94 protein-coding genes and 1 tRNA gene (2 of these 95 running past the window's edge) are annotated in these 115343 nt (G+C 69.1%); 43 read left to right on the plus strand and 52 right to left on the minus strand.

All coding sequences use genetic code 11. The annotated features are described in order from the left end of the window. From dacB to A6A08_RS02375, 5 genes are all read right to left on the minus strand, one after another. Window positions 1–124: the beginning of a D-alanyl-D-alanine carboxypeptidase/D-alanyl-D-alanine-endopeptidase gene (gene dacB, locus A6A08_RS02355; RefSeq protein ID WP_073701066.1), read on the minus strand. The gene continues 1412 nt to the left of window position 1, outside the view; the window shows 124 of its 1536 coding nt (coding positions 1–124); it begins with the start codon at window positions 122–124; the stop codon falls past the left edge of the window. A gap of 404 nt (window positions 125–528) precedes the next feature. After that, window positions 529–2736: an ABC transporter ATP-binding protein gene (locus A6A08_RS02360; protein WP_073700809.1), complete on the minus strand. Its 2208-nt coding sequence runs from the start codon at window positions 2734–2736 to the stop codon at window positions 529–531. Continuing rightward, complete coding sequence (locus A6A08_RS02365; protein WP_073700810.1) at window positions 2733–3653, minus strand: ABC transporter permease; 921 nt, start codon at window positions 3651–3653, stop codon at window positions 2733–2735. Before A6A08_RS02365 ends, A6A08_RS02360 begins: the two co-directional genes overlap by 4 nt. After that, complete coding sequence (locus A6A08_RS02370; RefSeq protein ID WP_073700811.1) at window positions 3646–4656, minus strand: ABC transporter permease; 1011 nt, start codon at window positions 4654–4656, stop codon at window positions 3646–3648. The genes A6A08_RS02365 and A6A08_RS02370 overlap by 8 nt, the downstream gene beginning before the upstream one ends. Before the next feature lie 82 nt (window positions 4657–4738). Continuing rightward, a complete protein-coding gene (locus A6A08_RS02375) occupies window positions 4739–6439 on the minus strand; it encodes an ABC transporter family substrate-binding protein (RefSeq protein WP_073700812.1) in 1701 nt (566 codons plus the stop codon). A 663-nt stretch (window positions 6440–7102) separates the two neighbouring features. Here A6A08_RS02375 and A6A08_RS02380 point away from each other — a divergent pair. Further along, entirely contained in the window at window positions 7103–7576 is a 474-nt protein-coding gene (locus tag A6A08_RS02380; protein ID WP_073700813.1) for a hypothetical protein, read from the plus strand. 191 nt (window positions 7577–7767) lie between these two features. After that, window positions 7768–8382 carry a rhomboid family intramembrane serine protease gene (locus A6A08_RS02385; RefSeq protein WP_073700814.1) on the plus strand — a complete coding sequence of 205 codons (615 nt, stop codon included), beginning with the start codon at window positions 7768–7770 and terminating at the stop codon, window positions 8380–8382. 283 nt (window positions 8383–8665) lie between these two features. Here the strand turns inward: A6A08_RS02385 and A6A08_RS02390 are convergent, their stop codons facing one another. The 4 genes from A6A08_RS02390 to dcd form a co-directional block, all read right to left on the minus strand. Next, complete coding sequence (locus A6A08_RS02390) at window positions 8666–9607, minus strand: glycine betaine ABC transporter substrate-binding protein (RefSeq protein ID WP_073700815.1); 942 nt, start codon at window positions 9605–9607, stop codon at window positions 8666–8668. A gap of 63 nt (window positions 9608–9670) precedes the next feature. Continuing rightward, entirely contained in the window at window positions 9671–10894 is a 1224-nt protein-coding gene (locus A6A08_RS02395; protein WP_073700816.1) for a proline/glycine betaine ABC transporter permease, read from the minus strand. Then, the gene (locus A6A08_RS02400; protein WP_073700817.1) at window positions 10891–11889 is read right to left on the minus strand and encodes a glycine betaine/L-proline ABC transporter ATP-binding protein; all 999 of its coding nucleotides are present in this window, start codon (window positions 11887–11889) and stop codon (window positions 10891–10893) included. Before A6A08_RS02400 ends, A6A08_RS02395 begins: the two co-directional genes overlap by 4 nt. A 423-nt stretch (window positions 11890–12312) precedes the next feature. After that, the gene (dcd, locus tag A6A08_RS02405) at window positions 12313–12897 is read right to left on the minus strand and encodes a dCTP deaminase (RefSeq protein ID WP_073700818.1); all 585 of its coding nucleotides are present in this window, start codon (window positions 12895–12897) and stop codon (window positions 12313–12315) included. A gap of 141 nt (window positions 12898–13038) precedes the next feature. Between dcd and A6A08_RS02410 the strand changes: the two genes are divergently transcribed. Further along, window positions 13039–13109, plus strand: a tRNA-Gly gene (locus tag A6A08_RS02410). A gap of 176 nt (window positions 13110–13285) precedes the next feature. On the opposite strand, the gene A6A08_RS02415 is transcribed toward A6A08_RS02410, so the two are convergent. Continuing rightward, the gene (locus tag A6A08_RS02415) at window positions 13286–13711 is read right to left on the minus strand and encodes an integrase core domain-containing protein (RefSeq protein WP_073700819.1); all 426 of its coding nucleotides are present in this window, start codon (window positions 13709–13711) and stop codon (window positions 13286–13288) included. Window positions 13712–13907: 196 nt separating this feature from the next. Continuing rightward, the gene (locus tag A6A08_RS27855; protein ID WP_158069247.1) at window positions 13908–14057 is read right to left on the minus strand and encodes a hypothetical protein; all 150 of its coding nucleotides are present in this window, start codon (window positions 14055–14057) and stop codon (window positions 13908–13910) included. Window positions 14058–14160: 103 nt separating this feature from the next. Between A6A08_RS27855 and A6A08_RS02420 the strand changes: the two genes are divergently transcribed. Next, window positions 14161–14577: a hypothetical protein gene (locus A6A08_RS02420; RefSeq protein WP_073700820.1), complete on the plus strand. Its 417-nt coding sequence runs from the start codon at window positions 14161–14163 to the stop codon at window positions 14575–14577. Window positions 14578–14982: 405 nt separating this feature from the next. Here A6A08_RS02420 and A6A08_RS02425 read toward each other — a convergent pair whose 3' ends face one another. The 6 genes from A6A08_RS02425 to A6A08_RS02450 all read right to left on the minus strand — a co-directional run bounded on the left by A6A08_RS02425 (window position 14983) and on the right by A6A08_RS02450 (window position 21123). Then, complete coding sequence (locus A6A08_RS02425; protein WP_073700821.1) at window positions 14983–16026, minus strand: methyltransferase; 1044 nt, start codon at window positions 16024–16026, stop codon at window positions 14983–14985. Window positions 16027–16099: 73 nt separating this feature from the next. Continuing rightward, window positions 16100–17416, minus strand: a complete 1317-nt coding sequence (locus tag A6A08_RS02430) for a peptide ligase PGM1-related protein (RefSeq protein WP_073700822.1) — start codon at window positions 17414–17416, stop codon at window positions 16100–16102. 36 nt (window positions 17417–17452) lie between these two features. Continuing rightward, the gene (locus tag A6A08_RS02435; protein ID WP_143181636.1) at window positions 17453–18679 is read right to left on the minus strand and encodes an MFS transporter; all 1227 of its coding nucleotides are present in this window, start codon (window positions 18677–18679) and stop codon (window positions 17453–17455) included. A gap of 5 nt (window positions 18680–18684) precedes the next feature. After that, window positions 18685–19344 (minus strand): TfuA-like protein, encoded by a 660-nt coding sequence (locus A6A08_RS02440; RefSeq protein ID WP_073700823.1) that lies wholly within the window; start codon window positions 19342–19344, stop codon window positions 18685–18687. Window positions 19345–19400: 56 nt separating this feature from the next. Then, window positions 19401–20735 (minus strand): YcaO-like family protein, encoded by a 1335-nt coding sequence (locus A6A08_RS02445; RefSeq protein WP_073700824.1) that lies wholly within the window; start codon window positions 20733–20735, stop codon window positions 19401–19403. Window positions 20736–20877: 142 nt separating this feature from the next. Beyond that, entirely contained in the window at window positions 20878–21123 is a 246-nt protein-coding gene (locus tag A6A08_RS02450; RefSeq protein ID WP_073700825.1) for a thiovarsolin family RiPP, read from the minus strand. Between the two features lie 576 nt (window positions 21124–21699). Here A6A08_RS02450 and A6A08_RS02455 point away from each other — a divergent pair. Beyond that, window positions 21700–22848 (plus strand): glycine amidinotransferase, encoded by a 1149-nt coding sequence (locus A6A08_RS02455; protein WP_073700826.1) that lies wholly within the window; start codon window positions 21700–21702, stop codon window positions 22846–22848. Window positions 22849–22878: 30 nt separating this feature from the next. Here the strand turns inward: A6A08_RS02455 and dpgD are convergent, their stop codons facing one another. After that, window positions 22879–23706 carry an enoyl-CoA-hydratase DpgD gene (dpgD, locus tag A6A08_RS02460; protein ID WP_242422062.1) on the minus strand — a complete coding sequence of 276 codons (828 nt, stop codon included), beginning with the start codon at window positions 23704–23706 and terminating at the stop codon, window positions 22879–22881. Between the two features lie 95 nt (window positions 23707–23801). On the opposite strand from dpgD, the gene dpgA reads away from it, so the two are divergent. The 10 genes from dpgA (at window position 23802) to A6A08_RS02510 (ending at window position 34788) form a co-directional block, all read left to right on the plus strand. Continuing rightward, a complete protein-coding gene (gene dpgA, locus A6A08_RS02465) occupies window positions 23802–24827 on the plus strand; it encodes a 3,5-dihydroxyphenylacetyl-CoA synthase DpgA (RefSeq protein WP_242422063.1) in 1026 nt (341 codons plus the stop codon). Window positions 24828–24856: 29 nt separating this feature from the next. Then, window positions 24857–25573: an enoyl-CoA-hydratase DpgB gene (dpgB, locus tag A6A08_RS02470; RefSeq protein WP_073700828.1), complete on the plus strand. Its 717-nt coding sequence runs from the start codon at window positions 24857–24859 to the stop codon at window positions 25571–25573. Continuing rightward, complete coding sequence (dpgC, locus tag A6A08_RS02475) at window positions 25570–26940, plus strand: (3,5-dihydroxyphenyl)acetyl-CoA 1,2-dioxygenase DpgC (protein WP_083608732.1); 1371 nt, start codon at window positions 25570–25572, stop codon at window positions 26938–26940. The genes dpgB and dpgC overlap by 4 nt, the downstream gene beginning before the upstream one ends. Further along, complete coding sequence (locus A6A08_RS02480) at window positions 26934–28244, plus strand: PLP-dependent aminotransferase family protein (protein ID WP_073700830.1); 1311 nt, start codon at window positions 26934–26936, stop codon at window positions 28242–28244. The genes dpgC and A6A08_RS02480 overlap by 7 nt, the downstream gene beginning before the upstream one ends. Next, window positions 28241–29275 carry a methyltransferase gene (locus A6A08_RS02485; RefSeq protein ID WP_073700831.1) on the plus strand — a complete coding sequence of 345 codons (1035 nt, stop codon included), beginning with the start codon at window positions 28241–28243 and terminating at the stop codon, window positions 29273–29275. Before A6A08_RS02480 ends, A6A08_RS02485 begins: the two co-directional genes overlap by 4 nt. Before the next feature lie 113 nt (window positions 29276–29388). Further along, entirely contained in the window at window positions 29389–29577 is a 189-nt protein-coding gene (locus A6A08_RS29290; protein ID WP_073700832.1) for a transposase, read from the plus strand. A 689-nt stretch (window positions 29578–30266) separates the two neighbouring features. Beyond that, on the plus strand, window positions 30267–30842 hold the full coding sequence (locus A6A08_RS02495) for a hypothetical protein (RefSeq protein ID WP_073700833.1): 576 nt from the start codon (window positions 30267–30269) through the stop codon (window positions 30840–30842). A gap of 395 nt (window positions 30843–31237) precedes the next feature. Continuing rightward, on the plus strand, window positions 31238–33694 hold the full coding sequence (locus A6A08_RS02500; protein WP_073700834.1) for a hypothetical protein: 2457 nt from the start codon (window positions 31238–31240) through the stop codon (window positions 33692–33694). 208 nt (window positions 33695–33902) lie between these two features. Continuing rightward, window positions 33903–34478 carry a hypothetical protein gene (locus A6A08_RS02505; protein ID WP_073700835.1) on the plus strand — a complete coding sequence of 192 codons (576 nt, stop codon included), beginning with the start codon at window positions 33903–33905 and terminating at the stop codon, window positions 34476–34478. 22 nt (window positions 34479–34500) lie between these two features. Further along, entirely contained in the window at window positions 34501–34788 is a 288-nt protein-coding gene (locus tag A6A08_RS02510) for a hypothetical protein (RefSeq protein WP_073700836.1), read from the plus strand. 512 nt (window positions 34789–35300) lie between these two features. On the opposite strand, the gene A6A08_RS02520 is transcribed toward A6A08_RS02510, so the two are convergent. From A6A08_RS02520 to A6A08_RS02605, 18 genes are all read right to left on the minus strand, one after another. Next, complete coding sequence (locus A6A08_RS02520) at window positions 35301–35615, minus strand: HU family DNA-binding protein (protein ID WP_073700838.1); 315 nt, start codon at window positions 35613–35615, stop codon at window positions 35301–35303. Window positions 35616–35725: 110 nt separating this feature from the next. Beyond that, window positions 35726–36013: a hypothetical protein gene (locus A6A08_RS02525; RefSeq protein ID WP_143181637.1), complete on the minus strand. Its 288-nt coding sequence runs from the start codon at window positions 36011–36013 to the stop codon at window positions 35726–35728. Between the two features lie 56 nt (window positions 36014–36069). Beyond that, window positions 36070–37854 (minus strand): hypothetical protein, encoded by a 1785-nt coding sequence (locus A6A08_RS02530; protein ID WP_073700840.1) that lies wholly within the window; start codon window positions 37852–37854, stop codon window positions 36070–36072. A gap of 156 nt (window positions 37855–38010) precedes the next feature. Further along, the gene (locus tag A6A08_RS02535) at window positions 38011–42012 is read right to left on the minus strand and encodes a type IV secretory system conjugative DNA transfer family protein (protein ID WP_073700841.1); all 4002 of its coding nucleotides are present in this window, start codon (window positions 42010–42012) and stop codon (window positions 38011–38013) included. 233 nt (window positions 42013–42245) lie between these two features. After that, complete coding sequence (locus tag A6A08_RS27860; protein WP_073700842.1) at window positions 42246–44528, minus strand: hypothetical protein; 2283 nt, start codon at window positions 44526–44528, stop codon at window positions 42246–42248. Window positions 44529–44632: 104 nt separating this feature from the next. Continuing rightward, window positions 44633–46414, minus strand: a complete 1782-nt coding sequence (locus A6A08_RS02545) for an AAA family ATPase (protein ID WP_073700843.1) — start codon at window positions 46412–46414, stop codon at window positions 44633–44635. Between the two features lie 222 nt (window positions 46415–46636). Continuing rightward, on the minus strand, window positions 46637–47680 hold the full coding sequence (locus tag A6A08_RS02550) for an AAA family ATPase (RefSeq protein WP_073700844.1): 1044 nt from the start codon (window positions 47678–47680) through the stop codon (window positions 46637–46639). Window positions 47681–47719: 39 nt separating this feature from the next. After that, window positions 47720–48214 carry a hypothetical protein gene (locus A6A08_RS02555; protein WP_073700845.1) on the minus strand — a complete coding sequence of 165 codons (495 nt, stop codon included), beginning with the start codon at window positions 48212–48214 and terminating at the stop codon, window positions 47720–47722. Window positions 48215–48253: 39 nt separating this feature from the next. After that, window positions 48254–48907, minus strand: coding sequence for a hypothetical protein (locus A6A08_RS02560; RefSeq protein WP_242422064.1), 654 nt, complete (start codon window positions 48905–48907; stop codon window positions 48254–48256). Further along, window positions 48900–49946 carry a hypothetical protein gene (locus A6A08_RS27865; RefSeq protein WP_073700847.1) on the minus strand — a complete coding sequence of 349 codons (1047 nt, stop codon included), beginning with the start codon at window positions 49944–49946 and terminating at the stop codon, window positions 48900–48902. The genes A6A08_RS02560 and A6A08_RS27865 overlap by 8 nt, the downstream gene beginning before the upstream one ends. Before the next feature lie 130 nt (window positions 49947–50076). Next, complete coding sequence (locus tag A6A08_RS02570; RefSeq protein WP_073700848.1) at window positions 50077–50727, minus strand: hypothetical protein; 651 nt, start codon at window positions 50725–50727, stop codon at window positions 50077–50079. Further along, window positions 50727–51737 (minus strand): hypothetical protein, encoded by a 1011-nt coding sequence (locus A6A08_RS02575; protein ID WP_073700849.1) that lies wholly within the window; start codon window positions 51735–51737, stop codon window positions 50727–50729. Before A6A08_RS02575 ends, A6A08_RS02570 begins: the two co-directional genes overlap by 1 nt. Before the next feature lie 100 nt (window positions 51738–51837). After that, window positions 51838–53739 carry a phage tail tip lysozyme gene (locus A6A08_RS02580; protein WP_073700850.1) on the minus strand — a complete coding sequence of 634 codons (1902 nt, stop codon included), beginning with the start codon at window positions 53737–53739 and terminating at the stop codon, window positions 51838–51840. Between the two features lie 70 nt (window positions 53740–53809). Further along, the gene (locus A6A08_RS02585) at window positions 53810–55105 is read right to left on the minus strand and encodes a hypothetical protein (RefSeq protein ID WP_083608789.1); all 1296 of its coding nucleotides are present in this window, start codon (window positions 55103–55105) and stop codon (window positions 53810–53812) included. A gap of 171 nt (window positions 55106–55276) precedes the next feature. Beyond that, the gene (locus A6A08_RS02590) at window positions 55277–55612 is read right to left on the minus strand and encodes a hypothetical protein (RefSeq protein WP_073700852.1); all 336 of its coding nucleotides are present in this window, start codon (window positions 55610–55612) and stop codon (window positions 55277–55279) included. 225 nt (window positions 55613–55837) lie between these two features. Next, window positions 55838–58969, minus strand: a complete 3132-nt coding sequence (locus A6A08_RS02595) for a hypothetical protein (protein ID WP_143181638.1) — start codon at window positions 58967–58969, stop codon at window positions 55838–55840. A gap of 23 nt (window positions 58970–58992) precedes the next feature. Then, window positions 58993–61359 carry a hypothetical protein gene (locus A6A08_RS02600; RefSeq protein WP_073700854.1) on the minus strand — a complete coding sequence of 789 codons (2367 nt, stop codon included), beginning with the start codon at window positions 61357–61359 and terminating at the stop codon, window positions 58993–58995. A gap of 114 nt (window positions 61360–61473) precedes the next feature. Continuing rightward, entirely contained in the window at window positions 61474–62340 is an 867-nt protein-coding gene (locus tag A6A08_RS02605; protein ID WP_073700855.1) for a hypothetical protein, read from the minus strand. A gap of 770 nt (window positions 62341–63110) precedes the next feature. On the opposite strand from A6A08_RS02605, the gene A6A08_RS27305 reads away from it, so the two are divergent. The 3 genes from A6A08_RS27305 to A6A08_RS02625 all read left to right on the plus strand — a co-directional run bounded on the left by A6A08_RS27305 (window position 63111) and on the right by A6A08_RS02625 (window position 65161). Then, a complete protein-coding gene (locus A6A08_RS27305; RefSeq protein ID WP_143181639.1) occupies window positions 63111–63515 on the plus strand; it encodes a hypothetical protein in 405 nt (134 codons plus the stop codon). Window positions 63516–63596: 81 nt separating this feature from the next. Beyond that, window positions 63597–63923, plus strand: a complete 327-nt coding sequence (locus A6A08_RS02620; protein ID WP_143181640.1) for a hypothetical protein — start codon at window positions 63597–63599, stop codon at window positions 63921–63923. Continuing rightward, window positions 63920–65161, plus strand: coding sequence for a zeta toxin family protein (locus A6A08_RS02625; protein WP_073700859.1), 1242 nt, complete (start codon window positions 63920–63922; stop codon window positions 65159–65161). Before A6A08_RS02620 ends, A6A08_RS02625 begins: the two co-directional genes overlap by 4 nt. A 539-nt stretch (window positions 65162–65700) precedes the next feature. Here A6A08_RS02625 and A6A08_RS02630 read toward each other — a convergent pair. Further along, window positions 65701–66321 carry a hypothetical protein gene (locus A6A08_RS02630; protein ID WP_073700860.1) on the minus strand — a complete coding sequence of 207 codons (621 nt, stop codon included), beginning with the start codon at window positions 66319–66321 and terminating at the stop codon, window positions 65701–65703. Window positions 66322–66559: 238 nt separating this feature from the next. Between A6A08_RS02630 and A6A08_RS02635 the strand changes: the two genes are divergently transcribed. Next, complete coding sequence (locus tag A6A08_RS02635; RefSeq protein WP_073700861.1) at window positions 66560–67705, plus strand: DUF418 domain-containing protein; 1146 nt, start codon at window positions 66560–66562, stop codon at window positions 67703–67705. 31 nt (window positions 67706–67736) lie between these two features. Here A6A08_RS02635 and A6A08_RS02640 read toward each other — a convergent pair whose 3' ends face one another. Continuing rightward, the gene (locus A6A08_RS02640; RefSeq protein WP_073700862.1) at window positions 67737–68606 is read right to left on the minus strand and encodes a CPBP family intramembrane glutamic endopeptidase; all 870 of its coding nucleotides are present in this window, start codon (window positions 68604–68606) and stop codon (window positions 67737–67739) included. 265 nt (window positions 68607–68871) lie between these two features. Between A6A08_RS02640 and A6A08_RS02645 the strand changes: the two genes are divergently transcribed. The 13 genes from A6A08_RS02645 (at window position 68872) to A6A08_RS02715 (ending at window position 85221) form a co-directional block, all read left to right on the plus strand. Further along, window positions 68872–69597: a DUF2029 domain-containing protein gene (locus tag A6A08_RS02645; RefSeq protein WP_143181641.1), complete on the plus strand. Its 726-nt coding sequence runs from the start codon at window positions 68872–68874 to the stop codon at window positions 69595–69597. 723 nt (window positions 69598–70320) lie between these two features. Continuing rightward, window positions 70321–70563 (plus strand): hypothetical protein, encoded by a 243-nt coding sequence (locus A6A08_RS27310; RefSeq protein ID WP_143181642.1) that lies wholly within the window; start codon window positions 70321–70323, stop codon window positions 70561–70563. A gap of 425 nt (window positions 70564–70988) precedes the next feature. Then, complete coding sequence (locus tag A6A08_RS02655) at window positions 70989–71483, plus strand: Clp protease N-terminal domain-containing protein (protein WP_143181643.1); 495 nt, start codon at window positions 70989–70991, stop codon at window positions 71481–71483. A 742-nt stretch (window positions 71484–72225) separates the two neighbouring features. Continuing rightward, entirely contained in the window at window positions 72226–72897 is a 672-nt protein-coding gene (locus A6A08_RS02665; RefSeq protein ID WP_073700866.1) for a hypothetical protein, read from the plus strand. 62 nt (window positions 72898–72959) lie between these two features. Further along, the gene (locus tag A6A08_RS28495) at window positions 72960–73418 is read left to right on the plus strand and encodes a hypothetical protein (RefSeq protein ID WP_242422065.1); all 459 of its coding nucleotides are present in this window, start codon (window positions 72960–72962) and stop codon (window positions 73416–73418) included. 1458 nt (window positions 73419–74876) lie between these two features. Next, window positions 74877–75545: a GntR family transcriptional regulator gene (locus tag A6A08_RS02680; protein ID WP_073700868.1), complete on the plus strand. Its 669-nt coding sequence runs from the start codon at window positions 74877–74879 to the stop codon at window positions 75543–75545. A gap of 88 nt (window positions 75546–75633) precedes the next feature. Next, on the plus strand, window positions 75634–76605 hold the full coding sequence (locus A6A08_RS02685; protein WP_073700869.1) for a tripartite tricarboxylate transporter substrate binding protein: 972 nt from the start codon (window positions 75634–75636) through the stop codon (window positions 76603–76605). 5 nt (window positions 76606–76610) lie between these two features. After that, entirely contained in the window at window positions 76611–77114 is a 504-nt protein-coding gene (locus tag A6A08_RS02690; RefSeq protein ID WP_073700870.1) for a tripartite tricarboxylate transporter TctB family protein, read from the plus strand. Beyond that, a complete protein-coding gene (locus A6A08_RS02695) occupies window positions 77111–78622 on the plus strand; it encodes a tripartite tricarboxylate transporter permease (RefSeq protein WP_073700871.1) in 1512 nt (503 codons plus the stop codon). The genes A6A08_RS02690 and A6A08_RS02695 overlap by 4 nt, the downstream gene beginning before the upstream one ends. Before the next feature lie 51 nt (window positions 78623–78673). Beyond that, window positions 78674–79543, plus strand: coding sequence for a dihydrodipicolinate synthase family protein (locus A6A08_RS02700; protein ID WP_073700872.1), 870 nt, complete (start codon window positions 78674–78676; stop codon window positions 79541–79543). A gap of 52 nt (window positions 79544–79595) precedes the next feature. Then, entirely contained in the window at window positions 79596–81311 is a 1716-nt protein-coding gene (locus tag A6A08_RS02705) for a dihydroxyacetone kinase family protein (protein ID WP_073700873.1), read from the plus strand. 387 nt (window positions 81312–81698) lie between these two features. Continuing rightward, window positions 81699–82448: a hypothetical protein gene (locus A6A08_RS02710; protein ID WP_073701069.1), complete on the plus strand. Its 750-nt coding sequence runs from the start codon at window positions 81699–81701 to the stop codon at window positions 82446–82448. Between the two features lie 178 nt (window positions 82449–82626). Beyond that, entirely contained in the window at window positions 82627–85221 is a 2595-nt protein-coding gene (locus tag A6A08_RS02715; RefSeq protein WP_073700874.1) for a glycoside hydrolase family 9 protein, read from the plus strand. A 154-nt stretch (window positions 85222–85375) separates the two neighbouring features. Here A6A08_RS02715 and A6A08_RS02720 read toward each other — a convergent pair whose 3' ends face one another. The 4 genes from A6A08_RS02720 to A6A08_RS02735 form a co-directional block, all read right to left on the minus strand. Next, a complete protein-coding gene (locus A6A08_RS02720; protein WP_073700875.1) occupies window positions 85376–86506 on the minus strand; it encodes a sorbosone dehydrogenase family protein in 1131 nt (376 codons plus the stop codon). A gap of 33 nt (window positions 86507–86539) precedes the next feature. Further along, window positions 86540–87712 carry an aromatic acid exporter family protein gene (locus A6A08_RS02725; RefSeq protein ID WP_073701070.1) on the minus strand — a complete coding sequence of 391 codons (1173 nt, stop codon included), beginning with the start codon at window positions 87710–87712 and terminating at the stop codon, window positions 86540–86542. Between the two features lie 122 nt (window positions 87713–87834). Beyond that, the gene (locus tag A6A08_RS02730) at window positions 87835–89250 is read right to left on the minus strand and encodes a hypothetical protein (protein ID WP_242422066.1); all 1416 of its coding nucleotides are present in this window, start codon (window positions 89248–89250) and stop codon (window positions 87835–87837) included. Beyond that, entirely contained in the window at window positions 89247–89993 is a 747-nt protein-coding gene (locus A6A08_RS02735; RefSeq protein WP_073700877.1) for an alpha/beta fold hydrolase, read from the minus strand. The genes A6A08_RS02730 and A6A08_RS02735 overlap by 4 nt, the downstream gene beginning before the upstream one ends. Window positions 89994–90223: 230 nt before the next feature. Here A6A08_RS02735 and A6A08_RS02740 point away from each other — a divergent pair, with 230 nt between their 5' ends. Continuing rightward, complete coding sequence (locus A6A08_RS02740) at window positions 90224–90748, plus strand: hypothetical protein (protein WP_073701071.1); 525 nt, start codon at window positions 90224–90226, stop codon at window positions 90746–90748. Window positions 90749–90897: 149 nt separating this feature from the next. Here the strand turns inward: A6A08_RS02740 and A6A08_RS02745 are convergent, their stop codons facing one another. Both A6A08_RS02745 and A6A08_RS02750 read right to left on the minus strand, forming a co-directional pair. Further along, window positions 90898–91437, minus strand: coding sequence for a DUF1360 domain-containing protein (locus A6A08_RS02745; protein ID WP_073700878.1), 540 nt, complete (start codon window positions 91435–91437; stop codon window positions 90898–90900). Then, complete coding sequence (locus A6A08_RS02750) at window positions 91430–93295, minus strand: glycoside hydrolase family 15 protein (RefSeq protein ID WP_073701072.1); 1866 nt, start codon at window positions 93293–93295, stop codon at window positions 91430–91432. Before A6A08_RS02750 ends, A6A08_RS02745 begins: the two co-directional genes overlap by 8 nt. A 174-nt stretch (window positions 93296–93469) precedes the next feature. Between A6A08_RS02750 and A6A08_RS02755 the strand changes: the two genes are divergently transcribed. The 5 genes from A6A08_RS02755 to A6A08_RS02775 all read left to right on the plus strand — a co-directional run bounded on the left by A6A08_RS02755 (window position 93470) and on the right by A6A08_RS02775 (window position 97820). Beyond that, the gene (locus A6A08_RS02755) at window positions 93470–94501 is read left to right on the plus strand and encodes an SDR family oxidoreductase (RefSeq protein ID WP_073700879.1); all 1032 of its coding nucleotides are present in this window, start codon (window positions 93470–93472) and stop codon (window positions 94499–94501) included. A 35-nt stretch (window positions 94502–94536) separates the two neighbouring features. Beyond that, a complete protein-coding gene (locus tag A6A08_RS02760; RefSeq protein WP_073700880.1) occupies window positions 94537–94905 on the plus strand; it encodes a DUF3140 domain-containing protein in 369 nt (122 codons plus the stop codon). Window positions 94906–95280: 375 nt separating this feature from the next. Further along, window positions 95281–95799 (plus strand): hypothetical protein, encoded by a 519-nt coding sequence (locus A6A08_RS02765; RefSeq protein WP_073700881.1) that lies wholly within the window; start codon window positions 95281–95283, stop codon window positions 95797–95799. 77 nt (window positions 95800–95876) lie between these two features. Further along, window positions 95877–96740, plus strand: a complete 864-nt coding sequence (locus tag A6A08_RS02770) for a VanZ family protein (RefSeq protein ID WP_073700882.1) — start codon at window positions 95877–95879, stop codon at window positions 96738–96740. 252 nt (window positions 96741–96992) lie between these two features. Next, the gene (locus A6A08_RS02775; protein ID WP_073700883.1) at window positions 96993–97820 is read left to right on the plus strand and encodes a hypothetical protein; all 828 of its coding nucleotides are present in this window, start codon (window positions 96993–96995) and stop codon (window positions 97818–97820) included. Window positions 97821–97987: 167 nt separating this feature from the next. Here the strand turns inward: A6A08_RS02775 and A6A08_RS02780 are convergent, their stop codons facing one another. Continuing rightward, entirely contained in the window at window positions 97988–98593 is a 606-nt protein-coding gene (locus A6A08_RS02780; protein WP_242422067.1) for a DUF2326 domain-containing protein, read from the minus strand. Here A6A08_RS02780 and A6A08_RS02785 point away from each other — a divergent pair. From A6A08_RS02785 to A6A08_RS02800, 4 genes are all read left to right on the plus strand, one after another. Beyond that, window positions 98585–99583: a type I restriction-modification enzyme R subunit C-terminal domain-containing protein gene (locus A6A08_RS02785; protein ID WP_073700884.1), complete on the plus strand. Its 999-nt coding sequence runs from the start codon at window positions 98585–98587 to the stop codon at window positions 99581–99583. The genes A6A08_RS02780 and A6A08_RS02785 overlap by 9 nt on opposite strands. 296 nt (window positions 99584–99879) lie before the next feature. Continuing rightward, on the plus strand, window positions 99880–100308 hold the full coding sequence (locus A6A08_RS02790) for a hypothetical protein (protein WP_206780066.1): 429 nt from the start codon (window positions 99880–99882) through the stop codon (window positions 100306–100308). A gap of 6 nt (window positions 100309–100314) precedes the next feature. Beyond that, window positions 100315–101160, plus strand: a complete 846-nt coding sequence (locus A6A08_RS02795; protein WP_073700886.1) for a tetrahydrofolate dehydrogenase/cyclohydrolase catalytic domain-containing protein — start codon at window positions 100315–100317, stop codon at window positions 101158–101160. 543 nt (window positions 101161–101703) lie between these two features. Continuing rightward, a complete protein-coding gene (locus A6A08_RS02800) occupies window positions 101704–102918 on the plus strand; it encodes an amidase (protein WP_083608795.1) in 1215 nt (404 codons plus the stop codon). A gap of 261 nt (window positions 102919–103179) precedes the next feature. On the opposite strand, the gene A6A08_RS02810 is transcribed toward A6A08_RS02800, so the two are convergent. Genes A6A08_RS02810 through A6A08_RS02830 form a run of 5 tightly spaced genes read right to left on the minus strand, consistent with a single transcriptional unit; the run spans window position 103180 to window position 110679 of the window. Next, window positions 103180–104346, minus strand: coding sequence for a VWA domain-containing protein (locus A6A08_RS02810; RefSeq protein ID WP_073700889.1), 1167 nt, complete (start codon window positions 104344–104346; stop codon window positions 103180–103182). After that, the gene (locus A6A08_RS02815) at window positions 104343–106754 is read right to left on the minus strand and encodes a DUF5682 family protein (protein ID WP_073700890.1); all 2412 of its coding nucleotides are present in this window, start codon (window positions 106752–106754) and stop codon (window positions 104343–104345) included. The genes A6A08_RS02810 and A6A08_RS02815 overlap by 4 nt, the downstream gene beginning before the upstream one ends. Further along, entirely contained in the window at window positions 106754–107869 is a 1116-nt protein-coding gene (locus A6A08_RS02820) for an AAA family ATPase (protein WP_073700891.1), read from the minus strand. The genes A6A08_RS02815 and A6A08_RS02820 overlap by 1 nt, the downstream gene beginning before the upstream one ends. Beyond that, window positions 107870–109411: a DUF5691 domain-containing protein gene (locus A6A08_RS02825; protein WP_274533988.1), complete on the minus strand. Its 1542-nt coding sequence runs from the start codon at window positions 109409–109411 to the stop codon at window positions 107870–107872. After that, the gene (locus A6A08_RS02830) at window positions 109408–110679 is read right to left on the minus strand and encodes an SWIM zinc finger family protein (RefSeq protein ID WP_073700893.1); all 1272 of its coding nucleotides are present in this window, start codon (window positions 110677–110679) and stop codon (window positions 109408–109410) included. Before A6A08_RS02830 ends, A6A08_RS02825 begins: the two co-directional genes overlap by 4 nt. 538 nt (window positions 110680–111217) lie before the next feature. Here A6A08_RS02830 and A6A08_RS02835 point away from each other — a divergent pair. After that, window positions 111218–112588, plus strand: coding sequence for a cytochrome P450 (locus A6A08_RS02835; RefSeq protein ID WP_073700894.1), 1371 nt, complete (start codon window positions 111218–111220; stop codon window positions 112586–112588). A 94-nt stretch (window positions 112589–112682) separates the two neighbouring features. Here the strand turns inward: A6A08_RS02835 and A6A08_RS02840 are convergent, their stop codons facing one another. Continuing rightward, window positions 112683–113654, minus strand: a complete 972-nt coding sequence (locus tag A6A08_RS02840; protein ID WP_073700895.1) for a TIGR03557 family F420-dependent LLM class oxidoreductase — start codon at window positions 113652–113654, stop codon at window positions 112683–112685. A gap of 19 nt (window positions 113655–113673) precedes the next feature. Further along, window positions 113674–115343 carry the 3' portion of a catalase gene (locus A6A08_RS02845; protein ID WP_073700896.1) on the minus strand. Its footprint extends 427 nt past the window's final position, so 1670 of the gene's 2097 nt are visible here — the last part of the coding sequence; the start codon falls outside the window, past its right edge; the stop codon is at window positions 113674–113676.

The raw sequence follows: 115343 nt of genomic DNA on the forward strand, positions 1-115343 counted from the left end.
CGCCCTCCAGGGACGAGTGCCGCAGCAGGGTGTCGATATCCTCGCGCAGGTCGGCCAGGCGCTCCCCGGCCGCGTCCGTGTCCGCGTGGGCCGGGGACGCGCCCGGCGGCGCCACCGGCAGCAGCGGAATCGCGACGAGCGCGGCGGTGACCGCCCAGGCGGGGCCGCGACGGCCCTCGGAACGGCTTCCGGAACGGCTCCCGGAGCGCCGTCCGGACGCGGGGGCCCAGGGATTAACGGAGGTTCTCAACTCTTCGTCTCCTACCGGTGACAAACGGTAAAGGGCACCGAACCCTAACCTGTGCGGCACCCCCGGTTCCAGGACCTCCCGCGCGGGTCGCCGCCGAAGGGCGGCCGGGAGGCGGCGCGGCGGCCCCGGTGACGGGCGGGAACGCGTCCCGTTACGCGAGCACCGTGTCCGCTTCCGGCCAGCGCGCACGGCGGCGATGCGGCGCACACGGCGGCGGGCCGGCGCCGGGGCTCGCGCCCCCGCACCGGCCCGCCGGGTCCACCGCCGCACGGGGCGTGTCAGAACAGCTCGACCGCCCGCGAGTAGTGGCAGGCGTCCTGGTGGCCGGTCCCCCGGTCCAGCAGCTCCGGCGGCTCCTCCACGCACTTGACGCGCTCGTTCTCCGACAGCTCGTCGGCGAACTTCGGGCACCGGGTCCGGAACCGGCAGCCCGACGGCGGGTTCGCCGGGCTGGGCACGTCGCCGGTGACGACGATCCGCTCCCGCGTCCGCTCCTTGACCGGGTCCGGCAGCGGGATGGCCGAGATCAGCGCCTGCGTGTAGGGGTGCGCCGGCGCGCTGAACAGCTGGTCGGTCGTGCCCGTCTCCACGATCTTGCCGAGATACATCACGGCCACCCGGTCGGCGATGTGCTTGACCACCGACAGGTCGTGCGAGACGAACAGGTACGACAGGCCCAGGTCGTCCTGGAGGTCCTCCAGCAGGTTGATCACGCCCGCCTGGATGGACACGTCCAGGGCCGAGACCGGCTCGTCCAGGATGAGCACCTTGGGATTGAGCGCCAGCGCGCGGGCGATGCCGATGCGCTGCCGCTGCCCGCCCGAGAACTCGTGCGGGTAGCGCGAGCCGTGCTCGGAGTTGAGGCCCACCAGCTCCAGCAGCTCCCTGACCCGCTTCTTGGCGCCGCCGTTGCGCTCGCCGTGGATCCGCATCGGTTCGGCGATGATGTCCGAGACCGTCATGCGCGGGTCCAGGGAGGCGAACGGGTCCTGGAACACCAGCTGGAGGTCGCGGCGCAGCGGCCGCATCTGGCGCGGGGACATCGAGTGCAGCGCCTGCCCCTTGTAGCCGATCTCGCCCGACGTCTGCTTGATCAGCTGGAGCATGAGCCGCGCGGTGGTGGACTTCCCGCACCCGGACTCGCCGACCAGGGCGAGCGTCTCGTGCTCGTACAGGTCCAGGGAGATCCCCGAGACCGCCTGGACCTCGCCGATCCTCCTCTTGAGCAGGCCCTTGGAGCGGATGGGGAAGTGCTTCACGAGGTCCCTGACGGTCAGGATGGCCTCCCTGCCGCTCCCGTCGGCGGTGTCCGAGGAGCCGCCGACCTCGGCGAGCGCCTCCTCGGCCTGCCTCTCCTCCTCGTCCACGGCCTCGACGGTGTCGGCGTCCACCGCCGTCCCCTTGAACAGGTCGGTGGGCTGGGCGTTCTCCAGCTCCTCGCTGAAGTGGCAGGCCGCCGTGTGCGCGTCGGTGTCCTCCACCGGGACGCGGACCCGCTCCCCGTTCTCGTCGGTCGCCAACAGGCGCGGCTCCTCCTCGTGGCAGACGGAACGCGCCATCGGGCAGCGCGGCGCGAACGCGCACCCCCGGGGCAGGGCGAGCAGGGAGGGCGGGGTCCCCATGATGGGGGTGAGCCGCTCGCTCCGGTCCTCGTCCAGCCGGGGCAGCGACCCCAGCAGGCCCAGGGCGTAGGGCATCCGCGGCCGGTAGAAGACCTCCTCCACCGGCCCCATCTCCACCATGCGGCCGCCGTACATGACGCCGATCCGGTCGACGTGCCCGGCCACCACACCCAGGTCGTGGGTGATCAGCACCAGCGCGGCGCCCGTCTCCTTCCGCGCCGCCTCCAGGGCCTCCAGGACCTGTGCCTGGACGGTCACGTCCAGGGCCGTGGTCGGCTCGTCGGCGATGATGACGTCCGGCTCGTTGGCCATCGCGACGGCGATCACCACGCGCTGGCGCATACCGCCCGACAGCTCGTGCGGGTACTGCTTGAGCCGCTGCTCCGGGTTGGGGATGCCCACCAGCTCCAGCAGCTCCAGCGCGCGGGCCATCGCGGCCTTCTTGCCCACCTTGCGGTGCGCGAGCACGGCCTCGGCGATCTGGTAGCCGACCGTGTAGACGGGGTTGAGCGAGGTCAGCGGGTCCTGGAAGATCATCGCGATCTTGTTGCCGCGGACCTTGCTGATCTGCGCGTCCTTGAGTCCGACGATCTCCTGGCCCAGGACCTTCGCCGATCCCTCGACGCGGGCGTTCTTGGGCAGCAGTCCCATGATCGCCATGGAGGTCACGGACTTGCCCGATCCGGACTCGCCCACGATCCCCAGCGCCTCGCCCCGGCGCAGGACGTAGGACACCTCGCGCACGGCGGGCAGCGGCCCGTCGTCGGAGGGGAAGGTCACGCTGAGGTCCCGGACCTCCAGCACCACGTCGCCGGTTCCCGGTGGGACGGTCTCCTCGTTGCTCATGTGGTCAGTCGTGGTCATCGCCGCACCATGCTCTGTCGTGGGTCGAGGGCGTCGCGGAGCCCGTCGCCGATGAAGTTGATCGTCAGGCAGATCACCACCAGCAGTACACCCGGCGGGTAGAACAGCCAGGGCCGGGTGGAGGCCGCCGTGCGCGCGTCGCCGATCATCTGCCCGAGTGAGATGTCGGGCGGCTGGATGCCGAACTGGAGGAAGGACATACCCGCCTCCAGCAGGATCGCCACGGCGATCAGCAGGGTCGCCGCGACGATGATCGGTCCGGCCGCGTTGGGCAGCAGGTGGCGGACGATGATCCAGCTGGGCGAGGCCCCCGCGGCCCTCGCCGCCTCCACGAACTCCTGCTCGCGCAGGGACAGGACCACGCCGCGCACGACGCGGGCGATCTGCGCCCACGAGAAGAACCCGATGATGAGCGCGACCGCGTACCAGGTGGTGCCGGCCCGGGCGTTGCCCGCGATCGCGGCGACCATCACCAGCAGCGGCACGATCATGAACACGTCCACGACGCGCATCATGAGGGAGTCGACACGGCCCCCGTAGTAACCCGCGGTGGCGCCCCACAGGGAGCCGACGACGGTGCCCATGATCGACACCGTGAACGCGACCTTGAGCGTCTGCTGGGCTCCGCGCATGAGCTGGCCCAGGACGTCGTGCCCGGCGGTGGTGGTGCCGAGCGGGTGGTCGGCGCCCGGCGGCACGCTCGGCGGGATCTCCAGGTGGACGGTGTGGTCCCAGCGCCAGACGAACGGGCCGAGGAAGGCGGCCGCGATGATGGCGACCAAGACGACCAGGCTGATCATGGCGGCCCGGTGCCTGAGGAACCGGGACAGGATCATCTGGAGCTGGGTGCGCTCGACACCCCCGACGCTCTCGGCGTCGGCGCTCGGCGGCGCCGCGGGCGCCCTCTTCTCACTCATAGCGAATCCTCGGGTCGAGCACGCCGTACAGGAGGTCGGCGATGAGGTTGGCCAGGATGACCATGACACCGCTGAGCAGCAGCCACGCCATCAGCGCGTACGAGTCGTTCTTCTCGACCGCGGTGATGAAGAACTCGCCCAGGCCACGCCACTGGAAGACGCGCTCGGTCAGGACCGCGCCGTCGATGATCCCGGCGATGCCGACGGCGACCACCGTGGTCAGCGGGATGAGGGCCGTGCGCAGCGCGTGGCGCCGGATGACGACGCGGTTGGGCAGGCCCTTGGCCCGGGCCAGGCGGACGTAGTCGCTGTTGAGTACCTCGAGCATGGAGGTCCGCTGGTACCGGCTCCACGAGGCGAAGCTGGTCAGCATCAGCACGATCGTGGGCAGGGTCATGTAGGCGAAGGCGTTGGTGATCCTGCCCCACAGGTCCTCGCCCTGCGCCTGGTAGACGCCGTCGCCGATCGTGGCGAGGACCTGGTCGCCCACCAGGTCGTTGAAGGCGACTCCGGCCTGCTGCATGATGCCCGCGAACCAGAAGACGGGCATCGCCAGGGCCAGGAAGCCGATGAACGTGAGGGTGTAGTCGAGCTTGGAGTACTGGCGCATGGCGCTGACGACACCGGCCAGGATGGCCAGGCCCAGGGCGAAGACCATGGCCGCGCCCACCAGGCGCAGGGTGACCCCCAGCCGCTCGGCGATGTTCGCGCCGATGTCGTAGGAGTTGCTCTGCGTGGAGGGGCCGAACTCGCCCTGGAGCAGTCCGATGTCGCCGTTACCGCCGATGCCGGTGACCCAGAGCCAGTAGCGCTCGGGCATGGAGCGGTCCAGGTAGAGGCGCTCCTCCTGCAGTTGGATGACCGAGGGGTCCGGCGGGGGCTGCTGCATCCTGAGCTCGGTGAGGGGGTCTCCGGAGACGTCGATCAGGACGAAGGTGAGCACGGACGCGAGGATCAGGATGGGTATCGAGCCCAGGACGCGCCGCACCGTGTAAACGAGCATGGGTGTGATCCTTCAGGGGTGGACGAGGACCGGCCCGGACCCGGGAGGATGTCCCGGGCCCGGGCCATGGGCCTGTGCCGAGCTACTCGGCGATGTCCCACTCACCGATGTTGTAGGTGGCGCGGTAGCTGGACTGGAGGTTGTCCTCAACGTTGACGAGCCTGTCACTGGCGAAGAAGTAGTTGGGCTCGGCCACGATCGGCAGGACGTAGGCCTGCTGGACGACGGCCTCCACCGCGGCGTTGGCGTTCTCCGCAGCCTCGTCCAGGGAGGAGGCGGTGCCGGAGGCCTCGGCGTACTCGTCGATCTCCTCGTCGGAGAAGCCGCCGAAGTTGCTGGTGCTCTCGGAGTGCCAGAACTGCTCGGCGTTGGAGGCGAAGTAGGGGCTGCCGCTCCAGCCGAACTGGACGATGTCGTAGTCCTGCTCCCCGAGCATGGTGCCCAGGTCGTCGGTCATCTCGATGGTGGTCTCGACGCCGATCTCGGCGAGCTGGGCCTGGATCAGCTGCACGGAGTTGTTGCGGATGACGGTGTCGGTGCTGCGCAGGCGGAAGGGGCCGACCTGCTCGCCGTCGAGCATGAGGGTGTCGCCCTCCAGCTCGTATCCGGCCTCCTCCAGGATCTCCTTGGCGGCCTCGACGTCGCCGTCGCCCTGGGTGGTGTCGGAGAGGTGGTCCTCGTAGTACTCGCTGTCGCTGCCGAAGATGTGGTTGTTCTTCAGCTCGTAGTCGGGGTAGCCGGCCTCGAAGTTGCGGCTGGCGATCTCGTCGCGGTTGATCGCGGTGAAGACGGCCTTGCGCAGCTCCACGTCGGAGAGCCACTCGTTCTCGACGTTGATGTCGATGTGCTCCCAGATGTTGCCCTCGCCAACGCTGAGGGTGGCGTCGTCCATCTCCCGGATCTGGGTGATGACGTCCTCGCTGTACTGGGCGGGGTTGGCGCCGTGGATCTCGCCGTTCTGGAACGCGGGGACGAAGGTGCTCTCCTCCGTGTTGAACGGCATGATGATGCGGTCGAGCGCGGGCTGCGTCTCACCGAACCACTCGGGGTTGGGCTCCTTGACGACCTGGTTCTCCAGGTCGCCGTCCACGATCTGGTACGGGCCGCCGGACCACTCAGGGCGGGTCTCGTGCAGCCAGGTGTAGTACTCGCCCAGCTGGTCGGGGTCGTCGACGTCCCAGCCCTGCTCCTCGGCCAGGTGCGCCGGGTAGAAGCCGCCCGCCACGCTGTGCGCGTCGAACATGCCCCGCCACTCGGGGTCGGCCAGGCCCTCCTTCAGCTTGAAGGTGGCGGTCTTGCCGTCGACCTCGACCTCGTCGACCATGTCGGCCTGGGTGGTGCCGCGGGAGTCGCAGGTGGTGCAGTAGCCCTCGTCGGGGGACGCGGACATCATCATGGTGACCCGCAGGTCCTCGCCGGTCATCGGCGTGCCGTCGCTCCACACCGCGTCCTCGGCGAGGGTGAAGCTGTACTCGAACGGGCCCTCGTCGGGGTTGTCGTTGACGAGTGTGGGCTCCTCGGCGAGGACGTCCATGTTGTACTCGTACGTGGCGTCGGGCTGGTACTGCCCGGTGTGGGGGATGACGCCGGAGAGCATCTGGATCACGTAGACGCTGCCGCCGGCGCTACTGATGGCTCCCCACGCGGCGGGAAGGCTGTTGATCACCCATGTGACCTCCTTCTCGCCCTCTTCACCGCCGCCACCGCCGGAACAGGCGGTCAGCGCCATCAGCGCGGAGGTACCCGCCGCCGCGAGCGCGAGCGTCTTCCTTCGTTTGTGCATCAGTTACACCCTTGATCACTAATACGAGCCGGACCCTGGGTTTGTGTGGTTCGCACACGCCCCGCAGAACTTAGGCGATTAGTCGATCAGAAGACCATTGAGCGAAATGTCTGTATAGCCCCACTGCCGGATTCGTGACCCATCCGCAACCGGTTCGCGCTCATCGCCCCGTGCCGCCGACACACATCCCCACCCCCATGGAAACACGGGTGTTACCGCAGATCAGAGCCCGGATCCCTGCCATGCCCCGCACTCCCCGATTCGGACGAGCCGGAAATGCATTGAGGATCGCTTCCTTTGGTCAACAGTGTTTATGGTAAAGTAAACGTTGTTTAACTACGCATTCACGCCACGTGACTACACAGAGAAAAGCGGACAAACCACCACAAAGCTCACATATAACGCGTAAGCTCCGAGCCGGGGCCCCCGGCACCTCCACGACCACCCCTCGGCGCACTTCGACGTGCGATTCGTAGGATGACCCGATGATAATCAGATAGATCCGACAAAGAGAACGATCTACACGGAAGCACGCAGATCCGCGCTGAAGTCTGCACATCCAGCTGTCCGAAACCACCGTCCGCGTACCACCGGAGCAGATAAGGTTTCGTACGGCGATCGCCGTCATCCCACACGCAGCATCCAGCGAGAGAGGCCTCTGCCGTGTCCGAAACAGTTCGCCTGGTCTGCCCCGCGGGCCGCAAGCACGTGGAACTGTGGGCTGGTTACGCTCTGGTGGCGCTGGGCGCCGTGGCGGTCGCGGTCGACCCCTCACACTGGGCCAACATCATCCTCGGCGTCCTCCTGGCCCTCATCGGCGCCGGGCTGGCCGTGCACGGCCACATGATCAAGTCGCCCGTGCTGGAGGTCTCCGACGGGGAGTTCCGCTACGAGCGCGGCCGCTACATCGTGCGCGTCCCCTTCCACGACATCGGCTCCTACCACGTCCTGCCGGGCCGCATCCGCTCGCTCGGGCTGTGCGACACCGCCGGACGGCCCAAGCGCTTCCCCTCGCTGCAGAGCCGCCGCACCTCGCGCGCGTACCTGCCGCTGACCGGGCTGACCAGCCCGGCCAAGGTCGAGTCCTTCATGGCGGTGGCGGGCATCCCGCCGCGCAAACGCTCCCTGACCTCCTGAGGAACCGCGCCCCGGGAGCCCTTCCCGTCACCCGGCGGTCCCCAGGCCCATCCGCTCCGCCAGACCCGTGCCCGCGGTGCCGCCGGAACCGGACGAGCGCGATCAGGGCGACTTCGGGCACATCGGACAATTACGCACCACACGCCCCACGGACATACCACCGCAAGCCCGTGTCCTCTACTCTCGATGGGGTGAAGCAGTCCAGAATCACCGCCATCCTGACCGTAGCGGGGATGCTCGCGGCCATGTGGGTCATCGAGATCCTCGACAGCGTCCTGCTCCTGGGAACGCTCGACCAGCGGTTCGGCCTGCGCGCCTGGCACTTCCAGGAGCCCTGGACCGTGTTCACCGCACCGTTCATGCACGGCAACCTCGAACACCTCATCGGCAACTCGCTGCCGTTCCTCGTCCTGGGCGCGCTCGTCGCGTTCAGCGGTCTGGGGCGGCTCCTGCTCACCACGCTGATCATCGTCGTCGTCAGCGGTGTGGGCGTGTGGCTGTTCAGCTCGCCGACCTCCCTCACCGTGGGAGCGAGCGGGCTGGTCTTCGGCTACTTCGGCTACACCGTCCTGCGCGGCATCATCGAGCGCAAGACCGTCGACATCGTCATCATGATCTGCGTGATCCTCTTCTACGGGACGATGATCTGGGGGGTCCTGCCCCAGTACCCCGGCGTCTCCTGGCAGGCGCACCTCTTCGGCTTCATCGGCGGCCTGCTCGCCGCGTACCTGCTCCCCAAGCGCGAGAGGAGCAGGCAGCTCAACCAGGGCTACGGAGGCGCCCAGGGCGGCTACTACGCCCCCTGAGGCCGACTCCGCCGCCCCGGTCCGCACACACGAACGGGCTGCTCCCCGGAGAGGGAGCAGCCCGTCGGTGTTCACACGGGCTCCGGATCCGGCTCGGAGCGGGGCCCCGAGGCGGGCAGAGCCTGGCGTCGGCGGGATTCTGGAGGGGCCGGAGGCGGGTTCGCGAGGAACGAGCCAACCCGCCGGAGGCCCCGAAGGCTCCCGCCTTCAAGACGCCCGGCTCCGGGTGAAGCGGAGCGGAGCCCCAAGGCGGGCAGAGCCTCCGGAAAGACAGCCAGGGCCTCTAGAACTCCAGGCCCTCGGCGTCCTCGCCCAGGGTGCGCTCCAGGAACTCGGGGTTGTCCGCGAGCCAGACGCGGGCGCCCTCCTTGGGGTCGTCCTTGTACTCGCTGTCGTCCGACACGGTCAGGGCCTCCAGGGTGGCCAGCTCCTCGTCGGTCATCTCGAAGCCCTCGAGCCAGCCCGACAGGTCCGGGTAGTCCTCGGTGAAGCCCTCACGGCCGACGGCGTGGATGCTCTCCGCCTCGCCCATGAGGCCCTCGGGGTCCTCCAGGTCCTTCAGGTCGTGCTTGGCGTAGGCCGGGTGCGGACGCCACAGGGTGACCACGATGGGCTCCTCCTCGGCGATCGCCGAGTCCAGCTCGGCGAGCATCGCGGCGGTGGAGGACTCGACCAGCTCGAAGTCGCCGTCCAGCCCGTAGCCCGGCAGCGCCTCCTCCTTGGTCACACGGGTCAGGCCGGCGCCCGGGTCGATGCCGACGACCCGGCCGTCCAGCTCCTCGACGTGGTCGGCCAGGTCGGGGATGCTGTTCACGTCCTCCATGTAGGAGGGCACCGTGATGGTCAGCTTGGCGTTGTCGTACCAGGAGCCGAGGTCCTCGAGCTGGTCCCCGTAGTCCTCCCAGTAGTCGGCGTGGGTGGTCGGCAGCCAGGTGTCGAGGAACAGGTCCACGTCACCGTTGGCGGCGCCCTGGTACATCGGGGCGACGTCGACGTCGGTGATCGTGACGTCGTAGCCCTTCTCCTCCAGGATGGCCTCCCACATGTGCGTGGTGGCGATCCCCTCCTCCCAGGCGATCAGCGCGATGTTGATCGCCTTGGCGTCCTCGCCGCCGTCCTCGGGACCGGTCAGGTCCTCGCTGCTGCCGCCGCCGCAGGCGGTCAGGAGGAGTGCGGCGCTCATTCCGGCCGCGGAGAGGGCCGTCATGCGCTTGCGGCTGTACATCGTGGGATTCCTTCCCTCGGGGAACTTCTGTGTGCGGGGCCTTGGTGTGCGTACGCGCCCGGGTCAGGCGGCCGAGGCGCGCGGACCGTTGCGGGTGACGGCCGCGGTGAGGCGGTCCAGGAAGATCGCCAGGATGACCACGGCGATACCGGCCTCGAAGCCGAGGGCACCGTCGTTGCGGGTGATGCCCTGGTAGACCTCGCTGCCCAGGCCCCCGGCGCCGACCATGCCCGCGATGACGACCATGGACAGGCCCAGCATGATGACCTGGTTGACGCCGGCCATGATGGTCGGCAGGGCCAGCGGCAGCTGAATACCGGTGAGGATCCTGCCGCTGGAGGCGCCGAAGGACTCGCCCGCCTCCACCAGCTCCCGGTCGATCTGGCGGATGCCCAGCTCGGTCAGGCGCACGCCGGGCGGCATCGCGAACACGATGGTGGCGACCACGCCCGGCACGGCGCCGATGGAGAAGAAGAAGATCGCCGGGATCAGGTAGACGAACGCGGGCAGCGTCTGCATCAGGTCCAGGACCGGCTTGGCGAGCTTGCTGACCAGGTCGCTGTAGGCGGCCAGGACACCGATCGGGATCGCGATGGCCACGGCGATGGCGCTGGCCACGAGCACGAGGCCGAGCGTGTCCATGGCGTTGGTCCACTGGTCGACCGACGCCACCAGGGTGAGCGCGACGAGGCCGAACAGGCCCATCCGCCACCCGGCCACCGAGAACGCCAGGAGGCTCAGCAGCAGAATCATCACCAGCGCCCTGGGAGCCGTGACCAGCATGGGGAGGACGAGCCAGCCGAGCAGGACCAGCACCAGCCAGCCGCCGGCGACGACGCCGGTGCGGACGCGGGTGCCCCTGTCGAGCGCTCCCAGCACGGTGACGGCCACCAGGAAGAGCAGCGAGATGCAGAAGTAGGCGTCCACGTACTGCTGGTCGAACAGGTTCATCGCCCACAGGAAGAGCTGCGGCGGCAGGCTGTTGACGATGGTGTTGCCGAACGCGAACTGCGCGTGCAGGACGTAGAGCACCGAGACCACGGCGACGATGGCCACCAGCGGCAGGCGCCGGGACCGCAGCAGCGGGACGGCGATGATCACGGCGGCGATGAAGGCGAGCTGTCCGGCCGCCGGATCGGTGAAGAACCCCGACAGGGCCTCCACCGCCCAGCGGATGAACACGGCGATGGCCTCGAAGACGGGGCCGAAGTTGCTCTTGAGCCAGGAGTTGAGGGCATCGAAGCCCGCACCGATCGGCAGGGTCGGCGGGAAGTCGACGGGTGTCACGGCGTCTCCTTTCCGGCCGCGAGCGCGGCGAGCACCGAGTTGCGCGTCACCGTGCCCAGCACGCTGCCGTCCTCGTCGACCACGCGGAGGCGGTCGGAGGCGGCCGCGCTGGCGTACAGGTCGGCGACCGGGGTGTCGGCGTCGACCCGGGGCGCGGACGGGTCGGCCGCGGGGGCGTCCGGGTCGATCACCGAGGCGGCGGTGAGCACACGGGTGCGGTCGACGTCCTCGATGAACCGTTCGACGTAGTCGTTGGCGGGTTCGCTGAGGATCTCCTGCGCGGTGCCCACCTGGGCGACGCGGCCGTCGCGGAGCACGCAGATCCGGTCGCCGATGCGCATGGCCTCGTTGAGGTCGTGCGTGATGAACACGATGGTCTTGCCCAGGCTCGCCTGGAGCTCCAGGAGCTGGGTCTGCATGTCCCGCCGGATGAGCGGGTCCAGGGCGCTGAAGGCCTCGTCCATGAGGATGATGTCGGTGTCGGCGGCCAGTGCCCTGGCCAGGCCCACACGCTGCTGCATACCTCCGGAGAGCTGCTGGGGGAGCTTGTCCTCCCAGCCGTCGAGCCCCACCAGTCCGAGGGTCTCCTTGGCCCTGCGGGCGCGTTCCGCACGCGGTACGCCGCGCAGCTCCAGTCCGTAGGCGGCGTTCTCCAGGACCGTGCGGTGGGGCAGGAGGGCGAAGTGCTGGAAGACCATGCTGATCTTCTCGCCCCGCAGCTTCAGGAGTTTCTTCCTGTCGAGGGCGGTGATGTCCACGCCGTCGACCTCGACCGTTCCCGCGGTGGGTTCCAGGAGGCCGTTGAGCATCCGGATCAGGGTTGACTTCCCCGATCCGGACAGGCCCATGACGACGAAGATTTCGCCTGGTTCGACCTCGAACGACACGTCGATGACGGCGGCCGTCACGTCGAGGTCGGCGATGGTGTCACGGTGGCTGCCGTCGGAGAGCCGCTCGACGGCGGCTCCCGACTGTCTGCCGAACACCTTGTACAAGTGGTCTGCGCGTACTGCTGGCACGGTCTCCTCATGAGGGCTGTCCCGGCCGCGAGGCGCGCGGGGCACAGTCCGCCCCTTCGCCGACCCGCGGTTGTCACAGGTAGTCGGCCTGCGCAGAGCCCCCTTGCGCGCCCCTCACCGGGGCGGAACCGCTACCTGGTTCACGTCGGGGCGAACCTTACCGAGGTACGTACACACAGTTCAGGCGCTGTATAACCGGCAAATAACATGTTTAACCCGCATAAAAACCGTCCGTCGACCTGTGGCAGCGGATGTCGGCCCCACGAAGCGCCGATATGTGATCTATGCCACAGGGAGGGAGGGAGTGACCTTCGCCACATAAAGAAGACATACGGGTCATGCGACAGAAAGTGCCGATTCATGACCGTACCGTAAACGGCTTTTCCTGTCTTCCCCCGACTACTCCGGGTTGATCCGGGTGCGGATGAAGTTCTGGTGGGACCTGGACGGCGTCGGTCCGCGCTGTCCCTGGTAGCGGGACCCGTAGCCCGCGGAGCCGTAGGGGTGCTCGGCCGGGGAGGAGAGGCGGAACATGCACAGCTGGCCGATCTTCATGCCCGGGTAGAGCTTGATCGGCAGGGTGGCCACGTTGGAGAGTTCGAGCGTGACGTGCCCGGAGAAGCCCGGGTCGATGAACCCGGCGGTGGAGTGGGTGAGCAGTCCCAGGCGCCCCAGGGAGCTCTTGCCCTCCAGCCGGCTGGCGATGTCGTCCGGAAGGGTGACGACCTCGTAGGTGGACGCCAGCACGAACTCGCCCGGGTGCAGGATGAAGGCGTCCTCGCCGTCGGTCTCGACCAGCCGGGTGAGGTCCGGCTGCTCGGCCGAGGGGTCGATGTGCGGGTACTTGTGGTTCTCGAACACCCGGAAGAAGCGGTCCAGCCGTACGTCGATGCTGGAGGGTTGGACGAGTCCGGGGTCGAAGGGGTCGATCCTGACCCGCCCGGCGTCGATTTCTGACCTGAGATCACGATCGGAGAGCAGCACGCTCCGAACCTATCGTCTGGGGACAACGCTACGTAGTCGCGAGTCCCCCGTACGGATGTGGTCAGCGCCGAGTTGCCCACGGGGTCCGGAGTTGGGCTAGGATGACATGCGTTGCCAGCCGGTACTCCCGGCGGGTGCGACGCGGATGTAGTTCAATGGTAGAACTTCAGCTTCCCAAGCTGATAACGCGGGTTCGATTCCCGTCATCCGCTCCGTTCGAAAGACGGCCCCTGGCCTGCGAGGATCGCTCGCACGCCAGGGGCCGTCTTCGCGTTGGGGGTGCGCCAGCGGGTGCACGGGACTCCGGATGACGCGCGCGTCTCCCGTCATACACCCCGGTCCGGAGGTCGGAATGCCTCAGGTCCAATCGGGCACGGACCAGTGATCGTCAGGCCGCTTCACGCAGGTCAGAGCCGTGCTGTACAGCAGGTACGGTCTCTAGTCCGTCTGGCTCGTTGATCCACGCGGCCTCGGAAAGCCCGGGAAACACAGGCCTGTGGGTGAACCGCCAGGGGTTGGCCGCCCGGAGGGCCTCGATGGTCTGCGCGCGCTTGTCCTGAATCGCATGCGTGGCACCGGCATGCACCATGAAAGGGGTATGTAGCCCGATTCCGGAGTGGTAGTGCTCGTGGTTGTAGTACTGGAAGGATCTCCGGCAGAACCTGCGGGCGCCCTGGATAGACCCGAACCGGTCGGGAAATTCCGGGCAGTACTTGAGCGTCTTGGACTGCGCTTCGCTGCAGGGGTTGCCGTTACCGGTCTTCGGCCTGGAGTGAGATTTGGTGATGCCGAGCATGGACAACAGCTCGGCCACCGGCTGCGAGGGCGTCGCGGTACCGTGGTCAGAACGGATCGCCTTGGCCGCGATGGAGTTTTCGATGAGCTACTCGGCGATCTCCCCGGATTCTCGGGTATGGGCCTCCCCGTGCACCACGCACCGGCGGTAGATATCAATCATGACGTACAGGTCGAAGAACGTGCCCGGGCCGGGTCCGCGCAGTTTCGTGATGTCATGGCTCCAGACCTGGTTCGGGACGTGTGGCCACCAGCTTGGTCTTGGGCGGGTGGGTGGCTTGGGCGCACCGCTCCTGGCGCTGGTCGCGTTCGCGCAGCAGGCGGTACATCGTGGAGACCGAGCACAGGTAGATGCCCTCGTCCAACAGGACCGCCCACACCTGTCGGGGTGCTTGTCCCGGAACCTCGGGCCGTTGAGGACCTCAATAACCTGCTCGTGTTCTTCGGGTCCTAGCCGGTTCGCGGGAGGTGTCCTGGCTGGCTCTTGCGGGGTGGGTCGTTGCCATCAATGGCGACCGCGGACTGGCCTATAGGGGCGCCCCGGAGACCGGAGAGCCGACGGGCGGTATCAAGCACGATCACCACGTCTGGCATAGCGACAAGGTGAGGGCTCTGGTCGCCAGCCAAGGCAGTCAAGTGACGTTCTTCTGCGGCGGCTCCAGGAACTTCCCCAAGTTCGTGGGCCTCTTCGACGGCGTCTTCGTCCTCGAGGCCGACCTCGAGACGTTGAGGCGGCGGCTTGACGAGCAACCGGACGACGAGCGGGGCGGGAAGCAGTCGGAACGAGACCTCATCGTGCGCCTGCACCAGACGAAGGGAGGCATGACATTCCGAAGGACGGTACCGTCATCGACGCCACCCAACCGCTCTCGCGCGCGCTGTTGACGAGAGCATCCGCCGAGCCGGGCAGTAGAGACCTCTCGTGTTGCGGGCGCCGAGTCACCACCCGAGCCAGCGACTCCTCGACCCGGGTCGCGCGTCACCGGCGCGGTCCGGGCGCAGCCCGGCACGCGGCACGAGGGTGTCCAGGAATCCCTGTCGGGCCCGTCATGACGATGTGGGGGTGGCCGAACCCGCATGCCGCGAGGCGGCCGCGAACACACCGGTGGCGGGTACGATACGTGCTCAGGCCTGGTCGTCATCGGCCTTGTGGCCGGCCGGGTCTTGCCGGACCACTTGCGGGGGACCAGGACGCGGCGGCCCTACGGAGGTAAGGCCGCGCGCTCGTCTGAACCGGGGTTCTGTAGCGCATACGGCAAGACCCGAACCTGCGGCCACTGGATTGGAAGTCTACGGCTTCATGCCTATCTGAAGTCCGTGCTCGTACGGTAGTCCAGACCAGGAACGGGTCCGGGCGAACCCTGCTTCCTCCAACCAGCGCAGGTAGTCGGCAGCCGGGTAGGCCATCCCCTCGCCGCTCGCCAGGACGTTCAGGTACAGCGACAACCGCGCCGAGATCACGCCTGCGGTCTCGTCGTCCGTCGCGTTGTAGCCGTAGAGCACCACACTGCCGCCCGAGGGCAGGGCATCGAAGGCCTTGGCCAGCAAGGCGCGGATCCGCTCCTCGGAGAAGACCTCGAGGACGTGGCTGAAGAGGATGGCGTCATATCCTCCGGGCAGGTCCGACCCGAAGAGGTCTCCGGGGTGGAAGGCCATCCTGTCCGCGACCCCCTCCGGGAGGTCTTCCCGTGCCTGCCTGAGCACACTCGGCAGATCGAATACTCCGGCCACGGCGTCCGGATAACGCTCCAGGAAACGGATCGCCGTCGTCCCCGCACCGCCGCCCACATCGAGAAGCTTCCGGACGCCAGACAGTGCGGAGCTCTCAATCAGACTGTCCATCGAGCGGAGTGTGAAGGCGGACATGGCAGTGTGGAACACCGCCTCCGTTTCGGGATCCTCCGAGAGCCGCTCGTACAGTGAACCGCTGGTTCCGCCGTACGCAGCCAGGGCGGCCTCATTGGTGCCCTGGCTCAGCCCAGCGGTCATGTGGGCGAACGCCGGGTAGTAGATTCGCTGCCATCCGATGAGAATATGACGCCAGCTGTCCGGAGCGGCGGACGCCAGGTTATCCTGGGCGAACTCCGAGTTCCGGTAACGACCGCCCACCCGTTCCACCAGCTCGGTCGAGCACAGCGCGAACATCAGGATACGCAGTTTGTGGCGGGGTATACCGACGAACCGCTGGACGTCGTCCGCTGTCGCGTCCGGGCTCTTGGCGAGAAAGTCGAACACGCCGAGTTCGAGCCCGCTCACAACAGCATTGAATAGAGCCGGACCATTGGCGATAAGCTGGAACCGTTCGGCGACGCGGTCGTTCCTGTTATCGGACATGGATCGCCTTCCTTTTGCGATGTGTGGTGCGGAACAGAGGTGATTGGTTCGGCCCCTGCTGATCGGATGGGGATCACCACGCCGCGAACAGGTGGGTCACCCGCTCCCGTATCTCCTGCGCCCGCTCGACATCCTCGGCGACGACGCAGTATGTGACGTCGCGGTCCACGGGGTGCACGTCATTGGCGATGACGACCCCTGTCCGACTGCCCGGGTCGTAGTGGAGGTGGTGATCGCGCAACAACGCGACAGCCCCGGTGACCGAGGGAACCCGCAGCCCGACGACCTCCATGAGGGTCCTGTGGCCCGGATAGGCGTCCCCCACGATCCGCCGCCCGACGCTCGCGTAGATGTGGGTGGACCCTGTGACCCTGCCGTTGGCCTCCGTGAAGAGCGTGCGTCCCTCCGGGGTGATGATCGCGTCCATGCTCACGAAGCCGCGGTACCCGATGCCCCGGAGCAAGTCGCTCATGCGCCGCGCATCGGAGACCAGCCGGTCGCGTATCGACGAGTCCAGGGTGCGGATCGGAAGCACCTGGCCGACGGGGGACGGCGCGTAGAGGAGCTCCCCTTCCCCGGTCAGCTCCACGCAGGAGTCGCTGAGCAGGAACTCCGCGAATACCGATGCGGAGTCAGGGTGGTAGCGCTCGACGACCAGTCTGTGGCGCCCACCGGTCGTCAACCGGTTCCACTCCCGGGCGAAATGTTCCTCGACGGAAGGCGCGTCGGGCAGGACCAGGGTCTTCGGCGCGCCCCGGGACATGATCCCCTCCTTTTGAGTGAGGATCTCGTTGCCCTTGCTCGCTTGCCGGAACTCGTGTTTGGTCATGACCGGGTGCCCCGAGGCGAAAAGCCTGAGCGCCTCGTTCCCGGCAGCCTCTGGAGTCGAGCACACGGCCCCGTCCGCGACGGGGACGCCTGCGCCGGCCGCCAGCGCCCTGAACGCGGCCTTGCTGTTGACCAGGGCACCACCGCCCTGCCGGATGAAGTCCCCTCCCGCCACCGAGACCCCGACACCCAGGTCGGCGGCGAGTTCAGCGACCACGGGGTCGGGGTAAAGCATCACGACCTCGTCAACGGAGCGTTCCGCGAGCAGCCGCCCGAGTTCCGAGCGCAGAGAGGTGGCGGCGAGACGGATCGGCGTCAGTGCCTCGTAGGGCGCCCCGGAACCTGGAGGGATCACCGTGCGCAGTGTGCGCGGGTCCACCCCGGTGAGCGAGGTCACGTATTCCACGAATCCGGAAGAGGGCGGAGCCGGTAACAGTAGGACGTCTCCGTCCCGGGCCAGGAAGTGGACGCGCTGGGCCGACCAGCACGCGGTCACCTCACGCTCAACCCCGGACTCTTCCACTTCCTCGGTGAAGTCGTTCCCGATCAGGAGACGAGGCATTCGATCGTCCGTTCTGTGTTGTAGGTGAAGACGGCACTACCTCGAGTCCGACACCGCCTCTACCCGCTCCTCGGCTCTGAGCCACCGTGAGCAGCACATTGCGACGAAGCATGCGACGAGAGCGCACACCGAGGGGATCAAGAGCGCGTGAGTGGGAGACAGGAAGTCGGTGACCATTCCGGCCCCCCAACCGCCCAGCGCCACCCCGATGGCCATGCTCGTGGTCTCGATGCTGAACGCCTCGGTGAGCAAACGGGGCGGCAGAAGGCGCTCCAGAAGAACGGCCCCGGAGATGGCGGCGGGAGCGACGGCCAATCCCGCGACGAAGGTGGCCGCTGCCAGGGTCCACACACCGCCCGCGAGCGCAAGGGCACCGAGCCCCAGAGCCTGGGCCGCGAGCGCACGAATCCACAAGGTGTGCGGCGGCAGTCGCCAGGACCGGTTTCCGTACCACAACCCACCGATGATGCTGCCCACGGCCAGGGCGGTCAGGAGCGGGCCGGCCAGGGCCGTGGTCCCGACCTCCTCTGCCCGAGCGACCAGGGAGAGGTCGATCACCCCAATGATCGCCCCCGCGAACATCATCACCACCGCGATGACAAGCATCCCCGGCACCGCCAGGGCGGAGCCACCACCGCCCCGCACGCGGTTGGCGGGTGGCGCGGTCCCACGTTGCAGCGCCAAGGCAACGGCGCCACCCGTGGTCATCACCAGGCAGGCGGACAGGCCCGCGAGGTAGTGGACGGAAGTCGCCAACGCAGTGACGATGATCGGGCCCGAGATGAACGTGACCTCGTCGAGGATCGCCTCCAGGGAAAACGCCCTCTGGAGCCTTTCCTTCTTCGCTCCAGGGTCATCGCGCTCAAGGACGTACGCCCACCGGGTGCGCACCATCGTTCCCGTCGAAGGACGCGACGCTCCGGTGATCAGGCTCACGGCACAGAGCATGGCCACACTCGCCCCCGAGTCAGCTGCGACCATCAGAGCGGCAAGGCTGAGCCCGTGCAGGATCGAGAGGACCAGGAGAATTCGGTGCTGACCGTACTGGTCCACGAGGCGTCCGGCGATGGGCGCACCGGCCGCGTAACCCACCATGGCCATCGCCGCGACTGTGCCCGCAGCCGTATATGAGCCGGTCAGGGTGGAGATGAGGATGATGATGCCCAGCCCGAGCATGGGAACTGGGAGGCGTCCCACGAAGGCCGCGAGACTGAACGCGGCGGTTCCGTGTACCTGGTACAGGGAACCGTACCGACGGATCATTGATGTCATACTTTTCCGGATCTCGTGTGCTGGTGAACGACCTGAAGAAGCCGGAGGGCGTCCTCCCTCTTGACCTCGGGCGCGTCGGTCGCGAAGTACTTCTCGATGGCCTCGCCCGCGCTGGCCCCGATGTCCCCCTTGGCCACAGTCAGCGCGTTGCCGACGGTCCGGCGGGGGAAGTGCAGGGACTTCGCCGCTTCCAGGAAGAGCTCTGCGGCCCCGGCCTCGATCATGCCCTCCTCGACGCCCCGCCGTACGGCGAAGCGGAGGTCGACCATGGGCCTGGACAGAGCACGTAGGCTGGTGGGGTCGAAGACGATCGCGACCTCGTCGTCGGCCTCGATCTCGCCCGAGGCGTACGCTTCGTAGACGTGTCCCACCCCCCTCATCCCGAAGGCCGCGCACTCCGCGGCCCGCAGCGCACCCATGCTCGACGAGCCGAAGGTGGGGATACCCGCGTCCACCGCCCTCAGGACCTCCTTCGGCGAGATGGACAAGCTGTCGAGGAACCGCCCGTCGACGATGCCGATGGCCGAAGGCGGGACCTCTCGGGCCAGCAGCGCGTCGATGTCCCCCCGCGCGATGGGCGGAAGGTACTCGGCATCAAGGATGCGAGCGGCCGACTCGTGATCGAGGCTGGGCCCAAGGAAGATCACGGGACGCATGGGCTCCCCTTTCTCATCGCGTTGGCTAGGACTCACAGATAAGGTGATGGTGCCGTTCAGGGAGCGATCGGTGCTTCGGCCAGGGACCGGACCGCTTCGCTCCAGACCCGCTGAGCCCGGCTGCCAATACGGCAGTAGTCCGTGGCCCATGATTCGAGGATGGGGCAGATCACCCTGACCACGCTGACGGGGATCTGCGGAGGCGACAGGTCGACTACGACCACCTGCCCCGCCCCCGCCGCGCGCAGCCGTCCGAGGAGGAGATCGAGGTCGGCCCGGACATCACCGCTCGGGTGGTGGGGGACCTGGTCGAACCGGACCGTGTGCGAAGCCGACTTCCAAGCCCACGAACTGGTGTCTACCGAGGCCGAGCGGCGGACGTGCAGCTCGTACTTGGAAACGTCCGCACCGGGCAGGCTGATGTCCTCCCGGAGCGCTTGGACGTCGACGGCCCGCCCCTGAGCGCACTCGCTCAAAGCCCGCGCCACCGCAACCTCGGCGTTGGGGTGCGTGCCGTAGCCGCCGTGACCCTGGGAGGTTCCGTCACCGATGTCCTCGCTCGTGGCAGCGAAGAAGCTCGGGATACCGAGATCGGACGTGATGTCGAGGAGACGCACCTCCACCCCGGCCTTGTCGAACTTCTCCAACATGTACTGCGCGGCAGATGGGAGGGAACCCGGTTCGACGTGGGGATGGCGGCCGCGCAGCTCATCCACGACCGAGAAGGCCGATGCGCCCAGGTGCCCGTCTTGTTCGAGGATCTGCGGCAGGTAGTTGCTCACCAGTTCGGCCAGGGTCATCGAGTCCCGTTCGACCAGCTCGCACAGCGCGTGGCAGACGGCCTCCTCCAGGCTGTTCCCCGAGGCCAAGCCGTTGGTTGTGGTGATTCGGTAGCACGGCTGCTCATGCAGGCGCGCCTGGTACACGGCGCCGTCCTGGGGGACGAGCACGGGCTCTTCGTTGAGGAGGTCCCACCCCCTGACCCAGGAGATCGGACCGTCGTCGCGGTAGTCGCGGGCCAGTTCCAGGTTGATCTCGTCCGGACGGAGTACCGTCTCACCCACGGAGACGAGCTCATCCAGGGAGGCGACGAGGTCGGGCCTTACCGGCAGCCAGGCGGAGTAGCGTTCGATCGCCTCCATCACGGCGCTGACCTTGGCGTCGATCGGCCGGAACCCCTTGCCTCCGTAGACGGAGATGCTGTCGTTGGAACGAGGGACGATCGCGCTGTAGACCGGAACGCCGACGTAGTCCAGGCCGGTGATGTCTGCCAGTCTCGTGATTCCCACCCTGCGCAGGTGGGGGGAAACTCGATCCCAGGTCTCCTCGACGGTGATCTCCCTCTGCGTCCCCGACTCAATGGTCTTGGGGATGCTCGCACGCAGTTTCAATGAGGTCCCATCATCGTTGTGAAGGTTTGTACAGCGCTGCGATGTGCCCCAAGGACACGGTGTGTCCGTGCCCTTGGGTTGTTTACCGCGTCACGGCACGGTGCGAGCCGTCTAGATCAGGGACACCGAACCAGGCTGGGTTTCACCTGACGGTCTGAGCCTTGGGCGCGGCGAAGAACGAGTCTCCCGCACCACGCACGGTCTGAGCCCTGGGCGCGGCGAAGAACGAGTCTCCCGCACCACGCACGGTCTGAGCCCTGGGCGCGGCGAAGAACGAGTCTCCCGCACCGACTCCCGACCTCCCCTCGAGGAAGGACTGGAGCTCCTCCGGGGCCAACTCGGCCAGCCGCGTCAATTCCTCGTGGCTCTGGGCGTTCACCTTGGTCATCGATTCAACCTCCTTGAATTCCCCTGGCAGCAAGATCTGCCCAGGTAATGGTGGGTTCTCTCGGTTTCGGATGACGTACAGACAGCCGGTCAACGGGGATAATCGAGTCAGATGAATTCGGAGCCATCCTCCGAAGATTGAGTATCGAACTGCCGACTTCTCCCGTTGTGGTTTTGCTTTGGCCGGCGCAATTCGACTCCCGCGGGAGCACAAATATGGACGCTACACCGGCACTGCGGAGGTGTCAATGGCCTGACTTCCACATGATTACCGCTCCGACCTGAGCATTCTCCGTAAAAATGCAGGTAATCGCGACCTACGGCGGCTTCAACCAGCCGGCCCTGCCCGAGCGACCAGATGGAACGGTGCGGCGCGTGTTAAAAACTTCCCCCACTGACCGGATCGGGCCATTGGTCATTCTTCATCGCCAGGAAAACGAGGGTTGACGCCTTCTGATAGCACTTGATACATTCACACCGATTCAGCAAAAATCGGACCCATGCGCATCTGCGCCTCAGTTTCAAACCCAGATGTGCCGCATATCCTATATTTTGAACCGATCGAGTTGGGGGACGAGTGAAGCTCAATAGCTTCGATGAATGGTCACCGCTCAAGGAAGTCGTTGTCGGTTCCGCTCTGAACTACACGTCCCACGAGCGGGAACTCTCCTTTGATCTCTTCTTTCATGAGCACATCACCAGGTCGGAGTGGTACTACCCGCGGCTGTCGGTGCACACCAGCGACGAAGGCTCCCGCCGCCGCTCGACCCGGTCACCGATCAAGCAACGCTACGTTGAGGAGCTCAACGAGGACCTCGATGGGCTGGCCAAAACCCTGGAGTCCTTGTCGGTGAGCGTTCGGCGCCCCATCGACCTTGACCCCTCCACCACGGAGGTGCGCACACCCGCATGGTCCGCGGCCGTGGTCCCGCCCCTCAACATCCGGGACAACACACTCATCCTGGGCGACGAGATCATCGAGACCCCGCCCATGGTGCGGTCCCGCTACTTCGAAACGCAGTTCCTCACCGGGATCTTCGCGGACCACTTCGCCAGGGGTGCGCGCTGGACCGTGATGCCCAGGCCGCTCATGACGGACTCCTCCTTCGACCCGTCGTACGCCGAGAGCACCGCAGGCGGTCCGACCGAGCCCATCACCGACCCTGAGCCCTCCCACTACGACGTCGGCTTCGAGATGATGTTCGACGGCGCCCAGTGTCTGCGCCTGGGCAGGGATGTCATCGCCAACATCTCGACCACCAACCACGCGATGGCCGTCGACTGGCTCGAACGCCACTGTGAGGGCCGCTTCCGTTTCCACCGGGTGCACCGGTTGAGCGACAGCCACATCGATAGCATGGTTTTGGCGTTGCGGCCGGGAACGTTGCTGGTGCGGTCCCGAGAGGTGGTCGACTTCCTTCCGGAAGCGCTTCGGAAGTGGGACATGATCGTCGCCCCGCCGCCGAGCGAGAACAACTTCCCGTCCTACGAGGACGACGACCTCGTCCTCACCACGCCCTTCATCGACCTCAACGTGTTCTCCGTGTCCCCGGACACCGTCCTGGTCAACGAGGCGTCCCCGGACCTGATCCGCACCCTGGAACGACACGGTTTCACGTGCGTCCCAGTCCGCCACCGCCACCGGCGCCTCTTCGGCGGCGGATTCCACTGCTTCACACTGGACACGGTCCGCCAGGGCGGCCCGGAGGACTACCTCGAAGGCTGACCGGCAGCCGGGGCGTACCGTGGCCGGCCGTCACTCACCCCACCAGTCGGGGGTGCGCTTCTCAGCGAAGGCACGCGGTCCCTCCTGTGCGTCTCGGCTGTGCATGCGTTTCTCCTCCCACACGTACCGGGTGGCAAACGCCTGCTCCAACGAGGCCGAGGCCGATTCGAGCGCAGCCTCCTTGATCGCCCGAACTGAGAGGGGTGCGCAGCGCAGGATGTCCTCCACCCACCTATTGACGCACTCGTCCAGTTCGTCTGGCGGCACTACGTCGTTGATGAGCCCGAGCCGGTGCGCCCGATCAGCATCCAGGTTCCGCCCGGTCAGCAGATGGCCCATCGCCGTCCGGAAGGGCAACTGCCGTACAAGCCGGAACACGCCCCCCGCTCCCGGCACGAGGCCGTGCCGGGCCTCGGGTAGGCCGAACACCGCGTCTTCAGAAGCGACGACGATGTCACAGGTCAGCGCGAGCTCGAAGCCCCCGCCCAGGGCGTACCCCCGCACCCGGGCCACCAGGGGTTTGAACAATCGGAAGCGTTCCGTCAGGCGTGGCCATCCGGGCTGTCCCCGGCTGCCGAACGTGGTGGGTGAGGCATCACCCGCCGCTGTCAGCCGTGCTCGCTCCTTGAGGTCCTGTCCTACAGAGAAAGCTCGGTCGCCCGCGCCGGTGAGGACCCCGACCCAGACGTCATCGTCCTCCTCGAAGTCGTCCCACACCCGCGCCAATTCCTCGTGCATGCGCAGATCCATCGCGTTGAGAGTGTGGGGCCGATCTAGGGTTATGTACGCGACACGGCCACGCTTTTCATATCTGATGCTCTTTTCCGGACTCGCGCTCTCCATGGATGATTCAGTCATGAAAATGGATGCTACCACAAGGCGATGAACCGATGACAAAAACCTTTGCGTCGACTCCGAAGTCAGATATCTCTACCGCACCAAAAATACTTTCCGTGGGGACGGCAACCCCATCGAACTCCTATACGCAGAAGGAGATCCTGGATCTGTTTCAGGTGGCGGACGAACGCATATCCGCCATCTTCCTTAATGGCGGAATCGAACGCAGAAGCCTCACCCTCCCCCCAATGACCCCGGGCGAGGGTTTCACGGAGGAGACCCAGGGCGACCTGCTGAGGAAACACCTCGAAAGCGGAATCGAGATCGGCGGTGAATCGGTCCGTAGGTGCCTTGAGGGCATCGGTGCGACCGCGTCCGACATCGAATACTTGTGCTGTGTCTCCTCTACGGGGTTCATCACCCCCGGATTCAGCGCGCGCCTGATCGCTGAGCTCGGGATACCCGTGTCGGCCTCCCGGATCGACGTGGTGGGAATGGGGTGCAACGCCGGCCTCAACGCCCTGAACGCCGTGACGGGCTGGTCCCGGGCCAACCCGGGCGCACTCGCGATCATGGTCTGCATCGAGGTGTGTTCGGCCGCCTACGTCTTTGACGGGACCATGCGCACGTCCGTGGTCAACAGCCTCTTCGGTGATGGTGCGGCGGCCATCGCGCTGGGGTCTGGACGGGACGGCGCCGAGGGCCCTGGGGTCCTGGACTTCGCCAGCGAGATCATTCCCTCCGCCGCCGAGGCGATGCGCTATGACTGGGACGATTCCCAGGGGAAGTTCAGTTTCCACCTGGACCCCGATATCCCGTACGTCGTCGGTTCCCACGCACGGGAACCGGTGGGGAGGCTGCTCAACCGGGCCGGACTCCGGCGCTCGGACATTACGCACTGGATCGTGCACTCCGGAGGAAAGAAGGTCATCGACGCCCTGAGGGTGAATCTCGGCCTCACCCGCCACGACCTGCGCCATACCACGGGGGTCCTTCGCGACCAGGGAAACCTTTCCAGTGGAGCCTTTCTCTTCTCCTATCAACGGCTTCTCGCGGAGGAAAATTTCAGGACGGGGGATTACGGAGTGATGATGACGATGGGACCTGGTTCCACGGTTGAAACGGCCCTGCTGCGTTGGTAAGGAAAATCCTTCCGAGGAAGGCGAATAGCATGAGGAACGAGCACGACATCGAATGGGACACCGTCTTCACCGCGGACATCGACGGAAACCGCCCGATCGGCGAACTCGCGGCGTCGGTGAACGATCTGTGCGGCCGAGTGGAGGGCCGCCCGGGTTCCGTGATCCTGCTGAGACTGGCCGAGGGCACACCAGACCGGAGGTCGTGGCCCGGTGCCGTGGACGTCAGGGACGTCAGCCGGTGGGAGAAGGCGATCCGGCGGCTGGAACGCTCGGAGGCCGTCAGCATCGTGGTGGGCCAGGGCACGTGCTGCGGACCCGCACTCGACGTACTCCTGGTGGGCGACTACCGGATCGCGAGCGCGGACATGACACTGCTGCTGCCCGTCAACGACGACCAGTTCTGGCCCGGTATGGCGTTGCACCGACTCGTGCGGGAGATCGGAGTGGCGCGCGCCCGTCAGCTGGTGTTGTGGGGTGACCGCCTCACGGCCGCCGCCGCACTGGAGAACAGCCTGGTCAACGAGGTATCCACCGATGTGGAGGATACGGTGCGTTCCGCCGTGGTTTTCCTCCGCCGGACCTCTGGCACCGATCTCGCCGTACGGCGCCAACTGCTCTTCGAGGCGGCGTCGAACGACTTCGAGGATTCCCTCGGTGTCCACCTGGCGGCGTGTGACAGGGAGTTGCGTCGGCTGCGGGCCCAGCCGCGGTCAGGGGTGGACGCACGTGTGGAGGCGCGTCGATGAGCGGGCACGGGACAGGCCCGGTGGCGCGGTGGCACCTGCGCACACCGAAGCTCAGCGGACGGCTCGGGGAGGACGCGGACCTGCTCCGCCGCCACACGGAGGAGGGGGAAGAGCTCTTGGCGGAACTACCCCCGCGTCCGGAACGGGACGCGGGTGAGACGGCCATCGCCGCAACCATCCACGGGGGCGGCCGCGAGATCCGCGGCGCGTTCCTCGACCTGCACGCCGAGCCGGTGTTCGCCACGATCTGTGACGGAAACCCCCGACCGCGCCTGTCCGACATCGCCTTCGAGGCGGCCGACCGCTTTCCCGGCCTAGCACCCACCCGGAAGCAGATGGTCGAGGAGCGAACGCGCCTCCAGGCCCACAAGGAGGGGCGGGAGATCGACCAGGGAGTCCTCTTCCGAGGGCTGCTCCGTGCTCCCAGCGCTGGGAGCCGTCTGGTCGACGCAATGCTCCGCCCCACCGCCCGGGCAAAGGACCTCCTGTCCGTGTTCGCGGTGAAGGGACGCGTCGAACTCCCCACGGTGGTCCTGGAACGCAGCGGGGCGGCGGCCCACCTCACCGTCACAAACACGCGGTGCCTCAACGCCGAGGACGACCAGCTGATCACCGACATGGAAACCGCGGTGGACCTTGTGTTCCTGGAGGAACGCGTGCACGTCGGTGTCGTCCGGGGAGGCCTGATGACGCACCCCCGCTACCTGGGCAGGAGGGTCTTCAGCGCGGGTATCAACCTCAAGGAGTTGCGCAACGGGGACATCTCCTTCGTGGATTTCCTGTTGGGCCGGGAACTGGGCTATCTGCACAAGATCCTCCGAGGGGTGGTTCCGGACACGGACAGGCCGAGCCTGTCCGCGCGGGCAGTCCACAAGCCCTGGATCGCGGCCGTGGACTCCTTCGCCATCGGCGGCGGTATGCAACTGCTCTTCCTGTTCGACAGGGTGATCGCGGAGAAGGACGCGTTCTTCAGCCTTCCGGCCGCCCGTGAGGGAATCGTTCCGGGGGCGGCGAACCTCAGACTGGGCCGCTTCGTGGGGAGTCGGGAGGCCCGCCGGATCATCCTCGCCGGGCATCGCCTCCGCGCGACCGACCCGGAGGCCCGGCTCCTCTGCGACGAAGTCGTGGAATCCGAGGAGATGGACACCGCCGTGGAGCGGGCGATCCAGGACCTCGACAACCCGGCCGTCGTGGACAACCGCAGAATGATCGCGCTCGCCGAGGAGCCGCTGGACCACTTCCGCGCCTACATGGCCGAGTTCTCCCGGGTGCAGGCCGAGCGCCTCTACGCCGCAGACGTCCTGGAGAAGGTCGCCACCCCGCCGGGCACGCGGCGTCGACAGGAGGCGAAGGAGAGCGGATGCTGAGCATCGACCACCTGCACGGCTCCCTCACCGACCCGGTACTGGACTCCGTCAACTTCCTCAACGAGGTGATGGGACGCTACCCTGACGCGATCTCCTTCGCGCCTGGAGCTCCCAGACCGGCCCCTTTCGACGACTCGGTCGCCGCCGGGCACATCCGACGCTACCTCCGCCACTTGCGCGAGGCGCGCGGGGCGGACCCCGAGGAGGCGGAACGGCTCATCTCCCAGTACGGCCCCGCCCGGGGGCTGATCAACGACCTCGTCAGCCAGGCGCTGCGCACCGACCACGGCATCGATGTCGCTCCGGAGTCCGTCGTCATCACTGTGGGAGCGCAGGAGGGCATGTTCGTGACGCTGCGCGCCCTCTTCAGCCCGGGTGACGTCCTGGCGGTGGCCGAACCTTGCTTCGTCGGGATCCTGGGGGCCGCGCGACTGCTCGACATCGAGGTGGTTCCGGTAAGTGAGACCGATGACGGAATCGACCTGGACCAACTCGCCGGAGCGTGCCGGGACGCCAGAGCGCGGGGGCAGCGCGTACGGGCGCTCTATGTGGCTCCCGACCACTCCAACCCGTCGGGGACCCTCCTCGACCTACGATGCCGACGAGAGCTCCTCGCCTTGGCCCACCGGGAGGACCTGCTGCTGTTGGAGGACAACGCCTACGCGTTCACCGCGGCCCCCGACCAAGAGCTCCCCCCGCTCAAGGCACTGGACGGCGGCGGCCGGGTGGTCCTCATCGGCACCTTCGCCAAAGTGTGCCTGCCGGGCGCGCGTGTGGGATACGTGGTCGCGGGCCAGGACGTGCGACACGGTGACGGACGGTCGGCACCGCTCGCGGAGCTCATCGCTGCGGTCAAGAGCATGGTCACGGTCAACACGTCGCCCGTGTCCCAGGCGGTCATCGGCGGCATGCTGCTGGAGCGTGGAGGGTCGATCAGCGCCCTGGGAGAGGCGAGGGCGGCCGAGTACCGGCAGAATCTGCGGCATCTGCTGCAGGCACTCGACCAACGGCTGTCTCCCGGAAGCACCGGAATTCCCGGTGTGAGCTGGAACCGCCCGCGAGGAGGGTTCTTCGTCCGGGTCCGCGTCCCGGTCAGAGCGGACGCGGAGCTACTGGAGCTGTCCGCGGCGGAGTTCGGTGTGCTGTGGACACCCATGACGCACTTCCACGTCGGTGACGGGGGGACCAACGAACTCCGTCTGTCGTGCAGTTACCTCAGCCACGCGCACATCGACGAGGGAGTCGAACGCCTGGCGGCCCTTCTCGACCACGTCGTTTGCGGAGCACGGGAGAGGAACGCATGAAGCCCCACACCGGCCTTGAGGAGGAACTGCACGCCTTGGCAGACCTGGCCACACCCATGGCGATCAGGGTCGCTGCCACACTGCGCCTCGCCGACCACATCGGGGAGGGGACCGACACCACAGAACAAATCGCCGACGCCACCAGTACGGATTCGGGAACACTCGACCGCCTCCTTCGGCACCTGTGCTCCGTCGGCGTGCTTCGCCGGTTAGAACCGTGTCGATACGCGATCACAGAGAAGGGAGACTGCCTACGGGACGACCACCCCTCGGGGCTACGCGCACGGCTCGACACCGAGGGGGCGGAGGGGCACGCGGACCTGTCCCTCCTGGAACTGGGCCACTCGGTCAGGACGGGGGAACCGGCCTTCGACAAACGCTACGGTGCCCCGTTTTGGGAGCACCTGGCCGAGGACCCGGAGCTGGCGGATGGCTTCCACCAGCGCATGGGCGCGGCGGTGCAGAGGGAGGCCGAGGCGATCGCCACCTCCTACGACTGGAGTTCCCTCGACCGTGTCGTCGATGTCGGAGGGGGAGACGGCACCCTCCTCACAGCGCTCCTTCGAGCCCACCCTCGGTTGAGGGGAACAGTGCTCGACCTCCCCGGAACAGCGGAACGAGCCCGGAACGTGCTGGCAGGCGCTGGGGTGGCCGACCGGAGCGAGTTCGTGGCGGGAAGCTTCTTCGACCCCCTGCCGACGGGGGCCGACGGGTACGTGCTCTCAGCCATAATCCACAACTGGGGTGACACTGAGAGCGTGACCTTGCTCCGACGCTGCGCCGAGGCCGCCGGAGAGTGTGGTCGTGTCTTTGTCATCGAGCGGATCGGCCCAGACGGAACTGCGGCGAGCACCGGTACAGATCTGCGGATGATCGCTTACTTCGGGGGGCGTGAGAGGGACGAGGTGGAGATCAGTGATCTCGCCGACCTGTCTGGGCTCCGCAAGGTCGCACGGCATCCGGCCAGTGCGTGCACGATCCTGGAGTTCGCTCCGAACCGGCCACGTCCCAACCATGTCGGCGACAAGTGAGTACTGGATCTGGGATCTGGCTGTTTTGTGCCGTATATGCTGGGAGTGGTATATCCCTCTTTTTCGGCGTCGGGTTCCTGAACTCTGGGACCACATGATCTCAAGCAGGTATCGTGGGGCGTCGTGGATACTCGACCGGGTTCCGCCACAAGGTGTTGGACTTGGTCGAGGCAGGGTACAGCGTCGCCGCAGTGGCACGCGATCTGGACATTAGCACCGAAACGATCTACGCCTGGTGGCGCCAGGAGCACATCGACTGCAGCTTGGCTCCGTGGTGGCTCTGCTGTTCAGGGATCCCGTAGTCCGCAATAGTCTTCCCTGGTTTCCGATGGCACGGCGGCTCCCGGACAAGCAAGAATGAACCACCACATAGCTGGGAAAAATACCCGCGGTCCCGTTGACCTTTTATCCGATGGATGACGTTCGATGCAACCTGCGGTACACCCGCAAGAGTGCACAAGAACGGCAAAGTCCGTGCACCTGGAGGGTGCACGTGGTGCGGTGCAACGCGCGACAATCGGGGACAACGAGGCGAAGAGCAACGACTTGGCCTGCGCTTTCCCGCGTTCCCACAGGTCAGCGCATTGACACTGGGCAGTTCGATTCCCGTCATCCGCTCCGTTCGAAAGACGGCCCCTGGCCTGCGAGGATCGCTCGCACGCCAGGGGCCGTTTTCGCGTTGGGGGTGCGCCAGCGGGTGCACGGGACCCCGGATGACGCGCGCGGCTCCCGTCGTACACCCCTATAACGGGATGCCGGAGACCGTTTGACGACAGCGTGATCTCGCTCCAGCGCCGTGCCCTCACCCTGAGGTCACGCTCAGTGGTCAAGGGCTCCCATGCACAGAGGTCCCGCACCCGTACCTGTCAGTGACAGCCCCTGAGTGGCAGCGCTAACGTGGCAGATGATCGGCCGCGCTTCCAGGACACGTGTCCGGACCGTCTGACCCTCACGGCCCGCGTGGCCCGGACCGAAGAAGGGACCCATCACCATGCTCCTGCCCGCGCTCGTGGCCCGCTCCTACGGAGACCTGACCTCCGACCAGGTGCGGTGGCTACACGACAAGCTCCAGCTCGACGAGGGAACGCCCCGCACCGAGGGCATCGGAGCAGCGGCGAGCATCGCGCACCGCACCTTCACCGACGGCACGGCGGACAACCTCGTCCTCGAACTCGGACGCACCGGCGAGGACGGTTGGCTCTTCTCCGTGTACTTCGAGAAGGGAGGACGGCCCTCGACCGAGACCGTCGAGAGCTACCGACGACTGTTCCGCGACCTCATCGACCAACTCGGGCTCAGGCTCAGAGAGATCATCCCGGCCGCGACCGCCGACGAGGTCGCCGTCGCACCCCCGCAACCCCCCAACGTGGAGGGGGGTGTCGGTGGTGTGGCCTGGCAGTTCTCGTACACCGAACTGGACCAGCTCTGGGCGCATCTCGGTCTACTCAGGGACGCCCCTCGGGAGGTGAAAGCGGTCAAGCTGCGCGAGTTCATGACCTACCCGTTCTGGTCCGCCGCTCCCGAGCCCCTCCGCAGCCAGGCCGAGGAATTCCTCCGCGAAACCTGACCCTGAGAACAGAAGACACCGCCCAGGCTGACCGGACCTGGTAATGCTTCGGCCGCCCTCACGAGACCGCCGTTCCACGGGATGACACCACCGCACGCCCCCGGTGAAGTGTCCGTGACGTGAAGAGTCTGCCTCGATCCAGCCGTATATGGGGAGCGCGTCGTGCCCGGGCACGACGCGCTCCCATTGTGAAGGCCCCTCTGCCCCCGTCCCACCCAAACCGTTCTCTCGGCACCCGCCGGTCGCGAACTCCCGCACCGCCCCGGTACCGCACTCGCCGCCGAGCCCATGCGTCGTTCCCCTGACCGAACCATCGCGAGGACTTCGGCATCTTCACCATTGGTGCTCCCCGCCCCACCCCCAGCCCCTCAGACATCAAAAGAGAGAGGACGCCCGTGCCTCCGCGGTCGCCTGAACCAAACGAGCAGCCCGAATCCGCTACGGAGCGGCATGTCCCCCCACCCGCCCAGGACTCGCCGGAGCGGGAACACCAGCAGCGGATCGGTGAGGCCCTGCTGAGCGACGACGGCCGTATCCAGAACACGCCCCAAGCCAAGACCATCGCGATCGAGGCCCTCGCCCGGAGGATGCGGTCCTTAACTCCAGAACTCGTTGTCGCGGCATTCGGCCTGAACGTCGGAACGGACATGGTGGAGAGGCTCGGCGATCACCGATACGTCCTCGCGCCGTTCAACGAGCAGTACCCCTCCATGGGGGCCGACGTCCTGCACATCGACGAACTCGACCCGGAGTCCGAGCCCAGACACGCTCCGGACAAGGTCGTGCGCATGGACCGGCCCGAGGCCGACGCCCTGGTACGCCAGATCGCGGTCAGCGAAGTGATGGGCGCCTGGGCCTACGGCTCCAACAACAACGCGCGCGCACTGGCGATCCAGGAGGTCACCCAAGAGGAGTTCGACCGCCCCCAAGTCCTGGGGTGGGACATGGACCCGGAAACGCGCGACGACGTGAACATCGAACTGTTGTACAGCCGCGACGCGTTTCGGGACTTCGTGCGCACCCAGTACGAGATGACCCAGGAGGTCCTCGCCGAACGCGGCATTTCGGAGTTGATCGGTTATCGGGCCTTGACCTGGGCGGAGGGAGCTCCTCGTCCCGAGTGGGCCGACCAGGAGGTCGGCTCCAGCTTCCAGGCGCTCCACCGACCGTTGGAGAGCTGGTCGGCGGACCGCCAGGTCGCCGCCGACTGGCTGGAGACCCGCGGCGGCCCCGGTGTGATCCTGGCCGAACGCATGCCGGCGGAGGACATCCTGTCCGTCCCGTTGACCGGTATGGGTTACCTCGGTCAGAAGGAATGGGTCGCGCTGTCCGGTGAGCGAACGACCCTGATGGACGGCGTCTCCGTCGGACGGAGCCGGGAACATGCCGCGGAGCGTACCGCGGCGAGCAGTGTCAACGTCGGTGGCCCTGCTCTGGGAGGCGGCGGGGACGCCCTGCCAGAGGATCCGACGAACAGCCCGGACGCCCAGGACCAGGGCTCCGGCCCCCAATGGCAGCCACTGGAGATCACGGGTCACCAGCTCAACCCCACCGACCTGTTCGACCACCAGACGATCCGGACCCTCGACGGTGAGCAACACCCGGACTGGTGGCCCCGGGACGACTCCGGCTACGCCATCTCCAAGCGCGACCTGGACTTCCTCGGTATCGATCCGGTCCAGATCAAGTGGTTGGCCAGCAAGGAAGCCCCCATGGGGATGACCCCGGAGCTCTATGACCAGTTCGGCACGGAGTTGCTGGAGGCCCTGCAGCGGGACGGCGTCCCACCGGATCAGGTCGACATTCGTCTCAAGGGAACCGGTTCCGGCTTCTTCTCGGGGATACACAAGGAGCTACCCCGGGAGGAGGACATACCGGACAATCCCGAGGCGGCCAACCGCATGCGGGAATGGTTCGGCGACAGCGGGGAACGCCCCAAGCGCCGTCCGCACGACTCGATGTGGCGGCTCGGCCTGGAATCCGTACCGAGCGACTTCGATCTCGACATCAACAGCACCCACATGATCCGTGCCGCCCGCAAGCACTGGAAGGAGCAGCACCCCGACCGCTACTCGGGCGACTTCATGGGCGGGCACGGGTACTTGGACAAAGGCGCCGTCAAGGGGGCCTTCCCGAACCTGGCCGGCTGGGCGGACAAGTGGGAGAACAAGCTGGGTCGAGAGATCTCCGTGGGGGCCTTCGAGTCCAGCGGGCCCGTCAACGCGACCAAGTTCGGACGCTCCCTCTCCGGGCACTTCCGCAGTACCGACTGGATCATCCACAACTCCGACCAGCCCTGGGCTGAACGGTCCAAGAGCCAGGCCCAGACCTGGTTGTCGGAGTACTGGAACCATGCGCAGGATCTGATCGAACGCGGAGAGCTCACCGCTGAGACCGCCCCGACGATGCTGAAGCTGCACTCCCAAGCCGACCGCATGGCCACGGTGGCCTATGCGGGCCAGGACGAACAGTTCATGGAACACGTCCGAAACCAGACGGTACAGAAAGCCGTGTTCCAGGCGGGCCAGCTCGGCGTGGACAACGCCGCCCTGCCGTCGCACCCAGAGCAGTTCCTCTCCGCGACCGACGAGGAGAAGAAGCGCTACGCGGCCTCGATGAGACCCGGCAAGACCCCGGACGCCGGGAAACCCACGGACACCGCGAAGACGGCACCACGCCCCCAGCGGAGGCTGTCTCCCCCGGGCAGCGGAAAAACCGCGCACGGCACCCAGATGGCACCACGCCTCCAGCGGAGGCTGTCTCCCCCGGGTTCAGGGGGCACCAAGCCGTCCCCCACCAGCGATGGCCGACAGAACCAGGGCCAAGGGGAGAGCTCTGACATGGAACGGTAGCGGTGTGGTCGGAGAAGGGACACGGGGTCCGCCCGAGCCAGGAATCCCGACAGCGACACCACGGTCACCGGGGCCGTCTCCCGAACCCGGCCCGCCGCCGACCGGCCCGAGGCGAGCCCCGCCTCGGGCCGAGGGGCACCTCACACGTGAGGGACCGCCTGACCCCCGCAGCCCCGCGCTGCCCGGACCGAAGAAGGGACCCATCACCATGCTCCTGCCCGCGCTCGTGGCCCACGCCTACGGAGACCTGACCTCCGACCAGGTGCGGTGGCTACACGACAAGCTCCAGCTCGACGAGGGAACGCCCCGCACCGAGGGCATCGGAGCAGCGGCGAGCATCGCGCACCGCACCTTCACCGACGGCACGGCGGACAACCTCGTCCTCGAACTCGGACGCACCGGCGAGGACGGTTGGCTCTTCTCCGTGTACTTCGAGAAGGGAGGACGGCCCTCGACCGAGACCGTCGAACACCACCGGCGACTGTTCCGCGACCTCATCGACCAACTCGGACTCACGCTTCTCGAGATCGAACCTGCCGCGACCGCCGACGAGGTCTTCGTCGCTCCCCCGCAACCCCCCAACGTGGAGGGGGGTGTCGGTGGTGTGGCCTGGCAGTTCTCGTACACCGAACTGGACCAGCTCTGGGCGCATCTCGGTCTACTCAGGGACGCCCCTCGGGAGGTGAAAGCGGTCAAGCTGCGCGAGTTCATGACCTACCCGTTCTGGTCCGCCGCTCCCGAGCCCCTCCGCAGCCAGGCCGAGGAGTTCCTCCGCGAAACCTGACCCTCAACCTACGGAGGAGACCATGACCCGCAATCGAGTGACCAGGACCCCCGGTCGGCGTTCGCTCAACCTGCGCCGCCTCCTCGGTGCCTGTATCGCCGTGGCGATGTTCTGGGGCCTGTTCTGGCTACTATTCCTCTCCGGCCTGACCGATCCGCTGATGGAGGCGGCCAGACCGGGCTACGATCGTCTGGTCGCCATGATCAACGATCCTCTGGGCATCGACTGGGGCGGCCACCTCGTGGCCATCGCCGCAGTCCTCATCCCGCACCTGGGGCTCCTCCTCTTCATCTTCGACGAGAACGCCTGAGAGACCCGCCTGCCGGGCCACTGCGGCAAAGAGGCGCATCGAAGGACCCTTCCTCGGCGCGCCCCTTGTTCTCCCGAGTGCGTCAGAAAGACCCAGCATGACCAGGAACCGCGATCGCGAGATCCACGCCGAGGAGGGCTCCGGCCCTGTCGTGCTGCGTTTTCACGACCGCAGTGCCGTTGCCATGACTTTGGGTCCGGAGCCGGCCCCACGGCTCCGCTTCGCGGCCGTGGGGCCGGGTCGAGCCCGTCGTGGGTGCTACGCCGCTGGGAACGGCGTGCCCGGCGAGTCGCCGAGCGACGACCAGCGGGTCATCGACCTCTAGCACGGTCCTTCCGGCTCCTGGAGCGGTGAAGGATACAGGATCTACCGCCGCGAGATCGACGATGACGACGACACCGCTGACGACAAAAATGACAAGAAGTGACGCACGCAGAAAAGAGCCCCAGAGGAATGCATTTCCTCCGGAGCTCTTGTGTCCCTGGCAGCCTCAACCGGTTGTGATCCCAGTATCACTCAGGCCGTCCAATACGCTGGTTGGTCTGGCGAGTCGCGCTGAACTTCAGCACGGAGTAGTCGTCGACCTTGTCCTCACCGCCCTTGGTGAACCTCACCGGGTGACCTTTGTGCCATTGTCGCTCAAAGCTGCCGAAACCGGTCAGGATAAGGCGATCGCCTCGACTCACCACGTCCATGAGTTCAGCGATGGAGGCGTCGTAGATTTCAGAGACGACCCTCTTCGGAAGCCCGACGCGGCGCGCCACCGCCGCAATGAACGCGCGCTTGGTCACGCGTTCCGAACCCTCAGAGGTCTGGGGCACCGCCATGTCCGGTCCTCCGTCTTGGTCAGGGCACAATGTCGTAGTTTCGCTCGTAGACGAGTCTATCCAGCCCTCGCCGGAGGGTCAAAGCACCGCTCGGCGCGCCGGAAGGGTGCTCAGTCGAACTCGCGTTTATCCGTGAACTCCGTCTGCTCCTCCACCTCCACCACCTTGCGCGTGCGCTTCGGTCGCGTTGCGCGGCCATCGTTGCGCAGATTGTGCTGGGCCGCGTCCATCCGTGATTGTGCTGCTTTCTGCGCGAACCCCAATCCCGACTCGGCCGCTTTTCCCACGACCTGCCCGATACCGCCTCCCCGCGCGCGCCGCTCGGCCGCGTCCTCCTCCATTTCCTCCCAACGCTTGTGGTCCTCGGGTTCGATACCGAAAACTTTGAACCAGTCCACGTCACCCATTATCGCGCCTTTCTCTGTGCTTGATCACTTTCTATCCCGGTGGCCGGTCAACCACCGAGTTCAGGACCGTTGTCCTGTTCCGGAGCCGCCCCCGGGGGAGTGGTTCTGATAGCGGAACGAACAGCTGACGGCATATCGTCGGCTCTCTGGTTGGCGAGCACCCTGACCCGCCTCGCCACGACACCCGGCGTTGGACGGTCCCCGGAGGGATCCGTCGGACGCATGTCGCCTTCCCGCTGCTGTTCCGTGGCCGAACCCGGACCCTTGTCCGCGTCGGCGGTGTCGGCCTCGTCCCGTCCGCGTTCAGGGCCCTGTTCCGGTCCGCCCCGGCCCCGCGGCCCCCGCTGCTCGCGATCGGTCCGTGCGCGGTCGGTCTGCTCGCCGAACCCGCTGTTCTCACGGATCAGATCGTGCATCCGCTGTTCCCACTCGGGCCCCAGGCTCTGTCGCCACTGCGCCACCTTCTGCGGGTGCGTCTGCTCCATGGCCTGCAGTGACTCGACGAACCCGCCCACGTAGACCAGCTTCTGGTCCCCCTCGCTGATCCCGTCGCCGCGCATGGACGCGAACATCGTCCGCGCCCTGTTCAGCCGCGCACGTGCCGAGGGATCCTCGGTCCGCTCGACCGCCCCGGGATGGTTCAGGGTCTTGGAACCGACGACGTACTGCTCCATGACCGTCTTGAACTCGGCCGGGCTCCTCGTGCTGGCGAGTTCGGCGTACATGGTCCGGGCCACCTCGGCGCGGTGCTCGTCGGTACCCATCGGCTCGCGCAGCGAGAACGTCCCGCCGGTGATCAGGTCGCCGTTGTGGGCGTCGACGTAGTCACCCTCCCAGACCTTCCTCGTCTGTTTGGTGTCCTCCTCGACGACCGCCGTCGGTTCGGACCTGACGAACCGGCCGTGCCCCAGTTCGGCGAAGACCGCCGCCTGCTCGGGGTCGCGTTCGATGAGCTGACCGACGATGCCGCGCATCTCGCGCGCGACCTCCTCGCGGTCCAGACCGTCCTCGTCCACACAGTCGTAGAGCGCGCCGAGGGCGCTCTCGTAGTTCTGCCTGACGAGGTCCCGGTCGGCGCCGGGCCTGCGCATCTCGTCGTAGGCGTTCTGGGCGATCCCCACATGCGCCAGTGCGGCGCTGTGCTCGGTGAACAGGTCGCGGCCGCCGCGTTCCAGCCGTTCGAGGCGCTCCAGGCGCCTGCGGTGCATCCACCCGAACGGGCCCCGCATGCCTTCCCGTCCCTCGCCGGTCCGGTCGAAGTGCCGAGCCTCCTTCGCACGTGACTTCTCGCCCTTGGCGGTGATCCTCGCCTCGCGCCGGGCCTGCCCGCCGATGGCGGCGGCCATCTGCCCGGCGTACTCGCCCGTCACGGTGCGGAAGTTGGGCGAGAGCAGCCACATCGCCGTACCCATGCCCACGGTGGTGAGCACGCTCTGCGCGTTGAGCCCGCCCTTGAGCGGTTCCAGGCACTGGATCACCATCTGCTGGACGTACGCCCGGTGCAGGTCGTTCAGCTGTCGGCCCTGGTCGGACCGGGACGCACCCGGCGAGGCGATGCGCGAGGCGCGCAGGTGGCGGATGAACTCCTCCTGCGCGCGCTGTGTCTCAAGCTTGAGCCTGGCCAGTGGGTCACCGTCGCGCCCGGTCGCGTCGCGCCTGGTCTGGCGCTGCTTGCCGTCCAGTTCGCGGTCGTACCGATCGCGCTGGGCCCGCGGGGAGTCGGCCCTGCGCCTCGCGCGGCGCTGACGCCCGGTCTCCTTGCCGACACCGCGCGCCTCGGCGTCCGCGGTGTCCTCGACGGGGTCGGGGGCCGGGTACGTCTCGGCCTTCAACGTCCTCTTCTTACGCGTCGCCACGGCCGCCTCCGTCCTCGCCCGTCCCGGTCACATCACCTGGACGCGTGCCGGTCCGCCCACCGCGGTCTCTTCGTCCATCAGCCATGTCGCCACTCCTGACCTGCCTTCTGTCCCACGCCCCTGGCCTCCCGGTCAGCCCTCGTCACCCATCAGGTCGGCCATCGCCCGGTCGAACTCGCCGCGGGCCAGATCCAGCCAGTCCTCCCGCTCGGCGAGGAACTCGTAGAACGCTCCGTGCACGTGGAACCCGTGCAGGTCGGTCAGGTGCTCCGGACCCTCGGTGAACACCCGCTCGGTCTCGCTCTCGCTGGCCTGCTGGAGCCGCCGCATCGCCTCGGACTCGTCCTGGCGGGAGATGTAGACCTGCGATCCGTCGGCGCTGCGCAGGGCTCCGTCAGGGCCCACCGAGAAGTGGGCGCCGTCCCGCTCCAGCGCGGGCCGCACCGACTTGTACGCCTCGATGATCTGGGCGTCCAGCGGACCGTCCAGCGCGCCCGCGTGCGGTCGCGCGGGATCGGAGGAGAAGTGGACCAGCATGTCGCGGCTGACCAGGTTGTTGGCGTAGCGCGGCCGGCGGAACTCGGTCATCCTCGCCTGCTGGGAGTCGACCGCCTGCTGGGTCGCCGTGTCGAACTCCCAGGGCATGTCCAGGTCGAGGGCGTTCTCGAGGTCCTCCAGGTCGACGTCGTCGGAGCCGCCCAGGTCGTGCTCCTCGGCGTAGGCCTCGCCGCGGGCCGCGTCGACCAGTTCCATGACCTCGTCGGCGTAGGTGTCGGGGTCCAGCCGTGCGACATCGGCCTCGGAGAGGCCGTAGGCCGTCTTGTGCTTCTCCCGGCACTCGGCGGTCAGCTCGGCCTGCTGCATGCGCTTGGCCAGCATCGCCTCGAAGTCGGGCTGGTTCATCCGCACGTCGAAGTCGACCGCGCTGGACAGCGTCGGGATGGTCTGGAGCGTGTAGTCGTGCCCAGGGTGCTTGATCGTGTCCTTGAACATGCGCCAGGACATCGGCAGGATCGTCTCGTTGCGGTTCCACACCGGCGAGTCACCCGCGCGGAAGACGATCGAGTTGCGCTCGGAGATGAAGGCCATGTCGTTGTAGGAGATGACCGGCTCCTCCTTGGTCGACATGGTGTAGGAGACCTTGCTCTCCACACTCATGCCCTTGACCACGTGGCCCTTGTCCTGGGTCACGGTCTTGGAGTCCATGTAGGTGGTGTGGCGCTTGCCGGACATCTTCTCCAGCGTGTCGAGCATCGAGTCGTCGGTGCTCTTGAGGAAGACGATGTTGGAGGTGTTGCCCTGCACGATCTTGTCCACCGACTCACCGTAGACGTCGCGCAGCTGCTGAAGCGTCTGGAGGATGAGCGTGAACTGCTGCTCCTGGCCCAGCCCGATCGACAGCATCGTCTCGAAGCCGGAGATACCGTTCCCCTCCGACTGGAGGTTGCCCAGCTCATCGAGCATGAACCGGGTCTTGTACAGCGGTTTCTGGTTCTCCTTGGTCATGTACGACTTGTCGAAGTTCAGGTCGACCAGTTGCTTGATCAGGATGAGGATGAGCTTGGCGTACTTCATCAGGTGCGGCGGCGTCACCAGGAACACCGCCTTGGGCTGCTCCGAATACCGCACCATCGTCTGCGTGATCGCGTTGGCCTGGCCCATCTCCTTCTGGGGCACGTCCCCCGTGATGTTGGTCAGCCGCATCTGCGGGTAGGTGGTGTGCCCCGGGGCGAACGAACCGTCGCCCTGTTTCCTCAGCTCCAGCAGGATCCCGTTACGGATGATCTTCTCGCCGGTCACCGGGTCGGTGATGTAGAACCGGCCGTTGAGCGAGGTCTGGTAGTCCTTCTTGAACTTGAAGTAGTAGGTGCGGATCAGCATGCCGGTCTGCGGGTTCAACAGCCGCAGTCGGATATAGGCGATGTCGCCTGCGAACTTGCCCTTGAAGTAGTAGCGGGCCCAGCCTTCGCGGGAGACGATGTCCTCGTGCTCGAAGTCCTCGCCGAGCGCCTGCTCGAACTTCTCGTCGGCGTAGGCGTCCCACTTGGCCTGGGCGCCGATCAGGTGGTCGCGCTTGAGGTAGTTCATGGCGAAGCGCACGCCCATGCGGCGCGGGAAACTCAGGCCGCCCAGGTCGGTGTTCTGACTGGGGGTGCCCGAGGTGAGCGTGGAGATCGTCGGGTCGGTGAAGAAGCTCATCGCCGTGATCGCGATGCCGTAGACACTGGCCAGCATCTTCTCGGCCGCGCCCATCGCCCGGAGCGCGTTGTCGGCGTTGCCGACCAGGGTGCGCATCGAGTTGGTCGGCAGCGCGTTGGTGGCGTTGAAGAACAAGGTGAGCATGTCCAGCTCCTTCTTGTCCTCCCACAGGAACGCCTTGTTCTCGGCCTCCACCAGTGCGGCCTCGGCTTCCGCCTCGCGGAACGTGCCGTCCTCCAGGCTCCCGTAGTCGCCCCGTTGGACGCTCTCCTCGACCAGGTCCACCGGATTCTTCACCTTCTTGGACGAGAGCCGCACGAACAGCTGGTAGCAGTTGTACAGCGTGACCTTGCCCCACTTCTCGTCGAGCTTGGTCTCCAGCACCTTGGGATCCATGTCCACCCGGGCGGCGTAGGCACGCAGTTCGCGCTCCTCCTCCAGGTAGAAGTCGATGAGGCCGTAGGCGGCGCGCTTGAAGGCGTTGTTGGCGGCGTTGGGCCACACCGGATCCTCACCGCCGTCGAGCGGAAAGAAGACGTCGGCGATGTTCTCGACGTACATCGCGCACTTGGTCGAGTCACCCTCGCGGGCGGCTTCGGCGGCCATCCCGAGCGGGTTGTAGATGTCGGTCTTCATCGCGTTGATCAGGTTGAACTGCACCACCTGGAAGCCGCGCATCGTCGCTCGCACGTAGTGCTTGACCAGGAGTTCGCCCTTGGGGTCGTTGATGACCATGTTGTTGGGGCTCTTCTCGCGCAGCCACATGTCGATCATCGGTTCGATGTACGTCTGGCCCTTACCGGCGCGAGTGATGGCCAGGACCATGGTGTTGACCGGGGCGGTGTCGACGATGTAGGCACCGGCCGGGCGCTGTACCTCGTACTCGGGGAACTCCCAGTCGGCGTTGATCATGTCCGCGACGGTCTTGTACTCCCCGAGCTTGTCGCGGTCCTTGCCGTCCGGGTTGTAGGGGATCTTGGTGGTGTCGAACCGCTTGCGGATGTTCTTGTCCTTCGGCAGACCGGAGGCCTCGAACAGGTCGTCGCCGAACTTCTCGTCGATGAGCGGCATCTTCGTGGTGATCGCCCGATCGTCGTCGTCCCGCAGGATCTCGCCCTTGAGGAACTCGACGTCGCCGTCGGAGTCGAGGACGTCCTCGTCCGCCCGCTTGGCGACCTCGACCGACTTGAGGCCCTTTCGGACCGCCATGACGTGGCTGATCATGGAGGACGGCTGAACGGAGCTGTGCGCGCCCACGTCGGGGAACCAGTCGAACTTGCGGACGACCTCGTCCGGCAGGGCGATGTGCTGGTCGCCCTGGTACTGGTTGATGTCGCTGGTGTCGTGCAGCAGGTTCTGTGCGTCCCGGTTGCGCATGAGCAGCAGGTAGGCCAGGCCGAACGTGATCAGGCCGGCGCCGAGCGACACGGCGAGCTTGATCCAGGTCACGTGGAGGAACCACCCGAGGAACGCGTCCGGCTCGCCCTCGCGCTCGGCGTCGATCCGCGCCTGCTGCGCGGCGACGTCGTCGAGGACCCACTGGGGCGGGTCCGCCAGGGCCTCGTCCTCGGTCTCGTGGCACGGCTGGTCGGGGACCGCCTGCCCGTCCTCATCGAGGACGCGGTAGCAGTACTGCGTCGACGACATCCGCTCGCGTTCGACGAAGTCAGGGGCGACGGGTCCGCCGAGCGAGGAGGTCACGGCGCTCACGGTGAACTGGCCGACCGACCACAGCGCCCACACCAGCACGGCGACGAGGACTCCCGCCGCGACGGCGATCATGGTGCGTGAGGTGCGGGTCCGTTTGCGTTCGATGCGCGAGCGGTCGAGCTGCTGGGACTCGTAGATGTCGCGGTTGGCGAGCGTCTCCTCGGCTTTGCGCGAGGAGAGTGTGTCCCACGCGCTCGCTTTAGGGCTGGAGCCCCTCCTGGCCATGAGGCGGGCCTTTCTTTTGACGTGTGCGCTAGGATGCACTGTTTTTACTGGTTTACCAGTAGATATGACAGCGCGTTCGGAGTCCGCGGACCAACGTGGGCAGGGCACCGCCCTCATCGTCGAAGGTGGCGCCCCGTACCGGGACGCGCCCGTGGCGCTCGGCTTCTCCAGGCCCTGTTCGGCCGGAGCTCACCCTGCTGCGCGGCGCCCCGGGGCCATCCACCGGACACGCCCTAGACGATCCACACGGGGATGATCATCGCGCTGGCGCTACTGGTCGCCCCGTATCCGAGCGTCCAGCCGACGATGACGCCCACGGCGATGGAGATCAGCACCAGCACCGCCGCCAGGAGCATGAGGAGCTTGGTGAAGCGGCTGTGGACGTGGTTGGTCCGCTTCAGCTCATCGGCGTAGGAGCGCTTGTCGCCTTCGAGCTCGTCGATCCTGCCGCGGTACTGCCGGTGCATGCTGTCGGCCATGTCCTGCATCTGCGCGTGCAGGTCCTTGTACAGCTGGTTGGCCGAGCGCAGCTTCTCCTCCTTGATGTGGGCCTCGTGCCGCCACTCCCCCTCGCGCTCGCGCAGCCGAGCCTCGGCCCGCTCGCGCTCGCGCTCCAGTTCGGCCTCCAGCCGACGCACCCGGTTCTCCCGGTCGGCGTTGAGCTCTTCCACCCGGAGGGCGTGCTCGGCCTGCAGCTCCTCGACCTGGTTGTCCAGCCGCAACTGCTCGGCCAACACCTCGGCGCGGGCGATGTCGTGCTTGAGGTTGTCGCTGATGAAGCGCGTCAGCTTGGCGTTCCACTGCTCCAGCAGCTCCATCTCCGCTTCGCGCTGCTTGGCTTCGCGCTCGGCGAGCAGTTGGAAGGTGCGTGTGGTGCCCAGATGCATCCGTGTGCGCGCGTCCTTGCGCCGCATCTCCAGCACGAGCCGGCGCTGGTGGGCGTAGCGCTCTTCGTTGCGACGCTCGATCTCGGGGGCCACGTCGGCGATCTTGCGTTCCATCTCCGTGCGGAACCGGTCCCAGAACACCTGCCTGGCCTGGGCCGCGGCGACCTCGGCGCGCTCATCGGCGTCCTTTTCGTAGCGCCGGGTGATCTCCGCCCGCCGGACACCGACGTCCTCGGGCACCCTGGCCTTGAGGTCGGCGAACTCCTGCTCCGCCGCGGCCGAGAGCGTCTGGTAGACCGAGCCTTCGCGATGTTCGTCGACTTCACGCATGACCGACTCGGCGTGCAGGCTCATGGTCTCGACGAAGAACTGACGCAGCTCCTTTCTGTGGTCGCTGTGCAGCTTCGCCAGCTCGGTGTTGGCCTGCTCGGCCATGACGGCGATCTGCTCGCCGAGCCAGTCGGAGACCTCGTCACCGAACTCCAGCCGCACCGACGGCGCCCGGGTGTCGAACGTGGCCTCGAACTCGGAGTACGGGATCTCCAGACCCAGGTCGTCGGAGAGGAAGCGCCTTGCGATGGTCTCCCGCACCTGCTCCTCGGTGAACTCCCGGTCCCGGTTCTGTTCGGCATAGCGCGTCCAGGCGGGGTCCTGCGTTCCTTCCTCCTGCGCCGCGAAGCCCTGGCCCTCGTCCTCTTCGTCCTCTTCGTATTCGTCGTCGTCCTCTTCGTCTTCGTCGTCGTACGTGCCGTCCTCGTACGCGCCGTCGTCGTCCACCTCGTCGTAGGCGCCGGACTCGTCGTCGCCGAGGTCGTCGTCGAACAGGTCCGCGGAGGACTCGCCGCCGGCCAGGGGATCGTCCCCCGGCTCCTCGTCGTCGACGCCCGCCTCAGGGGTGGGGGCCGTGGCCACCGCGCCTGGCAGGTGGTCGCTGCCGTCAGGGGCGGGCGGGACCGACGGCGGCATGGCGGCGCTGTCGGCCGACGGGGCGACGTCAGCGCTGCTCGGGGCAGTCGTGCGGGTCGTGGTCGCGCTGATGGCCTGGGTCCAGGCCCACATCTGCGGAAGCCGGTCGGCCAGGCTGCGGCTTCCGTCGGCGATCGCCACCGCCTCTGCGTAGGTGGTCCCCTCGTCGATGACGGCCTCGACCACCAGTTCCTGGCGGTCCTGGCTCGGACTCAGCACCATCCAGTAGTACGTGGCGTCGGTGAGCAGCGAGTACTCACCCATACGCTCCAGTGTCTGGGCGTTGGGGATGATGCCGAGGACTTCCTCGTCGAGGAGCTGGCGGGTGGTGATGGTCTGGATGTGGTCGTGGTTGATGAGCTCGATGAGCGAGCCCTTGGCCTCATCCTTCTGTTGCTTCTTGCTCAGGCCGCCGATGTTCTCCACCGGCAGGGCCAGCGCCGCCCAGGAGTTGCCGCCGGGCAGGACGAAGCGCTCGTTGCGGCTCAGCAGGTCGATCGCGGCGTTGACGGTGCTCTCCTGCAACACGCTCGCCAGCATCTCCTCGGGCTTGCGCCGCTTGGTGCGCTTCTTGCCGTCGCCGCTCGGCGAGGCGGCCGCTTCCGAACCGTCAGACGTGCCGCCGGCCTTCCCCTTCTTCCACATGTTGTCGATGAGTCCCATCGGCACATCCTCTCGCTCTCACCATGACGTCTGGAAACAGCTCGTTTATCAGCCTGGGTAAGGCAACCGTCGATCGGTGGGCCGCCGCCGCCCCGTGGACCACCTCAGCGCGCGGCGGCCACCTCGATATAGGAGTCGCTCTTGAGAAGGCCCTTGTCCTCGCTGCGCATCGTGCCCCGTACGTCCACCCGCAGGACCCTCTCGTGCGTGTGGGCGTTGACGAACGCGGCGATGGCGGTGGTGACCTCGTCGGTCATCTTCGCGATCGCCGCACGTGCGCCGCCCGCGTTGGAGTCGGTGTCAGCGTGGTCGTCGATGAGGTACTGCAGGACCCGTTCGGCGATCTCGACCCTGACCCCGTGCTTGACCATGACCTCGCGACGCATCTGGCGCAGCTTGTTCTTCACGATCTTGCGCTGGGTCTCGCGCGAGAGCGGCTGGAAGGGGACGATCGCGTCGATGCGGCCCAACAGCTCGGGCGGGAACTTGTTGTCCCCCTGCGTGGTGGAGATGGACCTGCGGATCTCCTTCATCTTCTCCACCAGCTCCTTGCCCGAACCGGTGTCGTCCACGTTGTACTGGGCGATCGTCTCGTAGATCTCCGATCCCGCGTTGGTCGTCAGCACGATGTAGGTGTTGAGGAACGACACCTGACGGCCGTTGTCGTTGGTGAGCCTGCCGTCGTCGAGCACCTGGAGCAGCACGCGCGTGATCGCCGGGGCGGCCTTCTCGATCTCGTCGAACAGCAGCACGGCGTGCCCCATGTCCCACACGCGCTTGGTCAGCTCCGAGCGGAACAGGTCCAGGGATTCCTCCCGCGCGTACTCCGACATGTCGAAGCGGATGAGGTGGCGCTGGTCGTCACCGAAGAGCAGCAGGGCGAGCTGCTTGGTCAGCTCGGTCTTTCCGACTCCGGTACTGCCCGTGAAGAGGAATGACGACATGGGCTTGGTCTTGTCGTTCAGATCCGCGACGCAGACCTGCAGCCTTTTGGCGACCACGGTGGTGGCGAACTCCTGGGAGAACACCGCCCCGTCGAGCTGTTTCTTGATCTGCACCGCGTCGACGCGGAACGCCACATTGACGTTGGTCGACTCCATGAGGACGTCCGCGAGCAGGTCGCGGTCCATCGGACGGCCGGTGTACCGGTGCCAGCCCACCATCGAGTCGAGCACCAGGATGGACTTACGCGGCTGCGTCGAGGCCGGGATGTAGCGGTTGGTGTACTCGTAGATCATCTCGAAGAGGTGATCGTCGTAGAACTGGTCGGCCACCCCGTAGCGCCTGGCCATCCCCTTGAGGATCTCCACCGTGGTCTTCTGGTCGGGCGGGCTGACGTTGATGCGCTGGAGGCGTTCCATGAGCGGCTGGTTCGGTGCCACGTACTTGTGGAACTCGTCGAAGGTCGTGGCCGCGATGACGCGGATACCACGCGCGCCGGACGCCGCCAGAACCGGCTTGAGCGCTTCGACGGAGGCGGTGCTGAGCTGTACCACCTGGTGGAACTCGTCGATGAACAGCACCAGCTCGACGTGCTCGTCGGAGCTGAACCTCTCGGCCTCGTCGAACAGCCCCTTGAGCAGTGCCGCCATTTCGTCGGGGGTGCTCAGCCCGGAGATCATCCGAGCCAGGTCGACTTCCATGTAGACCCGTTTGGCGTCTTTCAGCATCGCCGCCTGGACCAGAGCGGTCTTACCCGCACCGGCCGGGGCCAGCAAAAGGGCATTGCACAGCTCGGGTCGGGCCATGGCCGCCATGAGCTGGGAGATCTCATAGTCGCGGCCGACGATCTCACGCTCAGGGGCCTTGAGGGGGTCGCTGTACTGGGCCAACTTCGGATAGCGCTCGTTGCGGCCGTCGGGGGAACCGTCCGGATTGGTGAACAACTGCTGCCGCCTTCGTGGACGAGAAGGTCACGACCTCATCTCGTTCTTGCTCATAAATCAGGATAATCGTAGCACGCTACACACAGCTGATACCAGGCGTAAAGCGCTTTTCAGTCATGGCCGAAAACACAACGAAGAACTGCGTTTCGCCGTTCCTGCTCGAAGGGTGAAAGGCTGGAAAAGGCGAGGGATCTTCGTCATTCATGTGTATCGACACGGCCATCAGCCGCCGGGCTGATAGCCGTCCGCATCGTCCTGCCGCTCCTCGGGGAACCGTCGCTCGAAGCTCGTGCGGACCGGGGCGACGCCGACCTCGGACGTGTCCTCAGGCTCGTCCCAGTCGAGGAAGCCGGACTCGGCGGCCTGGTCCCGCGCGTGCTCGGTGCCGCGCTCCGGAGCGTCGCTCGGTACCGCTTCGGCCCGACTCGACAGCGCCTGCCGCACGCCGGGGCCGATCCGCTCGCGCAGCACCCCGGCGGGGCCGTCGGGGTCGTAGCCCGCGTCGGTCTCCGCGGTGCTCTCGGCGCCCCTGCGCTGGGCTTCCAGTTCGTTCATGAGGCGGTCGAACACGCTTGCCGGGGCCTGCCCATCCTGGTTCGCGGCCGCGTAGCGGTCGGCGGGCCCGGTCGGTCGGCGGTGTTCGGCGTCGTCGAGGTACTCGTCGGCGAACAGGTCCTGGATCGCCCCCGAGTGTGTGGGCACCGTGGGTGCGGGCCCGGTCGAAGCCCACGCCGGGCTTTCGGCGGAGTAGTCCGGGAAGTACTCGGCGAGGGTGTAGCCGCTGTTCTCCTCGGTGAGCACGGCGCTGTTCTGATCGCGGACACCGGCGAAGACCAGCGGGGGCTGCTCGACGTTCTCCGGTGCGACCACGAGGAAGTCCGCCTCGGCGGGCAGTTCCCACTCGATACCGGTCATCGACTCAGGCACCCGGAAGCGGGTGCCGAAGTAGCCCTTGCGGACCAGCTCGGTGAGCTGGGCGGGGTCGAATTCGTAGTAGGCGTCGATATCGGGTTCGGATCCCGCGCGGTACTGGATCTCGGTGATGCCGAAGGGCAGTTCGACGTCGGGCCGGATCTGGATGATCTGGCCCCGCAGGTGCAGGTAGGGCCGGTAGTTCTGGTCGACGCCGTGGTGCAGGATCGTCACCGCCTCCATGTGCACGGCGATGTCGCAGGGCACAGCGCTCAGGGTCCGCACGTCGGCCTTGTCGTCCCGCACCAGGCGGTGGAACCAGGGGTCGGTGATCCGTAGGGGTGCGATCCTCATGGGAGCGTCTCGCTTCCGTGTCGGGGGGCGGCCGGCCGGTCAGCGACCGGCGCTGTCGGTGTCGGTGGCCTGGGCGGCGTCCGCCTGCTCGCCCAGCAGCGCGCGACGGGCCCGTTCAGCCAGACGGAGCTGGGCGCGCCACAGCGCGCGCATCGCGACCAGCACCAGGACGAAGACGAGGCCGATGAGGAAGACCGACGGCGCAAGCCAGTGCGCCAACTGCATCTCCAACGACGAGGTGGGACCGACGCCGGTCCCCGCCGCCACCATGACGAACAGGTTGGGCACCACGGTCACCGCCGCGAACATCGCCAGGACGTACCCGACCAGACCGGAACCGACCACCAGGCCCGCGCGTACGAGGGCCAGCAGCGAGCGCGCCCCCGACTCCCCCAGACGCGCGCGCAGGCGAGCGCCCAGCGGCGTCGCCGCCCTGTCCGCGTCGGCCTGCTTGGCCTCGGCGGCCCGCTGCGCGGCGCTCTTCCTCTCACGTGGCTTGCGCTTGTTCCTGGACCCGGTGGCGGCGGGGCTCATCGGTCCTCCTGTCGTGGACTGGCGTTGCGGACGTGCGTGCTAGGAGTGTTCGGGGACCCCTTCGGTCCAGTGGGCGTCGATCTCGGTGATCGCGCCCTCGGCGTCGGTGGACCACTCCACCGACAGCGCCGCGACCGGGCGCTCCTCCTCGTCATCGGCGTCATAGATCTCGACGAAGGCGAAGTAGGCGTAGTCCACGCCTTCGATGCCGGTCAGCACCGGCTCGAACGGCCCCAGACGCGCCCGCGAGGCGGCTTCCAGACCGGGGACACCGTCGCGGCCCAGCTCCTCGAACAGGGCCGGGGGTTCCTCGTCACCGGTCCCGACCAGTTCCGCCGACACGTCCTCTCCCTCCTCCACCGCCTCGCTCAGTAGGATGCGCATCGCCTCGCCATCGTTCTCCAGACGTTCGACACGGACCGCCGACGAGCGCGCCAGTGCGTCGGACCAGGCGGCGTGCAACTCGTCCTCGGCTTCCCGGGCCTCGGTCTGGCGTTCTTCCACCAGGGCCGCGACCTCGGCGCGGTCGGCGTCGTGGCCGGAGGAGGCCGACCACACGGACAGCCCGCCCACGGCCAGCATCAGGGCGGCCACCCCCAGCGGGGTCCAGAACAGGACGCGCCGGATCATCTGGCGGCGGCGCTCGCGCTCGCGCTCGTAGGCTTCGATCTCGGCCAGGCTCACGTCACTCACCGTCCTCGGGCTCGTCGCCCTGCTCGTCCGCGCCATCGCCCGCAGCGGTGTCACCGTCGTTGGCGGAGTCCTCGTCGGCGCCGTCCTCGGCGGCCTCCCCGCCCTCGGCGGCCTCCTCACCCTCGTCGGCGACGGTACCGAGCACCATGTCGTCGAACTTGCTGACCAACGGGTCGAACCGACCGCTGAGCCAGGCGACGGTCCGCCCCGTCTCGTCCTCGGTCAGGATCCAGACCATGCGGATCGCCAGGTCCTGCTCGAAGGCCTGCGCCTCATGGGCGGTCCAGGTGTAACCGGACAGCGGGGCGTCGTCGTCGAGGGTGGGTATCGCCGAGTGCCACTGGCTCACGGCGTTGAAGCCGTCGGAGTCACGGGCGCTCGCGGTGAAGTGCGGCGTCAGCGCCCGCTCCAGACCGCCGATGGCGCTCTGGCGCAGCCCTTCGGCGCAGGCGGTGAGCTCCTCCTCGGTGTAGTCGCGCGTGGTGGTCGGCGGGTCGTCGAGGTAGGGATGGCACTCGTCGCGCCCGCCCGGTCCCGGTGTCTGCTCGGGCAGGTCGTCGGTGGTGATCGGCCCGGTGTGGTCCAGGTAGGTGTTCTGCGCTTCGGCGAGGTCCTCGCCCACGGTCGTGGCCCGGGCCAGCCAACGCCCGGCCTCGGTCTGGCTGGGCAGGTCCTCAAGGCCCTGCTCGGCGGCGGTGACGCGCTCCTGGGCGTCGAAGCCGTCCTGAGCCTGTTCCTCCAACCCGGCCTGGTGGTGGGCATTGATCGAGCCCGCCATGGCGAAGAGCACCAGCGCACCCAGCGTGACCAGGCCGGTGGCCGACCAGTACCCGATACGGACCAGGAGTACTCGGCGGCGCCCAGCGGTCGAACGCCGCGGCGCGGGGTCCTCCCCCCGCTGCTCCTGCTGTCGTTCCTGTTCCCGCTGCTCCTCCACCTGCTGCACGGAAGAGGCCAGGCCCAGGCGTCGGGCCAGTCGGCCGCCCTGGTCCTGGTCCGGGGCCGGGGGTCCGCCAGGGCTGTCCGATTCATCGGCCACGTTGGTCTTCCCCCTTCCGCGACAGAAGCTGTTTTTCCTCGTATATCAACATAATTCTAGCACTGTACGTCGGCGGCCCGTTCGCGCCGAACCACTGGCCGGACCGCTGTGCCACCAGGTGAGCACCGGGTCAGTAGGGGCCCGAGGTGCGTACCCGGGACGTGGAGGCGTAGCCTTCGAGACCCGAGACACCGCCGTCGCCATCGGTGGTCAGCAGCACCGTCGCCGTACTGTAGGCGCTGGCCTGCCCGTCGTCGGAGGTGGTCCGCAATTCGACCAGGACCAGGTAGGAGTACTCGGTGCCCTGGACCGACAACACCTCGCTGCGGAAGTCGTTCACCCGGGAGTCGAGTCCGAGCAGGTCGATGAGCGCGTACTCGTTGCCCTCCCGGTCGACGTTCATAGGCGCCTCGGGCAGGAACGCGGTCATGAACGCCGAGTCCTCGTCGAGTCCGTAGACGGTCATCATGGCGCTGCGCGCGTCCTCGTACTCGGCGTGGGTCTCCCACGTCAGCGCGGTGTCCAGCACGTCGCCGATGAGTTCCTCGTCGGTGTCCAGCCGTGCGGTGTTCGTGCCCTGGACCAGGCTGGCGACCTCGTTCTCCCTCTCGTCCTGTGCTTCCTCGATCTCGGCCGTTCGCTCCCGGAGCTCCGCGATCTGTCGCCCCTGATCGGCGAGGGCCGCCTCCTGCGCACCGCGTGTGACGGCGAAGGAGCCTACCGACACCAGGAGCAGCGCCGCCGCGGACAGCGGGAAGGCGTTACGGCTGACGAACCCCATCAGTCCTGGTCCTCCTCGTCCGGGTCCGCTCCGCCCACGGGCCGGTCACCGATCGTGGTCTGGCCGAAGTACAGACTGTGGAACGCCTCCATGTCGGCGTCGTAGGTGCCCCGGGCCCAGGCCAACAGGTGGCCGCTGGACTCGTCTCTGTTGAGCCAGGCCACGCTGACGGCCCCCGGGGACTCGACTCGGGGCGTGGCGGAGACCAGCTCCCAGGAGTTCAGCGACGCCTGGGCGTACTCACTGCGGTCCTCGTCGGCATAGCGGATGTACCAGGGGGCGAGCACGTCGATCTCGCCCGCGCCGAAGGGCACGTCCGCGCCGGGGACGTAGGCGTCCTCGTCCTCGACGATCCGGGCCGACTCGTCGAAGTAGTCGACGAGCTCCGCGCGGTGTTCGGCCAAGGGCGCGAACACCTCGCCCCCGTCCCCGTCCCCCGACAGCTCCGCGTCGTTGAGGTCGGCCAGGATCTCCTGGTAGGTGTTCTGGAGTTCGGCGACCTCCTCGCCCTTCTCCCTGGCCTGATCCAGGGCCTCGCCCAGCTGCTCTTCGAGCGCGGCGGCGTCCTCCTCGTCCCACGAGGCGGCCTCCAACTCCCGGATCCCGCCTTCGAGCGAGGCGATCTCCAGCTCATTGGCCCGGCTCTGGGCCTGCGTGGTGTCGGTGCTGGTGGCGGCCAGGGCCCCGGTGCCGATCGCACCGACCATCAGGGCCCCACCCAGGCTCACCCGCACGACCTGGCCCGTGTCACGCCGCGGCGCCCCGCCGCTGCGCCGTTCCCGGCGCTCACGCCTGCGCTGCCGCCTGTCGGCGCGGCGCTCGCGCAGCATCTCCCGCACGTCGTCGCCGGTCATCCGCCTGCGGTTGGCGCGCTGCTTGGCGTGGTAGGCGTCGAAGCGCTCCATCACCTCCTCGCGGCTCATCTCGCGCCAGGACCGCTTCGGAGCCCTCTCCCGCGAAGCGCCGCCATCACCGTCGCCGCCGCTGTCCGGCGTGCCCTCGTCGACCATCGCCGCGCTCCTTTCCTGCTGGTCTCCGGGTCCCCGCGTGGGGACGGGCCCTGGCCCGGTGGCACCGGCTCTCTCCGTTGAGCGGTGCACCCGGGCCCGGCTACATGAACGGGTCGGGTCCCACGCTGACGTGGACGTGGTCGATGTGGTTCTGCGTGTTGTCCCCGCGCCCACTGGCGTCCCGGGTGACCCCCTCTTCGTGCCACTCCCCGACCGGATCGTTGCCGGCCGCCCACTTGCGGCCGTCCCACAGGATGCCGCTCACGTTGAACTCCTCGGCCCGCGGAATGAGGTAGTTGACGAGCGCCGTCCCGTTGTCGTACATCTCGTCGCTGGGAACCTCGCCGAGTCCCGCCATCATGTAGTCGATGGCCTGGCCGTTGTTGTGGTTGCTGCCCGGCTCGTTGCGCTGACCACCGGCCGACAGGAAGAAGCCGCCGAACTCCTCCTGGAGGTGTTCGTGCATGGAGCAGGCGTCCGGGTGCATCGCCCCCAGGGAATCGCAGGGGATCTGCTCACCGGCCTGGGTCACCCCGCCGCCGCCTCCGTTGACGTTGGCGGTGCGGCACTCCTGCACCGCCGCGGTGCGACGGTTCTGGTTGGCGACGTCGACCGTGGCCTCGGCCTGCTCCAGGATGGAGTCGGCCCGGTCCTCGTCGGCTTCCCAGCCGTCCAACTTCGCGAACCACACGCCGGCGTCCTCCACACGCTCGGTCAGCCGCGGCGCGTTCACGTCGGAGTCCAGTGTCAGGCCTTCCCACTCGACCATCCAGGACTCGGTCGCCTCCTCGACCGAGCCGGAGGGGGCCTCGATGAGCTCCTGGACGAACCTCACGCGAACGGGGTCGTCCTCGGAGAGCATGAAACTCAACTGGGTCTCCAGCTCCCACCACTTTCCACCGGTGCTCTCGGCGTAGTCGGTGAGCAACGTGTTACGGCCGTTGGTCCACTGCCCCAGACCGATGCCCACCAGGTCGATGGCGGGCCACTGCGCGGCGTAGTCGGCGTCGATCAACTCGACCTGGAAACCGTTCTCCTCCGCCTCCCGCGTGCGCGGGCCGATCTCATAGGGCTCGTCGTAGATCGTCTCGACGGTCGTCGGGTCGATCCGCGATTCGTGCTCGAAGTTGCCCAACACGCCCGCGATGTTCTCGTCCTGCATGCCCATGCCCGCGAGGATCGAGTACACCTCCTCGGCCATCGCCTCCATGTCCTCGGAGGTGGCCCCCGACTCGGTGTTGTCGTCGATCTCGCGCACGATCTTCTCGGTCTCGGCACGGCAGCTCTCCGGCATGGCGTCGCGCTGGGCGATGGAGTTGCCCTGCTGGACGACCGCCGTACCGGCGACCACGGCGACCACGCTCAGGAAGGCCGCGCCGAAGGAGGCAACGGCGCCGGCGACCGCACTGATGGCCCCGCCCACGGCCCCGGCGATCGCTCCGCCGATGGAGAGGAAGAAGCCCACGACGGTCTTGACGACCTGGAGCACCAGCATCCAGATCAGGCTCCACAGGTTCATGAGCAGGGCCAGCAGCGCGGCCAGCATGCCCTTGAGCCAGTTGAGGAACATCAGGAGGACCATGAGCTGGGCACCGACACCGATGGCCGGGACGGCGGCGACCGCTCCCGCGCCCTTGGCGACGCCCTTCGTGTCGGACTCGGATCCGCCCTTGGCCGCCTCCGAGGTACCGCCCGCGCCGAGCTTCGGGCCGGCGCCTTCGTCGGAGTCCTCCCCCGGGTCGGAGTCCCCCGCGGAGTCCTTCCCGGGGTCGACCCCTCCCGCGGGGTCCTTCGCCGGATCGGCCCCTCCCGCGGGCTCCTTCGCCGGGTCGGCCGCCTGGTCCGGCCCCGCCGCACCGTCGCCCTTGGACTCGGCGCCACCGGCCGTGTCACCCGGGTCGGGTAACCCCTTCCCGGCTGCCTGACCGACCTGGTCCGACGCGCCAGATCCGGGCCCCGGAGGCTGCATGCCTCCCGCCCCGCCACCAGCGAAACCCGCCATCGTGTCCTTACCTCCCGCCTCTCGACGTCCTCGTCCGTGTGATCGGCCCCGCGCTGTGTACCGCTCCGCGTCAGTACGTGATCAGGGCCTCCTCGCCCGCGTTGACCGATCCGGCGGATTCGACGCTGCGCAGCGCCACCTCCAGCTCCAGCAGGTCGCTCAGGGAGTCGATCTGGTAGTCGGTCTTGAGGCGGTAGTAGTCCTGGTAGGCCTGCGTGGTGTTGTTCATGATGTCGCGCAGCGGATCCATCGCCTGGCCCGATTCCCGGTACTCCCTCAGGTCGTTGCCGTCGGTCAGGCGCCACTCCATGTCGTTGGCCGCGAACCGGGAGCTCTCCTCGTCCTCGGCGCGGGCCTTCTCGCCCAGGAACGTGACGTAGGAGGTCTCGTCCTCGGGCATGATCGCGTCCAGGTAGCCCTCCTCGACCGAGCCCGAACGCCAGTCGAAGTCGTAGCCGCGCGGGTGCACCCAGTCGGTCTCCAGCGCCAGCGTGGACTCGGTGGCGGCGTCGGCCCCCTCGCCGGTGACGGCGTCGCCATCGACCTGCACCGGCACCTCGGGCGGTTCGATGAACACGCCGTCGACGTTGACCCGGTTCATCTCGCCGTTGTACTCCTCGATCCGGTTGAGGACGGCGCCCATCTCCATGAGCTGCTCGTCCATCGCCTCGCGGAGCTCTTCCTCCTGTTCGGCGATGACCAGCTCGTAGTACATGGCGGAGGGGTCGATGCGCGCGCCCGCCAGCGAGGCCGCCTCCTCGGTGCCGGAGGCTCCGGGGTTGAGGAACAGCCGCCACTGGTCGAACTCGGCGAAGGAGCCGTCGTCCTGCAGGTCCTCACGGAGCGCGCGTCCCGCGTCCTCCTGGTAGACCAGTTCGCTGTTGGCCCGCAGGGTCAGGCTGATGATCTGCTGCTCGAACGGCGCGTCGGAGTCCAGGACCACCCCGAGGTAGCCGGTGGAGCCGAACACGACGATCGAGCCGGTGATGGTGGTCCGCAGCGGCTGGGTGTCGAGCTGTTCGTTGGAGCCGGTGAGGAAAGCCTGGTAGTTGATGGCGTCGGTGGAGAACGACCCCGCGTCGGAGTCGCGGAACCGCATGAGGACCAGGGCGCGGGTGCCCTCCTCGTTGGTGTAGACCCCGTCGACGCTGCCGGACAGCTCGGTCCTGGAAGTGGTGAACGACGCGGTGTACAGCGCGGTCTCGTCCAGCCGGGCCCGGTTGTTGCCGACGGCCGAGATGATGGTGCTCACCAGCAGGAGCACGAAGGTGGCGGTGATGATGCTGGTGATGACCCCGAACCGCTCGATGGCGTGGTGGGGTCCCAGCTTCATCCTCGCCGCGAAGGCCTTCGTGGTCTCTTTCATCCCCATGTGCTGCAAGCCCTTCTGCTGCTCTGCCTTCGGGTGCGCAGGTGCGCAAGGCCTACCGCGACCGCGGCGGCGCTTTCTCAGCGACGGAGGGCGTCTCCTGGACGTACGAGAGGGTCGGCAGTCCCATGGCCGCCGACCCTCTCGCTTTCCCTGACCGAGGGTCGGCTAGGCAGTGGACCCGGGGAACCCCTGGAGGAGGATCATGCCGCCGCCCAGGTCCTCGATGGTGGTCTGGCCGCCCTCGGCGATGTTGGAGATGAGACTGAACCCGCCGGCCATGAGCGCGCCGCCGACGAAGATCAGGCCGAGGATCTTGATCCAGCTCGTCTGGTCCTGTTGCGACGCCATCAGCTTCTTGATGAGCAGGACCCCGCCCCAGATGACTCCGACGGTGCCCATGAGCGCGAGGAGGCCACCGCCCGCCGTACCGGCGTATTCGCGAGCGTTGTCGAAGAAGGAGATGAGGTCCCACTCCGCAGCGGGGAGGTTGGTGATGTTCATGCTTTTCCTTGTCCTGTTCGGATCCGACGCATTGCGCGCGGCGATGGAGGGCTCGACGGGTCCGCTGGGGGTATGGGGGCTGAGCCGATTCTAGTTGTCGGGCATATCCGGAAGCAACACTTTTCGATGCCCTTTACCCTGATATATGAGGCTAAAGGGAGCACGGATCGCGCCGTTGGCCGCAGGGCGTGAACGGGGGTTCCGCCCTTGCTCCTCCATCGGTTCTCACTTCTTCCTGTTGTTGCCTCGGCTCGGTTTGCGCGAGTTCCCAGTCCGTTCTCCGGTCGGCTTCGGAGCACCGCCGGATTTACCTCCACTGCCGCCGGTGGGCTTCGAACCGCCGCCACCGGATTTGCCCCCGGTGCCGCCGCTCACCAGGCCCGCGGTGTTGGACACCGTGCGTCCGGTCTGCTGCATTTGTTGGCCCTGGTTCATACGACGCACGTTCTTGGGGTTGGGGTTCTGGTTGTCGAGGGACGACTTTCCGGCCCGTTCCTTGTGCTCGTTCGCCTGGGCGTTCTTCGCCGTGGCCGAACCGCCCTTCTCCATGGCCTTGCCCCCCGACTCGGCCGCACCGGCGGCGTCACCAGCGAAGCCGCGGCCGACGGCGACCCCGGCGTGGACGCCCGCCTCGACACCGTCCTTACCGGCGCTGAGCCTGGCCGCGTCGGCCTTCCTGTACTCCTCGCCGGACTGCTGAACGGAAGCGACCCCGGCCTCCAGCGGGTCGGCGTCGTCGCCGACCCGCGGGTTGTCCGGGTCGGCGCTCCCCGGAGGCAACGACAGCCCGTCGGTCTCGACCCGTCGGCCGAGCGCGGTCTCCCGCTCGGCGTCCCTGCTCTCGCCGCCGGGGTCCAGACCCGCACCTGACTGGTCGTCGTCACCGTCACCCGAGGTGAGTTCGCCGGGCCCCTCCAGCGTGCCGTCGGTGTCCACGTCGCCATCGACTCTGGTGTCGCTGCTGTTTCCCGCCGAAGTGCTGATCCCCTCGGGACCGCCGCCGTTGGTACCGCCCGCGTTCGGTCCCTTGCCGCCCTTGGGGCCGCCACCGCCCATCATCCGGTTGCCCATCGCCGCCCCGGCACCGGAGGAGGCCCCGGAGGTGAAGGCCGGCACCTTGCCACCGCCGCCACCACCGGGGGGCGTGACGGAAGAGTCGGTGAGCTTCTCGACCACCTTGGTGGCGGCCTCCTCCACAGCCTTGACCAGCGTCTTGCGCAGGCGCATCGCCATGACCGTGAAGAGGATGACCAGGATGATCGACACCAGGGTGACGATCATGGTGATGAGACCTCCGGAGGCCAGGAAGGCGAGCATCGCCGACGCCTCGTCACCTTCGGCGCTCTGGTTGAGGATCCTCGCGAACGGGGTCTCGATGATGGTCGGGAGGCTCAGCAGGAACTCCTGCACGAACTTGTACAGGGCGATCGTGACCAGGACCTCCATGACCAGCGCGATCGAGTAGACGATCACTTTCGCGATACCCGAGATCGCGCCCAGTGTCGCGAACGGGATCGCCGCGATCAGCTGGAAACTCCTGCGGATGTTCCCGACCAGCATCGCGAGGGCGTACCCGACGCCGATGGTGATGAACGCGCCCAGCAGCACCGCGGCGTTGAACCAGTACACGGCGCTCATCGTCCCGGTGCCCACCATCGACACCGAGTTGTGGATGGACCGGGTCGCCTCGCTGGTGGTCCTGCCGGAGGAGTAGGCCGTGTAGGACGTCGGCCCGAAGTCGGTGTTGAGGTAGTTGTACATCGCCAGCGGTGCGAGGTTGCACCGCCTGGGGCTACCGCTGTCCGTGGCCAGCTCCAGCCCGCAGCTCTCGACCCCGTCACCTGTGCTGAACCTCCTGCCGTGATCAGAGTCGCTGGCAGTCAGGCCCGTACCGCTCACCGAGATCAAGGGGTTGTCGGGAACATCCACCTCCTTTTTGTCGCTACCGACGTTCACGACGGCTTCCGGATCGCCGATGTACTGCTTGAACCACTTGCGCGCGCAAACGTTCTCGCACGCGCGGACCTCGTCCGACAGGGTCGACTTGGACTCGGACTCGAACGACGAGGCGGACAGGTGGTCGCTGTCCATGTACCGCTTCAGGAGGCTCGAGACCTGGGCGTAGTGCGTCTCCCTGAAATCCTCTTCGCCACCGCCCAACGCACCACCCCACGGGGCGTCTCCGTCCAGCGAGCTGGTCGCCTCCGACAGGCCCAGGACCTGATAGTTGATCTGCAGCGCCAGACTGCGCACGCTCGCCTGGGATCGTCCGGAGGGAGCGTTCTGGCTGTCGTCCCATTCGACGTACACCTCGCCCCCGTCCGGCACCCGCAGGCGGTGCTGCATCGCCCAGCCCTCGAAGTCGACGTACGTGGAGAGCACCACGCGCGTGGAGCCCGAGTTCCCCTCGTCAGTGGCCTCGGCCATGGCGTTGAGCATGCCGGTGTACATCGAGCCCAGCAGCGGCAGGCCCAGACCGATGAAGAGCATGCGGATGAACAGCTTCTTCAGGCCCGAAGCCTTGTCGAACTGTTTGAACAGCAGAATGCTCATCAGGAAGACACCGATGAACACCGGGACCATGACCTGCCACGCGAGGTCCTCCAGGAACCCGTACCAGTTGTTGATAAAGGTGAGCAGGCCGCTGAGGGGTATCCGATCCTCCCCTTCATTGGTCAGGCCGCCGGTCATGCCGTCGGCGAACACCTCGTTGCTGATCGCGTCGTAGAACAACCTGAACGGGTTCAGCCAGATCAGCGCATCGATGAGGATCGACCACAGGGCGTCGACCCCGGCCGAGACCGTGTACAGGAGGAAGATGATCCCGCCGAAGACCGCGTTGAAGAACCCCAGCGAAAGCCCTGTGCTGGTGGAGTCCAGCCCCAACCCGTTGAGCGTGGCACCGAACAGCGCGAAGTCCCGCGCACCCTCCACCCCGGAGAGTCCGGAGCTTCCGCTGCCGACCAGAGTCTCGTAGCCGACGCTGTCCGAGGACTGGGCCACGCGCGAGTTGAGCCATCCCGCGATCGGGTTGTAGTCCTCGTCGGCGTAGCCGAGCATCGATCCGGCGCTGGCCGGCTGTTCCAGGAGGCCGGTCCATTTCTCCTCGTTGAGGCTGATGTCGCTGCCGGGCTCCTGCGCCGTGGAGAACAGGGCCGTCATCGACGACGAGAGCCGGTAGAACGACAGGGAGTCGAGCTCCTCGTCGCTGACTTCGTCGGCGTGCGCGGTGCCCGTCAGCAGCAGGGCCAGCGGGAACGCGAGCACCAGTGCCCGCAGGACCAGGCGCACGAGGACACCGGGCCTGTCCGAGGACAGGCCCCGCCGCCCACCCGGGGGCGCGCCTTGCTCCAGCATCCGTTCGCTCCCTCTCACCTCGGTCACCGGCCGCGTCCCCTGCGGTCGCCCCGCATGGCCCGGCCCTGGTCCCGACCCTGCTGGCCTGAGGGGCGGGTCGGCTTCGCCCGCGGCCTCATGCGTTCGGCGCGCAGCCGCGCCTCGGCCCCGTTCTCGGCCACGCGCTGCGCCCGCTCCTCGGCCATGTCACCCTTGGCCGCCACGACGGCCGAGGACTGCTCCCGTTCGGTCCGCCCCCGTCGCCCCGCCCCGATGAGCTGGGCGCGCCGCTCGGCGCGGGCCGGGTTGACGCCCAGTGCCAGGTCCAGGTGGAAGACGACGTTGGTGTGTCCCCGTCGCAGGTAGGCGAGATTCTCGCCGCGCGTGGTCACCAGGCGTTCCAGGTCGGGTGGGATGTCCTGGTGCAGCTGGCGCTGGTACTCGGTGACGGTCGCGTCGCGCATCGGACCCAGGACGGTCCAGTCGGCGGCGTCGAAGCGGTTGAACGCCGAGTCGGCGAGCATCCGGTCGATGTCGTTGTACAGGTAGGCGACCCGCCCGCCGCGCAGGAACAGGTGCCCGAACTGTTCGCTGAGGTAGTCCTTGACGCGGTCGTCGATGTTCTCGGCGCCGTGGATGATCACCGTGTCGCCCAGGCCGAGGTTGTCGACCGCGAAGCCGATGACGTTGACCAGCTGGGCCATCGCCACCCCCTTGCCGCGCTTGAGCAGCCGCGAGAAGTCGTAGAGCACGCGGCGGGCGTCGGCCACTCCGTCGATCTCGTCGTTGGTGTGGGTGTTGAACAGGTCGCCGTTGTTGTCCAACAGGTCCTTGAAGACCAGGCGCAGGATGTTGTAGGCGTGCAGCGCCTCGTCGTCGCGGGCGGTGGAGTTGGCCAGCGCCCGGTACTGGGTGTCGAAGTAGGTGACGATGTCCTGGAGGCGCGGCACCTGGGTGTGCGGGACTCCCACCACCCGCAGCCGGTCCCGGTTGTGCTTGGCGTTGCGCGCCCACATGCCCTTGTCGACGTAGAACTGCGTCAACGTCTCCTTGAGCGAACCGCGGATGATGGAGCGGTCCTGGTCGGTCGTCTCGTAGGCCTGCTCGGCCATGAGCACGACCTTCTCCAGGTGTGCCGGGAAGATGCCGAGCTCGTCCTCCTGGGATCCGAACATCTCGAACATGTTGATATCGCCCGAGTTCATGTCCAGCCGAGCGGTGAGCGCGTCCAGGCGCGGGCCCAGGTCGTCCAGGCGGGCCCCGTCCAGGATGATGTGCACGGTCCGGGCGTTGGACAGCAGCGCCGCCTGGGAGATCTTCGACCCCCACATGTCGGGCACGTGCGCCCGGTCCAGCACCGGGTTGACGCCGTTGTCGGCGACGACCACGTGGTGGTCGTAGGCGTTGACGTCGAAGAGCACCGCGGAGTTGTTGACGTCGCCGACCATGTACCCGACGTACTCGCCCGCCGGGTCGTTGAGCCCGTTGGTGACCAGCGAATGGGATCCGGCGAACTCCACGCTGGTGAAGTGGAAGCCCTTGCCGCGCTTGCGTTCGGTCTTGCCGAAGAGGTTGGTCAGCTCCTGACGCTGCTCGCCGGGGTAGGCGGCGACCGTGAGGGTGCCGAACCGGTCGATGTACAGGCGCCTGATCCGTTCGACGGCGTCGTCCAGGACCTCCAGGCTGGGGGCCTTGACCAGGAGGCGGTTGTGCACGTGCAGGTAGCTGGCACCGTCCTGGATCTCACCGGCGACGATCTCCATGTCGTCACTGACCTTGGCGGCCTTGCGCCGCGAGGTCATGGTGCCGGATTGTGCCTGCTCTCCCTCCTCCAGGCGGTCGAGCTTCTCCGCCGTCTTGATGCGGTCCTCGATCCACTTCTCGCCCATGCGGCGGACCTGTTCGAGCACCACCACGGTGACGTCCTCGGGCAGTCCGGTCGGGATCCGGTTGATGCCCCAGAACGCGGCGAAGTCGTCGCGGGCACCGTCGTCGTGGAAGAAGCCGAGGATGCAGGCGTGGTGGCCGTCGATCCGGAAGTAGTCGCTGTGGAAGACGTAGCGCTCGCGCGGTTTGACCGCGAGCAGGTGCGGGTGGTCCTCGAAGGTACCGCCGAGCTGGCGTTCCTTCTTCCGCGCGGCACGGCGCTCGGCGGCGCTCATCCCCTCGGAGGCGTCGTCGTCCTGCTCGGCCTCGGCGGCGGCCTGTTCGGCCGCCCGCCGCTCCCGCTCCTTCAGGTTGGCGAACGAGACGCCGAAGCCCTCAGAGCTCGCGACGATCTGCCCGTCCTTCCTCGTGTCGGCGGCGGCCTGCTCCGTCCGACCCGTGGCGTGGGTGGTCCCCAGGAGCGCGCCGGGCAGGTCCCTCCGCGAGGTCCCGGTCGCGCTGCCTCGAAAACGTCTACCGGCCATGCGCGCTCTGCACTTTCTCCTCGTAATGTCAGCAGCTGATCGGCTTCTTGGCGTGACCGGCCCCGCGTCCCGGTCACAGAGGTGTCCATCCGTCCGCGCGGCCGTGGAACCGCCCTACCGCCCGGCGGTGTAGACGGCCCGCAGCATGTCGTTGAGATCCTCGGCGTTGAGCATCGTGGCCTGCTTGATCATGAGGCTGGAGCCCTCGGCCTCGGCCCGCACCAGGGCGTGCGCCCGGCGCAGCGACTCCAGGTTGTCGCCCTTGATCACCAGGTACTGGTGGATGGAGGTGAACTGCCCGCCCACGTAGTCCTTGAGGATCGAGTACCGCTCGTCGAGCAACTCGAACAGCTCGGGGTCGCGGACTTCGAGGTCGCGGTTGAGTAGTTCCAGGTTGCCGAGCTGCCGGTAGACCCTCTGGGGCTCCTTGGTCGTGACCCAGATGAACTCGGCGTTGTTGTCGACCTTGCGCCAGAAGGCGTCGACCCGGTTGAGGATCGCCTGCTTGTCCTCGTCGAAGACCAGCACCGAGGCGGATCCGACGACCAGGTAGGCCTGGCCGACGGTGCCGTCCAGCCACTCGATGTAGCCGGTCTCGTCGATGCCCTTGACGCCCAGCACGGAGTAGAAGCCGCTGGGGTTGGATCCGCGCCGGGTGATGACGCGGCGCGCGGACCGGGGCAGGTACTCCAGGAGCGCCGGCAGCGACGCGAAGCGCATCTCCTTGGTCTTGGAGTACTGGCCGAAGAAGGCGGTGGTCGCCAGCCACCAGATGACGACCAGGAAGATGAGCCACCCGTCAGCGCTGGAGACGAACGTCGAGGTGGTGACCCAGAACAGCAACAGGATGGAGGCGGCCCAGAACAGGAGCACCTTCATCGGCAGAGGGCGCATCTGCCATCCGCCGCCCGCCAGCGCGATCTCGTGGTCCAGGAAGGACCGGTCCAGGCTGGTAGGGATCTTGAAGACGCTCTTGGCCATCACTCACCTACTCTGTTTCTGCTCGTCTACGAGCGACACCTTACAGTTACGGTCGGACGGTTCCCGTTGCTCGCCCACCTGTGCGCGGTCGGTTCCGGCGCGCCCGTCACGGGTCGCTTTCAGGCCGACGGGCCGCTTCTCCGGTTCACGTTCCTGGGAAGGCGCAGGTGACATCTGTGGTGACTGGGGGATCGGGGTGGGGGTTCGGGCCAGGGAGTCGGGTTGGGGGTCGGGGATTCCGATGGGGAAGATGCCGAAGGTCTCACGATGGTTCGGCTGAGGGGCCGACGCGGAGAACTCGATGGAGACGCGGGGATGCTCACGGCCGCGCACCCTTGGTGATATCGGAGAGAGCGCCCGAGGACAAGGGCAGGCCGGGATGGCTGCCTACCGAGAGTGGCGTGAGCAGCAGGGCCCGGGTCCGATCCCCTCGATCATGCTCCCGCCCGCGCTCATGGCGTTCTCCAGTGGAGACCTGACCTCCGAACGTCTTCGAAGCCCCTCGGACGCCTGTGATGACGGCCGCGACCCAATCGATCACCATCGTGCCCACGCCCCGGGGGCAAGACCCGGCTCGGATGGTGCGGGCAACCAGGTTCAGGATGCGGCGCGGCAACGGCAGAGCGACACGGTGGAACAGCATCGGGACCCTTGGTCGGGTGGCGATTCTTGGCCGAAAACTCCTCCACCAGGGTTTCTTGCTGTCAGGGGTGGTTTCGTCAGACCGCCACAAGGCCGTGACCTGCTCCTTCATGATGAAATAGTGAAAAATGTTCAGCAGATGGAGCCCGGGCGACACAGATTCAGATGTTATCATCACGCCATCCGGCACCCGAGGAGATGGCTTCCGTGAACAGCGAGAACAAAGCCGAGCAGCGCAGTTCGCCCCCCGAGGACACCTTCCTATTCCGCCGGACATGGACCTGATGGAATACCTGAGCCTGAAAAAGAAGGCCAAATCCTATATTAGGATGGTGATGTATCTATACTCCAACCTGGCCTTCAACGAGGAGAATCCCGAACAGAAAGAAAAATACGACAATGAGAGCAATAGGCACTCGAAACTACTGAAGTCCATGAAATGGATGAACATGGAGATGGCGAAACCGATCGTCGCTGAATACCCAGAACTCATCCGCCAGCTTCGCGAGAAGGAAAAGCGGAGTGATGCATGAGCCACTCCAGTGACCCTCGGGACGCTGCTTTGGACATGGATGTTGTGATCACGCTATTCGACGCCTGAGGAGATGATTTTCGTGAACGACCGGAACAAGGGTGAGCGGAGCGACTCGACTCCCCGAGGGCACCTTCCTATTCCGCCGGGCATGGACCTGATGGAATACCTGGAGTTGAAAGAGGACGCAAAATCCTATATTCAGACGGTGGGGTATCTCTACGTGGACCTGGCCTTCCACGAGGAGAACCCCGAACAGAAAGAAAAGTACGAAAATGAGAGCAAGCGGCACTCGAAACTACTGAAGTCCATGAAATGGATGGAGGTGGAGGTGGCGAAGCCGATCGTCGCTGAATATCCAGAACTCATCCGCCGGCTTCGCGAAAAGGTAAAGCAGAGTGAATCGTGAGCCACTCCAGTGACCCTCGGGAAGCCGCCTGGATTGAGCTGCGCAAGAACCAGCGCATCAGCGACCTCATTCCCGAAGATGTTCCCGCTCGTCCGGACGGTGAGAAACCGCAGTTCATCATCATCACGGGTCAACAGGCCGCGGGTAAGACAACGACTCAAGAAGCGGTGATCAACGCCCTCGGGGAACAGTCGGTCGCGAGCTACGACGGCGACGACAACGCCGAGATCCATCCACGGTACGCGCAGATCATGCGGGCCAACGGCCTGCAGGGCCAGTCCGCCGTTGAGCGGAGGCTGCCCACCGACCTCCACGAGGAGCTGATCGGCCACCTTCGCGGTGACATGGGCGGCCCCAAGTACGACGTGGTCGCCAGCCACCCCTTCGGACAGCCGGAGCACGCCGACTACTGGCTCGACGCATTCCGCGATCGGGGGTATGAGACGACCGCGGTGTTCGTCGCGACCCACGAGTCGAACAGCATGCTCGGTATCGCCCACCGCTACCAGAGGGGCCGTGATAAGCCTTCGAGAGGGTACGGGCGGTGGGTCGACCCTCGTTTGCACGATGCGTCCTACACGAACAACCCCCACATCGCCCACTACCTGGAATCCACGGGCAAGGTCGACCACATCTACGTGACCGACCGCAACGGCGAGGTCCTCTACGAGAACCACCGCACCCCGGACGGGTCCATGCAGAACGACCTCGGCGCCCGCGAGGCGATCACCGAGGAGCGCAACAGAACCCCCACCCCCCAGGAGATCGCGCGCTTCGACTCCACCGTCGCCTACATGCGCAGCACGGATCCCGCGGTGCGTACCGAACCGGTCGATGACATGGTCACGATGACCGTCGACTACGCGGAGCAGGATCACCGGGACCTGCGGAGTAAGGGAACCACGGTAGCGGCGCCCACGGCGTCCGGGCCGCGCAGGAGAATCGGTGAGGCGCTCCAGGAGCAACTCCAGGACACGACCGCGGTGCCGGAACCGGCCAAGACCGGTGCGGTGTCCAGAGCCGCGCGCATCGCCCAAAGCGGACAGCTCCCCTCCGGCACCTCCAGAGCCGCGCGCATCGCTCAGAATGGGCAGCTCCCCTCCGGCACCTCCAGAGCCGCGCGCATCGCTCAACGCGGAACTGTCCCGTCCGGCACACGCTCGCAGAACACTGGCAGCACACCGGAACCGAGCAACAGCTCACCAGACAGCGGAGGTGACCGCGGCATCGAGTTCTGAGCAGCCCCCCGCGGTGGCTACCCATCGGATCGGGTGGGCGGGGACTTGCTCCCGATGTCCTTGCGATGGGTGCGGGTGGTGTGGGCGACCAGTTTCAGGGTGCGGCGTGACAGAGGCGAAGTGGCGCGGCAGAACAGCATTGGTGCCCTTGGTCGGGTGGCGGTTTTTGTCCGAAAATCCTTACACCAGGGGTTTCTTGCTGGCAAGGGTGATTTCGCTAGATCGCTACAAGGCTGTAACCAGTACCAGACCGGGTCAGGCGACCGGGGATACGGCAAGTAACGCCCGACAGGCGGCACCGCACCTCCCGACGGAGGATGACACCCGAGTACCCCCGCGACCTTTCGTCGCGGGGGTACTCTCCTCCTACAGAGCAACTGGCCGTGTTTCTTACAGGGTGCGGTAGAGGCCCTGGCATGCACCGGGCTTCTGCGGATCCGTGTTCCTGGACCGCATACGCCCCCGTTCTCGCGAAAGAGAAAGCTCCGGGAGGTGGCGGGAGGCATCTCCCGAGGCTGGGAAACCGGTACGGCCACTTCCTAATCGTCGACCTGGATCCAGTTGCCGTTGGAGTCGAGCTGCCAGTCGCTACTGACCACGGGCTCGTGGACGAACAGCTCGCCACCCTGCATGACGGCGATGTCGGCCCGAACGAAGTTTGGAACCCTGTCCTCATCCTCGAGGATTATCGACAAGGCCGCCTCCACGGTGTTCTCGTCGTCGGTCGGCGAGACGGCACACCCCAGGGGCACCACCGCGGAGCTGTAGTCCTCGCTGAGCTCGACATCGTCCAGGCTCTCGTTCGTCAGGATGTCAGCCATGCGCTCTTCCTTGCTGGCGTCGTGGTCATCGGCCGTGTCCTCGATGTGTGCGAGGAGGCGGTCGAGTGCGCCATCGGCGTACTCGAACCGGTACTCCACGGCGCACTGCGAAGGGTCGTCGGACTCGACCGCGGTGACGGTGACGGACTCTTGCAGGCGGTTCTCGGCGTAGTCGTCTTCCAGTTCGATGAGCTCGTCGGGGACACGGAACTCGATACTGGAAACCGGCTCCGTCACCGGCTCGGTGAAGTCGTAGACGACTGAGCTACCGCCGGAGCACGCGGTCAGGGCGAGTAGGGCGGCAAGACTCACAGCCGCGGGGGTCTTCGCGGTGGTCACGGTGGGGGTCTCCTTGATTTGACTGGAAAACCAGGGGGTTCGACGCCTCCTAGTGTGCAGCATCGAGATCGCCCCGGCATGGTCGATATGGCACGTCGCATGTCCCATATCGGCCATGAGAACCTCACCACCGCGAGCAGCCCCACGAGGAGCCCCACATCGCGGCCCCGGGCCGCGCATCTGGTAATTTCACCTCATGTGCCCTGGTAAACCAGCAGAAACGCCAGCACCAGGCACAATGATCGGCTCCGCCGGACGCCTGCTCGTGCCGGACCTGGCGCGAGGAGCGATGCTGCTCCTCATCGCCGCGGCCAACACTCATTACTGGTTCCGACAGGACCCGAACGCGTCCGAAATCGCCGAGACACTCGTCTCAGGCCTGCTGCACCTGCTGGTCGACGGACGGGCCTACCCGCTCTTCGCCCTGCTGCTCGGTTTCGGCCTGGCGACGATCGCGCGCGGGTCCATCCGGGAGAGCCTGGCCACCGGCCTCGACCGCGAGCAGGCGGAACGGCGCGCCACGGCGCTGCTGCGCGGGCGGGGCCTGTGGCTGCTGGCCTTCGGCGCCGTGCACGCCCTCGTCTTCGCCCAGGGCATCCTCGGCACCTACGGGCTCGTCACCGTACTGGTCGCGGGCGTCATCGCCGCCCGCCGCCGACGGGTCGCACTGCTGTTGGCCGTCCTTGGCTGTGCGCTGTCGACGTCCTTCCTGGTGGTGGCCGGGCCCGAGGCGGTGCTGGCCCGCAGCCACGGTCTGGCGGCGCAGGCCCTGTTCGACGAGCATCTCGCCGGGGTCGTGGTCAACCTGGCGATCTGGACCGTCACGACGCCGGCGACGGTCCTGACCTCGATGGCGCTGCCCAGTGCACTGCTCGGAGCATGGCTGGCGGGCCAGGGGCTGATCGAGCACCCGCACCGGCACCGAAGAGAACTCGCCGGTGTGGTCCTGGTCGGACTCGTCGTGCCCGCCGCGGCCTTCCCGATGCTGTGGATGAGCGTGGGCGGCACCGGCGTCCTGGCACACGTCCTGATCGCCTGGCACCAGGGCCTGGCCGGACTGCTGACTGGGACCGCCTTCCTGGCGCTCGTCGCCCTGGTCGCCTCACACCGCGCGGCGGGCACGGGGGTCCTCGGCCGGGCGCTGGTGGCCACCGGGAAGCGTTCACTGTCCGTCTACCTGTCGCAGACCGCGCTCCTGGCGCTGGCGGCCGGAGCGCTGCGCGTCCGCGGCGTCGAAGTACTGGCCTCGGTCTGGCAGCTCACCGTCGCGGCCGTCATCTGGTCGATCTCGGTGCTCGTGTGCTCCCTGATGGAGCGACGAGGGGTTCGGGGGCCCGCCGAGCAGGCGCTGCGCCGCCTGGTGGCCGCGGGCGTGCGGCGATGACGGTCTCCCGAGCCGAGGGGTCGGTACACGGTCACCGTGGAGGGGAGGTCCTCCCGTCGCGGTCGTCATCGCCGCGGGTCGGGTGCAGCACCATCAGGACCCCGGCCGCGCCCAGCAGCACGGCGGCGAACACCGCGGGGGTCGCCATCGCCTCCACCAGGGGCACGGGCACCACGACCGAGGCGAGGTTGAACAGCGCGTGCAGCGCGACCACCGGCCAGAGCCTGCCCACGTGCTCGTAGACGAAGGCCAACAGCACCCCCAACGGCAGTGCCACGGCGACCTGCACGAGGTTTCCGTGCAACGCGGCGAACACCACCGAGCTGACCAGCGCCGAAGCCAGCACCGGCAAGCGGCGCCGCAGCAGCGGGTGGACCAGGCCGCGCATGAGGGCCTCCTCGCCTGCCGGGGCCGCCACGAACAGGGAGAACAGCAGCAGCGCCACCGGCGCCGCGTTCTGGGCGCTCTGCGCGGTGTCGAAGGCGGACGAGCCGAGCGCGGCGTAGAGCCACACGGCCAGCGACTGGCCCCCGAGGAAGCACAGCAGCAGGCCGGCGAGGACGAACACCCAGAACCGGGTCTCCTTCGCCTGCTCCGAGACGGGCCGCGACGACCAAGCGCCGAAGGCCCAGCGCCGCCAGACCACGACCGCGCCGAACACCACGGGACCCGAGACCGCCGCGCCGAGCACCGCCGAACCCGAGAGCAACCCCACCGACAACGACACGGCGACGTAGAGGATGAGTCCGAAGGCGCACTGGGCGATGATCGCCGTCCAGGAGCGGGATCGGCCACCGCGGGCACTCGCCGAACCCTCGGGGCTCGGGCTCGCGGCGCTGTGGTTCAGGCGTTCGGCCAGCAGGCGAATCGCGTCACCGACGGGGGGTCTTCGGTTCGCCACGACAGTTGGTCCTCCACTCGCCGGTACTTCCGTCGGCTGGTCGGGTCACGCTCGCGCGGCTGGTCGCCACCGGCACGACCGCGCATGGGGGCGCAACACAGCCTGCCATCCCTCAGCCGTGGTCAGGTTCCCGAGACCGCACTCGTCCGCCCGGGTGCCATGATGGCTCTGTTCGTTCGCTCGCGGGGTGAATGTTCTGGTTTCTTCCTCTCGGTGGGGAGCACACCACGACAGCACGGCGCCCAGCCGTCCTGTCGCAGCACACGTGGAAGAGCACGAGGGGAAGGCGATGGCGGGCATGGGCGGCGAGACGGGCCGGGGCACGGACCAGGGCTCGCAGGGGAAGGACGTAGCGGATCCCGGGGACCGTGCGCCCGAGGACGGCACCGGCGACGCCGCGGAGTCGGCCGAGGACCTGGCGCCCACGCGGCTGCCCGCGCTCGCCGTGGTCCTGGCCTTCCTCGTCCCGCCGGTGGGGGCGGTGCTGGGCCACGTCGCGGTGCGGCGCACCTACTGGCGACGCGGCCTGTCGCGGCTGGCGGTCGCGGCCGGGTGGACGATGACGGCGTTGAGCGCCAGCGGGGTGCTCCTCTACCTGGGCTACCAGAACGAGGTGGCCCGGGCTGAGGCGCTGGCGGCCGCCGAGGAGCAGGCCCAGGAGCAGATGCGCCAGGCGATCGCCGACAGCCCCAGCTACGGGCTCGTCGACGAGGAGTTCTGCCAGACGCTGACCGAGGTCGCCGAGATCTCGCCCCGCACCGAGTTCGTCACCAGCCAGGAGCAGATCAGCGGCGCGATGGTCGAGGGCTACGAGACGCTGGCGGGGACCGACACCCCGAACGCGCAGGTCTACGGCGACTACGCGCGGTACCTGGTCTCGTTCAGCGACCACGACGTGGACGAACACGTCGCCCGGGCGGAGGCGCTCCAGCAGGCGGTCAACGAGGACGTGCTGGCGTGCCTGCCCCTCGTGGACGAGACCCTGGAGTAGGCCCCGCGAACGAGGAAGCACACGAACAACGCGGTTCACACGCGCACGCCCAGCCCCGACGGAACCGTCGCGTCCCGGCACGGACGGCCGAACCGGGCGTCCTGCTCGGCCTGGGGCCGCGTCCCAGGCCTCGTTCGACGGGACGGTAGCCCTCGCCAGCGAGCCGCCGTCGGGCCCGCCCCAGGGCGCGTTCCTGGCCGAGGATCTTCCACGCGGACAGGTCGCCCTCGGCGGGGTCGGCGTCCAGAACCTCGCCGAGTGCCTCCAGGTCCACGGGAACGGAGACGAGAGCCGTCACATTCACCTGCTCCCCGGGGCATGGACCAGTTCGTCGGCGAGGAGGTCATCTCCCTCCCAACCGCGTTCGCCCAGACCCGCGATACACCGCCGAGCCTGGGCGACCAGTCCGGGCGACCCCGCACACAACCCGCCGAGCGCAGCGGCCCCCGCGTGTTGCAGCACCGCGTCGAGCGGACGCCCAGCGAGGACGACAGCCAGATCAGCGGTCTCCGCGCGGGTCCGAAGGTACTCCTCGGACGTCCACCCGTCCGGGCCTGTGAGGCTGTCACCACCAGGCCCAGCCAGATCGAGAAGCTCCACCAGATCAGAGTGGACTCGGCCCGGCACAGCGGAGACGATCCCGTAGGCGGCTACCGCGGAGGAGGATCCTGTCTCCTAGCCTACTGTCAGCGCGACCGGACACACATAGAGCGGGAGACCCCCATGAAGACCACCATGCGTCCAGCCCGCTGGCCGGTCGTCTTCACCGGTCTCATCACGGGAATCGGAGCGCAATGGGTGGTGCTGGGCTGGCTGACCGAAGGCCGGGTCAGCGGCATGGCACTGGTCTTGACCGTCTTTTGGTCGTTGTTGCTGGTCAACACCACCAGAACGTACAAGCGTGAACGCCGCGCCCTCCTCACGCATCAGACCGCTTCTCCCACAGAGGAAGAGCCATCCCCGTAGTCCCCTGCCGCCCCAGCCCCACAAGCACAGACCGGGAGCCCCCACTCCATGCGGCCCCGCCGAAGCTGTGACACCTGCTGGGCTTGATCGCCGTACTTGTAGTGCACGTCATCCTCGTGGTGGCACCACCGGTCATCGGCGGCAAGCCGTACGGGGCGACTCTCGCCTGAACGCTCATCGTGGTGTTCGCGAGCAAGGCGTACCGAGCGCAATGGGCTCATCTCCACGACTGTCAAGAGCGCTCCCCATCCGAGGAAGAGGCCGAGGTCGTAGCCGTTCGCCATCGCTGTGGTGTCCTCGTCCAAGACGTAGGCGGACCGGACACGGACCGGAACCGGAGAGCCTTCCATGCGGGCGTAGGCCACCCCGGGCAGGTGGAAGGAAGGGACGGGGCCGCCCCGCTCGACCGATGCGAGACTGGGAGGATGTTCGAACGGTTCACCGACCAGGCGCGGGATGTAGTGGTGCGGGCGCAGAGCGAAGCAGTCGCGCTCAAGCACAGACGTATCGGCGGCGGACATCTGCTGCTGGGACTGGCCCAGGAAGGCAACGGCCTCGCGGCCGACACGTTGACATCCCTCGGGCTGGATCAGGAGGCCGCCCGGACGGAGGTGGCCCGCCTCGGCGGACGGAGGAGTCGGACCCTCCGGAGCTACCGACGATTCGCCCCTGAGGCCAAGAAGGCCTTGGAGGGCTCCCTTCACGCCGCTCTGGAGCGAGGGCACAACTTCATCGGGACAGAGCACATCCTTCTCGGGCTGCTGCGTGAGGAGGACAACGTGGCCTCCCACGTCCTCCAGAACCTCGGCATCCCTCCTGAACACGTCGTCCAGCACGTACACCGAACTCTGGACGAGTTGGCGAAGTACACCCGGGATCCTGACCAGGCCTCCCTGCTCCGACTGATGCGAGAGCAGTAGCCGTGTCCGGCCCGTTCACCGGTACGGACGGAGTGCCCGCTCCCTGCGCCCCGGTGACGGCCGGTGGGTCGGCGCGCCCCGGACAACTCTCAGGAGGGACCGTGTCCGAGGAATGGGGCCGTATCGACGAACTCGTCTTCAGCGGACGTACGATCCAGGCCGCCCGGGCGATCAGGGAGCGGTTCGGTCCCATGTCCATGCGCGACACCATCGAGGCCCTGGGAGAACGTTTCGAGCATCTGTGTGACAGCCCCCCGCCGGGTTCACGGTGGGCATCGACGGCTACTGGGATGGCTTCCACTCGTGACCGTTCGTGCCACGCGCGCTGACGGCGGGCGTCCTTGAAGGTGGGTCGCCCTCGTCTCCCGCCCCGGTTCCCCGGGGCGGCGTTCCACCGGTTCCGGGCCACCACGGCGCCGCGGGACTTCCCCGGTCCGCGCGTCGAAGAGCTCCCGTTACCCGTGCGGGGCCTCGGCACCGACATGTCCTGGACCCCCTGGCTCGTCGACGAGCGGTTCAGGAACCGGACACGCGTTGTACTCGCCGGGGCCGTGACCTCCCCTTTTCCGTGCCTCCCGGCGCCGCGTGCTCTGACGGCACCGGGCCGGGCTCCCGGGGCGCTCCCCTCACCTACCGACGGGTGCGCGCCGCCGCGTCCTCATCCGACACGCGTACCTGGTCAAACCATGGGTGCGTTTTGGGAGGGGCTTTGGGGGCAGGCGCAACCACAGGAGGTGGCCACATGGAGACCGGAACCATTGTCATCATCGCCATCATCGTGGTAGCGGTGGTCGTCATCGCCGGAGGAATTGCGATCGCTGCGCGGTCCTCCCTCCTTCCGGGTCGGCGCACCACCCGACTGAAGAAGCGTTTCGGCGCGGAGTACGACCACGCCGTGGAGGCCCACGGCGACGCGGCGGCCGCCGAACGCGATCTGTCCGAGCGGCTCCGCCACCGCAAGAACATGAAGCTCCGCAAGCTGAGCGACCAGCAGCGTGCGGCGCACACCGACACGTGGGCCGTGGTGCAGCAGGAGTTCGTGGACGACCCCGTCCGCTCCGTCCGCAGCGCCCGCGGTCTGGTGGAAGCGATCATGATCGATCGCGGCTATCCCGACCGCCCCGCCGACACCGGTGACACCTCGGGCTTCGAGTCGCGCCTCAGGGACCTGTCGGTGGACCATCCCGCCGCGGTCGCCGAGTTCCGCCGCGTGCACGCCTCCGGACGTCCCGTCGAGGCGGACCAGACCGGCACCGAGCACATGCGCGAGGAGCTGGTGGCCTACCGCGGACTGGTGGAGGGCCTGCTCGGCGAGCTGCCCGCCGCCGACGGCACGGACCACCGGACCGCGCCGCGGCCGAGGGCCGCGACGGACCAGCCCCAGCGGGACCGGGGACCGAAGACACAGCGGTGACCGGCTCCGACGGCGCCTCAGCGCGCACGGAGCGTAAAGGACACCGACGAGAGGAGGCCGAGATGGCCGAGCACGCGACACGCTTCGGAGGAAACCGGGGAACGGAACAGGACGTGTACCAGCAGGATGCGGCCGAGGTGCCCGGGCCCCGAACGGATTCCGGTGCCCCGGATGCGATGGCGGTCGACGCGCAGGTGACCGATCCGGCGCCGGGGCGCTCCACCGCCGACACCGGTCACGGGGCATGGCAGCTCGGACCGCGCGGTATGGACCCCGAAGCGGTACGCAAGCGCTGGAGCGAGGCGCAGAACAGGTTCGTCGACGATCCCCACCAGGCCGTGCGCGAGTTGGACGCACTGGCGGCGGAGGTCACCGACGCCGTGGTCGCCGAGATCGAGTCGCGCCGCTCCGCGCTCCGCGCCGCGTGGAACGACGACAGGGGCACGGACACCGAAGCGCTCCGACTGGCCCTGCGCGACTACCGCTCCTTCGTGGAGCACCTGGTCGGCGGCACCGCCTGACCGCGAACGTCCGCCGTGAGGCGGACCGGGCCCTCGCGTCCGGTCGGCCGCGGCCGGGGAACTCCGTTCCCCGCGCCTCGGCGACCGGCGCGGTGGCGGCTGGAGGTCCTGGTCGCATCGGGCCGGGGCCTTCGGCGTGTCCGGGGACGGGCGCGGGCGGGTCGGTCGCCGTGCGCCGCCCGCTCGGGACGGAGCCCCGGCCGCCCATGGCGCACGGATCTCGGTCTCCTTCTTCGATTCCCGCTTTCCACCACGACGCCGTTCACCTGCCTGGTCGGCGATCAGGAATCTCATGGCACACGTCGGCGGCGTGGAAGCGACGATTCGTGTCGTTTTCGGCTGAGACTGTTCCGCGTACCCCTTGACTTTTTTCCGGTCACTTATACGCCCCTTATTTCGGCCACCGATTCATCCGCCGGATAGGCGACGTGGTCCCGAACGAGGCACCGCTGCTCATGGCCGCGGGCCCCGTCCGGGACCGCTCTCGGCGTCGCCCGGGTGGTCGGCTCCCCCCGGACCGCCGCACCGGCCGCCTCGGGCTCTCCGCCGAGGAGCGCCTCCGCCGGGGGCGCCGGGGAGGCCATGAGGTCCGGACATCGGAGTTTCCTTCCACCGAGAGGGCGGTGCGAATACAGGGGGAAGGCCAGGAAACAACGGGAGAAATGACGTGATGACCGGGGACCTGCCTCGTCGAGAAAAGGCCCGAAATGACCGTCATCGCCTGACCGGAAATGACGCTACCACGCTGCATCCCTGCGAACGCAAGCCGTGATCACGCCTTTTTCGATTCCGGCACCGACCCGCCTCCGGAACCGTGACCGCCCCTCTCCTGGAGCACCGCCGACCACCTCCGCGAACACGGCCCCGGCCCGTACGCGCACGTGTCCGCGTCAACGCCTGACCAGCCCGCGTTCGCGGCCTCGTGGCCCGACCCGGTCACCGGGACCAGCGCGCCCCACCGGCTCAGTGCGTGAGGACCCCCCGGCTCCTCCGCGCGCCTGGAGCATCCGCGTGCCTGGAGCGGTGCCCTGCTGAGGTCGCCCCCCGAACAACCCCCTGCCCGGCAGGAGCCCGGAAGCGGCGCCGGTCCAGCCCCGGGCATCCCCTGGATCCCCCTCTTCCCGGGCCTCAGGCTCCCCTTCCCCCAACACCCACGGCCGCCGGCAGCGCTGTGAATCCATGGGAACGCTCCGCGACCCACAGCCGCGTCGACCGCGCCGCCACCCGGACGAACGCCGAGCGCAACGCCCTGGTAACGGTGCGGTACCGGAGAGGGCCCCGCCCGGACCGGCGACGGTAAAAAATTCCTGGATCCGCGACCGCCCAGAAGCCCTGGGACACCGGGGAAACCTCTGGCCTGCGGCGGCGCACCCCCGACCATCCTCCGAACCGGGCGTTGACACGCGTCACACTGTGATCCAATGTGGTTAACCGTTAACAGTTAACCGAAAGGAAACCATGTCGGAGATCCTGCCCATCAAGCAGCAGGCACTGGGCGACAAGGTCGCCGGCGAACTCCGGCGCCTGATCATCACGGGACGCTACGCACCCGGGACGTCGCTGGTGGAGGGCCATCTGGCCGAACAGTTCGGGCTGAGCCGGGGGCCGATCCGCGACGCCCTCAAGCTCCTGGCCTCCGAGGGGCTCATCGACACCAACCGCCGCAGCGCCACGGTCGTGGGGCTGGACGGAGACGACATCGACGAGCTGTTCTCCCTGCGCGGTTCCCTGGAGCGGCTGGCGCTGGAGATCAGCCTCGACCGCGACCGCGCCGGGCTGAGCGCCGGGCTCCAGGAGCCCCTGCGACAGATGCGCAAGGCCCGCGAGGACCGCGATCCCGACGCCTTCACCGCCGCCGACGTGCGCTTCCACTCGGTTTTCTACGAAACCGCCGGGCACCGGCGCCTCGCCGACGTGTGGGCCCAGTACCGGCCGACCATCGAGGTGCTCCTGCTGGCGTCCAACGAGCGCTACGAGGACCTCGGACCCTCCGTCACCGCACACGAGGTCCTGGCCGGGCTGGTCGAGTCCGGCGGCACCGAGGCCGTGTTCGCGGAGCTGCGCGAGCACCTGGACAACGCCCGGCTCCGACTGCGTACGCCCTACACCCGCCCCGGCACCGACTGAGCCGACGGCTCCGCACCACCATCCCTCGGCTCACGTCCCGCAACCCAAGACACACGGAGCCGAACCACCGAGCGATCCGGAGAACACCATGCGTTCCACCACCTTCCGCCTGACGGCCGCCGCACTGGCCGTCACAGCGCTCACCGCGGGCTGCGCGGACAGGGGCGGTGTCAGCGAGGACACGACCGACTACCCCAGCCAGGACATCACGCTCGTCGTGCCCTACGACGCGGGCGGCGCCTCCGACCTGGCGGCGCGCACCCTGGCCGCCGAGATGGAGGAGTCCCTCGGGCAGAGCATCATCGTGGAGAACCGCAGCGGCGGCGCCGGATCCGTCGGACTGCAGGACCTCGCCGGCCGCGCCGCCGACGGGTACAGCATCGGGTACCTGCCGGTCGAGACGGTGATGCTCGGCTACCAGGGCTACGACGTGGACCCGGCCGACTACGACCTCGTGGGGCAGATGGTCTCGGTCCCCGCCACCATCGCCGTCCCCGCGGACAGCCCCCACGAGACCCTCGACGACCTGGTGAAAGCCGCCAAGGAGGACCCCGACTCCGTCACGGTCTCCAACTCGGGCGCGGGCTCGATCTGGGAGGCCGCCACCCGCGAACTCGGCGCGACCGCGGACGCGGAGTTCCGCCCCGTCCCGTTCGACGGCGGCGCGCCCGCCGTCACCGCCGCCGTCGGCGAACAGGTGGACGCGGTCGTGGCGGGCATCTCCGAGACCGCTCCCGCGCACGAGGAGGGTCAGCTCCGCGTGCTCGCCGTCTTCGACTCCGAGCCCTCCGAGGCGCTGCCCGACGTGGAGACGGCCGGCGAGCAGGGAGTCGACGTGGTGATCGGCGGCTGGGGCGGCATCGGCGCTCCGGCGGGTGTGCCCGAGGAGGTGCTGGACAAGCTGGAGGAGGCCTTCTCGGCCGCCGCGGAATCCGAGGAGTTCCGCACCATCATCAGCGACTCCGGCAACATCCCCGTCAACGTCCCCGCCGGGGAGTTCGCGGAGTTCGTCGAGTCCGAGCACGCCCGCTTCGAGCAGTTGCTCGGGGACGAGGGCTGATCGCCGTGTCCGATCCCCGGACCGGGCCGGGCGCGCCGCCCGCCGAGGAGGCGGCGCGCCCCGGGTCCCGCACACGCGAGCTGGTCCCGGCCGCGGCCGGCGCCGTACTCGGCCTCGGCGCGTTCGCACTGGCCCTCCAGATTCCCGAGGGGGCCCGACTCACCCAGTTCAGCCCGCGCTGGTGGCCCGAGGTCCTCTCCCTGGCGCTGGTCGGGCTGGGCCTCGCCCACGGTGCCGTCTCACTGCTGCGCCCGCGGGGCGCGGAGGAGGAGGCCCCGGAACCCTCCACCCGCTCGGGGGCCCTGCGGCTGCTCTCCATGCTGGCGGCCGTCGCGGGCTACGGAGTGCTCTGGTACTTCGTCGACTTCCGGGTGTCCACGGCGATCCTGGTCGCCGCGCTGGCCTTTCTCGGCGGCGGACGCGGCTGGAAGGCGCTCATCGCCTTCCCGGTCGTGGTCACCGCTGTCCTGTACCTGCTGTTCGGCGTCTTGCTGAGGGTGCCACTATGAGTCCGCTCGTCGAGGGCTTCAGCGCGCTGCTGGACCCCACCGTGCTGCTGTGCATCGCCGCCGGCGCCCTGCTGGGCATGCTGGTCGGCGCCTTCCCCGGTGTCACCGCGACCATGACGGTCGCCCTGGCCAGTGGCTTCACCCTCTCGCTGGACCCGCTGCCGGGTCTGGCGGTACTGCTGACGATCTACGTCTCCGCCAACTTCGGCGACCGCGTCCCCGCCATCCTCGTCAACACCCCGGGGACGCCGGCCTCCATCGCCACCACCTTCGACGGCTACGCGATGGCGCGCCAGGGCCGGGCCGGACTGGCGCTGACCTCGTCCGCCTTCGCCTCGGCCTGGGGCACGCTGGTCGGCGTCGTCCTGCTGATGGTCGCCGCCATCCCGCTGTCCCGCCTGGCGCTCAACTTCGGTCCCGCCGAGATGTTCGCGCTGGTGGTGTTCGGCCTGACGATGATGATCGGCGTGTCCGGGGGCAAGGTCCTCAAGGGGCTCGTCGCGGGCGTGCTCGGCCTGCTGCTGGCGACGGTGGGACGCGATCCCATCACCGGGACCCCGCGCTTCACCTTCGGGCTCGCGGAGCTGTCGGACGGCATCCCGTTCATCGCGGCCATCATCGGCCTCTTCGGCATCGCCGAGGTCATGAACCAGATCCTCACCCACCGCCGGGGAGCCGCCTCCAAGCCGATCACCGACTTCGGAAGGTGGTTTCCCCGCCGCTCCGACTGGCGCACCATGCTCAAGCCGATGGCCATCGGCAGCGGAGTGGGCGGCGTCGTCGGCGTGGTCCCCGCCACCGGCGGCGACATCGCGGGGATCCTCGGCTGGGACCAGGCCCGGCGCGCGTCCAGGCGGCCGGAGGAGTTCGGCAGGGGCTCACTGGAGGGCATCACCGCCGCCGACACCTCCTCCAACGCCACGCTCGGCGGCTCCGTCACGACCACGCTCGCGCTGGGGCTGCCCGGCGACTCGGTGATGGCGGTGATGATCGGCTCGATGGTCGTCTGGGGCATCCAGCCCGGACCGTCCCTGTTCGCCAACCAGCCCGACCTGGTGTACAGCATCGCCGGGATCATGCTCGTGGCGACGGTGCTGGCGCTGGTCGTGAGCGTCCTGCGGATGCGGGGCGTGGCCAGGCTCCTGGAACTGCCCCAGCACTTCCTGTGGGCCGTCATCCTCGTGTTCTGCATGGTCGGCACCTACGCCGTCAACAACAGCGTCTTCGACGTGGCCGTGATGCTCGTGTTCGGCCTCCTCGGCCTGTTCCTGCGCCGCTTCGGCATCCCCCCGGGGCCGGTCGTCCTCGGCCTGATCCTGGGCTCGCTCGCCGAGGGCAACCTGCGCCGGGCACTGGAGATCGGCGGTGTCGGCACCATCGCCACCAGCCCGATCGCCGTGGCCCTGCTCGTGGTCAGCGCCGTGGCCCTCGCCGCCCCGCCGCTGCGCTCCGCCTGGCGCCGCCGCCATCCCCGCGAGGACCGCGGGACCCCCACGCCCACCGCGTGACTCCTCCTCCGATTCCCACCGCACGCCCTCTTCCCTAAGGAGAACCCGCCCATGCCCGCCCATGCACAGGTGATCACCGCCCTGCCCACACCGTTCACCGCGAACGAGGAACTCGACACAGGAGCCGTCCGGGACCTGGTCACCGCGGTACGCGACCGGGGCGCGGACGGGGTCTTCGCCGCGGGGACCACCGGCGAGTTCACCGCCCTGGACGACGACGAGCGCCTGCAGGTCGTGCGGATCGCGCTGGAGGTGTTCGGTCCCGACGGCGTCTACGCGCACGTGGGCGCGGCGGCCCCCCGGCAGGCCGAGCGCCTCGCCCGGGCGGCGGTCTCCTCCGGTGCCCGCCGCCTGGCGGCCGTCACCCCCTTCTTCCTGCCCGCGCCCGAGGACGCTCTGCTGCGCTACTACGAGCGGATCGTGGCCGCGGCCGGAGACGCCGAGGTCCACGCCTACCTGTTCCGGGTCCGCTCCACGACCCCCGCTCCCCCGTCGGTGCTGCGGCGCCTGGCGGAGGTGGGCGTACGCGGCGTCAAGATCAGCGGGGAGAGCGACGATTCCGTCCGCTCCTATCTGGAGGCCGCGCCCGGGGGCTTCTCCGTCCTGTCCGGGAACGACGTCGCCTTCGGGGAACTCGTCCGCGCCGGGGGCACGGGCGTGGTGTCCGGCGTCTCCTCGGTCTTCCCCAAGCCGTTCGTCACCCTGCGCGACGCCCTGCGCGCCGGGGACCGGGAGGGCGCCGCGGCGGCGGGACCGCTCGTGGAGCGCGCGGTCGCCGCGGTCAAGGGGGGCAGCATCCCCCACCTCAAGGCGGGACTGGATGTCCAGGGGCTGTCCGCCGGCCCCGCCCGCGTGTGCGAGGGGCGTGTGAGCGCCGAGGACCTCGACGTGCTCAGGGAGACCGCGCGAGCCCTGTCCTGAGGCACCGCCCCGGCGCGGCCGAGCGCCCGTCCGCCCAACGAACGAGAGACGAGTGAGTGACGTGGCACCGAAGAAGATCATCAACCGCCCTGAGGACTTCGTCGACGAGGTGACGGAGTCCCTGCTGTTGGCACATCCGGACCGGCTGAGGGCGGCGACGGCCGACCGGCGAGCGCTCGTGCGCGCCGACGCGCCCGTTCCCGGGCGGGTCGGGATCGTCACCGGGGGCGGGTCGGGCCACATGCCCCTGTTCCTCGGATACGTCGGCCAGGGGCTCGCCACGGGTGTCGCGGTGGGCAACGTCTTCTCCTCTCCGTCCGCGGAGCAGATCGCCGCGGCCACGCGGGCCTGCGACGGCGGTGCCGGGGTGCTGTACCTGTACGGCAACTACGGCGGTGACGTCTACAACTTCGACCTCGCCGCGGACGTCGTCGCCGCCGAGGACATCGCGACCGCGACCGTGCTGGGCACCGACGACGTGCTCTCCGCGCCCCGGGGCAGGGAGGAGACCCGCCGGGGCGTGGCCGGTCTGTTCTTCGCCTACAAGACCGCCGGTGCCGCCGCGGAGCGGGGCGACGCCCTCCCGGACGTGCGCGCCGTCGCCCAGCGCACCGTCGACGCCACCCGGACGATGGGCGTGGGACTGTCGCCGACCATCCTGCCCACCACCGGCACGCCGACGTTCACGCTGGGCGAGGACGAGATGGAGGTGGGGATCGGCATCCACGGCGAGCCCGGCAGCCACCGCGGCGCCCTGGAGACCGCCGACGAGATCACCGACCGCTTCCTGGAGGAGATCCTGGGTGAGCTGGAGCCCTCCGCCGGGGACAGGGTCGCGGTCCTGGTCAACGGCCTGGGCGCCACGCCCCTGGAGGAGCTGTACCTGGTCTACCGCAGGGTGCACCGGGTCCTGGAGGAGCGCGGGGTCACCATCCACCGGCGCTACGTCGGCGAGTTCGCCACCAGCCTGGAGATGGCCGGCGCCTCGGTGTCCGTCCTGCTGCTCGACGGCGAGCTCGCCGAGCTGGTCGACGCCCCGGCCGCGTCGCCGTTCTTCTCGCAGGGGAGCACGGAGACCCCGGCCGCTCGGGGCGGCGCCGTGCCGGAGGAGGCGGCCCCCTCCTCCGGCACGGCGCCCGCCGTCCGGACCACGGGCACGCCCAGCGCCCTGCGGTCGCTGCTCGTCGGGGCGATGGAGCGCATGCCCGCGCACGCGGAGGAGCTGCGGGACCTGGACGCCAGGCTCGGGGACGGGGATCTGGGGGTGACCGTCGCCTCCGGTGCCGAGGCGGTGCGCGCGGCGCTGCTGGGCCTGCCCGAGGACGTGCACCACGCGGACGTACTCCGCACGGCCGGGACCGCGTTCGCCTCGGCCAACCCCTCCACCTTCGCCGCGCTGGTGGGCACGGGTCTGATCGCGGCCGCCGCCGACACCGAGGACCTTCCGGAGCTCTCCGCGGGAGACGCGGCGCGGATCACGGGGGCCGTGTGCCGGCGCGTGCGGGAACGGGGCGGTGCCCGGCCGGGCGACAAGACGTTCGTCGACGTGCTCGTTCCGCTGGAGGGAGCCCTCGCCGGGGCCCGGGACCCGGGACGCGCGGCCGACGACGCGGTCGCCGTCGCCGCACGCGTCGTCGACGAGACCAGCGGCCTGACGTCGGCGAAGGGCCGCGCCGCCTGGGTGGGCGAACGCGGGACCGGTGAGCGGGACCCGGGCTCGGTCGCCCTGCTGCGTTTCCTGGAGGAGCTGCGCCGCCTGCTCGCCTGACGGGCCCGCACGAACGGGCGGTCGGGTACCGGGCCAGGGGAGGCGTGCCCGGCCGCCTCCGGTCCGTCCGGGGGCGCACCGGACGACGTCCGGGGCCGGACCGCGCCTCTTTCGGCCGTCGGGGCGGTCCCGTGGAGGACCCACCGGACCCGACCTGTACGCGCACGTGTGCTGCCCCAACGCCCGTGCGGCCCGCGGCCGCGGCCTCCCGTGGCACCCCCGCGATCGGCGAACCCCCGCGGGCGGGGGAGCCTGAAGGTGTCCGACCCCTTGGTGAGCTGTACCATCGTGGCCGGATTCTCCCCCTGCCCACGTGCTCCCCGCTCCCCGGAGAAAGCCGTGCGGCGGGGCCTGCAACACACGGGACACACACGGGAACGGACGTTCATGGACGCTGAAGAGACCCAGGTCTTGACCAGGACCGGCGAGTTCACCAGCACCACACTGAGCTGGGACACCGCCGTTCACGGCCGTGTCGCCGCGGCGGTCGACCGCCTCACCGGTCCGCTGAACGAGCTCATCGAGCGCGACGCCAACGACGGCGACACCCGCATGCTCGTCGCCGACTTCTTCAGCGTCGGGCTGAACTTCAGCAAGTACCAGGACATGACGACCGAGTACCGGACCAGCGGCGACTCGATCGACTACGCGATCGTGCTGGACGGCAAGCTGTTCGCGCCCGTGGAGGTGCGAAGGGTCGGCCAGGAGCTCGACCAGCGCAACATCCAGGTGTCCCGGCGCCTGGCCGTGGAGGAGGGCGCCGAGTGGGTGATCCTCACCAGCGGCCGCCTCTGGAAGGTCTACCACCTGCGCCCCGACGGCGACGGCGGCAATCGGCCCGTTGAGGTGATCAGCGTCGACCTCACGGACCCGGACGCCTACCACCGCAACATCGACGCCCTGTTCCACATCACCCGCGAGGCCGTCGAGCACGGCCGGCTGGACGCGCTGCGCCGCTGGAAGGAGGCCGTCGAGGCGGCCCCGCTCGCGGAGGTCCTGCGCGGTGACGCCGTGGTCGAGGCGGTCCGCGCCGAGGTGCGTGCCGCCACCGGGCACCAGGGGCACACGGGCGACGCCGACGAGGTGCGCCGTGCCCTGGTCGAGGAGGTCGTCGCCCGGGGCCTGCTCCCGGACTGATCCCCTCCCATCGTTCCCGCCTCCCGAGTCGACCACCCCGTGTGCCGGGGGATCCCCTGGCACACGGGGTGTTCCGTTCGCTCCCATTGACATGTGTGATGGGCGACACAACAATAGTCATACTATTGGGAGCGCTCCCAGTGCTTCCGACCGCTCACCCCCCAGCGGAAGGACCCCCTTGAGCCCGGCACGAAGGAACACGGCGACGGCGCTCGGCGCCATGGCCGCACTCAGCGCGAGTCTTCTCGCGGCCTCCCCCGTTCAGGCCGACGACGAACCCGTCGAGCAGATCACCAACGGCGACTTCGGCGACGGCACCACCGGCTGGTGGGCCACCGAGGGAATCGATCTCGCCGTCAGCGACGACGGGGCCCTGTGCGTCGACGTCCCAGGCGGTACCGGCGACCCGTGGGACCAGATCGTCGGCCAGAACGACATCCCCCTCCTGGCCGGGGAGTCCTACGCCCTCTCGTTCACCGCCTCCGGCGCCGACGGCCTCCCCGTCCGCGCCCTGGTCCAGGAGCCCGTCGACCCCTGGCGCACCGAACTGGACGAGCGGCCCGTACTCACGGAGGCGATGACCGGCCACGAGTACGTCTTCACCGCGGCGGCCGACATGGACGACGCCCAGCTCGCCTTCCAGATCGGCGGAGCCGAGGAGGACTGGACGTTCTGCCTGGACGACGTGTCCCTGGTCGGCGGCGCCGAACCCCCGGTCCACGAACCCGACACCGGTCCGCGCGTGCGGGTCAACCAGGTCGGCTACCTTCCGCACGGCCCCAAGAACGCCACCGTGGTCACCGACGCCGAGGAGGCCCTGCCCTGGGAGCTGGCCGACGCCGGCGGCACGGTCGTGGCCGAGGGCCTCACCTCCCCGTACGGCCTGGACGAGACCTCCGGGCAGAACGTGCACACCGTCGACTTCGGCGGGTTCACCGAGGCGGGCGAGGGCTACACGCTGACCGCCGACGGGGAGACCAGCCATCCCTTCGGCATCACCGCCGACCCCTACGCCGCGCTGGCCACGGACGCCCTGGAGTTCTACTACACCCAGCGCAGCGGCATCGAGATCCTCGACGAGATCGCCCCCGGCTACGGCCGTGAGGCCGGGCACGCCGGGGTCGAGCCCAACCAGGGCGACACCGAGGTCACCTGCCACCCCTCCTCCCCCTGCGACTACACGCTCGACGTGTCCGGCGGATGGTACGACGCGGGCGACCACGGCAAGTACGTGGTCAACGGCGGCATCTCCGTCCACCAGCTGATGAGCGTCTACGAGCGCACGCACACCGCGCCGACCGGGGACCCCGACCGGGTCGCCGACTCCACCCTGGCCGTTCCCGAACGGGACAACGGCGTGCCGGACGTCCTGGACGAGGCCCGCTGGGAGATGGAGTTCCTGCTGTCCATGCAGGTCCCCGAGGGCGAGGAGCTCGCGGGGATGGCGCACCACAAGGTCCACGACGAGCGCTGGACCGGCCTGCCCCTGATGCCCGCCGACGACCCCCAGCCCCGCTACCTGCACCCGCCGTCGACGGCGGCCACGCTGAACCTGGCCGCGACCGCCGCCCAGTGCTCCCGCGTGTTCGCGCCCTATGACGCCGGCTTCGCCGCCGAGTGCCTGGAGGCGGCCGAGACCGCCTGGGCGGCGGCCGAGGCCGAACCGGAGCGCTACGCGGCCGCGGGCGGCGAGGGCGGCGGCCCCTACGACGACGACAACCTGGCCGACGAGTTCTACTGGGCCGCGGCGGAGCTGTACCTGGCCACCGGGGAGGACGCCTACGAGGAGGCCGTGACCTCCTCCGAGCTGCACACCGGCGACGTGTTCACCGCGTCCGGTTTCGACTGGCGCTGGACCGCCCCGCTGGGCCGCCTCCAGCTGGCCACCGTGCCCAACTCCCTGGACGGCCGCGACGAGGTCCGCGCCTCCGTCGTCGAGGGGGCCGAGCAGTACCTGGCCAACGTGGAGGAGCACCCGTACGGGCTGGCCTACGACCCCGAGGGCGGCGTCTTCGCCTGGGGGTCCAACAACCTCGTGCTCAACAACATGGTGGTGGTCGCCAGCGCCTACGACATCAGCGGCGACACGCACTTTCGCGACGCGGTCCTGGAGGGCATGGACTACCTCCTCGGGCGCAACGCCCTCAACCAGTCGTACGTGACCGGGTACGGCGAGAACGACGCGGTCAACCAGCACAGCCGCTGGTACGCCCACCAGCTCGACCCGAGCCTGCCCAACCCGCCCGAGGGCACCCTGTCCGGCGGCCCCAACTCCGACACCGGCACCTGGGACCCCGTGGCCCAGTCCAACCTGGCCGGGTGCGCCCCCCAGTTCTGCTACATCGACCACATCGACTCGTGGGCGACCAACGAGCTGACCATCAACTGGAACTCCACACTGGCCTGGGTGTCCGGGTTCGTCGCCGACCAGGGCGACGCCTTCCTGCCGGCCGGTGCCCCCTGCGAGGTCGACTACGTGGTCCACGCCGAGTGGCCGGACCGCTTCAACACCCAGGTGACCGTCCGCAACACGGGCGACGAGCCCGTGACGGACTGGGAGCTTGGGTGGTCCTTCACCGGCGCGCAGACCGTGGAGCGCTACTGGAGCAGCGAGCTGACGCAGTCCGGGCACGCGGTGACCGCCCGGGACCTGGACTGGAACGGCGGCATCGCCCCCGGCGCGGAGGTGACGTTCGGCTTCGTCGGCGAACTCCCGATCGGCGCCAACCCCGTGCCTGAGAGGTTCACCCTCAACGGCGCCGTCTGCGGCTGATCCCACGGGCGGGCGCGACGGGCGCCCGCCCCGCACGCCCCTCCCCGGGAAAGGGGACGGGGTCCCACAGGAGAGCGTGGGGCCCCGTCCACCACGTCCACGTCCGGCCCTCGGAGCGGGCCTCCGCGGCGGGTGCCCCCGCCGGGCGGTCCGCCTACTCCAGCGGCACCCGCAGGACGCGGTCGTCCTCCGCGACGGGGTTGCCGAGGGCGTCACGGTTGCTGGTGGTCAGCCACAGCCCGTCGTCGCCCGGAGCGGTGGCCACCGTGCGCAGGCGGCCGTACTCCTCCTGGTAGTGCGCCACCGGCTCGCCCAGCCCGTCTTCGGTGAGCGGCACCTCCCACAGGCGCTCACCGCGCAGCGCGGCCACCCACAGGGAACCGCCCGCGATCGCGGCGCCGCTGGGCGAGGCCTCCTCGGGACTCCAGGTCACCAGCGGGTCGACGTACTCGTCCCCGCCGCCGGGGCCCTCCACCTCGGGCCATCCGTAGTTGTTGCCCGCTTCGACCAGGTTGACCTCGTCGAGCTTGTCCGCGCCGAACTCGGTGGCGTACAGGTTCCCCTCCTCGTCCCAGGCCAGGCCCTGCACGTTGCGGTGCCCGTAGCTGTAGACGCGGTTGTCGAAGGGGTTGCCCGGCGCCGGCTCCCCCTCGGGGGTGACCCGCAGGATCTTGCCCGCCAGTGAGTCGGTGTTCTGGGCCTGGCGCGACCGGCCCGCGTCCCCGGTGCCCACGTACAGCAAGCCGTCCGGGCCGAACGCGATCCGGCCGCCGTCGTGGTGGGAGGAGGAGGGGATGCCGTCGAGGACGACCTCGGCCTCCCCGAGGCTCCCGCCCTCCCGGTCGTACTCCATCCGGCTGATCCGGTTGTCCGACTCCGAGGTGTGGTAGGCGTACACGTACGGCTCGTCGGGGAAGTCCGGGTGCAGGGCCAGGCCCAGCAGACCGCCCTCCCCCACCGGGGAGACCTCCTCCACCGTCCCGACGTCCGTGACGGTGCCGTCCCCGGACACGTGGGCGATCCCGGCCGAGTCGCGCTGGGAGACCAGGGCGGAGCCGTCGGGGAGGAAGACGAGCCCCCACGGCACCTCCAGCCCCGTGGCCACCACCTCGGGCTGTCCGGGCTCGATCTCCGCGGGGCTCGCGGAGCCTCTCCCGTATCCTCCGCCCCCGTCCTCCGCCGGTCCGCCGTTCGCCCCTCCCCCACCGCATCCGGTGACCAGTACGAGGGCGCCGAGGACGGCGGACACGAGGACCGCCGTCCTCCTGTTCGCTGCGGGTTCCATGACCGCTCCCTTCCCCGTCGTGTCCGGGTGCTCTCACGTGCCTCCGCGCTGGCTGCGCTCGGTGTTCTCATGCCCCTCTTGCAACTCCTCGAACAGGCGCTCCATGTCGGTGAGCATCGCGCTGTGCACCGACCACAGTTCCCCGGTCCCGTACTCGTCGATGCGCTCGCGCATCCGGGCGATCCGCTGGACCGCCTGTTCCAGGCAGGAGGCCAGATCGGGGGAGAACGTCTCACGCTCGGGCTCATCGGCGTCGTACACGGCCCGGAAGGCGTCGGCGGCCGCGTCCATGACCGGGGCGAACGCGCGCAGGAAGGCCTCGCTCGGCTCGGGGGCTCGGGAGCGGGAGCTGTGCGCGTAGGACAGGGCGCGGGCGAGGGACTGCAGGTGCCGTGAGGAGCGTCTCAGGGCGGTGATCCAGTCGCGGTAGGCCGCCGGCTTCGCGGCCGAGGGGGGCCCGCTCACGAGTGTGCGCGGGTTCAGGCGCATGCGGTACTCCTGTTGGGAGACCGTCTCCTGCGCGTTGCGCGCGGTGTTGTCGAAGCCGTCCGCGGTCCGCTTCCAGTAGCCGACGTCGCCGCGCCCGTCGTCGCCCTCCCGGAACCCGTCCGCCATCTCCTGGGCGAGGCGGCGCAGGCCGTCCGCGAAGTCGAGCACGGCGTTCTTGGCGTCACGGAAGCGGATCGCGGGGGCGAAGACCGCGTTCGTCACGACGGCGGTCCCCGTTCCCACCAGGACCATGAGCAGCAGCGTTCCCAGGCTCTCAAGGCTGCCCGCGGTACCTCCGGCGAGCGCGAACGCCGCGACCACCGCGATCTGCTTGCCCTGTTCCCCGAAGACCGAGAGCTGTCCCACCAGCAATGCGACCAGTACGACCAGCGCGAACAGCCAGATGTGCGCGCCGATGGGGACCCCTCCCGCACCGGCGATCAGCGCGCCGAGGAAGACCGCGGCCACGTAGCGGCCGGACTGCAGCATCGACCCGTACACACTGGGCGTCACGACCAGGAGGGCGGAGAAGGGCGCGAAGCCGATCTGGGAGGACCCTCCCACGAGCGATCCCACGATCCAGGCGACCGTCGAGGCGATGACGCTCTTGAGGATGATGACGACGGTCTCGCGCTCGTACCCGCGATACGCGACGGCCCGGCGCAGCGACCTGAACCACCGACTGCCGGTCACGGCCTCCCTCAGCCGATCGATCATCCGTCCCTCCGCCTTCCTGGTTCCTCTGCCCCCGTCGGTGCGGTGACCGGGATCCCCCGGACCGCTGCCGGGCGCGTCGCCGAGGAAGCGCCGGACGGACCCGGCCGCCCCGGCGGTCGTCACTAGTCCCTCTCCTTCAGCAGCTCGACTCCGTCGGCGCCCGCGAGGGACTCCGCGGCCTCCGGCCACCGCATGGGGGGCGGCATGGGCTGCCGCCCGCGTACCCGCGCCAGTTCGCGGTGGAACCGGGCGAGGACGGCGAAGTCGCGGGGGAAGGCCGCCGGGTCGGTGCCCAGGAACGAGCCCACCTTGGTGGCCCGGTCCAGTACACGCGCCCACTCCTCGGCCCGCGCCAGCCCCACCGAGTCCACGCCGTGGGAGAACAGGGCGAGCCGGATCTCCTCGTAGTCGGGCACACGGTCCAGGTACTCCTCCAGGTTCCTCAGTGACGGCTCCTTGTTGAACACCGTCCAGAAGGGGACCGAACCGGTGCGCAGGGCCCAGTAGGGCTCGACGAGCATGAAGGACTCCACCAGCAGCCGGTCCGGCGGCAGGCCGCGGCTCCGGTACCAGTCGCGGTACAGCTCCGCGACGGCCGGGCTGGGCGACTCCGGTTCCGCGTAGCGCAACCGCCGCAGCGTCCACCCCTCCTCGTCGGCGAGTTCGCGCAGGTCGTCCATGAGCTCGGGGGCGAACCCCCACTCCGCCTCGGGGCTGTCGCCGTCCGGCTCCGGTCCGTCGAACTTCGTGTGCTCCGAGCCGTGGGCGCGCAGGAACTCGCGGACGCGCTCGCTGCCGTACCGCAGCTCGTCCGGGTCGGCGCCGCCGAAGCCCCCGTGCTGGAAGACGTAGCGGTCCGAGACCCGTGTGGTGGGCCAGCGCATGGCGCAGTCCGAGACGACGAGCGTTCCGCCGGGCACCAGCCGTGAGCGCAGGAAGCGGCGGTAGGCGTCGGGCAGGCGCAGCCACTTGACCCGGAAGTAGCACATGCCCGAGATCATCAGCCGGTCCTGGTTGGGGTCGTGCATGTGGTGCAGCCGCCAGTCGGGGTTGGCCCGTACCAGCTCCTCCCCGGCGGACCGCATCTTGCGGAGGTCGGCCGACGCGTCGTCGGGGGGCACGCCGCCGCGCCGAACCGGGATGAGCAGGGTCTGCGGGAGCCACGGTGCCTCCAGCCCGGCGGCCAGGTGGGTGAGCGCCCCGTTGGAGGAGCCCACGAAGGCGACCTCGGCCTGCTTCCGGGGGTAGTGGCCGGCGATCCAGGAGGCGAGCGCGTCGGAGTCGATCTCACCGATCCGCTGCCGCGGGACCGCCTCCGACCAGCCCGCGGCGGCGTAGACGCGTTCCTTCAGACGCCGGGGGGCGCGGTTGGCGGCCTCCGCGGCGAGCGCGACGGCCCCCTCCAGCGCGCCGGACGTCTCCCCCGCGAGCGGGACGTCCCCGCCCGCGTTGTAGGACGACAGCGCGCGCAGCAGGGTGGTGGCCGAGTCGAAGCCCGCCACGGTCCGCTTCGGTGTCATCTGTCTGCGCCATCTCATCGGACGGCCTCCCTGGCGAAGTCGTGGACCAGGCGGGCGACCGGTCCGGGGGCTGTGACGGTGAGCGCGTGGGGCTGTCCGGGAACGGTCACCAGACGTCCCCGGGGCAGCAGGCGGGTGACCTCCTCGGCCCAGTGCCCGGGACAGAGGGGGTCCCTGCTCCCGCGCAGGACCAGGGCGGGCTGCCCGACCTTCGGCAGGACCCGCTCGATCCGGTGTTCGCGGCTGGCCAGCCAGCTGCGGACGACCCGGAGCGCTCCCGCCCTGCGGTAGTCGGCGACGCCGGAGACCGCCACGGCGGGGCCCTCGCGGATGCTGTCGAGCACCAGGTGCGAGGCCAGGACGGGCAGCGCACGCAGCCGCGGGTCCACCGTCGGTCCCGCCAGCACCACCGAGCCCACCTCCTCGGGCGCGCGCACCGCCGCCTCGGCCACCACCTGGGTTCCCAGCGAGAGGCCCAGCAGGCAGGGCCGTGCGATCCCCCGGGCCCGGAGCCACTCCAGGAGGGCCTCGGCGAGGCCGGCGACCGTGGGGTCGCGGTCCGGTGCGGTGCTCTCCCCGAACCCCGGCAGGTCCACGGCCCAGGCCTCCAGCCGCCCGGAGAGGGCCTCGACCAGGGGCAGGGTCTGCTTGGAGGAGACGCCCGCACCGTGCACGCAGACCAGTGGCGGCCCCTGACCCGGCACACACCACGAGGCCATGGTCCCGTGCGCGAGCTCGTCCGTTCCCCGCCGCGGCTCCATGCGTCCCCCGGTCTGCTCCTCGCGTCTTTCCCGTCGGTGTGGTGCTCACGACTACCCAGGGGCCCCTCCTTCAACCCACCCCCGCGCCGGGGCGTGTGGGAAGGCGCGTACCGGTCAGAGGGGGTACACGGCAGGTCTTCGTCGAAGGGAGCCGAGAGATGACCAGGAAGTCGGATTCCCCGCCCAAGCGCCCCTGGTTCAGGGGCGTCGTGCGGGGGGCCACGGGCGCGATGGCCATGACCGGTATGCGCCAGGCCGAGGTCGGTATGGGGTTCGTCCAGCGCACACCGCCCGACGCCATCCTGAAGGAGGGCGTGCCCGCCGTCCTCAGGAGCATTCCCGAGAACCGGAGGAAGGCCGCCATCGAACTGGCGCACTGGGGGTACGGGGCCACGGCGGGCGCCCTGTTCGCCTTCCTGCCGAGGAGGCTGCGGCGCTCACGGCTCACCGGACCGGTCTACGGGGTGATGGCCTGGGGTGCGTTCGAGCTGGCCATCGCCCCGGCTCTCGGACTCGCCCACGCCCGCAGGTCCAGGCCCCAGGAGAGGATGGCGCTCCTTCTCGACCACGTGGTCTTCGGGTTCGTCATCGGGGATCCGCCCGAGACCGAGGTGGCCGGGACGGCGGACTCCGGAAGCGACGGCGGCGAACGGGGCGGCGGAAGGCACGAGCGCAGCAAGCACAGGGAGCGCCGCGGGAACGGGGACCGCCGGCGCGGGGAGCGCCGTGGACACGGCGACCGCCGACGAGCCTGACGGCGAGGGTGCCGGGAGGGCACACCGGCCCGGCACGCCCGGACGGCCCTGCGCCTGCGGCCGGGCCCGGCGCCGGGACCCGCCACGAGTACGGGACCGACAGGGGCCGCCCGTCGCGTCGGCGACGGGCGGCACACGACCTCCGCGCCCTACTCCTGGGCCTTCTGCAGTCGCACGTACGCCAGCTGGAGCCAGTCGGACACGGCCACGGCGCTGAACACGGCCCCGGCTCCCCTGGTGACGCCCGGCGCGAACACCAGGCCGAAGGCGTACGCGGTGGCGACCCACTGCGCGGTGCAGAACGGGCAGGTGATCAGTTCGCCGACGGCCCGGCGCCCGCCCTGGCCGCGCACCTCCTCGGCCAGCTCGGAGGGCGCCGAGACCCCCTTGAACCGGGTGAAGAAGGCCCGGAGGGGGCTGGTGACCGGGTCCTTGGCCACCAGTCGGGACAGCTTGTGCGTGGTCAGTCCCATCAGCAGCAGGTCCCACGGACCCACGTCCGCGGCAGCGGCCGCTGTCGCGCCGCGCCCGCGGTACCTGCGCGCCGCGAGCAGCCCGGCCCCGGCCAGGGCCAGGTAGACCGAGGCCGTGGTGGCGTATCCGAGGAGGGGCTGGTCGCTGCCGTCCTGGTAGGCCTCCGCCTCCTGTTGGAGCGTCTCCTTGATCTCACCGGTGGTGTCGTCAGCCATGGTCTTCGTTCCTCCTTCGTCGCCCTACCCCGCTACCCGACCTGCCGCGCACCCAGTCGTGCAGTGCCTCCCTGTCCGTCGCGCCGTCGAGGTTGACCGCCGCCTCGATCAGCGCCAGATGGGTGAAGGCCTGGGGGAAGTTGCCCAGCATGGTGCCGTCGGCGGCCATCTCCTCCGCGTGCAGGCCGAGGTCCCCGGCGCGTCCGCACAACCCCTCGAACCGCTCCCTCGCCTCGTCGGTCCGCCCGGCGAGCACCAGGGCGGAGACCATGTCGAAGGAGCAGAGGAGGAAGGCGCCCTCCGGGGTGTTGATCCCGTCGTCGGTCCGTTCGGGGTCGTATCTGCGGACGAGGCGGCCGTCCACGCCCAACCGGTCGTCCACGCGCTCCAGGGTTTTGAGCACACGCGGATCGGTTCCGTCGAGGAAGCCCAGGAGGGGGATCCGCAGCAGCGACCCGTCCACGTTCGTGGAGCCGTAGGCCTGCGTGAAGGATCCGGTCGCGGGATCGATGCCGCGGTCGAGGATCTCCTCGCGGACGGCCTCCCGCTCCCGGCACCACTCCCCCAGGGGCGCGTCGACCCCCTTGCCGGACTCGGAGAAGAGCTGGATCCCCCGGTCCAGGCACACCCAGGCGTAGACCTTGGAGTGGACCCAGTGCCGGGTTCCCGACCGCACCTCCCATATGCCCTCGTCCGGTTCCCTCCAGAGCTTGCGCACCGACTCGACCACCGAGGCGAGCTGTTCGAGGTCCTCCCGCCGGAGCCGTCCGGTGGCCGCCTCGTAGGACAGCGCCGCGTCGAGGATGTGCCCGTACACGTCCAGCTGGTGCTGCGCGTAGGCGCCGTTGCCGACGCGGACCGGGCGCGAGCCGTCGTACCCGTCCAGGTGGTCGAGGGTCTCCTCCCGGGGAGGAGGCGCCTCGTCGACCGCCTGCACCGGGGGAATCCAGTCGATCGGGCTTTTGCACATGCTCAGCAGGAAGCGCAGGTAGTGCCCGGCCTCCTCGGAGTGGCCGAGCCGGAGGAAGGCCAGGACCACGAGCGCGGCGTCGCGGTGCCACACGTAGCGGTAGTCCCAGTTCCTGGGGCCGCCCGGCGACTCGGGCAGGGACGTGGTGGGCGCGGCCACCAGGGCCCCGGTCTCCTCGTACAGCAGGCCTCGCAGGGTGAGGGCACTGCGCCGCACCTGCGCGGCACCGACCCCCTGGTAGCCGATCCGCCCGGCCCAGTCCCGCCACGCCTCCAGGGTCCGCCGAAGCAGCCGCGACGCCTCTCCCGGCCCCACGCGGTGCTCACCGTCCAGGTAGTCCAGGGCGAACACGGCCGTGTCGCCCTCGGCGAGTTCCACGCGGTACTCCGGTACGCCGTCCTCGGCGAGTTCGGGGGCGTGCGTTCCCGACAGCAGCATCCCGGAGGACTCCCGCAGGGCTCCGTCGAGGCGCTCCCACCCGGGGGCGGCGCGCCCGAAGTCGGGTCTGGCGTCCAGCCTCGAACGCACGGCCGTGCCGCCGGAGCGGCACTCGACGACCCGTAGGAGGACGCCCTCGCGGTACAGGCCGGACCTGCCCCGCCTTCGGACGGCGAGCAGATCGCGGACGGCCACCTCCACGTCCGGCCCGCGCCAGAGGGTCTCCAGGACGAGGGTGTCGTCCACGTAGGCGCGACCCCTCGGGCTAGCTCCCTCGACCTCCATCGTCCAACCGCCGCCCCGTGCATCCAGGAGCCCCGAGAAGAGCGCGGCGCCGTCGAACCTGGGCACGCACATCCAGTCGATCGTGCCGTCCGGTGTGATGAGCACGGCCGTGTGGCAGTCCGAGAGGAAGCCGTGCTCGCCGATGCGTGCTGCGTCGCGACCCATCCGCCCCCTTCCGATCCGCATGCCGCCGGGGGGTTGTCTCCTGCCTAGCGACTGCCCAGGGGCGTACTCGGCGAAACGGCAGTTCAGAAGCTTGCCGTGGCATGTACATAACGGGCGGTGCTCCCGGGTAGCGGGCAGGGAGTATCCGAGAGGCCGTGTCGGCCTTGTGGGGAGGTGGCCGAGGTGGGCCGAGAAAGGGACGGCCGGGTCGTGGTGGTCAGCGGGGCCAGCGCCGGAGTCGGCCGCGCGACCGCCCGGGAGTTCGCCCGGAAGGGGTACACCCTGGCCCTCCTGGCGCGGGGACGGGCGGGGCTCGACGCGGCGGTGGAGGAGGCCCGCGACGAGGGGACGTCGGCGATGGCGGTGCCGGTGGACGTGACCGACGCCGACGCGCTGCGCGAGGCCCTGGCCCGGGTCGAGTCCGAGCTGGGACCGGTGGACGTCTGGGTCAACTGCGCGTTCGCCACGATCATCGCGCCGTTCATGGAGATCGAGCCGGACGAGTACCACCGGGTCACCGACGTCTGCTACCACGGCTACGTGCACGGCACCCGGGTCGCCCTGGAGCGCATGCTGCCCCGGGACCGGGGCGTGATCGTGCAGGTCGGATCGGCCCTGGCCTACCGGGGCATCCCCCTGCAGGCGGCGTACTGCGGGGCCAAGCACGCGATACGCGGATTCACCGACTCGGTGCGCTCCGAACTGATCCACAGGGGCTCGCACATCAAGGTGACGGAGGTGCACCTGCCCGCGGTCAACACCCCGCAGTTCACGTGGGCGCGCTCGCGCGTGGAGGGCCGTCCGCGCCCGGTGGCCCCGGTGTACCAGCCGGAGGTGGCGGCCGACGCGATCGTCTGGGCCGCCGAGCACCCGCGTCGGCGCCGGTACTGGGTGGGGGCCTCGACGGTGGCCACCGCCCTGGGGCAGCGGCTCGCGCCGCGCCTGGTCAGCTGGCAGCAGGGGCGCAGCGGGTTCAAGGCCCAGATCCGCGACCTCCGTCCGTCCGCGCGCGACAACCTGTTCCATCCCCTGGACGACGAGCGCGACTACGGCGCGCACGGTGAGTTCGACGAGGAGTCGCACGAGGTCAGTCCTCTCCAGGAGATGAACCAGCGGCGCCGCACCGCGGCCCTGATGGGCGCCGCGGGTTTCGCGGCCGGAGCCGTGGGCTTCGCGGTCACCCGGGGCATACGCGGACGGGCCTGACCGCGTGGGATGAAGCCGAAACGAAGGGGGAAGAGATGGCTGAGCACGATCCCGTCGTCGACGACGTGTGGAACGACTTCCACTCGGTGGTGAACATGACCGGCCAGGAGCTGCGCGAGTGGCTGCTCACGAACGCCTCCGGTGAGAACGCCTTCGGCGCCGACCCCGCCCATCCGGTGTGGCGGAAGGGCGAGGCGATCGTGAACCTGCTGAACAAGCGCCGGGTGGACGTGACCGACGGGGACGTCGAGCTGATGCGCGAGGTCTCGGAGTTCGTCCGCGACCAGTTGGCCGATCCCCGCCGCGAGGACGCGGAGTGGCGGCACCGGCTGATGTCGGTGGGGCACGACCCGCTCAGCCCGGACTCGGCGCGTCCCGACGAGGAGGAGGACCTCGAGAGGTAGCGGAGGCCGTGCCGTCGGGGCGGGCGCGGTGCGCCCGCCCCGACGTGTGTGCGAGCCGCCGGGATCCGCCGGAATCCAGGCTGGTTGGCGGGCTGGCTGGAGACGTGGCGGACGTGGACCACGGGATTCCGGCCGCCAGGCCTTGTCGGGGCGCTTTTCTGCCCTCCGGAACCGCTGACCGAGCACGTACCGAAAAGCACGGGCCAAGCACAGAACACCTCCTCCCGCGTCCCATCATCACCACCCGGCCCGGTGGTGGAAGGGCTCCCCACCGCGCCTTGTGACCGCGGGAGAACGTCCTGTACTCTCCTCGCGGTCTCGGCGGCCCCGCGTTCGCCGCCGGCGCCTCCCACCCCCCAGACGAGAGTGACGTTCATGAGACTCGGGAACGTGCCCCTGAAGAGCGCCGCCGCCGTCCTCGCGGCGGCCCTGCTCTGCGCCCCGTCCCCCGCTTCCGCCCTCGCCCGGGACACCGCCGGGACGACCTCGGTGAGTGAGACCGAGATCCTCATCACCAACGACCACGAGGTCCTGGAGGTGGGCCCGGAGGGAGACGTCGAGAGCGTCGACGCCTACCTTGAGCAGACCTACTCCGAGGACGAACTCTCCACCCTGGACACCGGATACGGATACCTGACCAACGGAAGGCTGCGCATCGTCGCCACCGGGTGCAGCAGGGCCACGGTGGACTACACCAAGTACAGCGGCAGCAGCATCACGGTGAACTTCCGGGTGCGGTACGCCAACGGCGGACAGACCGCCCCCTCCGCGTGGAAGACCGTGAGCAGCAGTGCGAGCGCGTCCTTCAACCTCGCCAGCGTCCAGCACGTGCGCGGCGTCATGAGGCTCGTCAACGGTGCGGAGTACCACACCGAACTCGTGCGCTGCAACTGAGTCCGCTACCGAAATCCCTGGCCGAGCCCGGCCCCGGCCGCCCCCTCCGGCCGGGGCTCGTCCCTGTTGGAAGCCCCATGTGGATGGTCCTGCTCCACGTGACTCCGCTGACCGTCGCCGCGGTGCTGGTGTCACTCCTGCTGTCGGCCCTGATCCTCGCCCGGTGGCGTGGGAGGAGCCCGGACACCGCCCGCCGCGCCCTGCGCGGTCTGCTCGCCGCGGCCACGGTGGTCTACCTGGCGATCCTGGCCATGCCGGTCTTCAGTTGGGAGCTGGTGGGGACCGGGCAGTCGCGCCATGTCGACTGGAACCCCCTCAGCGCCTACGAGGAGCTCCGGTGGCAGCAGGAGCAGGAGGAGCACGTCGAACCCGAGGAGTTCAGCGTCCTCCTCGAACACGGGGACGCCCTCGCCCACTACACGGCCCGGGAGCTGACCCCCGAACAGGTGGAGGAGGCCCGCGACGGGCGGGTCGGGCTCGGAGAACAGGCCGGGGGCCGGGAGATCGACTACGTCGTCCACCCCACCACCGGCGGCCGTGAGGTCGTGCTCACCCCCGAAGGCGGGGAGGTCTCCCCCGAAACGGCCGCCAGGGTCCTCGCGGAGGTACGGCCGGTCATCGACGCCCAGGGACAGCCGGTCCGGTTCCAGACGTTGATCGTCGAGGAGAAGCTGGTCAACGCCCTGCTGTTCGTACCCGTGGGCGTCGTCGCCTGCCTGGCCCTGGGCTCGTGGCCCTCGCGCCTGCTCTACGGCCCGGCCCTGAGCCTGACGATCGAGACCGTCCAGTGGGCCATGGCCGCCGGACGCGGCGCCGGTACCGGCGACCTCCTGGTCAACACCGTCGGATCCGTCGCGGGGGTGGCCATGGCCGCCGCGGCGGTGGCCCTCGTCCGCCGCACCCTCCTGGACCGGTCCTCCCGCGCTCGGAGCCCGGCCTGAGGACGGAGGGGCGAAGGCGTGCGGGTCGGGGACGCGGTCGGGCCCGGGAGTCCCGCGCGGGCGGGCCCCGGCGCGCGGAGGCGGCCATCCACGCGGGCACGCCTTCCCTGGGTGAGCCGGTGGCGCACGTGAGGGGACGGCGGGCGGGACGCCGGCCGGGCCTCCGGGCGAACCGGCGGGAGGATGGCCGGGCCGCCCGGTCACTCGACTGCTCCCCCGGCGGTGCCGGTGCCACGAGAAGCGAGAGGTCCCGTGTCCAACATCTTCACGAGCTTCCTGCGCGTCATCCCCCGCCCTGATCGGAGTATCGGCCGCGACGAGGCCGAAGGGATCATCGACCGGATGCTCAACGAGCGCGGGTCGTACAACGTCCCGGTGGCGGTCCGGCGGGCGGACGACGGAAGCCTTCTCGACATCCAGGCCGGCTGCGGGAAGAACCCGGACTTCTACGGCTTCTGGGAGGACCACCGCGACCAGTACGCCTGCGTGTGGGAGCGGTTCTTCGACGAGGGCGGTTTCCAGGACACCATCACGCACTTCGGTCAGGAAGGACAGACCAGGCACGGCGCGTTCTGGTACGGGTTCGACGGGGTGCGCGTGCTCGGAGCCGCCGACCACCTTCCCGACCTCGGCATGCCGTCCGTCTCCTGGGAGCCGGACGGCGACGGTGCCTGGCGTGCCGGCGTCACCGGCCGCTACCAGACCGGGAACGACCGGGCCGACATCGAGAAGGCGGGACCGTGCTCGACGGAGGTCGAGTGGAACCCGCCGGTCATGGACGTGGCCCCCGGCGGCCTCGCCACAACGACGACTCCCAGTTACTGGAACGCGGAGATCGTGAGGATGGAGCCGGACGGGCTGCACGGATTCGTGGAGCGCGGCTACCACGGCACCGCGAGGGAGTCCCGTGTGGAGCGTGTGGAGCTTCTCTGGCGCGGACGCGTGGTGCACCGGACACAGATGGAGTACGACGCTGACTTCGGTGAATACGAATGGGAGCAGCGCAGCGCCGACGACTGGGACAACTGCCTGAGCCCGGACTACCTCGCGAGCATGCGGAGAGTACGGCGACGTCGGTGACATGCCTGAGGGGACGGTGCCGGACGCGCCATCTCGGCTGGAGCCCGCTCAGCGCCCCGGAGGAGCCCCGATGGCAGCGGTAGCGGGAGGAGCCGCGTCAGCCCCGAAGGGTTCGGCTTCATGCCCGGACCCGGGGACGCCCTGGCCCCGGGACGGATCCCGGCTGTTCAGAAACGGAACCCGAAGAGTCCTCCTGTCTCGGAGTCGTCGAGACGGGGCGCGATGACGTGGGGGTCGGCGTCGAAACCCATCCGCTGGGCCTTGGCGAGGTCATCGGAGTTCATCGTCACGACGTACTGCATGCCCTCCTCCCGCGTGACCCGCGCGGCCAGGTCCAAGGCGCGGGCGACCTGTCGCTCGTCCACCCCGTCGTAGAGCTTGCTGTCGTGAACGAGGAAGTCGGGGCCGCGTCCCGTCCGATGGGCGATCACCGCCCAGGTCAGGTCGAAGCAGAACATCTTCATGTTGGAGATGCCCGTGCTGTCGTCGGCTTCGAGCTTGAGTTCGATCTCCAGATGGCTCCTTCTGGCCTGGAAGGCCAGGTAGGGGGAACGGGCGTCGCCGTACAGGTGCTCGGCGAACCGGTTGAACAGCAGGCTGGCCCGCCGCTCCTGTTCTCTCCTGACCTCGATGTCCCTTTGGACCTCGTCCTCCAAGGCGGTCTTGTCCTGGTCGATCTGGCGACGGCTCTGCTCCAGGGTCCGCGCGGCGTCGAGCCTGCGCTGGAGGTACTCCCGATGCGCCTCCAGCTGGAGGTGTCGGGGATGAACCACCGCAACGTCGAGGTCCGCCCCCACCTGGAGACGGTGGAGGCCTACCAGGACCCCGCCGCGTGGGAGCGCATCACCGAGGACAAGCGCGACCAGCTCGCCGAGACCCTGGCTCCCCTGCCCACCGAGTACAAGGAGGACGAGAGCGGCCAGGAGGCCAAGCGCTTCGACCTGTTGGCGCTGCGCCTCCAGCTGGGCGTCCTGGAACCCGAGCCCGGGTTCGACAAGCTCCGGCGCCAGGTCCAGGACATCGCCGAGGCCCTGCTCGACCCCACCACCCTGAACAACCCCGTGGTGGCCAGGCAGCGCGAGCTCCTGGCCGACCTGACCACGGACGCGTGGTGGCAGGACGTCACCCTGCCGATGCTCGAAGCGATGCGGCGGCGCGTGCGCGGCCTGGTGCGGCTCATCCCCAAGGCCCGGCGCGGGATCGTCTACTCCGACTTCGAGGACGAGCTCGGCGAGCTCACCCGGACCGAGCTGAACGGCCTGGACGTGGGCGGGGGGTGGACCCGGTTCGAGGTCAAGGTCCGCACCTACGTGCGCAGCCACGCCGACGACCTGTCCGTGCAGAAGCTGCTGCGCAACAGGCAGCTCACCAGTGCCGACATCGACCACTTCTCCCGGTTGTTCCTCGACAGCGGATTCGGCACCGAGTCCGACATCGAGCGCGCCGAGGAGCAGCATGGCGGGCTGGGGCTGTTCCTGCGCTCCCTCACCGGTCTGCGGCAGGACGCGGTGACCGAGGCCTTCGACGCCTTCCAGGCCGGGCGGACGTTCACCTCGGCCCAGTTGCGCCTGCTGAAGCTGATCATCGACTACGTGGCCAAGAACGGCTTCCTGGACGTGGGCGACCTCTACGAGCCGCCGTTCACCGGTGTCTCCCCGGGCGGCCCCGAAAGCGTGTTCTCCGGCACCGAGGTCGACACCATCGAGGAGGTGCTCAAGGGCATCAAGGAGACCGCGGTCCCCCAGGAACGGGCCGCCGGCTGAGGCCGAGGTGACGGGCGATCCCGACACCATGCCGCGGAGAGCCCGCCGGGTCGGAGCGGGGAGTGTGAGCACGCTTCCCGTTCCGCTCGCACAGGACCTGTGTACCGTGGACCGGTATCGGCTGGAGAGGCCCCTGGCGGCCGCGGACCACAGCAGCGATTCGTTCGGCGTGCCGACAAGAACCAGGCGAAGGATTTCGCCGGGGAACCCGAAGGCCGCGACATCTCCCCCTGTTATCGGAGGAAGCCTTGATCGTCAGCAGGATCATCGATCAGGAAACCCGGGACGGAGTCAGGATGAAGGCCTTCATCCTGGGATTCCCCACGTTCTTGGGTGAAGGACGGGGCCTCGTCCAGATCTTCACGGGCAGCGGTCTGGTACGTGACGTGTACATCCTCACCGAGATCAAGTCGAACCCGATGGAAACGGGCCTGGTCACCCGTGTTCCGGAGTTGGCCGCGATCCTCCAGAAGGATCTCGCTCTTCCCGGCCCGGAGCCCCTGACCGCTGGTGAGTGGTACGCCCACTACGGCCCCTTCTCCTACTACGACGACATCGGCCCCGCCGGCTTCACCACCATCCCCCTCAGATGGGAGGAGGGCCGGTTCACCGACCCGGTCTCAGATCGCAAGGTGGTCCCCGACGACGAGGCCGAGGCACTGCGCAAGCGGCTGTCCTTGCCACCGGTCGAAGAAGTCCTGGAAGCCCTGGGTGAGAGGGCCTGATCCGCAGTGGGACCACAGGAGACCAACCGAATCTCGGGGCGTGCGCTGTTGCGCCAGGTCAAACAGGGGTTGTCCCAGTACCAGGAGCCGGTGCGCCGGACCGGACGGTCGATCTCCGTCATCCGGTTCGAGCCGGTTCGGGGACTCGATGCGCAGACCCGGGTGAAGCTGGAGGCCTCACGTGTGTCCGCGAACCAGAAGTTGAAGAACTTCTCCTCCATGGGCTTCGGGACCAAGGACGTCCACCTACCTCATAACGTCGACCCCGGGCGCTTTCACGAGGAGATCCTGAAAGCGAACGAGGACCCGAACTCCCTCGGGATCATCGTGCAGTTCCCGCCTCCTCGGACCCTTCTTCCGTACGTGCAGGACATCGACCCTCGCAAGGACATCGACGGGCTGCTGGGAGCACGGTCGCAGCAGCGGGCGTGCGCGACGGCCGACGGGATCACCCGGGTCGCCCTCCCGTATGCGCGCGATGGTGCGGAGGTGTCCGTGATCGGATCGAAGGGCTTCGTGGGCGGCGGTGTGGTCCGTTTGTTGAACGACCAGGGAATCGAGCCGGTCTGCCTGGACTACGGGGACGACCTCTCGCGAGCGCGGCAGTCGGACGTGATCATCAGCGTCACGGGTTCCCCGGGCATCATCGGACGCGACATCATCGCCGACCACCACCGGGCGGTCATCGACTCCGGCTTCGTTCCGAGGGGGACGGCACCGTCCAGGGCGACGCGCGGCACGATGCCTACGACGTTCCTCAGCGCATCACCCCCGTACCAGGCGGAATCGGTCCTGTCGAGATGGCCGTGCTCATCGAACGCGGCGTCCAGGCGGAGGTGGACCCCCGGCTGAAGAGCTGGAGCTTCGATGGGAACGAGGTGACCGCCGGGCAGCGGGTCGGACGCGGTTCGGAAGAGCAGTCCAGGGAACGCGTCAAAGTGGGTTCCAGGCTCGGCAGAGACCCCGAGGAGCCGTCCGAGAGCCGGAACACGCAGGGCAAGCCACCGTCCGGCATGTCCAGAGCCGCGCGCATCGCCCAACGTGGACAGCTCCCGTCCGGCATGTCCAGAGCCGCGCGCATCGCCCAACGTGGACGGCTCCCGTCCGGTACGGAATCGCAGAACACCGGAAGTGCACCGGGACCAAGCAGTGACTCACCAGGCGGTGACGGCGGCAGGGAACTCTGAGTAGCCCTTCGGTGGCTACCCATCGGGTCGGGTGGGCGGCCACCGCGTGACGGTTCCGACGCGGCTTCGAACAAGTCCGGCCCATGTGAACACAGGGATCTACCGGAGCGGGACTCCCCGTTCCCGACCCTCCCGGGAGCTCGCAACGGGAACCGTCCTGGGGCCTTGGAGCGCTCGGGTCGCGTTGGACGTGGAGGCCTGAGGGGTGATGGTCGTGGATGATGACGGGCGGGTCGGCGCTGGAGAGATCGCGGAACGGGTGCGCAGCGGCCAGGTCAGTGCCGTGACGGTGGTCGAGGCGACCCTGGAGGCCGTCGAACGGGTCGACTCCGGGATCAAGGCGTTCCGTGAGGTGTGGTCGGACACCGCCAGGGAGCACGCGTCAGACGTCGACGAGGCCGTCGCCGGGGGGAAGTACCTTCCCCTCGCCGGAGTCCCGTTGGCCGTGAAGGCGTCCGAGGGGATCGGATCACTCCAGGCCCGGAAGTTGCTCGAAGCCGGGGCGGTACCCATCGGCCCGACCTCGGTTCCCGGCCCCGGCACGGAGTGGAAGACCTGGGGTACGACAGACCGGGGAAGGACCGTCAATCCCTGGCGGGCGGACGCCACCCCCGGTGGCTCGTCGGCGGGCTCGGCGGCCGCCGTCGCGGCGGGGATGGTGCCGTTGGCGACGGCGAGTGACGGGGCCGGATCCACCCGGATACCGGCGGCCTGGTGCGGTGTGGTCGGCTACAAACCCACCACCGGTCTGCTGCCCGCCCGGGACAGAGCCGGGCTCGGGCTCGGCGGGCCCGTCACCCGGTCCGTTGCCGACGTGGAGCTCTACCGGTCGGTCGTACTGGGATCGGAGCCCGCACCGCCTCTGTCCCGGCCACTGCGTGCGGCGTGGTCTCCGACGCTCGGCTTCAACGAGGTGGACCCGGAGGTCGCCCGGGTCGTGGACCGCGCCGTGCGGAGGTGGGCGGATGGTGGCCGAGTGTCGTTGCAGGAGGTGGACCTGATACTGACCGACCCCGCCGCGAGTTGGCTCGCCAAGCGGAGGAAGGGGCCGGACACCACGGTTCGGGACGACGACGCCGCCAATCGCGCCGCGCTCGACGACCTGTTCGGTTCCGTGGACCTGTTGGTCACCCCGAGCACCCCGAACCTGCCACACGGGCACGAAGGCCCTGGGAAGGTGATGAGCGTCGGGTTCACCTGGCTGTTCAACATCACCGGGCACCCGGCGATCAGCCTGCCCGGTGGACTGTCCGCCGGTGGACTGCCTGTCGGTGTGCAACTGGTCGCCGGTCACCACCGTGACGACATGCTGTTGGCTGCCGCGGCCGACTACGAGCGCAATGTCCCCTGGCCCTCCCTGCCCCCGGCGTGTTCTCACCAGTGTTGCATCAGGCAACGTCGCCCTGTCGACGACAGCGCGTAGGCCGCCGATCGTCGGCGTAACGGTCGAGCCAGATGATGTAGTGGTGGATCATGCCGTCCTTCTCCTCGTGGCCGGCGTGTCTGGAGGCCGCCGGTGTCGCCGTGCCAGTGCAGGCGCAGCTCCGGGTCCACGTTCTGGAGGGCGTCGACGACCGCCTGCTCGTCGGGCCTCCCGGCGACCAGGGCCACCGCGTCGTAACTCAACGGCTCTCCGGTGGCGGCCGGGGACGGGCGGGGACCGCCACGGCCCCGCCCGCCCGGATCAGGCGTCCTGGTGCTTTTCCACCCAGGACGTGAGGGGCTGCCCCTGGATGGCCGCCGCCATCAGCTCGGGGAACGCGTCCGGCGTGCAGGCGAACGCGGGCACCCCCATCTCGGCGAGCGCGGACGCGTTCCGCCGGTCGTAGAACGGCGCTCCCTCGTCCGAGAGGGCCAGCAGCACCACCACTTGGACGCCGGCCGCCTGCATCGCGGCCACCCTCCTGAGCATCTCCTCTCGGACACCGCCCTCGTACAGGTCGCTGATCAGCACGAAGACCGAGTCGTTCGGCTTGCTGATCAGCCCCTGGCAGTAGGCGATGGCCTTGTTGATGTGCGTGCCGCCGCCCAACTGGGTGCCGAACAGCACCTCGACCGGGTCGGTGAGCTGCTCGGTCAGGTCCACCACCGCGGTGTCGAACACGACCAGGGACGTGCGCAGGGTCTTCATCGAGGCCAGGACCGCGCCGAACACGCTCGCGTAGACCACGGAGGAGGCCATGGAGCCGCTCTGGTCGATCGCCAGCACCACGTCCTTTTGCACCCCGCGGCTGCGGCGCCCGTAGCCCACCAGGGTCTGCGGCACGATCGTGCCGTGCTCGGGGAGGTAGTGGGCCAGGTTGCGGCGGATGGTCGCGTTCCAGTCGATGTCGGCCGCCCGGCGCGGCCGGTGCGTGCGGGCCGACCGGTCGATCGCCCCCTGCACCAGGGACCGCGTCTTCTGCGCCACCCGGCGCTCCAGGTCGTCGACCACCCGGCGCACCACGGCGCGGGCGGACTCGCGGGCCTGGTCGGGCATCACCCGGTTGAGGGAGAGGAGGGTTCCGACGAGGTGCACGTCCGGCTCGACGGCCTCCATCATCTCCGGTTCCAGGAGGAGCTGGTGCAGGCCCAGCCGGTCCATGGCGTCCTTCTGCATCACCTGCACCACGGAGGACGGGAAGTACTCCCGGATGTCACCCAGCCAGCGCGCCACGCGGGGCGCCGAACCGCCGAGGCCGGCGGAGCGCTCGCCGCCGGACGGTCCGCCTCCGGAGCCGTCGCCCCGGTTGTACAGCGCCTCCAGGGCCGCGTCCGTCCCCTGGTCGGCGGTGCTGAGCCCGGAGGGGCACCGCGCCTCCCGGCCCAGCACCAGCCGCCAGCGGCGCTCACGTTCGTCCACGGCGTTCAACCGAGGCTCCTTCCGTCGGTGAGGATGGCCAGCGCGGTGGCCAGGGCCGGGGCCGCGCGTTCGGTGTCCACGTCCACGCGGACCGGGGCACCGCGGTCGGCGGCGGGCGCCGAGCCGAGCCGCAGGGCGGCCGCGCCGATCTCCTGGCGCTCGGGGCCGTTGAAGGCCCCGAAGGTGCGCCGCAGCAGCGGGAGCACGGCGGTGAACCGCTCCTCGGGCAGGGCGAGCAGCCAGGTGTCGATCAGCCCGAGCAGGTGCTCGTCGTGCACCAGGATCAGCCCGCTGCCCTGGAGGAACCCCTCCAGCCACGCGGCGGCCGAGGAGGGTTCGGCGCCCGGGGACATCGCCAGGCCGAGGCGGCGGCGCAGTTCGTCGGCCTCCAGCAGTCCGGCGTCGGACAGCATCCGGTTGACCCGTCCGGCGATCCGTCCGGGCAGGGTGTCCCGCTCGGCCAGGGCGACCAGGGCCGCGGTCCAGGCCCGGGCCCCCTCGCCCGCGAGGAGGGTGGCGGCGGTGTGCGTGGCGTCGATGAGCCCGACGAACTCCGCCGCCGCGTCGTCGTCCAGACCGTGCACGGCCGGGGCGAGTCCGACGCACACGCGCCGCAGGATCTGCTCGGCGACCGTGTGCAGGTGGGCGCCGTCGGTACCGCGCACGTCCCCGTACCGGGCCGAGCGGGCCAGCGGGGGCAGCGCCGCCATCAGGTGGGTGACGTCGCTGTCGGTGGCCGCGCGGTCGGTGAGCAGGGACAGCACCCGGGGCAGGGCACCGCCCAGCTCCGCGAACAGGCACTGCTCGGTGAGGGAGGTCAGCGCGGGCAGGGCCGCGCTCTCGGCGAGGTCGGCCACCCTGGCCGTGGCCGCCGAGGCCACGGTGGTGCCCCACCGGCTGGCCTCGATCAGCGCCACGTCCATGTCCGGGTCCCAGCGCAGCCGCCACGACTCCCGGAAGGTGCCCTTCTGCCCGCCCCCGGGCGAGCGGGGAACGCCCCACTCGACGCCGAGCAGCCGCAGCCGGTGCAGCAGCACGCTGCGTTCGCGCTGGCCGTCCTTGCGCAGGTCCAGGTCGAGGTCGCGGTCGAAGGGCTCGGCCTTGAGCCGCAGGCGCCTGCGGATCGCGATGAGGTCGCGCTGAAGCGGGACCATGGGCGTGGACGGGGGCACCGAGCCCATCCGCTCGCCGACGGCCATCCGGCGGTGGACGAGGGCGGCCCGCGTGGGCTCGCCCTCGCAGAGGACGGCGGTGAGCGCCTCGGCCACCTCGTCGAGTCCGGCGAGGGGGCGCCCGCGCAGCACGGCGAGGCTCTCGGCCAGCCGCACGCCCTCGATGACGTGGGAGGAGGACACCGACAGCCCCTCCTCGCGGAGCATGCGGGCGGCGTCGGTCAGCCACCGGTGCACCGGCAGGTCGGGCGCGGTGAACAGGTGGTGGTACCAGCCGGGTGCGGCCACGCCGGCGCCGTAGCCGCTGGCGGAGGCCAGGCGCCCGTGGGTCCACGGAACCCAGGTGGCGGTGACCTTCGCCTTGGGCAGGCCCCTGAGCAGGGCGGTGTCGTCCTTGACGGAGTGGTCGGCCAGGTCGCGCAGCGCGGGGGCGTGCCAGGCGCCGCAGACCACGGCGATCCGCTCGTGCCCCTCCTTGAGGGTGGCGCGCAGGGTCTGGCGCATGTACGCCTCCCGGCGCGCGTCCCTTCCCCGTTCGGGCCCGGACTCGGCGCGGACGGCGGCCATGGCGTCGGCGATCGCGGGGAACGGTGAGGGCTCCCCGTCGCGGCGCTGCTCGATGACGTCGTCCCACCAGCGTTCGGCGTCGTCGTAGCCCGCGGCCTCGGCGAGTACCCCGAGGGGGTCCAGCCGGACCCGCTCCGACTCGCCCACCTCACCGTTCCCGGTCTCCTCGGCGTCCGTTCCGTCGGCCGCACCGGTCCCCTCACCGGAATCCGTGCCCGGTCGGCCGTCCTGCTGTTCGGCCCGCTCCCCGGCGGCGCCGGGCCGGCCGTCCTCCTCCTCGGCCCGGCGCCGCTCCTCGGCCTCGGCGACGCGCTCGGCGAGGGTGTGCGCGGCGGGAAGGTCGCAAAAGCGCACCCGTACGCCGTTCTCCACCGCGTAGCGCAGCGCCTCCCACTCCGGGGAGAAGCCAGCGAAGGGCCAGAACGCCCAACCCGCGTCCGTCCGCGCTCCGTTCCCTTCCCCCTTGGGCGTGTCGGCGAGGTAGGCCAGCAGTGCCACGGGCGGCTCCAGCTCGCCCACCAGGGAGGTGAGGGCGTCCGCCTCCGGCGGCCCCTCGATCAGCACGGCGTCGGGCTTGATCTCCTCCAGGGCCGCCCGGACGGCCCGGGCCGACCCCGGGCCGTGGTGCCGCACGCCCAGGACGTGCAGCCCGCTCGTGTCCAGTCGGGATCGGCCCATCAGGCGCCCACCTCGCGGCAGGCGCGGTAGAACTCGCCCCAGCCGTCGCGTCCGCGCGCGACGGTCTCCAGGTACTCGCGCCAGACCACGCCGTCGGACACCCGGTCCTGGACGACGGCGCCCTGGATGCCGGCGGCCACGTCGGCCGGACGCAGCCGCCCGTCACCGAAGTGCGCGGCCAGCGCGATGCCGTTGGTGATCACCGAGATCGCCTCGGCGGTGCTCAGCGTGCCGCTGGGCGACTTGACCTTGGTGCCGTTGTCCTCGGTCACCCCCGAGCGCAGCTCGCGAAAGACCGTGACCACCCGCTGGATCTCGGTGAGGCTGGTGGGTACCTCGGGCAGTTCCAGGGACCGGCCGAGCTGCTCCACCCGCTGGGTGACGATGCGGACCTCGTCCTCGGCGCTGTCGGGCACGGGCAGCACCACGGTGTTGAACCGGCGGCGCAGCGCGCTGGACAGGTCGTTGACGCCCCGGTCGCGGTCGTTGGCGGTGGCGATGATGTTGAACCCGCGCTGGGCCTGCACCTCGATACCCAGCTCGGCCACGGGCAGGGCCTTCTCCGACAGCACGGTGATGAGTCCGTCCTGGACGTCGGAGGGCATGCGGGTGAGCTCCTCGATACGGCCGATGGAGCCGCGTGCCATGGCGGTCATGACCGGACTGGGCACCATGGCCGCCTCGGAGGGGCCCTCGGCGAGCAGCCGCGCGTAGTTCCAGCCGTAGCGGACGGCCTCCTCCGAGGTTCCGGCGGTGCCCTGGACGAGCAGGGTGGAGTCACCGGAGATCGCGGCGGCCAGGTGCTCGGACAGCCAGGTCTTGGCGGTGCCGGGGACGCCGATGAGCAGCAGCGCCCGGTCGGTGGCCAGGGTCGCCACGGCGACCTCGACGACGCGGCGCGCGCCGATGTACTTGGGGGTGATCTCGGTGCCGTCGGGCAGGGTGGCTCCCAGCAGGTACTGGGTGACCGCCCACGGGGAGAGCCGCCAGCCCGGGGGCCGCTGCCGGTCGTCGATCTCGGCCAGCGCCTCGATCTCGGCGGCGTAGGTCTGCTCCGCGTGCGGGCGCAGGGCCTGTGCGGCGTCGGTCCGGATGGAAGGGGCGGAGGTGGTCAACTAGAGCTCCCTGTGCATGTCGAGTCGGAACCGGAGGGTGTCCCGGAGCTGGAGGTAGGCGTCGGCGGAGGTGTCGATCGGGGGTTCGCCGGGCAGTTCGGCGACGTACTCCGGGGCCATGTGCGCGGCCGCGGCCTCGCAGAGCTCCCGATATCCGTGGTGGTCGTGTTTGCGGCCCTTGGTGAGCAGGCGTCCGACCACCCGCTCGCCCAGTTCCGGGGTCCAGGGCCCGCGTACGGCGTGCAGCAACTCGCCCCAGCGGACGAGGGGTGCGGCGTCGTCGAGAACGCCGGACACGAGCCCGCAGCGCTCCCGCAGCGGCAGCAGTCCCAGCAGGTTCGCCAGCTGGAACAACTCGCCGGTGTTCGGGTGGCGCATGGTCTGGACGCCGATCGTCCCGAGGGCGGCCTCGGCCCACTCCGCGTCCTGCTGGACCACCACGGCGTTGACGAGGGCTCCGAACAGCCGGTTGTTCCTGCCGTACCCGCCGGGCCCCTTCCTCGCCGCGGTGAGGACCCCGGCGGGGTCGGTACCGAGCAGCCCGGGCCACGCGTCCAGCGGTGTGTGGGTGACCAGCGCCCACATCCGCTCCTGCCTCTGGTTCGCGCTCTCGCTCCGGCCGTCGGATGCGGCCAGGGCGAGGTCACGGCGGACGGCGGGATCGTCGGTGCCGGCCGGGTCCATCCGAAGGATCCCGTCCGCGTCGAGCGAGGCGCTCCGCCGGACGCAGCCGCGCAGCCGTTCGGCGTGGGCACCGCCGGTCAGCCGTGTGAGCAGGGACAGCGCGCAGCCGCGCACGTTCGCGCTCCGGTCGTCCAGCGCCCCTTCGAGGAACTCCTCGTCCGCGGGGCCGAGCCCGGTGGCGAGTGTCTCCAGCAGGCGCCGGCGCAGCTCGGCCTTGGCCAGGCCCGGCCAGGCGGCGGCGAGGAGTGCACGGGCCCGGCCGGGGTCGGCGGCGCGCAGGGCCGCGAGGGCGCGGCGCCGCTCGCCGGGGGTGCCGCGTTCCCAGTCGCGTTCGCCGAACCGGTCGCCGGGGGCGGACTCGGCCAGCATGTAGGACCAGGAGGGGTTGAACCGGGCCATCCAGTGGCCGCGCGTACCGATGGCGGTGGCGAGCGCGGGGCGCAGCCGGCTGTCGCGCACGCCCTGGTCGAGGAGGGCGGGGACGCTGGAGTGCGCGGCGCGCCGTCCTCGGGCGGCCACCAGTTCCAGCCACTCGGGAAGGAGTTCGATCCGTTCCGTGAGGACGCGCTCCAGCCGGTCGGTGGCGGCCCGGCCGACCTCGGGGCGCTCGTCCTCGGTGTCGGGGGCGAGGGGCGCGGTCCCGGTGGCGGGGACGTATCCGGCCACGCGCCGGACGGCGGCCAGGGCGGCACGGTCCAGGAGGGCGCCGGCGCCCTCGGCCCCGGGGAGGTCGGGCAGGTCGGGGGTGTCGGGGACGGGGCGCCGGGAGGTGCCGACGAGGGCGGCGGAGACCAGGCGGTCCCAGGAGTCGGCGGGGGCCGGGGGGTCGGGGGATTCGGGGGCGCGGGTACCGGTCACAGGGAGACCGCCTTTCCGTTCCGGTCCCATACGGCGATGGGGGTGAGGCCCTCTCCGGGGGACCACTCGGCGGCGACGGTGGCGGGATGGCCGCCGGTGACCGCGAGGAGCCGCCAGGGCTGGGCGTTGGCCAGGGGCAGTGCGGCGCCGTCGGGGTCGGTGAGGTACCACCGGCCCTCTCGATCGGGCACGGCGCGGGCGGGGGCGGCGCGGTCGAGCACGACCGGCCAGGTGTCGCACCAGGGGTCCTCCGCGACGGCGGCGGCGAAGGCGTCGAGCGCCTCGGCGACCATGCCGCCCTCGGGTGGGGGCGCGGGGGCGGTGTCGCCGTCGCGGACGGGGACGACGCGGTGGCCGTCGGGGTAGAACGCCAGCTCCGCGGTCACGTCGGTGCCGGCCCGGAAGGGGGTGGGGGGTGTCTGTCCGGTGCGGGCGAAGGTCAGCGACAGGGCGGTGCGCCCGGTCCCGACGCCGCGCAGCCACAGGCGGCGGGCACGCATGTCGGTCTCGGCGGCGGCGGTGTCGCGCCAGCCCAGGACCCGCCAGGTGTCGTGGACGCGCTCACCGCCCGCGAGGACGTCCTCGGCCCTGGTGGTGATACCGACGCGGGCGCGGACGGCGCCGCGGGTCCGCTCGCCGAGGGCGTCCCCGGCGCGGTAGGCGCCGACCAGCAGGTGGAGGAGGCTGAGGCGTTCGAGCAGGCGCTCGGGCCACCCGTCCCCGCGGGCCGCGCCGGGCAGCTGGGAGACGAGGGCGGACGCGCCGCCCGCCTTGGCGTCGACCAGGCGCTTGGCCATGCGGTCCCAGTGGCCGTAGCCGTACTTGGGGACCTCGGCCAGTCCGGCGTCGATCTGGTCGTGCAGCCAGAGCCGGAGCTCGTCCATCCCGGCCCCGACCGACTCCTCCCTCTCCCTGAGGGTGGCGGCCGCCCTCTCCGGGTCGGCGGGCGCGGCGGCGGAGGCGCCGCCCTCCGCGCGCGCCTTGCGGGCGGCCCGGCCGGAGAGCCACTTGGCGACCCACTCGGGCCTCTCCTCGCGGGGTACGACCTGTTCCTGGGCCCACAGCGCGAGCAGGGCCAGGGCGTGCTTGCACGGGATCTTCCGGCTGGGGCAGCTGCACTTGTAGGCGGTGCCTCCGTCTCCGTCCAGGTGGACGGCGGTCAGGTAGGGCTTGGACCCGCTGCCCTTGCACTCACCCCACACGGCGGAGGTGCCGCCCGAGGGCGCGGACACCACCCCGCGCTCGGGCCAGGACCCCTCCTTGGCCACCTTGAGGGCGGCCTTGCGGGAGGAGGCGTCCGGAGCCAGAGCCCATACGTCGTCGGTACTCCATCGATCGCTCACGCAGAGAACACTACGGACCGGTGGTGACAGAACGGGGACTCGGAAAGCGCCTCCGGAACACCTTTTCCGAACGCCCCGGCGCGCCGTCCGCCGCACTCCGGAAACTGTCGCACCCGTGTGCCAGACTCAGGCCGAGGAGCGGTATCGGCGGCTCCCGGAGGCCCTGCGCACACCGTGTTTCCGCGCGCCCGCACATCATTTTGCGTTTTATGCGGCGTTCATCCTCATATCAGGAATGCAGAAGCGCGCATTTCTCCAGGCGTGTTGAAAACATAACTTCCGCACTTCTAGAATGCCACGACCGGGAACCGGTCCACCCACCGGTTCGCCCACCGGTCCGTCGACGGTACGCGCTCCGTCCCGCCGACGAGGACGGCCCCGCTTCCCCACCTCCCGCCGCACCAGCACGAGATCTTCCCGAAGGGAGGGAAGCGGATCCCGCTCCCCGGGGACCGCACGCCCCATGACGAATGTCCACCCCACCGAGATCATCCGGCTCCACGGCACCACGCCCGACACCGGCCGCGACGGTCTGTGGGACGCGCTGCGCGCACACCACGGCCCCGTCGCCCCGGTGGAGTTGGAGCCCGGCGTGCGCGCCTGGCTGCTGCTGGGCTACCACGAGAACCTCGCCGTGCTGCAGAACCAGCACCTGTTCTCCCGCGACACCCGCCGCTGGCGCGAGGCCGGCGCGGGGCGCGTCGATCCGGCCGCCGTCCGGCCCACCCTGTCCTGGCGCCCCAACGCGCTGTACGCCGACGGAGCCGAGCACGTACGGCTGCGCTCGCCCATCGTGGACGCCCTGGCCAGGGTGGACATGAACGCCACCGCGCGCACGGTCCGCCGGATCGCCGACGGACTGGTCGACTCCTTCGCCGCCAGAGGCAGCGCCGACCTCGTCTCCGAGTACGCGGATCCACTGCCCGTGCTGGTGGTCAACAGCCTGTACGGGCTTCCCGACGACTACGGGTACATGCTCGGCGACCTCACGGCCGTCGTCCTGGGGGAGGACGCCGGACGCGGCGAGGACGCCGTCGCCCGCATGCACCAGTACTTCTCCGAGCTGGTCGTCCGCAAGCGCGAGCGCCCGGGGGCGGACCTCGTGTCGTGGATGCTGGAGCACCCGGCCGGGCTGAGCGACCACGAGGTCGCCCACCAGGCGGCGCTCATCAACAACGCCAGCCACCAGGCCACCACGCACCTCATCGGTAACACGATGCGCACCCTGCTCACCGACGCCGGAATCCGCACGGCGCACACCGACGCCCTCCTGCCGGTCCACGAACTGCTCGACCACGTGATGTGGACCGACGCCCCCTGCCAGATCCTGCCCGCCAGGATCGCCCTGCAGGACACGCGCATCGGCGCCACCGGGATCCGGGCGGGCGACGCCCTGCTCATCGGCTTCGCCGCCGCCCACCGCGACCCGGCTGTGCGGTGCGAGCGCGACGGCGGTACCGGGGTGTCCAGCGGGCGCCGGGCCCACCTGATGTTCGGCGCCGGGCCGCACGCCTGCCCGGCCCGCGAGCTGTCCAGGATGATCGCCGCGATCGCCGTCACCGCGCTCCAGGAACGACTGGCCGGGCTGCGGCTGGCCGTGGCGCCCGAGGAGCTTCGCTGGGTACCCTCACCCTTCGTGCGCGGACTCCGCGAGCTGCCGGTCGACTTCACCCCGTGCGGACCCCCCACCCCGCCGCGCGGGAAGCCCGCCCGGCCCGTGCGGCCCGCCGGACCAGCCGGATCCGGCGCGGACCCGGAGGCCGAGGGCGCCGACGCCCCCGAGGACGACCTGCTGGGACGCCTCCTCGACTGGTGGCGCGGCCTGCGGCCGTAGCGCGCGGGGGCCTCACCCCAGGCGGCCCATGGCGTCGCACAGGAGGTCCTCGGCGGTCTGCGCCCGGTCCTCCTCGTCGAGCACCTCCCGCCTCCTACGGGGCGGGAGTGCCCATCTCCCGGATCGGTCCGGACAGCTCCCTCTCGAAGAAGTCGAAGAACCCCTTCGGGTCGGGGCCCGCGTTGATCAGGCACAGGTGGTCGAATCCGGCGGAGGCGAACTCGCGCACCACCTCCAGGTGCTTGTCCGGATCCGGCCCGTACCCGAACACGTCGCGCATCGCGTCCCTGTTGACCAGGGCGCTGGCCGCCTCGAAGTTGACCGGGTTGGGCAGCTCGGACTGCACCTTCCACCCGGTCAGGGCGAAGCGGAACATGTCGCGCGCCGAGTCCAGCGCGTCACCCTCGTTGGTCGCCCAGGCCAGGGGCACCTCGGCGTAGCGGGGACCGGTGCCCCCGGTGTCCCCGTAGAGGCGGGTGAGCGCCTTGCTGGGCTCGGTGCAGAACATGCCGTCGCCCATCTCCGCGGCGAGCAGGGCGGCCTCCTCCCCGCCCGCGGCCACGACGATCGGCGGCGGCTCGTCCGGCAGGTCGAACACCTGGGCGTCCTCCAGGGTCAGGTACCTGCCGTCGTAGGACTGGTAGCCGCCGGACCACAGCAGGCGGATGATCTGGATCGCCTCGCGCAGCATCTCGTGGCGCCTGGTCGCGTTGGGCCACCCCTTGCCGACCACGTGCTCGTTGAGGCGCTCGCCCGATCCCAGCCCGAGGGTGAACCGCCCCTCGGACAGGATCGCGGTGGTGGCCGCGGCCTGGGCGACGATCGCCGGGTGCACGCGCAGGATCGGGCAGGTCACGCCGGTGGCCAGCTCGACCCGGTCGGTGCGCTCGGCGATGGCGGCGAGCATCGACCACACGAAGCCGGAGTGGCCGTGGCTGAACAGCCACGGGTGGAAGTGGTCGCTGATCTCCACGAAGTCGAATCCCGCCTGTTCGGCGCGGACGGCCTGGTCCACGATCTCCCTGGGCCCGAACCCCTCGGCGAACAGCTTGAAACCGACCTTCATGACGTCCGTCTCCCCTCGGTCACGCGGGCACCGACGCGGTGGGCCGGTCCCAGTAGCGGTGTGCTCCGATCAACCGGGTGAACTCGGCGACGCTCTCCTCCCCGGCGTCCGGCGAGACGACCACGCCCCGTTCCACCCGGACGGCGCCGGTCACCGCCGCGGCGGTGACCTCCTCCGGCAGCGGGGGCGCGAGCAGCTCGGTTCCCGCGCCGACCGCCGCCACCGGCTTGTGGTGCTTGTACGCCTCCAGGACGAAGTGCCGCGCGACACCGTCCCCGGCCAGCGTGCGGGCGGCGTCCGCTCCTCCGGGGACCAGGACCGCGTCGTAGAGCACCGAGGAGACGGTGGTGTAGGCCCGGTCCACGGTGACCACTCCCCCGGCAAAGGTGCGGACCGCGCCGTCGGTGGCCGCGAGGAGCTCCACCACGGCACCGGCCCCGACCAGGGGCTCCCGGAACGCGTCGACGGCGGCCTCGTCCACCCCGTCGGCGACCAGGACGGCCACCTGGCGCCCGACCACGGACCCGAACGCGGTGTGGAGCTGGCTGACGGCGGGCGAGGAGCGGCCGTGGTTGGGCGTGCCCTCCTCCTCAGGGGGCTCGACGCCGATCCCCTCCGCCACCTGCACGGACAGCCCGTGGTCCACGTGGTTGAGGTTGGCGACCACCCGCTGGCGCACCGCCAGCTCCTCGCACTTGCCCAGCTCGAAGCGGAACGCCTCCACCAGGTGCTCGCGCTCCCAGTCGGCGAGGCTGTTGTAGAAGAGCGTGGCCTGCGAGTAGTGGTCGGCGAAGCTCTCGCTGCGCACCCGGATCTTGTCGCCCTCCACCTTCTCGGTGTAGTGGTGGTAGACACCGCCGCCGTGGGCCAGGACCGGGCAGCCGCCGCCCAGGCTGTTGCGGAAGTAGGAGGTCGTGCCCCGGTGCACGCGGTGCTGGGCGAATCCGTCCCTCTGGTTGTTGCTCACCGGTGCGACCGGCCGGTTGATCGGGATCTGCTGGAAGTTGGAGCCGCCGAGGCGCAGCAGCTGGGTGTCCAGGTAGGAGAAGTTGCGGGCCTGGAGCAGCGGGTCGTTGGTGAAGTCGATGCCCGGAACCACGTTGGCGGTGTGGAAGGCCACCTGCTCGGTCTCGGCGAAGAAGTTGTCCGGGTTCCGGTTCAGGGTCAGTTTGCCGATCGGGCGGACCGGAACCTCCTCCTCCGGGATGATCTTGGTGGCGTCCAGCAGGTCGAAGTCGAACTCGTGCTCGTCCTCCTCCGGCACGAGCTGCACGCCCAGCTCCCACTCCGGGAACTGGCCGCGCTCGATGGCGTCCCACAGGTCGCGCCGGTTGAAGTCGGGGTCCTTGCCCTGGATGCGCTGGGCCTCGTCCCAGACCAGGGAGTGCGTACCCAGGAGCGGCGTCCAGTGGAACTTGACGAAGGTGCCCCGCCCCTCGGCGTTGACGAAGCGGAAGGTGTGGACGCCAAAGCCCTGCATCGTCCGGTAGCTGCGCGGGATCGCCCGGTCCGACATCAGCCACATCATCATGTGCATGGTCTCGGGCTGCAGGCCCACGAAGTCCCACAGGGTGCCGTGCGCGGACTGCGCCTGCGGGATCTCGTTGTGGGGTTCGGGCTTGACCGAGTGCACGAAGTCGGGGAACTTGATGCCGTCCTGGATGAAGAAGACGGGCATGTTGTTGCCGA

The organism is Nocardiopsis sp. TSRI0078 (assembly GCF_001905145.1).
GTDB lineage: Bacteria > Actinomycetota > Actinomycetes > Streptosporangiales > Streptosporangiaceae > Nocardiopsis.

Coding starts and splice junctions, on each gene's coding strand:
- A6A08_RS02360 (WP_073700809.1), bottom strand. CDS start 2,736: ATGACCACGACTGACCACATGAGCAACGAGGAGACCGTCCCACCGGGA.
- A6A08_RS02365 (WP_073700810.1), bottom strand. CDS start 3,653: ATGAGTGAGAAGAGGGCGCCCGCGGCGCCGCCGAGCGCCGACGCCGAG.
- A6A08_RS02370 (WP_073700811.1), bottom strand. CDS start 4,656: ATGCTCGTTTACACGGTGCGGCGCGTCCTGGGCTCGATACCCATCCTG.
- A6A08_RS02375 (WP_073700812.1), bottom strand. CDS start 6,439: ATGCACAAACGAAGGAAGACGCTCGCGCTCGCGGCGGCGGGTACCTCC.
- A6A08_RS02390 (WP_073700815.1), bottom strand. CDS start 9,607: ATGTACAGCCGCAAGCGCATGACGGCCCTCTCCGCGGCCGGAATGAGC.
- A6A08_RS02425 (WP_073700821.1), bottom strand. CDS start 16,026: ATGTCCGATAACAGGAACGACCGCGTCGCCGAACGGTTCCAGCTTATC.
- A6A08_RS02430 (WP_073700822.1), bottom strand. CDS start 17,416: ATGCCTCGTCTCCTGATCGGGAACGACTTCACCGAGGAAGTGGAAGAG.
- A6A08_RS02435 (WP_143181636.1), bottom strand. CDS start 18,679: ATGATCCGTCGGTACGGTTCCCTGTACCAGGTACACGGAACCGCCGCG.
- A6A08_RS02440 (WP_073700823.1), bottom strand. CDS start 19,344: ATGCGTCCCGTGATCTTCCTTGGGCCCAGCCTCGATCACGAGTCGGCC.
- A6A08_RS02450 (WP_073700825.1), bottom strand. CDS start 21,123: ATGACCAAGGTGAACGCCCAGAGCCACGAGGAATTGACGCGGCTGGCC.
- dpgD (WP_242422062.1), bottom strand. CDS start 23,706: ATGACTGAATCATCCATGGAGAGCGCGAGTCCGGAAAAGAGCATCAGA.
- dpgB (WP_073700828.1), top strand. CDS start 24,857: ATGAGGAACGAGCACGACATCGAATGGGACACCGTCTTCACCGCGGAC.
- dpgC (WP_083608732.1), top strand. CDS start 25,570: ATGAGCGGGCACGGGACAGGCCCGGTGGCGCGGTGGCACCTGCGCACA.
- A6A08_RS02480 (WP_073700830.1), top strand. CDS start 26,934: ATGCTGAGCATCGACCACCTGCACGGCTCCCTCACCGACCCGGTACTG.
- A6A08_RS02485 (WP_073700831.1), top strand. CDS start 28,241: ATGAAGCCCCACACCGGCCTTGAGGAGGAACTGCACGCCTTGGCAGAC.
- A6A08_RS02495 (WP_073700833.1), top strand. CDS start 30,267: ATGCTCCTGCCCGCGCTCGTGGCCCGCTCCTACGGAGACCTGACCTCC.
- A6A08_RS02505 (WP_073700835.1), top strand. CDS start 33,903: ATGCTCCTGCCCGCGCTCGTGGCCCACGCCTACGGAGACCTGACCTCC.
- A6A08_RS02510 (WP_073700836.1), top strand. CDS start 34,501: ATGACCCGCAATCGAGTGACCAGGACCCCCGGTCGGCGTTCGCTCAAC.
- A6A08_RS02520 (WP_073700838.1), bottom strand. CDS start 35,615: ATGGCGGTGCCCCAGACCTCTGAGGGTTCGGAACGCGTGACCAAGCGC.
- A6A08_RS02535 (WP_073700841.1), bottom strand. CDS start 42,012: ATGGCCAGGAGGGGCTCCAGCCCTAAAGCGAGCGCGTGGGACACACTC.
- A6A08_RS27860 (WP_073700842.1), bottom strand. CDS start 44,528: ATGGGACTCATCGACAACATGTGGAAGAAGGGGAAGGCCGGCGGCACG.
- A6A08_RS02550 (WP_073700844.1), bottom strand. CDS start 47,680: ATGAGGATCGCACCCCTACGGATCACCGACCCCTGGTTCCACCGCCTG.
- A6A08_RS02555 (WP_073700845.1), bottom strand. CDS start 48,214: ATGAGCCCCGCCGCCACCGGGTCCAGGAACAAGCGCAAGCCACGTGAG.
- A6A08_RS02570 (WP_073700848.1), bottom strand. CDS start 50,727: ATGGGGTTCGTCAGCCGTAACGCCTTCCCGCTGTCCGCGGCGGCGCTG.
- A6A08_RS02575 (WP_073700849.1), bottom strand. CDS start 51,737: ATGGTCGACGAGGGCACGCCGGACAGCGGCGGCGACGGTGATGGCGGC.
- A6A08_RS02580 (WP_073700850.1), bottom strand. CDS start 53,739: ATGGCGGGTTTCGCTGGTGGCGGGGCGGGAGGCATGCAGCCTCCGGGG.
- A6A08_RS02585 (WP_083608789.1), bottom strand. CDS start 55,105: ATGAAAGAGACCACGAAGGCCTTCGCGGCGAGGATGAAGCTGGGACCC.
- A6A08_RS02590 (WP_073700852.1), bottom strand. CDS start 55,612: ATGAACATCACCAACCTCCCCGCTGCGGAGTGGGACCTCATCTCCTTC.
- A6A08_RS02595 (WP_143181638.1), bottom strand. CDS start 58,969: ATGCTGGAGCAAGGCGCGCCCCCGGGTGGGCGGCGGGGCCTGTCCTCG.
- A6A08_RS02600 (WP_073700854.1), bottom strand. CDS start 61,359: ATGGCCGGTAGACGTTTTCGAGGCAGCGCGACCGGGACCTCGCGGAGG.
- A6A08_RS02605 (WP_073700855.1), bottom strand. CDS start 62,340: ATGGCCAAGAGCGTCTTCAAGATCCCTACCAGCCTGGACCGGTCCTTC.
- A6A08_RS27305 (WP_143181639.1), top strand. CDS start 63,111: ATGTTCAGCAGATGGAGCCCGGGCGACACAGATTCAGATGTTATCATC.
- A6A08_RS02635 (WP_073700861.1), top strand. CDS start 66,560: ATGATCGGCTCCGCCGGACGCCTGCTCGTGCCGGACCTGGCGCGAGGA.
- A6A08_RS27310 (WP_143181642.1), top strand. CDS start 70,321: ATGAAGACCACCATGCGTCCAGCCCGCTGGCCGGTCGTCTTCACCGGT.
- A6A08_RS02655 (WP_143181643.1), top strand. CDS start 70,989: ATGTTCGAACGGTTCACCGACCAGGCGCGGGATGTAGTGGTGCGGGCG.
- A6A08_RS02665 (WP_073700866.1), top strand. CDS start 72,226: ATGGAGACCGGAACCATTGTCATCATCGCCATCATCGTGGTAGCGGTG.
- A6A08_RS28495 (WP_242422065.1), top strand. CDS start 72,960: ATGGCCGAGCACGCGACACGCTTCGGAGGAAACCGGGGAACGGAACAG.
- A6A08_RS02680 (WP_073700868.1), top strand. CDS start 74,877: ATGTCGGAGATCCTGCCCATCAAGCAGCAGGCACTGGGCGACAAGGTC.
- A6A08_RS02685 (WP_073700869.1), top strand. CDS start 75,634: ATGCGTTCCACCACCTTCCGCCTGACGGCCGCCGCACTGGCCGTCACA.
- A6A08_RS02695 (WP_073700871.1), top strand. CDS start 77,111: ATGAGTCCGCTCGTCGAGGGCTTCAGCGCGCTGCTGGACCCCACCGTG.
- A6A08_RS02700 (WP_073700872.1), top strand. CDS start 78,674: ATGCCCGCCCATGCACAGGTGATCACCGCCCTGCCCACACCGTTCACC.
- A6A08_RS02710 (WP_073701069.1), top strand. CDS start 81,699: ATGGACGCTGAAGAGACCCAGGTCTTGACCAGGACCGGCGAGTTCACC.
- A6A08_RS02720 (WP_073700875.1), bottom strand. CDS start 86,506: ATGGAACCCGCAGCGAACAGGAGGACGGCGGTCCTCGTGTCCGCCGTC.
- A6A08_RS02725 (WP_073701070.1), bottom strand. CDS start 87,712: ATGATCGATCGGCTGAGGGAGGCCGTGACCGGCAGTCGGTGGTTCAGG.
- A6A08_RS02730 (WP_242422066.1), bottom strand. CDS start 89,250: ATGAGATGGCGCAGACAGATGACACCGAAGCGGACCGTGGCGGGCTTC.
- A6A08_RS02735 (WP_073700877.1), bottom strand. CDS start 89,993: ATGGAGCCGCGGCGGGGAACGGACGAGCTCGCGCACGGGACCATGGCC.
- A6A08_RS02740 (WP_073701071.1), top strand. CDS start 90,224: ATGGCCATGACCGGTATGCGCCAGGCCGAGGTCGGTATGGGGTTCGTC.
- A6A08_RS02745 (WP_073700878.1), bottom strand. CDS start 91,437: ATGGCTGACGACACCACCGGTGAGATCAAGGAGACGCTCCAACAGGAG.
- A6A08_RS02750 (WP_073701072.1), bottom strand. CDS start 93,295: ATGGGTCGCGACGCAGCACGCATCGGCGAGCACGGCTTCCTCTCGGAC.
- A6A08_RS02760 (WP_073700880.1), top strand. CDS start 94,537: ATGGCTGAGCACGATCCCGTCGTCGACGACGTGTGGAACGACTTCCAC.
- A6A08_RS02765 (WP_073700881.1), top strand. CDS start 95,281: ATGAGACTCGGGAACGTGCCCCTGAAGAGCGCCGCCGCCGTCCTCGCG.
- A6A08_RS02770 (WP_073700882.1), top strand. CDS start 95,877: ATGTGGATGGTCCTGCTCCACGTGACTCCGCTGACCGTCGCCGCGGTG.
- A6A08_RS02785 (WP_073700884.1), top strand. CDS start 98,585: ATGAACCACCGCAACGTCGAGGTCCGCCCCCACCTGGAGACGGTGGAG.
- A6A08_RS02790 (WP_206780066.1), top strand. CDS start 99,880: ATGAAGGCCTTCATCCTGGGATTCCCCACGTTCTTGGGTGAAGGACGG.
- A6A08_RS02800 (WP_083608795.1), top strand. CDS start 101,704: ATGGTCGTGGATGATGACGGGCGGGTCGGCGCTGGAGAGATCGCGGAA.
- A6A08_RS02815 (WP_073700890.1), bottom strand. CDS start 106,754: ATGGGCCGATCCCGACTGGACACGAGCGGGCTGCACGTCCTGGGCGTG.
- A6A08_RS02835 (WP_073700894.1), top strand. CDS start 111,218: ATGACGAATGTCCACCCCACCGAGATCATCCGGCTCCACGGCACCACG.
- A6A08_RS02840 (WP_073700895.1), bottom strand. CDS start 113,654: ATGAAGGTCGGTTTCAAGCTGTTCGCCGAGGGGTTCGGGCCCAGGGAG.